General features: G+C 69.5%; 77 protein-coding genes and 1 riboswitch. Of the genes, 35 read left to right on the top strand and 42 right to left on the bottom strand.

All coding sequences use genetic code 11. The features are described from left to right. The 3 genes from gap to ACEZHJ_RS02075 form a co-directional block, all read right to left on the bottom strand. Positions 1–1015, bottom strand: a 1015-nt coding sequence (gene gap / locus ACEZHJ_RS02085; protein WP_375036194.1) for a type I glyceraldehyde-3-phosphate dehydrogenase, incomplete at its 3' end; no start/stop codon positions are given. A 60-nt stretch (positions 1016–1075) separates the two neighbouring features. Further along, a complete protein-coding gene (locus ACEZHJ_RS02080; RefSeq protein WP_163143055.1) occupies positions 1076–2275 on the bottom strand; it encodes a Tm-1-like ATP-binding domain-containing protein in 1200 nt (399 codons plus the stop codon). Between the two features lie 173 nt (positions 2276–2448). Beyond that, positions 2449–3315, bottom strand: a complete 867-nt coding sequence (locus ACEZHJ_RS02075) for an AraC family transcriptional regulator (RefSeq protein ID WP_375036193.1) — start codon at positions 3313–3315, stop codon at positions 2449–2451. 301 nt (positions 3316–3616) lie between these two features. Here ACEZHJ_RS02075 and ACEZHJ_RS02070 point away from each other — a divergent pair, with 301 nt between their 5' ends. The 7 genes from ACEZHJ_RS02070 to ACEZHJ_RS02040 are packed head-to-tail and all read left to right on the top strand — an operon-like array spanning position 3617 to position 9727. Beyond that, the gene (locus tag ACEZHJ_RS02070; RefSeq protein WP_375036192.1) at positions 3617–4855 is read left to right on the top strand and encodes an ABC transporter substrate-binding protein; all 1239 of its coding nucleotides are present in this window, start codon (positions 3617–3619) and stop codon (positions 4853–4855) included. A gap of 30 nt (positions 4856–4885) precedes the next feature. Next, complete coding sequence (locus ACEZHJ_RS02065; protein WP_018719487.1) at positions 4886–5644, top strand: ABC transporter ATP-binding protein; 759 nt, start codon at positions 4886–4888, stop codon at positions 5642–5644. Then, complete coding sequence (locus tag ACEZHJ_RS02060) at positions 5641–6351, top strand: ABC transporter ATP-binding protein (protein ID WP_163141760.1); 711 nt, start codon at positions 5641–5643, stop codon at positions 6349–6351. Before ACEZHJ_RS02065 ends, ACEZHJ_RS02060 begins: the two co-directional genes overlap by 4 nt. Positions 6352–6383: 32 nt before the next feature. Further along, complete coding sequence (locus ACEZHJ_RS02055) at positions 6384–7292, top strand: branched-chain amino acid ABC transporter permease (RefSeq protein ID WP_018719485.1); 909 nt, start codon at positions 6384–6386, stop codon at positions 7290–7292. Positions 7293–7296: 4 nt separating this feature from the next. After that, on the top strand, positions 7297–8388 hold the full coding sequence (locus ACEZHJ_RS02050) for a branched-chain amino acid ABC transporter permease (RefSeq protein ID WP_018719484.1): 1092 nt from the start codon (positions 7297–7299) through the stop codon (positions 8386–8388). Between the two features lie 45 nt (positions 8389–8433). Further along, on the top strand, positions 8434–9261 hold the full coding sequence (locus ACEZHJ_RS02045; RefSeq protein ID WP_018719483.1) for a phosphoenolpyruvate hydrolase family protein: 828 nt from the start codon (positions 8434–8436) through the stop codon (positions 9259–9261). Positions 9262–9292: 31 nt separating this feature from the next. Continuing rightward, entirely contained in the window at positions 9293–9727 is a 435-nt protein-coding gene (locus ACEZHJ_RS02040; protein WP_375036191.1) for an SRPBCC family protein, read from the top strand. A gap of 33 nt (positions 9728–9760) precedes the next feature. Here the strand turns inward: ACEZHJ_RS02040 and ACEZHJ_RS02035 are convergent, their stop codons facing one another. From ACEZHJ_RS02035 to edd, 3 genes are read right to left on the bottom strand one after another with little or no spacing between them, the layout of a single operon-like run. After that, positions 9761–11386, bottom strand: coding sequence for a methylglyoxal synthase (locus tag ACEZHJ_RS02035; RefSeq protein ID WP_163143089.1), 1626 nt, complete (start codon positions 11384–11386; stop codon positions 9761–9763). Further along, positions 11373–12044, bottom strand: coding sequence for a bifunctional 4-hydroxy-2-oxoglutarate aldolase/2-dehydro-3-deoxy-phosphogluconate aldolase (gene eda / locus ACEZHJ_RS02030; protein ID WP_375036190.1), 672 nt, complete (start codon positions 12042–12044; stop codon positions 11373–11375). Before eda ends, ACEZHJ_RS02035 begins: the two co-directional genes overlap by 14 nt. Before the next feature lies 1 nt (position 12045). Continuing rightward, a complete protein-coding gene (gene edd, locus ACEZHJ_RS02025) occupies positions 12046–13893 on the bottom strand; it encodes a phosphogluconate dehydratase (RefSeq protein WP_375036189.1) in 1848 nt (615 codons plus the stop codon). Between the two features lie 194 nt (positions 13894–14087). On the opposite strand from edd, the gene zwf reads away from it, so the two are divergent. From zwf to ACEZHJ_RS02005, 4 genes are read left to right on the top strand one after another with little or no spacing between them, the layout of a single operon-like run. After that, positions 14088–15551 (top strand): glucose-6-phosphate dehydrogenase, encoded by a 1464-nt coding sequence (zwf, locus tag ACEZHJ_RS02020; protein WP_375036188.1) that lies wholly within the window; start codon positions 14088–14090, stop codon positions 15549–15551. 2 nt (positions 15552–15553) lie between these two features. Then, positions 15554–16282: a 6-phosphogluconolactonase gene (pgl, locus tag ACEZHJ_RS02015; RefSeq protein WP_375036187.1), complete on the top strand. Its 729-nt coding sequence runs from the start codon at positions 15554–15556 to the stop codon at positions 16280–16282. After that, positions 16279–17196, top strand: coding sequence for an SIS domain-containing protein (locus ACEZHJ_RS02010; RefSeq protein ID WP_163143124.1), 918 nt, complete (start codon positions 16279–16281; stop codon positions 17194–17196). Before pgl ends, ACEZHJ_RS02010 begins: the two co-directional genes overlap by 4 nt. Positions 17197–17230: 34 nt before the next feature. Beyond that, a complete protein-coding gene (locus tag ACEZHJ_RS02005) occupies positions 17231–17815 on the top strand; it encodes a DJ-1/PfpI family protein (RefSeq protein WP_375036186.1) in 585 nt (194 codons plus the stop codon). A 34-nt stretch (positions 17816–17849) separates the two neighbouring features. Here the strand turns inward: ACEZHJ_RS02005 and ACEZHJ_RS02000 are convergent, their stop codons facing one another. Further along, positions 17850–18842: a LysR family transcriptional regulator gene (locus ACEZHJ_RS02000; RefSeq protein WP_375036185.1), complete on the bottom strand. Its 993-nt coding sequence runs from the start codon at positions 18840–18842 to the stop codon at positions 17850–17852. Between the two features lie 169 nt (positions 18843–19011). On the opposite strand from ACEZHJ_RS02000, the gene ACEZHJ_RS01995 reads away from it, so the two are divergent. From ACEZHJ_RS01995 to ACEZHJ_RS01960, 8 genes are all read left to right on the top strand, one after another. Further along, entirely contained in the window at positions 19012–19887 is an 876-nt protein-coding gene (locus tag ACEZHJ_RS01995; RefSeq protein ID WP_259203560.1) for an ABC transporter permease, read from the top strand. Positions 19888–19897: 10 nt separating this feature from the next. After that, entirely contained in the window at positions 19898–20701 is an 804-nt protein-coding gene (locus ACEZHJ_RS01990; protein ID WP_375036184.1) for an ABC transporter permease, read from the top strand. 49 nt (positions 20702–20750) lie between these two features. Then, positions 20751–21905 carry an extracellular solute-binding protein gene (locus ACEZHJ_RS01985; RefSeq protein WP_163143561.1) on the top strand — a complete coding sequence of 385 codons (1155 nt, stop codon included), beginning with the start codon at positions 20751–20753 and terminating at the stop codon, positions 21903–21905. Between the two features lie 47 nt (positions 21906–21952). Beyond that, positions 21953–23053, top strand: coding sequence for an ABC transporter ATP-binding protein (locus tag ACEZHJ_RS01980; protein ID WP_163142442.1), 1101 nt, complete (start codon positions 21953–21955; stop codon positions 23051–23053). Between the two features lie 32 nt (positions 23054–23085). After that, the gene (locus tag ACEZHJ_RS01975; protein ID WP_163142445.1) at positions 23086–24444 is read left to right on the top strand and encodes an aspartate aminotransferase family protein; all 1359 of its coding nucleotides are present in this window, start codon (positions 23086–23088) and stop codon (positions 24442–24444) included. Between the two features lie 76 nt (positions 24445–24520). Beyond that, complete coding sequence (locus tag ACEZHJ_RS01970) at positions 24521–25450, top strand: 3-keto-5-aminohexanoate cleavage protein (RefSeq protein ID WP_375036183.1); 930 nt, start codon at positions 24521–24523, stop codon at positions 25448–25450. A gap of 77 nt (positions 25451–25527) precedes the next feature. Continuing rightward, positions 25528–26082 carry a TetR/AcrR family transcriptional regulator gene (locus tag ACEZHJ_RS01965; RefSeq protein WP_163142557.1) on the top strand — a complete coding sequence of 185 codons (555 nt, stop codon included), beginning with the start codon at positions 25528–25530 and terminating at the stop codon, positions 26080–26082. After that, positions 26079–27272, top strand: coding sequence for an MFS transporter (locus ACEZHJ_RS01960; protein WP_163142554.1), 1194 nt, complete (start codon positions 26079–26081; stop codon positions 27270–27272). Before ACEZHJ_RS01965 ends, ACEZHJ_RS01960 begins: the two co-directional genes overlap by 4 nt. Positions 27273–27289: 17 nt before the next feature. Here the strand turns inward: ACEZHJ_RS01960 and ACEZHJ_RS01955 are convergent, their stop codons facing one another. Further along, on the bottom strand, positions 27290–27976 hold the full coding sequence (locus tag ACEZHJ_RS01955) for a FadR/GntR family transcriptional regulator (protein WP_018719465.1): 687 nt from the start codon (positions 27974–27976) through the stop codon (positions 27290–27292). Between the two features lie 214 nt (positions 27977–28190). Here ACEZHJ_RS01955 and ACEZHJ_RS01950 point away from each other — a divergent pair, with 214 nt between their 5' ends. The 3 genes from ACEZHJ_RS01950 to ACEZHJ_RS01940 all read left to right on the top strand — a co-directional run bounded on the left by ACEZHJ_RS01950 (position 28191) and on the right by ACEZHJ_RS01940 (position 31347). Beyond that, positions 28191–29081 (top strand): fumarylacetoacetate hydrolase family protein, encoded by an 891-nt coding sequence (locus ACEZHJ_RS01950; RefSeq protein ID WP_375036182.1) that lies wholly within the window; start codon positions 28191–28193, stop codon positions 29079–29081. Positions 29082–29133: 52 nt separating this feature from the next. After that, on the top strand, positions 29134–29913 hold the full coding sequence (locus ACEZHJ_RS01945) for an alpha/beta fold hydrolase (protein WP_018719463.1): 780 nt from the start codon (positions 29134–29136) through the stop codon (positions 29911–29913). Positions 29914–30069: 156 nt separating this feature from the next. Then, positions 30070–31347: an amidohydrolase family protein gene (locus ACEZHJ_RS01940; RefSeq protein ID WP_375036181.1), complete on the top strand. Its 1278-nt coding sequence runs from the start codon at positions 30070–30072 to the stop codon at positions 31345–31347. A gap of 211 nt (positions 31348–31558) precedes the next feature. On the opposite strand, the gene ACEZHJ_RS01935 is transcribed toward ACEZHJ_RS01940, so the two are convergent. Continuing rightward, positions 31559–32620, bottom strand: a complete 1062-nt coding sequence (locus ACEZHJ_RS01935) for a ribonucleotide-diphosphate reductase subunit beta (protein WP_375036180.1) — start codon at positions 32618–32620, stop codon at positions 31559–31561. 52 nt (positions 32621–32672) lie between these two features. Then, on the bottom strand, positions 32673–35477 hold the full coding sequence (locus tag ACEZHJ_RS01930; RefSeq protein ID WP_375036179.1) for a ribonucleoside-diphosphate reductase subunit alpha: 2805 nt from the start codon (positions 35475–35477) through the stop codon (positions 32673–32675). Between the two features lie 143 nt (positions 35478–35620). Then, positions 35621–35759: riboswitch (cobalamin riboswitch) on the bottom strand. 181 nt (positions 35760–35940) lie between these two features. Here ACEZHJ_RS01930 and metE point away from each other — a divergent pair. Continuing rightward, positions 35941–38238 carry a 5-methyltetrahydropteroyltriglutamate--homocysteine S-methyltransferase gene (gene metE / locus ACEZHJ_RS01925; RefSeq protein WP_163140834.1) on the top strand — a complete coding sequence of 766 codons (2298 nt, stop codon included), beginning with the start codon at positions 35941–35943 and terminating at the stop codon, positions 38236–38238. Between the two features lie 19 nt (positions 38239–38257). Here the strand turns inward: metE and ACEZHJ_RS01920 are convergent, their stop codons facing one another. Continuing rightward, complete coding sequence (locus ACEZHJ_RS01920; protein WP_163140832.1) at positions 38258–39163, bottom strand: DMT family transporter; 906 nt, start codon at positions 39161–39163, stop codon at positions 38258–38260. A 116-nt stretch (positions 39164–39279) separates the two neighbouring features. On the opposite strand from ACEZHJ_RS01920, the gene ACEZHJ_RS01915 reads away from it, so the two are divergent. Further along, positions 39280–40167, top strand: coding sequence for a LysR substrate-binding domain-containing protein (locus tag ACEZHJ_RS01915; protein WP_375036178.1), 888 nt, complete (start codon positions 39280–39282; stop codon positions 40165–40167). A 12-nt stretch (positions 40168–40179) separates the two neighbouring features. Here the strand turns inward: ACEZHJ_RS01915 and ACEZHJ_RS01910 are convergent, their stop codons facing one another. From ACEZHJ_RS01910 to ACEZHJ_RS01855, 12 genes are all read right to left on the bottom strand, one after another. After that, a complete protein-coding gene (locus ACEZHJ_RS01910) occupies positions 40180–40845 on the bottom strand; it encodes a glutathione S-transferase family protein (RefSeq protein ID WP_163140829.1) in 666 nt (221 codons plus the stop codon). Next, entirely contained in the window at positions 40842–42197 is a 1356-nt protein-coding gene (locus tag ACEZHJ_RS01905; protein ID WP_375036177.1) for a methyl-accepting chemotaxis protein, read from the bottom strand. Before ACEZHJ_RS01905 ends, ACEZHJ_RS01910 begins: the two co-directional genes overlap by 4 nt. A gap of 29 nt (positions 42198–42226) precedes the next feature. Next, positions 42227–42817: a 2-hydroxychromene-2-carboxylate isomerase gene (locus ACEZHJ_RS01900; RefSeq protein ID WP_163140826.1), complete on the bottom strand. Its 591-nt coding sequence runs from the start codon at positions 42815–42817 to the stop codon at positions 42227–42229. 14 nt (positions 42818–42831) lie between these two features. After that, a complete protein-coding gene (locus ACEZHJ_RS01895; protein WP_256379723.1) occupies positions 42832–43059 on the bottom strand; it encodes a 4-oxalocrotonate tautomerase in 228 nt (75 codons plus the stop codon). Between the two features lie 36 nt (positions 43060–43095). After that, positions 43096–44028 carry a transporter gene (locus tag ACEZHJ_RS01890; RefSeq protein ID WP_163140821.1) on the bottom strand — a complete coding sequence of 311 codons (933 nt, stop codon included), beginning with the start codon at positions 44026–44028 and terminating at the stop codon, positions 43096–43098. 77 nt (positions 44029–44105) lie between these two features. Then, entirely contained in the window at positions 44106–44897 is a 792-nt protein-coding gene (gene dmpH, locus ACEZHJ_RS01885) for a 2-oxo-3-hexenedioate decarboxylase (protein ID WP_018719570.1), read from the bottom strand. Next, complete coding sequence (dmpG, locus tag ACEZHJ_RS01880) at positions 44894–45949, bottom strand: 4-hydroxy-2-oxovalerate aldolase (protein WP_375036176.1); 1056 nt, start codon at positions 45947–45949, stop codon at positions 44894–44896. Before dmpG ends, dmpH begins: the two co-directional genes overlap by 4 nt. Positions 45950–45962: 13 nt before the next feature. Next, on the bottom strand, positions 45963–46922 hold the full coding sequence (locus ACEZHJ_RS01875; protein WP_163142597.1) for an acetaldehyde dehydrogenase (acetylating): 960 nt from the start codon (positions 46920–46922) through the stop codon (positions 45963–45965). Positions 46923–46953: 31 nt separating this feature from the next. Next, a complete protein-coding gene (dmpE, locus tag ACEZHJ_RS01870) occupies positions 46954–47745 on the bottom strand; it encodes a 2-oxopent-4-enoate hydratase (protein WP_375036175.1) in 792 nt (263 codons plus the stop codon). Between the two features lie 12 nt (positions 47746–47757). Continuing rightward, entirely contained in the window at positions 47758–48594 is an 837-nt protein-coding gene (locus tag ACEZHJ_RS01865) for an alpha/beta fold hydrolase (RefSeq protein WP_259199150.1), read from the bottom strand. A 10-nt stretch (positions 48595–48604) separates the two neighbouring features. Then, positions 48605–50065: a 2-hydroxymuconic semialdehyde dehydrogenase gene (locus ACEZHJ_RS01860; RefSeq protein WP_375036174.1), complete on the bottom strand. Its 1461-nt coding sequence runs from the start codon at positions 50063–50065 to the stop codon at positions 48605–48607. Positions 50066–50111: 46 nt separating this feature from the next. Beyond that, entirely contained in the window at positions 50112–50537 is a 426-nt protein-coding gene (locus ACEZHJ_RS01855; RefSeq protein ID WP_018719563.1) for a heme-binding protein, read from the bottom strand. A 125-nt stretch (positions 50538–50662) separates the two neighbouring features. On the opposite strand from ACEZHJ_RS01855, the gene ACEZHJ_RS01850 reads away from it, so the two are divergent. After that, positions 50663–51352, top strand: coding sequence for a GntR family transcriptional regulator (locus tag ACEZHJ_RS01850; protein ID WP_259199158.1), 690 nt, complete (start codon positions 50663–50665; stop codon positions 51350–51352). Positions 51353–51373: 21 nt separating this feature from the next. Here ACEZHJ_RS01850 and ACEZHJ_RS01845 read toward each other — a convergent pair whose 3' ends face one another. The 4 genes from ACEZHJ_RS01845 to ACEZHJ_RS01830 form a co-directional block, all read right to left on the bottom strand. After that, positions 51374–52294: a catechol 2,3-dioxygenase gene (locus tag ACEZHJ_RS01845; protein WP_375036173.1), complete on the bottom strand. Its 921-nt coding sequence runs from the start codon at positions 52292–52294 to the stop codon at positions 51374–51376. Positions 52295–52329: 35 nt separating this feature from the next. Continuing rightward, complete coding sequence (locus ACEZHJ_RS01840; RefSeq protein ID WP_163142960.1) at positions 52330–52665, bottom strand: 2Fe-2S iron-sulfur cluster binding domain-containing protein; 336 nt, start codon at positions 52663–52665, stop codon at positions 52330–52332. 46 nt (positions 52666–52711) lie between these two features. After that, entirely contained in the window at positions 52712–53803 is a 1092-nt protein-coding gene (locus ACEZHJ_RS01835; RefSeq protein WP_163142963.1) for an aromatic ring-hydroxylating dioxygenase subunit alpha, read from the bottom strand. A 64-nt stretch (positions 53804–53867) separates the two neighbouring features. Continuing rightward, on the bottom strand, positions 53868–54851 hold the full coding sequence (locus tag ACEZHJ_RS01830; RefSeq protein WP_375036172.1) for a PDR/VanB family oxidoreductase: 984 nt from the start codon (positions 54849–54851) through the stop codon (positions 53868–53870). Between the two features lie 288 nt (positions 54852–55139). On the opposite strand from ACEZHJ_RS01830, the gene ACEZHJ_RS01825 reads away from it, so the two are divergent. Beyond that, positions 55140–56858: a sigma 54-interacting transcriptional regulator gene (locus ACEZHJ_RS01825; protein WP_375036171.1), complete on the top strand. Its 1719-nt coding sequence runs from the start codon at positions 55140–55142 to the stop codon at positions 56856–56858. A gap of 9 nt (positions 56859–56867) precedes the next feature. Here ACEZHJ_RS01825 and ACEZHJ_RS01820 read toward each other — a convergent pair whose 3' ends face one another. From ACEZHJ_RS01820 to ACEZHJ_RS01780, 9 genes are all read right to left on the bottom strand, one after another. Further along, entirely contained in the window at positions 56868–57440 is a 573-nt protein-coding gene (locus ACEZHJ_RS01820) for an antibiotic biosynthesis monooxygenase (protein ID WP_163142823.1), read from the bottom strand. Between the two features lie 55 nt (positions 57441–57495). After that, positions 57496–58449 carry a catechol 2,3-dioxygenase gene (locus tag ACEZHJ_RS01815; RefSeq protein ID WP_375036170.1) on the bottom strand — a complete coding sequence of 318 codons (954 nt, stop codon included), beginning with the start codon at positions 58447–58449 and terminating at the stop codon, positions 57496–57498. 53 nt (positions 58450–58502) lie between these two features. Beyond that, complete coding sequence (locus tag ACEZHJ_RS01810) at positions 58503–58841, bottom strand: 2Fe-2S iron-sulfur cluster-binding protein (protein ID WP_163141502.1); 339 nt, start codon at positions 58839–58841, stop codon at positions 58503–58505. A gap of 30 nt (positions 58842–58871) precedes the next feature. Beyond that, complete coding sequence (locus ACEZHJ_RS01805) at positions 58872–59933, bottom strand: NADH:ubiquinone reductase (Na(+)-transporting) subunit F (protein WP_018719553.1); 1062 nt, start codon at positions 59931–59933, stop codon at positions 58872–58874. A gap of 25 nt (positions 59934–59958) precedes the next feature. Next, entirely contained in the window at positions 59959–60318 is a 360-nt protein-coding gene (locus ACEZHJ_RS01800; RefSeq protein ID WP_026321252.1) for a phenol hydroxylase subunit P4, read from the bottom strand. Between the two features lie 14 nt (positions 60319–60332). Then, the gene (locus tag ACEZHJ_RS01795) at positions 60333–61874 is read right to left on the bottom strand and encodes an aromatic/alkene/methane monooxygenase hydroxylase/oxygenase subunit alpha (protein WP_018719551.1); all 1542 of its coding nucleotides are present in this window, start codon (positions 61872–61874) and stop codon (positions 60333–60335) included. Positions 61875–61894: 20 nt separating this feature from the next. Next, a complete protein-coding gene (locus ACEZHJ_RS01790) occupies positions 61895–62170 on the bottom strand; it encodes an MmoB/DmpM family protein (protein ID WP_018719550.1) in 276 nt (91 codons plus the stop codon). A 191-nt stretch (positions 62171–62361) separates the two neighbouring features. Further along, entirely contained in the window at positions 62362–63366 is a 1005-nt protein-coding gene (locus ACEZHJ_RS01785) for an aromatic/alkene monooxygenase hydroxylase subunit beta (RefSeq protein ID WP_018719549.1), read from the bottom strand. A gap of 39 nt (positions 63367–63405) precedes the next feature. Next, on the bottom strand, positions 63406–63636 hold the full coding sequence (locus ACEZHJ_RS01780; RefSeq protein WP_018719548.1) for a phenol hydroxylase subunit: 231 nt from the start codon (positions 63634–63636) through the stop codon (positions 63406–63408). 235 nt (positions 63637–63871) lie between these two features. Between ACEZHJ_RS01780 and ACEZHJ_RS01775 the strand changes: the two genes are divergently transcribed. The 8 genes from ACEZHJ_RS01775 to ACEZHJ_RS01740 all read left to right on the top strand — a co-directional run bounded on the left by ACEZHJ_RS01775 (position 63872) and on the right by ACEZHJ_RS01740 (position 74100). Next, positions 63872–65599, top strand: coding sequence for a sigma 54-interacting transcriptional regulator (locus ACEZHJ_RS01775; protein ID WP_375036169.1), 1728 nt, complete (start codon positions 63872–63874; stop codon positions 65597–65599). 320 nt (positions 65600–65919) lie between these two features. Further along, on the top strand, positions 65920–66690 hold the full coding sequence (locus ACEZHJ_RS01770; RefSeq protein WP_375036168.1) for a FadR/GntR family transcriptional regulator: 771 nt from the start codon (positions 65920–65922) through the stop codon (positions 66688–66690). Between the two features lie 132 nt (positions 66691–66822). Continuing rightward, a complete protein-coding gene (locus tag ACEZHJ_RS01765) occupies positions 66823–68487 on the top strand; it encodes an ABC transporter substrate-binding protein (protein WP_375036167.1) in 1665 nt (554 codons plus the stop codon). A gap of 69 nt (positions 68488–68556) precedes the next feature. Continuing rightward, positions 68557–69534 (top strand): ABC transporter permease, encoded by a 978-nt coding sequence (locus ACEZHJ_RS01760; protein WP_205599871.1) that lies wholly within the window; start codon positions 68557–68559, stop codon positions 69532–69534. Then, positions 69534–70376, top strand: a complete 843-nt coding sequence (locus ACEZHJ_RS01755) for an ABC transporter permease (protein ID WP_259199199.1) — start codon at positions 69534–69536, stop codon at positions 70374–70376. The genes ACEZHJ_RS01760 and ACEZHJ_RS01755 overlap by 1 nt, the downstream gene beginning before the upstream one ends. 1 nt (position 70377) lies before the next feature. Further along, the gene (locus ACEZHJ_RS01750; protein WP_375036166.1) at positions 70378–72057 is read left to right on the top strand and encodes an ABC transporter ATP-binding protein; all 1680 of its coding nucleotides are present in this window, start codon (positions 70378–70380) and stop codon (positions 72055–72057) included. Then, positions 72054–73292, top strand: a complete 1239-nt coding sequence (locus tag ACEZHJ_RS01745) for a Zn-dependent hydrolase (protein WP_163141708.1) — start codon at positions 72054–72056, stop codon at positions 73290–73292. Before ACEZHJ_RS01750 ends, ACEZHJ_RS01745 begins: the two co-directional genes overlap by 4 nt. A gap of 358 nt (positions 73293–73650) precedes the next feature. Beyond that, the gene (locus ACEZHJ_RS01740; protein WP_163144355.1) at positions 73651–74100 is read left to right on the top strand and encodes a GNAT family N-acetyltransferase; all 450 of its coding nucleotides are present in this window, start codon (positions 73651–73653) and stop codon (positions 74098–74100) included. A 276-nt stretch (positions 74101–74376) separates the two neighbouring features. On the opposite strand, the gene ACEZHJ_RS01735 is transcribed toward ACEZHJ_RS01740, so the two are convergent. From ACEZHJ_RS01735 to ACEZHJ_RS01710, 6 genes are all read right to left on the bottom strand, one after another. Then, positions 74377–76767, bottom strand: a complete 2391-nt coding sequence (locus ACEZHJ_RS01735) for an MraY family glycosyltransferase (protein WP_163141192.1) — start codon at positions 76765–76767, stop codon at positions 74377–74379. Between the two features lie 9 nt (positions 76768–76776). Then, entirely contained in the window at positions 76777–77280 is a 504-nt protein-coding gene (rfaH, locus tag ACEZHJ_RS01730; RefSeq protein ID WP_163141189.1) for a transcription/translation regulatory transformer protein RfaH, read from the bottom strand. 117 nt (positions 77281–77397) lie between these two features. After that, entirely contained in the window at positions 77398–78450 is a 1053-nt protein-coding gene (locus tag ACEZHJ_RS01725; protein ID WP_163141186.1) for a Wzz/FepE/Etk N-terminal domain-containing protein, read from the bottom strand. A gap of 177 nt (positions 78451–78627) precedes the next feature. Continuing rightward, positions 78628–80016 carry a Wzz/FepE/Etk N-terminal domain-containing protein gene (locus ACEZHJ_RS01720; protein WP_163141184.1) on the bottom strand — a complete coding sequence of 463 codons (1389 nt, stop codon included), beginning with the start codon at positions 80014–80016 and terminating at the stop codon, positions 78628–78630. Positions 80017–80224: 208 nt separating this feature from the next. After that, positions 80225–81451, bottom strand: a complete 1227-nt coding sequence (locus ACEZHJ_RS01715; RefSeq protein ID WP_163141181.1) for a GGDEF domain-containing protein — start codon at positions 81449–81451, stop codon at positions 80225–80227. Positions 81452–82913: 1462 nt separating this feature from the next. Then, the gene (locus ACEZHJ_RS01710) at positions 82914–84500 is read right to left on the bottom strand and encodes an alkaline phosphatase (RefSeq protein WP_375036165.1); all 1587 of its coding nucleotides are present in this window, start codon (positions 84498–84500) and stop codon (positions 82914–82916) included. A 206-nt stretch (positions 84501–84706) separates the two neighbouring features. On the opposite strand from ACEZHJ_RS01710, the gene ACEZHJ_RS01705 reads away from it, so the two are divergent. After that, a complete protein-coding gene (locus tag ACEZHJ_RS01705; protein ID WP_163143165.1) occupies positions 84707–85342 on the top strand; it encodes a glutathione S-transferase family protein in 636 nt (211 codons plus the stop codon). The last annotated feature ends 347 nt before the right edge of the window (positions 85343–85689 follow it).

Here is an 85689-nt window from a genome sequence, read left to right as displayed (position 1 = left end):
ACCGCCCGGCGTTCATGAGCGCGACGGTGGTGTCGAGCATCCGCGAGGAGAAGCCCCACTCGTTGTCGTACCATGCGCACGCCTTCAGCAGCGTCCCGCCCGTGACCTTCGTGAGCGTGGCGTCGAACACCGACGAGCGCGCGTCGTGGTTGAAGTCCACCGAGACCAGCGGCTCTTCGTTATACCCCAGCACCCCCGCGAGCTCGCCCTCGGCCGCCTCGCGCATCAGCGCGTTCACCGCCTCGACACTGCTCTCGCGCGAGAGCACGCAGGTCAGGTCCACCATCGAGACGTTGATCGTCGGCACCCGGATCGCATAGCCGTCCAGCCGCCCCGCCAGCGACGGGATCACCTGCCCGATCATCGCCGCCGCCCCCGTCTTGGTCGGGATCTGCGAGGACGTCGCGCTGCGCGCCCGCCGCGGGTCCTTGTGGTAGACGTCGGTGAGCACCTGGTCGTTGGTGTAGGCGTGCACCGTGGTCATCAGCCCGTGTTCGATGCCGATACGATCGTTCAACACCTTCACCACCGGCGCCAGGCAGTTGGTGGTGCACGAGGCGTTGGAGACAATCGCCTGGTCCTCGCGCAGGTCGCTGTGGTTGACCCCGTAGACCACCGTGGCGTCCACGTCGCTGCCCGCGGGCGCGGAGATCACCACCTTGCGGGCGCCGGCCGCCAGGTGCGCGGACGCCTTCTCGCCGCTCGCGAACAGCCCCGTGCACTCCAGCACCACGTCCACACCGAGCTCGCCCCAGGGCAGTTTCGCCGGGTCGCGCTCGCTGAGCATCTCGATGCGATCGCCGTTCACCTCCAGCGCCCCCTCGCTCACCGCCACCTCGCCGGGGAAGCGGCCGTGCGTGGTGTCGTGGCGCGTGAGATGGGCGTTGGTCTCCACGTCGCCAAGGTCGTTGACCGCCACCACGCGGAGCTCGTCGCTGCGCCCCGTCTCGTAGAGCGCACGCAGCACATTACGGCCGATACGCCCGTAACCATTGATGCCTACCTTGATCGTCATTGCTGCCTCTCGTCGCGATTGCCGTGCTACCCGGACTCCGTTCATCCGTCGGGGCACGCGTCAGCCGCCGTGCATGACCTGCTCGAAACACACAAGCAGCTCCCGCGTGAACTCCGGGTCGTTGACGTTGTACGGCGTCGAGACCAGGCGGCGCTGCGGCGCCGGACGGAAACGTTCCCGGACGGCGTCGAACAGCGCTTGGTCCGCCTCCGGGTCATGGAAGGGCTGGCCCGGGCGGTCGATTGCGCTGACACCACCCTCCGGCAGCACGAAGCGCACGGGCCCCTCCATGGGGTTGAGACGGTCCGCGATCCAGTACCCCATGCGCCGGTTTTCCTCGGCGGTGGTGCGCATGAGCGTGACCTGCGCGTTGTGCTCGTAGAACAGCCGGTCGTGGTAACGCTCCGGGACCGTCTCGCGGGGACCGAAATTCACCATGTCGAGTGCGCCCACGGACCCCACGAAGGGGATGCGCGTGCGGATGGCCGCGCCGAGACGATCCTCGCCCGCAGAGAGCTCACCGCCCATCAGCAGATCGCAGACCTCGGTGAGCGTGACGTCGAGCACCGCGCCAATCGCGCCGGTGTCGACGAGCTTTTCCAGAGACTCGCCACCAACGCCGGTGGCATGAAAGACCAGTGGCTCGTAATCGGCGGAAAGGGCGTCGACCAGCCGCCCGACGCATTCGGTGGTGACGCCGAACATGCTCAGCCCCACCGCCGGGCGCTGATCGCCGGCGGACGGTACGTCCCCCAGGACCGCTCCGGCGAGTGCATTCGCCGCGTTGGCGAGCACGCGCCGGGAGACACTGTTCAGTCCGGCAAGGTCCGTGACGGCGTTCATCATCATGATGTCCGCCGGTCCGACGTAGCGGCGCACGTTCCCGGACGCGACCGTGGAGACAATGATCTTGGGCACGCCGATGGGCAGGGCCCGCATCGCCGGCGCCGCGGCGGACGTACCCCCGGATCCCCCCAGCGCGATCACGCCGGCGACATCCCCCTGCTCCGGCAGGAAGCGCTCCAGCGCCGTGGCCATGGCGGATACCGCCCTGCCCCGGTCGTCCACCAGCACGGCTGCAGCCCCTTCGGGGTGGTACGCGGCCACCTCGGCGGCCGGGACATCCACCCAGCCGGCGTCGCTACGTGTACCGATGTCGACGACCCGTGTATCCATTCCCCAGGCGTGCAGGCATCCGGCGACGTACGACAGCTCTTCAGCCTTCGTATCGCACGTGCCGATCAGATAGGCAGTGGTCATGCTCTCCTCGCTCCCGGACCCCGGCACCGGCGGGCATCCGTGTCGTCGCTGTGCATCTTGTTATCGCGTCGATGCCCTGACGCTGCCGCAAAACGTGGCACCGCCGGAATGGTCCAGAAACGCAACCACCTGTCCGAAACGCACACGGGCGGGTCGGTGCCCGCGCCGCGCGCTCAGTCCCCCGGCGCAGCCGTGACGGCGGTCGAACGGGCGCGGAAATCCGAGGGCGACACCCCGGTCATCCGCTTGAAGGTTTTGGAGAACGCAAATGCACTGTGATAGCCCACCGAACGCGCGATCGCCTCGATGCTGAACTCGGTGGTGGCGAGCTGGTGGGCGGCGTGCTGCATGCGCAGGTGGGCGAGCTGCTGCATCGGACTTCGGCCGAACGCGGCCTGGCATATCCGCCGCAGGTGCTCGGCGCTGACGTGGGCGATCGCCGCCATGGACTCCACGGTCCAGCGCTGCTCAAGCCCGGCCTCGACACGCTCCAGGACCGCCACGATGCGCCGGTCGTTGCGCCACGGATCCGCGAACCGCGAGATGTAACGCTCGATGCTGTCGATCCAGAGCACGCACGCGGCGGGGTCGTGTTCGCCCAGGAACACCTCGCTGTGCAGACCCAGGATCGCGTGCTTGAGCGGCTCGGCCCGGAACGCACCCATGACCGGCGCCATGGTGCCCACCACGGAGCGCGGCGCGGTCGGCAGATAGCGTACCCAGCAGTACTGCCAGCGGCTCCGGGGGACCGCATGAAAGGCGTGCAGGCCATGAGCGGGCGCGAACGACATCATGCCCGGACCCATGCGCCGCCAGCGTCCGTCCAGCAGCATCACCCCCTCACCCCCCAGGCAGGCATGGATATAGGCCCCGCTGAGGCGCAGCCGCACGATCCGGTAGGGCACGGCGGCATCGCCGACACCCACATGGGAGATGTGCCTGCCCGCCAGGGACGGACAGTCCTCGGCACGGACGATCCACTGCTGTGTGTCCTCACCCACGATGTGTGTTTCGGACAGGTCGTCGTGTCTTGCAGCCATGGCCCGCCTTTCTCGCCGCGTACTAGGTTTCAAGCACGGTCACGCGCCACGAATCATAACGCCAGACCCCTGCGAGGGGTGCAAGCGTGCCCGAAACGGGGCTGATCGCGGCGCCGACCGGACTTGCCGCCCCAGGGGCGGAACCGCCGCCCCGCACCGCCGCCGGGGGGATCCGCGACGGCACGGTGCGGCATGTGCTTATCGGTATAAGCGGGGCGCAGCACGGAGGCCCGGGCCAGACGGACCGGCACCGGGCGGACCGACAACCAGAACCGGGCGATACGCCCGACGGAGGAGAGAGATGAGAGTCACGACCAGAGTGACCGCGGCCATCGCCGGCTGCGGCATGGCCCTCGGCATGGTGAGCTCGCCGCTCATGGCACAGGACAAGGAACCCATTCGCATCGGGGTGATGGCGAGCCTCAGCGGGGCATTCGCCCAGATGGGCGCCGACGGCGTCGACGGCGTGAAGCTGGCGGTTGAGGAGTTCGGCGGCGAGATCAACGGCCGGCCGGTGAAGCTGTTCATCGAGGACAGCGCCATGGATCCCAGTGTCGCCGTCGAGAAGACCCGCGCGCTGGTAAACCGCGACGGCGCACAGGTGGTTCTCGGCCCCCTGAGCGGCGCCGCCGGCCTGGCGGTGAAGAAGGGTGCCGGCGAATTCCCGGACGCCACCATCATCGTGGCCGGCTCCGCCGCCGAGGACATCACCATGCGCGGGGTCGCGCCCAACGTGTTCCGCACGTCCTACACCGGCGCACAGCCGACCTTCCCCCTCGGTGATTACGCCTATGACCAGGGCTACCGCAAGGTGGCGATCGTGGCCGAGGACTACGCCTTTCCGTACGCGCAGGTCGGCGGCTTCATGAAGACGTTCTGCGCCCGCGGCGGCAGCGTGCCCAAGAAGATCTGGGTCCCCATCGGCACCAGCGACTACAGCTCCGCCGTCGCACAGATCCCGCCGGATGTCGACGCGCTGTTCGTCGCCCTGGGCGGTACCGACGCGGTGAACTTCATCCGCCAGATGGACGACTTCGGTCTGCTCGACCAGATGGACATCCTGGGCGGCACCGTCACCGTGGACGGCACCCAGCTGGCCTCCATCGGTCCGCTGATGGAGGGCGTGGTATCCGGCTCGATCATGTCCGGTCAGCTCGACAACGACGCCTACAAATCGCTGGACCGCAAGTTCGGCGAGCTGCGCGGGCGTCCGCCGTCCCTGTTCGTGGAGAACTACTACCGCGCCGCCAAGTGGGCGCTGCTTGCGCTGGAGGACGTCGACGGCAATGTCGAGGACCAGGAGGCACTGCGCAAGGAACTGCTGCAGACCAGCTTCCAGGCGCCGGGCTCGTTCGTCTCCTTCGACCGCTATCACAACGTGGTGCCGGACGTGTACCTCAACCGCGTGGAGAAGGTGAACGGCGAGTGGCGCAACGTGCCCATCCGGACCTATTCGCGGGTGAGCCAGTTCTGGACCTTCGATCCGGAGCAGTACCAGGCTGCGCCGGCCTATGACCGCGACACCCCGAGCTGCCCGTAAGGCAGCCGGGGCGCTCGAGGGAGGCGCACGATGGATGCGGCACTGAAGCTGACGGGCGTGAGCCGCCAGTTCGGCGGGATCACCGCAGTCAGCAACGTCCACCTCGACCTCGAGCCCGGGGAGCGCTGCGCGCTCCTCGGGCCCAACGGGGCGGGCAAGACCACACTGTTCAACCTCATCGCCGGGGACATCCCGCCGAGCTCGGGACGCATCGAGCTCTTCGGCGAGGACATCACCCGGCACCCGGTCGCAGCCCGCGTCTGGCGCGGGCTGCGGCGCACTTACCAGAAGTCCGCGCTGTTCGACAACCTGAGCGTCGCAGAGAACCTCTTTCTGGGCGCCCTCGGTCCTGGCGGACGCGGCCACCTCACGGTCGGCCGGTCGCTGCGCTCGGCCCGGGCGCGCTGGGCGCAGGTGGAGCACACCGCGGACATGGTCGGTCTCTCCGGGCATCTCACGACCACCGCGGCGGCGCTGTCCCACGGCGAGCGCCGACAGCTCGAGATCGGCCTGGCACTGGGCGAGGACGCGCGGATGATCCTCCTGGATGAGCCCGCCGCCGGCCTTTCGCCCGAGGAACGCGCGACCCTGACGGGACTGCTCTCCGGGCTCTCCCGGGACTGTTCGCTGGTGATGATCGAGCACGACATGGACATGGCCCTGGCCCTGACCGAGCGCGTGGTGGTGCTCAGCGACGGGGCGCTGGTCGCCGAGGGCACCCCGGAGCAGATCGTGGACGACCCGCTCGTCCGCGAGGTCTATCTCGGCGGGGGAGGCGAAGCGGCATGAGCGCGTTGCTCTCCATCGACGATCTGCACGTCTATTACGCCTCGGCCCACGTCCTCCAGGGCGTGAGCTTCGAGCACGACGGCGGCGTCCTCTGCCTGCTCGGGCGCAACGGCATGGGCAAGACCACCCTGGCCCGCTCGATCATGGGCCTGGTCCCGGTCAGTGACGGCGAGGTCCGGGTACGGGGCGACGCGGTGACCAATCAAGCGCCCCACAGGGTGGCCGCGCGGGGCGTGGGCTACGTCCCCCAGGGCCGGGACATCTACCCCTCGCTCACCGTCGACGAGCACCTGCGCATGCTGGCGGGTCGTACCGAGGGGGAATGGACCATGCGCCGGGTCTACGAGCTCTTTCCCCGCCTGGAGGAACGCCGCACGGTCCATGCCGGCCACCTGTCCGGCGGTGAGCAGCAGATGCTGGCCATCGCACGGGCACTGATGACCAACCCGTCGCTGATGATCATGGACGAGCCCTCCGAGGGGCTGGCCCCGGTGATCGTGGAGCCGCTGATCGAGAAACTGCGCACCCTGGCGGCCTCGGGCATGGCGATCCTGCTGATCGAGCAGAACCTGCGCATGGCGACGGCGGTAGCCGACGAGCTGCTGATCATGGTCTCCGGCCGCCTGGAGGCGCGTATCCCGCCCCGGGAGCTCGAGGCGGACAGCGCGCTCCAGCAGCAGCTGCTCGGCGTCACGATGAACGACTGACCGCCGCCCGTGCGGCAGCGGAGGAAACACCAATGCCAAGCTATTTCCAGTTCGTTCTGACCCTGATGAACGGGCTTACCTACGGCGCGCTGCTGTTCGCCATCGCGAGCGGCTTCACCCTGGTCTTCGGGCTCATGCGCGTCCTCAACCTGAGCCACGGCGCCATCTACCTGCTCGGCGCCTACGTGGGCTACACCGTCTCCCGGACGGTCACGGACTGGGTCACCGCCTGGCTGCCCGCCCTCGGCGGTGTCGGCTGGGTAGCCGGGGTCTGCGGCGCCGGGCTCGCCGGTGCGCTGATCGCCCTGGTGCTCCAGCGCCTGATCCGGGGCGTCGACGGCGAGCTGCCGCAGACCCTGCTCACCCTGGGGCTCGCGATCACCATCGGCGACCTGTGCCTGTGGATCTGGGGCGGCCTGCCCCTGACCCTGGAGCCGCCGGAGGCGGTGAGCCAGGCGGTTCGCATCGCCGGCATCCCCTACCCGGGCTATCGCGTGTTCGTGATCGCGTTTGCGCTGTTCATCGGCGTCGCGCTCTACCTGCTGCTGTTCCGCTCCCAGCTCGGCCGGATCATCCGCGCGGGGGTCGACAACCGCGAGATGGTCGCCGCAACGGGCGTCGACATCGACCGTCTGTTCCTCAAGGTGTTCATGCTCGGCGGCGCGCTCACCGGGGTGAGCGGCGCCATCGGCGGCTCCTACCTCGCGTTTCAGCCCGGCACCGATTTCGAGATCCTCACCATCGCGCTGTTCGTGGTGGTGATCGGCGGCCTCGGCAGCCTCCTCGGCTCCGCGGTGGGTGCGGTGATCGTCGGGCTGATCGACAGCTTCGGGCGCGCCTACTTCAGCGAGCTGTCCATGTTCCTGTTGAGCGGAACGGTGATCCTGGTGCTGGCATTCCGCACCCAGGGCCTGTTCGGGCGCTCCGTCGAGAGGGGATAGGCCCATGCATACCGAGATCCGGACGTCCCTCAATGAGCGGCTGGCGGACACCGCCCGGCGCGGCAACCGCCGCGACGTGACGACCGCGGCCGTGCTGATGGCCCTGGCGGTGCTCTACCCGCTACTCGGGACCACGTTCCAGCTCCAGCTGCTCACCAGCGGGCTGATCACGGGCATGGTCGCGATGAGCTTCAGCCTCCTCGCGGGCTTCGGCGGCATGGTCTCGCTGGCGCAGATGGCCTTCTACGGCATGGCCGCCTACGTGGTCGGCATCGGCGGCCACGACATGGGCCTGCCGGCCCTGCTCACGGTGCCGCTGGCAGTACTCTCCGCCGCGGTGCTGGCCGGCCTGTTCGGGCTGATCGCCGTGCGCTCCTCGGGGATCTACTTCCTGATCATGACCCTGGCGCTGCTGCAGATGTTCTTCGGCGTGGCGATGCAGTGGCAGTCCGTGACCGGCGGCTACAACGGCGTCGCCGGCATACAGGCCCCCGAGGTGGCCGGCTTCTCGCTGGGTGACGCGGCCCCGCTGTACCTGGTGACCGTGATCGTGGCCGCGGCGAGCTACCTGGGCCTGCGCTGGCTGCTGCGCACCCCCTTCGGCCTGACCCTCCAGGGTATACGCGACCGCCCCGAGCGCATGCGGGCCCTCGGCTTCCGCGTCCAGCTGCACCGCTGGCTGCTGATGGTGCTCTCGGGCGTCATCGCCGGCCTCGCCGGGGTGCTGGGCGTCTACTACCACGGTGTGGTGAGCCCGGACGTCGCCGGCCTGACGGCGTCGCTGATCGTGGTCCTGTCCGCGCTCGTCGGCGGGGTATCCAGCCTGGTCGGCGGGCTGATCGGGGGCATCCTCGTCACCGTGCTGATCAGTGTCGTCAGCTACCTCATGCAGCAGTGGTTCGGCACCAGCCATTACTGGACGGTGGTGGGCCTGATCTTCGTCGTCGTCGTCAAGAACTTCCCGAACGGGATCTTCGGCGTCGACGCCCGCACCCGCCGGGTCCTCGAGCGCGTGCTCACGCGCTGGACCGGGGCGGGGTCCGGCGACGGCGCGCGCGCCCCTGCCGGTAACGGAACGTCGCCGCAGACCCGGTAACCCGGGTCCGGCACGGCAATCGACACGCAAGCAAAGGAACCGACAATGGCAAGAGTCGAGCGCAAGGTCCTCGTCGAGCGATTCCAGGAAATGGCGCGACGCGGCCAACCCATCATCGGCGGCGGCGCCGGTACCGGGATCTCCGCCAAGTGCGAAGAGGCCGGGGCCATCGACCTGATCGTCGTCTACAACTCCGGGCGCTACCGCATGGCGGGCCGGGCCTCCTCGGCGGGGCTGCTGGCCTACGGCAACGCCAACGAGATCGTCCAGGACATGGCCGGCGAGATCCTGCCGGTGGTCAAGCACACACCGGTGCTGGCGGGCGTTAACGGCACCGATCCGTTCGTGATCATGCCCAAGCTGCTGCGCGAGCTGAAGGAGCTCGGCTACTCCGGCGTCCAGAATTTCCCGACGGTGGGCATCATCGACGGGACGTTCCGGGTTTCGCTGGAGGAGACCGGCATCAACTTCTCCACGGAAGTGGACATGATCCGCCAGGCCCATGAGCTGGACCTGCTGACCACGCCGTACGTGTTCTCCGCCGACGAGGCGGTCGAGATGGCACGCGCCGGCGCCGACATGATCGTGCCGCACATGGGCGTGACCACCGGCGGCAGCATCGGTGCACAGTCCTCGCGGACGCTCGACGAGTGCGTGGCACTGATCGACGAATGGGCCGAGGCGGCCAAGCGCGTGCGCCCGGACGTGCTCGTTATCTGCCACGGCGGACCGATCGCCAACCCCGACGACGCGAGCTACGTGCTGCGCAACAGCGAGCACTGCCAGGGCTTCTACGGCGCGAGCAGCATGGAGCGCCTGCCCACGGAGATCGCGCTGACCGACCAGATCCGGCGCTTCAAGGACATCGCCTGACCCCGCAGGATCACCGAGGAGGAGAGAGACGATGGCAAGGGTTTACGTAACCATGGTGCTCGACGCGGACATCGAACAGGCCTGGGGCGTGCTCCGGGACTTCAACGGCCTGCCGGACTACCATCCGATGTTCGCGGAAAGCCATATCGAGGACGGCCGCCCCGCGGATCAGGTCGGGTGCGTGCGCAACTTCGTCGACCACGAGGGCGGGCGCATCCGCGAGGAGCTCCTTGCCCTCTCGGACCGGGAATACCTGTGCGCGTACCGGATCCTCGAGGCGGGCATGCCCGTGCGCAACTACGTCTCGCAGATGCGCCTCTGGCCGGTAACGGAATCCGGCCAGACCTTCGGCGAATGGTGGGCCGAGTTCGACGTCGACCCGGCCGATGAGGCAGCGACCGTGGAGCGGGTGACGGAGACCTTCCGCCAGGCCTTCCAGAGCGTCTCGGCGCGGTTCTCCCGCTAGACGTGCGGGCCCCGCGGCGGGCCCGGCACCGCCCTATCCCGGCGTCTGCTCCGTCAGCGCGGCGCGCACGTCCCGCGCCATGGCGATCACCGTGGTAACCCCGCCGCCGTCGACCTGACCGGCGAGCCGCGGGGGCACCCCGGGGGGAACCACGAGCACGTCGTCGCCGGGGGAACGGCGGCGGTCCCCCGCTCCCCCAGTGTCCCCCGACCGCTGCGAGAGCGTCGCGATCCGCACGTCGACGCCGTCCGCCCCGGCCGCCGGCGTCGCCAGCGTCGCCGACAGCGCCGCGGCGAGGTGACCGGCATTGCGCACCGCACCCGCGGCATCGCCCTCCGGCACGACCTCGACGTTGGCCATGCGGCGGTATCCCCGCCGGACCAGCGGCATGGCGAAGTCGCCACGGGCGTCGTCCACGGCCTGAAGCCGCTCGGGGAGCGAGGCGATGACGTCCAGGAGCTCACCGAGCAGCCCGCCGTCGCCCACACCGACACGCAGCCGTGCCGCGCTGGAGGCCATGCCCCGGGCACGCTCGGAGACCAGGGCGCGGATGTACCACGCGGCGGCCTCCAGCTGCGCGGTGCGCGCGTCGCCGCCGTGGTCCGCGGACGCCACCGGCACCAGCTCCACGCCCCAGCGCCGGCGGCAGGCGTCGATCAGCGTCACCCAGCCGTCCCGGCCGGCGGCCTCGCAGCGCTGGTGGCGTGCGGCCCACTCGCGGGCCGTCGCGGGATCGTGGAGGCAGAGCACCTCGTTGCCGGGGATGCGCGTGGCCCGCTCCATGAGCTGGATGTCCGCCTCGTGCTCCCGGGAGACGTGGGGGTCCTCGAAGAACACCACCGCCTGACAGCGGCGCTGGCGCACGAGCTCGGCGATCTGCACGTCGCCACCGCGGGGACCGCTGGCCATGCCCCTGACCCAGTCGCCGCCGGCGGAGAGGTCCCGCAGACGCGCGGTCAGGTCCTCGACCTCCGGCGCCGGCTCTCCGAGGCGCTCCGGGATACGGCCGTTGAGCAGCGCACCGGTGGTCCCCGTGCCGAGCCGCGCGCCGAACCGGGAGAGGAACCCCCGGTGCTCGTCGGCAAAGGCCAGCATCTCCGTCTTGAGGGTGTCGTGGGCGATCAGGGCGACGGCCTCGTCGGCCGGATCGCCGCGCATGCCCAGTGCCTTGGCCGCGGCGTCGTCGATGTGGCCGGCAGCGGCGCTGCGCCCGTCCCGGGCCAGCCAGTCGAGACCGAACCACGCCACCGCCGCGGCCTCGGAGGCGAGGAACGGCGTGCGTGTGACCACGCACTCGCGCTTAAGCGCCAGGCTGTCCGGGAACAGCGAGGTGGCGTCCCGCGGGTCCGAGAAATACACCACGGCATCGAGCCGGCGCCCGTCGGGCAGCCCGGAGACGACCCGGTCGCTCAGCGCCACCAGTCCGCCCTCGCCCCCCGGCGGGACCCGCACCACCGGCTCGTAGTCGTGCAGCAGACCGCACCGCAGCAGCGAGCGGTACGTGCCCTCGAGCAGATGGAGCTCCGGGCGCAGGACCGCGCGGAAGTACGGCTCGAAGCGGCGGATGAAACGCGCCGCCGGACTGTCCGGGCCCAGCCGAAGACTGCGGCTCGCCAACACGGCGATCGCCGGCCGTGCCCCGTCGTTACCGCTGCTCACGCCCGCCCCCCGGCACGCCCGGACCCAGCGTCCCGCCGTCACCGAGGGCCACGGCCGCCCGCGCCCGCTCGGTAATCCCGGCCCAGTCCCCGGCCACCACGCTCGCCGGCGGCGCGAGCCAGCTCCCGCCCACGCAGACGACGTTGTCGAGGGCGAGATAGTCCGGCGCGGAGGCGGGATCGATCCCGCCCGTGGGGCAGAAACGCACGTCGGCGAAGGGGCCCGCGAGTGCGCGCAGCATGGCGATCCCCCCCGCCACCCCGGCGGGGAAGAACTTCAGGTGGGTGAACCCCGCCTCGAGCGCCCCCTGCACCTCCGAGGGCGTGGCGACGCCCGGCATGAACGGCACACCACTGTGGCGCGCGGCCGTCAGCAGCGACGGCGTGGCACCGGGGCTGACGACGAACGCCGCCCCGGCATCGACGGCCCCCTGGAGGTCGGCGGCGTTCAATACGGTCCCCGCCCCGACCACCGCGCCGGGCACGTCCGCCGCCGCCCGGATCGCCGCGGGTGCCGCCGGCGTGCGCAGGGTGATCTCCACCACCGGCAGGCCGCCCGCCACCAGGGCGCGTACCGTCTCCACCGCCGAGTCGGCATCGTCCACGGCGAGCACCGGGATCACGTTCACCCGGGAGACAATCCCGTCCATTCCCGTCATCTCAGCCACCTCCGTGCTGGGCCGCGCCATCGAGATCGAACACCCGCGCGCCGGCCTCCGCCGGCGTGGCGTTGGCGCGGAAGATCTGGAAGAGCTCGCGACCCATGCCGCGGCTGCCGGCATCCGGCGCCGCCGCCGGCGACCGCGCGGCCCACTCGTCGGCATCGACCAGGGCCTCCAGGGTCCCGGCGCCGGCATCGAGGCGGATGCGGTCGCCGTCGCGCACCCGCGCGAGTGCGCCGCCGGCCGTGGACTCCGGCGTGAGGTGGATCGCCGCCGGCACGCGGCCGGAGGCGCCGGACATGCGCCCATCGGTCACCAGTGCCACGCGGTAACCGCGGTCCTGGAGCACGCCGAGCTGCGGCGTGAGCTTGTGCAGCTCGGGCATGCCATTGGCGCCCGGCCCCTGGAAACGCACCACCGCCACCATGTCCTCGTTGAGCTGGTCGCGGGAGAACGCCTCGAGCAGCGCCTCCTGGCTCTCGAACACCCGCGCCGGCGCCTCCACGCACCAGCGCTCCCGCTCCACCGCGGAGACCTTGATCACCGCGCGGCCGAGATTGCCGGTGAGCAGCCGCAGCCCGCCCTCCTCGTCGAACGGCGCGTCGCAGCCGCGCAGCACCGCGGTATCCAGGCTCTCCGCCGCCGGCTCGCGCCAGGCGACCCCGCCCTCGGCGAGGTAGGGCTCCCGGCGGTAATGGCGCAGCCCCTCGGAGCCGGCCACGGTCATGACGTCCGGGAACAGCAGCCCGGCGTCCAGGAGCTGGTCGATCAGGTAGGCCATGCCGCCGGCGGCATGGAAGTGATTCACGTCCGCCTTGCCGCTGGGGTAGATCCGTGCGAGTAGCGGCACCACCCGGGAGAGCTCGGCGAAGTCGTCCCAGGTGAGCTCGATGCCCGCCGCCCGGGCGATGGCCGGCAGGTGGATGGTGTGGTTGGTCGAACCGCCGGTGGCGAGCAGGCCGACCACCGCGTTGACGATGGACTCCTCGCAGACGACCCGGCCGACCGGGGTGTACTCCTCGCCACCGTGGCGCAGCTCGACCGCGCGGCGGGTGGCGGCAACGGTGAGCGCATCGCGCAGCGGCATACCCGGGTTCACGAACGCGGCACCGGGCAGGTGCAGACCCATGACCTCCATGAGCAGCTGGTTGCTGTTCGCCGTGCCGTAGAAGGTGCAGGTGCCCGGGGCGTGGTAGGACTGCGACTCCGCCTCGAGCAGCGCCGCCCGATCCACCCGGCCCTCGGCGTAGAGCTGGCGGATGCGGGACTTCTCGGCATTCGGCAGCCCCGAGGGCATGGGACCGGCGGGGACGAAGACGAACGGCAGGTGACCGAAGTGCAGCGCCCCGATCAGCAGCCCGGGGACGATCTTGTCGCACACGCCCAGGCAGAGCCCTGCATCGAAGGCGTTGTGCGACAGCGCGATCGCCGTGGCCATGGCAATGGTGTCGCGGCTGAACAGCGACAGCTCCATGCCGGGCTGGCCCTGGGTGATGCCGTCGCACATCGCCGGCACGCCGCCGGCGAACTGCGCGGTCGCGCCGGCATCCCGCGCGGCCTGCCGGATCAGCGGCGGGAAATCCCCCAGCGGCTGATGGGCGCTCAGCATGTCGTTGTACGCCGAGACGATGGCGACGTTCGGCCGCTGCAGACCGCGCAGCGACGCCTTGTCGGAATCGCCGGCGGCGGCGAAGGCGTGGGCGAGATTCGTGCAGGACAGGCCCGCGCGAACGGGCCCCTCGTGGCCGGCGGCATCGATGCCGGCCAGGTAGTCGCGGCGGCGCTCACGGCTGCGCTCGCGGATGCGCTCGCACACCTCGGTGAGTACGGGATGGACGTCTGTCATGGACGGGGCTCCGGGGACGGTCACGGTTATGTAATAAAACTACAACAACGGTAGCCCCTCTGGGTTGCGGCGTCAAAAATGCCTACACCCCAGACGAAAAACCGTCTATCGCTTGGATTATCACCCATCAGTGTGTAATTTTACTACATACCGTCACCCCGACGGCGCCAACCATCCCGACGGAGGGGCACACCTTGGCCACTGTCGAGCCATTCGACCTGATCATCTTCGGAGGCACCGGCGATCTCGCCATGCGCAAGCTCGTCCCGGCCCTCTACCAGCGCCACCGCGACGGCGAACTCCCGGACGACGGACGCATCCTCGCGCTCTCCCGCAGCGCCCTCGACCGCGACGGATTCCTCCAGCAGGCCGAGGCCCAGTGCCGCGAGTTCGTGCCCTCGGAGGAGTTCGATGTCCAGCAGTGGCGACGTTTCACCGAGCTGCTCGATTTCCGCCAGGTCGACGCGAGCACGCCGGCGGACTACGGTCGGCTGGCGGAATGGCTCGCCCCGCACCCCGAGCGCACCCGGGTGTTCTACCTGGCGACGAGCCCGGCGCTGTTCGTCGGCATCTGCGACAACCTCGCCGCCAGCGACCTGGTCACGCCGGCATCGCGGGTGGTACTGGAGAAACCCCTCGGCCACGACCTCGCCTCCGCCACGGCGATCTCCGAGCGCATCGGCGCGATCTTCTCCGAATCCCAGATCTACCGCATCGACCACTACCTGGGGAAGGAGACGGTTCAGAACCTGATGGCCCTGCGCTTCGGCAACATGCTCTTCGAGCCGCTGTGGCGGCGGGAGTGGATCAGCGACGTGCAGATCACCGTCGCCGAGGACGGCGGCGTCGCGGGCCGCGGCGCCTTCTACGACCGCACCGGCGCGCTGCGGGACATGGTCCAGAACCACCTGCTGCAGCTGCTGTGCATTGTCGCCATGGAGCCGCCGGTCAGCCTCGAGGCGGACGCCGTGCGCGACGAAAAGCTCAAGGTCCTGCGCGCTCTGGAGCCGTTGCACGGCGCGGACGCCCTGCGCAACACCGTGCGCGGGCAATACCGCGCCGGCGCCGTCGACGGCCGGCCCGTGCCCGGCTACCGCGAGGAGTCCGGCATCCCCGCCACCAGCACCACGGAGACCTTTGTCGCAGTGCGGGCGGGGCTGGCGAGCTGGCGCTGGTCCGGAGTGCCGTTCCACCTGCGCACGGGCAAGCGCCTGCAGCAGCGCCTCGCGGAGATCGTGGTGAACTTCCGCGGCGTACCCCACAACCTGTTCGAGGGCATGGGCGCCGGCCCCCAGCCCAACCGCCTGGTGATCCGGCTCCAGCCCGACGAGGGCGTGCGCCTCTACCTCATGGCCAAGTCCCGGGGCAACCGCATGCGGCTGCGCCCGGTGTACCTGGACCTCGATTTCGCCGAGGCGTTCAAGGCGCGCCAGCCCGACGCCTACGAGCGGCTGCTCATGGACGTCCTGCGCGGCTCGCTGACCCTGTTCATGCGCCGTGACGAGCTCGCCGCCGCCTGGGAATGGGTCGACCCGATCCTGGACGCCTGGCGGGAGACAGAGGACGAGCCCAAACCTTACACCGCCGGCACCTGGGGCCCCGCCGCCTCCAGCGCCCTGCTGGGACGCAACGGCTCGGCCTGGCGGGAGGAGTCGTGAACATGCCCTCCCGCACCGCCCCCACACCCGACGTCCGCGTTGCCGAGCACCCGGACCCCGACGCCCTCGCCGACGCGCTGGCGGAGAGCGTCGCTGCGAGCCTCACCGAGGCCGTGGCCGCCCGCGGCGTCGCCACACTGGTGGTGCCCGGCGGGCGCACGCCGGTCGCCCTGTTCCGGGCGCTGTCCCGCATCGAGCTGCCCTGGTCGTCGGTGATGGTCACGCTCACCGACGAGCGCCGGGTGCCGGCGGACGATCCCCAGAGCAACGCGCACCTGGTGCACACGCACCTGCTCGCCGGCGCGGCCCGGGCGGCGCGTTTCGTGCCCCTGGCGGGCGACCCGGGCGGCGACGCCGCGCAGGCGACACGCTCGTGCTGCAAGCGCCTCGCCGGCCTGCCCCGACCATACGACGTCGTGATCCTGGGCATGGGCGGGGACGGCCATACCGCGTCGCTCTTCCCCGGACGGTTCCCCGGCGGGCCGGACGCCGACTGCGCCGCGGTGACCGCCCCGGTCGCCCCCGAGGGCCGGCTCTCCCAGTCCGCGGCACGGCTCGCCGCCACCCGCCGCCTGATCGTGTACTTCACCGGCCACGACAAGCGCGCGGTCTTCGACCAGGCCCTGGCCGATGCCGGCACCACGAAGCCGCTGCCCATCGCCGCCGTCGCCCGGCAGGCCGACTGCCCAGTGGAGCTCTACTGGGCGGACACGCCGGGAGGACCCGCATGAGCACGCCGCACCCGGACGAGATCGCCACCACCGGGGCCCGTTCCGTGATCGCCGGGATCCGCGCCGCCCTGCCGGGCCTGCGCCGCTCCGAGCGTAAGGTCGCGGAATGCGTGCTCGCCGACCCCGGCGCGGTGCCCGAGGCGCCAATCGCGGCACTCGCGGCCCGGGCCGGCGTGAGCGAGCCCACGGTCGTGCGTTTCTGCCGAGCGCTGGGCCACAGCGGGTTCCAGCAGTTCCGTCTGGCCCTGGCCCGCGACGCCGCCGGCGGCGACGCCTGCATGATCAGCGGTATCGAGCGGGACGACGATATCGCATCCCTGACCGCAAAGGTCATGGACCGCTCCGTGGCGACCCTGCTGCAGGCACGCCGCAGCCTCGACACCGCACGCATCGAGGCCGCCGTGGCCCTGCTCGCCGGCGCGAGCCGCATCGAGCTCTACGGCCAGGGCGCCTCCGGCGTCGTCGCCGCGGACGCGCAGCACAAGCTCTTCCGCCTCGGTATCCCGGTGGTGGCCTATACCGACCCCCACGTCCACGGCATGGCCGCGGCCATCGTCCCGGCGGACGCGGTGGTCGTGGCGATATCGCACACCGGACGCAGTCGTGACATCGTGGAGAGCGTGGCCCGGGCACGGGGCAACGGCGCCGCGGTGATCGGCGTCACCGCCGCGGATTCGCCGCTGGCGGCGCAATGCAGCGTCGTTCTCGGGGCCGAGGCCGACGAGGACACCGATCTCTACACCCCGATGATGTCGCGGCTGGTCCACCTCGCCATCCTCGACGTCCTCGCCGCCGGACTTGCCGTCGCCGGCGGCGACGAGGCGCTGGAACGGCTGCGTCGCACCAAGCGCAGTCTGACGGCGGCACGGGGCGGCAGCGACCGCGACACGGCCGCCGCCGATACCGGACCGTGATCCCATAACCTCTGGCAGCAAGGGAGAGACCGTCATGAGCGGACGCAGGATCCTGATGATCGTCGGCGACTTCGGCGAGGACTACGAGATCATGGTGCCCTTCCAGGCACTCCAGGCCGTGGGACACACGGTCGACGCCGTGTGTCCGGGCAAGCGCGCCGGCGAGAGCGTGCGCACGGCGATCCACGACTTCGAGGGCGACCAGACCTACTCCGAGAAACCCGGCCACAACTTCGCGCTCAACAGCGATTTCGACGCCGTCGACCCGGCGGACTACGACGCCCTGTGCCTGCCCGGCGGTCGGGCGCCGGAGTACCTGCGCCTCGACGAGCGGGTCCTCGCCGCGGTGCGCCACTTCGACGAGACGGGCAAGCCCATCGCCGCGATCTGCCATGCCGCGCAGATCCTGGCGGCGGCCGGTGTCGGCCGCGGCCGGCGGGTCTCCGCCTACCCTGCCTGCGCGCCGGAGGTGCGCCTCGCCGGCGGCGAGTACGCGGAGATCGAGGTCACGGACGCGGTGACCGACGGCCACCTCGTCAGCGCCCCCGCCTGGCCGGCCCACCCGGCCTGGATCGCGCAGTTCCTCACCGTGTTGGGCACCCGCATCAGCCACGGGTGACGGCCCGGCCGCGGCCCCGCCCGGGCCGTGGCCATTACCCCGTCCGGGGCGGCAGCCGGCGGTTGCCCGGCAGCTCCAGCGCCCCCTGCTCGTGCACGCCGGCACGGGCGATCAGCAACTCCAGGAACAGCCGCTCGGCACGGCCGAGGCGTGAGCGCGGGTTGGTGACGACGTAGATGTCCACCGCCGGCGGCTCGTCGTACGGCGGGAGCTGCCAGAGCACACCGTCGCGCACCTCCCGGTCGACAACGTGGATCGGCAGTGGGCCGATGCCGAGCCCCGCGACGATCATCCGCCGCACCTCCTCCAGGTTGGACGACGTCCCCACCGTGGGCCCCTGCACCGGGAGCTGTGCGCGCAGCATCGCCACCGGGCGCAGCGCGTCGGTGAGCTGGTCCGTGCGGAACGACACGAAGGTCTCGCCGCCCAGGTCCTCCAGGTGCAGCCCGCGGCGCTGGAACAGCCGGTGGCGGGGACCGCAGAAGAAACCGAAGTGCTCGCGGTAAAGGAGCTCGTAGTCCAGCCGCGGGTGCTTCTCGTGCACCAGGCAGATCCCCAGGGTCGCCTCCTTGGCGAGCACCGCCTGGGTGACGTTGCTGGACGTGCCGATCTCGATGTCCAGGGTCACGCGGGGGAAGTGGGCGTGAAACGCCGCCAGCGTGTCGTCCAGGGGTGGAAACGCCACGTGGCTTGCCATGTGGATGGTGAGGTGGCCGGTGAGCTCGGCACCGTCGTCGTCCAGGAGCTGGCGCAGCCGCCCGATGGAGCCGCAGATCTCCTGGCACTCCCGGTAGAGCACGCTGCCGTGCTCGGTGAGCTCGAAACGCCCGGGACCACGATCGACCAGACGCTTGCCGAGCTGCTCCTCGAGCCGGCGCAGGGCGTTGCTCACCGTCGGCTGGCGAAAGAGCAGGCGCTCCGCCGCGCGGGTGATTGAGCCCTCCTGGACGATCACCAGGAAAGTGTAGAGCAGATTCCAGTCGAAATTGCGCCGTAGCGGCTGTCTCGGGTCGTCGCTGCCGGTCACGCGGGCTCCTCGGGCGTCTGTCCTCCGTCCCGAACATAGCATATCGCTATGCGCTGCATTCCGATTATCTATTTGCGAAATGCCTAACCCCTTACTTAACTGAAATCAACCACCGCGGGGCGGGCGCAACCCATACACGACAACACCCCGCCCCACAGGAGGACGACCCATGGCGACAACGGCGACGGCGGGCGGGGACCGCCGCCCGTGGGTGCTGCTGACACCCGCGCTGACCGCGGTCACGCTGCTGCTGGCGATCCCGGCCTGCTTCATCGTGGTCTACTCGTTCTGGCTGCGCACCGGCACCGGCGCCGAGCAGGCGGGCTTCTACCTCGACAACTGGCGCGAGGTCCTCACCGACCCGTTCTACCGCGACATCCTCGGCCAGACCCTGCGCATCGCCGGCATCTCCACGCTGGTGTGCGCCCTGCTCGGCTACATCCCGGCCTACTTCATCGCCTACACCCGCTTCCGCCACCGCGCCTACCTCCTGCTGCTGCTGATGCTGCCGTTCTGGATCAGCTACATCATCCGCACGATGTCGTGGATCAGCATCCTCGGCGTCTCCGGCGCAGTGAACGCGCTGCTGCAGTGGCTCGGGATCATCGATGAGCCGCTGCAGATGCTCTACAACGAGCCCAGCGTGATCCTCGGGCTGGTGCACTTCCTGCTGCCGTTCATGATCCTCAACATCTACGTGAGCCTGGACGGGATCGACCGCAGCCTCACCGACGCCGCCAAGTCCCTGGGCTGCACCGGCTGGCAGGCGTTCCGCGAGGTCACCCTGCCGCTGTCGCTGCCCGGACTCGCCGCCGGCTGCCTGCTGTGCTTCGTGCTCGGGGCGGGCACCTACATCACCCCGATGATCCTCGGCGGCCCCACCGACGCGATGTTCGCCAACCTCGTCTACGAGGCGATCGTCACCCAGCTCAACTGGCCGCTGGGCTCGGCGCTGTCGCTGGTGCTGCTCGCCCTGCTCGGCGGGCTGGTAGCCGTCTACACCCGCTATCTGGGCATCGACCAGATCGCGAAGAGCTTCCGGTAGGGGGGACACGATGAAGGAAACGGGCCTCGGCTGGTCGGTGATCCGCCTCTCCACGATCGCGGTGTACCTGTTCATGTTCGCGCCGGTGGCGGCGGTGATGCTCCTGTCGTTCAACTCCAGCCAGTTCGGCAGCTTCCCCATGGAGGGGCTGTCGCTGCGCTGGTTCGTGGAGCTGTGGCACAACGACGCCATCATCCGCGCGTTCCAGACGTCACTGGTACTGGGCGCGCTCACCAGCGTGATCTCCACCACCATCGGCGTGCTCGCCTCGATGGCGATGGTGCGCTACGACTTCCCCGGCAAGCGCCTGGTCTCCACCGCACTGGTGGCACCGATCCTCGTGCCGGAGGTGGTGCTCGCGGTGGCGCTGCTGCTGTTCCTGCAGTTCCTCTCGGTGCCCAAGAGCTTCCCGCTGCTGCTCGCCGGCCACGTAATCTTCACCCTGCCCTTCGTGGTGCTGGTGGTGCAGGCACGGCTGGTGGGCATCCGCCGGGAATACGAGGACGCCGCCCGCAGCCTCGGCGCGAACCCGCTGCAGACGTTCCGCGAGGTCACGCTGCCGCTGATGCTGCCGGCGGTACTCGCCGGGATGCTGTTCAGCTTCACGATCTCCTTCGACGACATCACCGGCACGCTGTTCTGGAAGCCCGGGGGCGTGGAGACCGTGCCGACGCAGATCTTCGCGATGCTGCGCAACTCCATCAGCCCCGAGATCAACGCCCTGGGCACGGTGATGGTGCTGATCACTGTCGCCCTGCCCCTGACCGGCGCCGCACTCGCACGGCGGCTCGCCGCCCGTATGCGCGGGCGTTGAGCGCGCCACGGCAACCACCGCCACGCATCCCACGAGAGGAGACAGCGAGATGGACGAGAGCACACGTTACGAGCGCCTGCTGGCGCGATACCGCGACGGGGACATCGACCGCCGCACCTTCCTGAAGATGCTCGGCCTCGCCGGCATGGCCGCCGGCCTCGCCGGCGGACCGTTCGGCCTGCTCACGCCCCGCGAGGCGAAGGCGGCGGTCGAGCAGGTCCGCTTCGACGGCTGGGGCGGCGTGGTCTCGGAGGCATTCCGCGAGTACGCCTTCAAGCCCTACACCAGGGCCACCGGCATCGAGGTGGTGGACGGCACCTTCGGCGGCGCCGACGAGTACCTCGCACGGGTCCGCGCCAGCCAGCCCGGGGAGTTCAACATTGCCCACCTCTCCGGCGTGTTCGACTACGCCCGCTACGACGGCCTCGGCCTGTCGACCACCCTCGACGAGGACAACATCCCGAACCTGAAGCTGGTCATCGAGACGCTGCAGAAGCCCTTCCGCCGGATCACCGACGGCCGCCTCTCGGCGGTGCCCTACGACTACGGCACCACCGGCATCGCCTACAACCGCAAGTACGTCAGCGACGAGGAAGCCAGGGATAAGGGTGCGAAGCTGCTCATCGACGAGCGCTTCAAGGACAAGATCGGCGGCTGGAGCGAGTGGAAGACGCGGATCTGGTACGCCGCCCTGCAGACCGGCCAGGACCCCAACGACATCGAGGACATGGACGCGGTCTGGGACGCGGTGCGCCGCCACCGCGACCTCGCGCTCAAGTACTGGAGCTCCGGCGCCGAGCTCATGAGCCTGCTCGGCGAGGAGGAGATCTACGTCACCGAGGGCTGGTCCGGGCGCATCCGCGCACTGCAGGACCAGGGCCACGACATCGGCTACCTCGACCCGCCCGGCGGGCTCGCCTGGCAGGAGTGCCTGTTCGTGATCAAGGGCAGCCCCATGGCCGCCTGCGAGGAGCTGCTCAACTTCATGCTCGAGCCCGAGGTCGCCATCGCCGTCGCCGAGGGCCAGAACTACCCGCCGGCACTGAACCCGAAGAAGGTCGACCTCGGCGAGAAGGTGCCGACCCTGCCGGCGTTCGATCCCAGCGGGACGCTGGCGTCGCTGAACTTCTTCGATCCGGCCTACTGGAATGACCACGAGGGCCAGTGGTCGAAGACCTTCGGCCGCGTCCAGCGCGGCTACTGAGCGGTTGGCGGGGGCAGCGCGCCCCCGCCCGACGACGGGAGTAGAGCATGGCGGACAACGGCAATGCCGTGGAGCTGCGCGGCGTGGTCAAGCGCTTCGACGACTTCGTGGCCCTGCGCCGCGCGGACCTGGACGTACCCGAGGGCAGCTTCGTGACCTTCCTCGGGCCCTCGGGCTGCGGCAAGACCACGACACTGCGGATGATCGCGGGCCTGCTGGACCCCAGCGAGGGGGATATCCTGGTCAAGGGCCGGCGCATCAACGACGTGCCCATCCACCGGCGCAACCTCGGACTGGTGTTCCAGAACTACGCGCTGTTCCCCCACAAGTCGATCTTCGACAACGTCGCCTTCGGCCTTAAGTACCGCCGGGTATCGCGCTCGGAGGTCACCCGGCGGGTGCGCGAGGCCCTGGCGCTGGTGCGCCTGCCCGACGTCGAGGAGCGGTTGCCCATCCAGCTTTCCGGCGGCCAGCAACAGCGCATCGCCCTCGCCCGCGCCATCGTCTTCGAGCCGGACGTGCTGCTGCTCGACGAGCCGCTGTCGGCGCTGGACGCGAACCTGCGCGAGGAGATGCGTATCGAGCTCAAGCGCATCCAGCGCGAGCTCGGCATCGCCACGATCTTCGTCACCCACGACCAGTCCGAGGCGCTGGCCATGTCCGACAAGGTCGTGGTCATGAACCACGGTGTGATCGAGCAGGAGGGCACGCCGGAGGCGGTCTACAACGAACCGGCCACCGCCTTCGTCGCCGACTTCCTCGGCCACTCGAACATCCTGCCGGCACGGGTGCGCGGCCGCGAGGGCGACTACTACCGCGTCGCCCTCGAGGACACGGGCATGGAGATCCTCACCGCCGCCGGAAACGCCGGGCCGCTGGAGACCGGCGCACCGGTGCGGCTGGTGCTCCGCGCCGAGCGCCTGCGCCTCGGCGACGGCCACGAGCACCGCGACGGCGACACCCTGCTCGAGGCGCGGGTGGACACCGTCGACTACCAGGGCCAGCTGGCCCGTTACTTCCTCAGCGTCGCCGGGATGCAGCTGCAGGCGATCAACGCCATCGACCGCCGGCCCTTCACCGAGGGCGCGGCGGTGCAGGTCCGCGTGCGCGGCGACGACTGCGTGGTCCTCCACGGCCACGGCGACTGACCACCACCGACAGGCAAGCGAAGGGAACGACCATGAGCGCATCCGCCGGCGACGAACGACCGCCGTCCCACCTGTTCTACCAGTCCCGCCAGCGCCGCCCGCTGATCGACCGGGCCGAGGGCGTGTACCTGTGGGACACCGACGGCCGGCGCTACCTCGACGGCTCTTCCGGGGCGATGGTCAGCAACATCGGCCATTCCAACCCCCGGGTACTGGAGGCCATGCAGGCCCAGATGGCCCGTGCGACCTTCGCCTACCGGCTGCACTTCGAGAACGAGCCCGCCGAACGGCTCGCCGCCCGCACCGCGGCGGCGATGCCGCTGGGCATGGACCGGGTGTTCTTCGTCTCCGGCGGCTCGGAGGCCGTGGAGAGCTGCCTCAAGCTGGCGCGCCAGTACGCCGTGGCCACCGGCCAGGCCAGCCGCTACAAGGTCGTCTCCCGGTTTCCGAGCTACCACGGCGCCACCCTCGGGGCACTGGCGGTCACCGGCTACGCCCCCATGAGCGCGCCGTTCTCGCCGATGATGCACGAGATGCCCAAGATCCCCGCGCCCACCTGCTACCTGGACCGGGACGGGCTCGACATGCACCAGCGCGGGCTGCGCTACGCGGACATGCTGGAGTCGGAGATCCTGCGCCAGGGCCCGGAGACGGTGCTCGCCTTCATCATGGAGCCGGTGGGCGGCGCGGCCACCGGCGCACTGGTCGCCCCGGACAGCTACTACGCGCGTATCCGCGAGATCTGCGAGCGCTACGGCGTGCTGCTCATCCACGATGAGGTGATGTCCGGCGCCGGACGCACCGGGCGCTTCCTCGCCGGCGAGCACTGGGACGTCATCCCCGACCTCATCGCCCTGTCCAAGGGCTTCGCCGCCGGCTACGCGCCCCTCGGCGCGATGGTCGCGCCCGGCTGGATGGTCGAGCCGGTACTCGACACCGGCGGGTTCATTCACGGCTACACCTATGCCGGCAACCCCCTCGCCTGCGCCGCCGGGCTGGCCGTGCTCGACGAGATCGAGTCCCGCGACCTGGTGGGCAATGCCGCGCGCATGGGCGAGCGGCTCCGGGCCCGGCTGGACGGGCTGGCGGAGCGCTTCCCGATGATCGGCGACGTCCGCGGCAAGGGCCTGCTGCAGGCCGTGGAGCTGGTGGCCGACCGCGAGACCATGGCCGTTCTGCCCCCGGAGCGCATGGCCGCGGCACGGCTGGTGGAGCTCGCCTACGAGCGCGGGCTGATCATCTACTGGCGCCGCACCCGCGGCGGCTACAGCGGCGATCACGTGCTGGTCTGCCCGCCACTGATCGTCGACGAGTCCCACATCGAGGAGATCGCCGCGACGCTCGGCGACGCCCTCGCGGCGCTGGAAGCGGAGCTCGCGGCGGCGAGGTAACCCCGCGGGGACGCCGCCACGGCGTCCCCGCGGACCGTCCCGTCCCCCTGGAACCGACAATCAACGGAGGCGCCTCGTGACACGCAAGGTCATCATCACCTGTGCGGTGACCGGCTCGGTGCACACCCCGACCATGAGCGAGTACCTGCCGGTCACCCCGGAGCAGATCGCCGAGCAGGCCATCGGCGCCGCCGAGGCCGGCGCGGCGGTGCTCCATCTCCACGCCCGCAACCCCGAGGACGGACGGCCCACGCCGGACCCCGGGGTGTTCATGCGCTTCCTCCCGCGTATCCGCACGGCCACCGACGCGGTGGTGAACATCTCCACCGGCGGCGGCATGCCCATGACCGTGCACGAGCGCATGCAGGCCGCGCTGCGCGCGCAGCCGGAGATGGCCTCGCTGAACATGGGCACCATGAACTTCGGACTCTACCCGGCGTTGTCGCGCTACGATCACTGGCGCTACGACTGGGAGCCGGCGTTCCTCGACGCCAGCCGCGACTTCGTGTTCAAGAACACCTTCGCCGACATCGAGACCCTGCTCGCCGAGCTCGGCGACGGCTGCGGGACGCGCTTCGAGTTCGAGTGCTACGACGTCGGCCACCTGTTCACCCTCGCCCATTTCCTCGACCGGGGACTGGTGCGGCCGCCGCTGTTCGTGCAGTTCGTGCTCGGCATCCTCGGCGGCATCGGCGCGGACCCGGACCAGCTCGCACACATGAAACGCACCGCCGACCGGCTGTTCGGCGACGACTACCGCTTCTCCGTGCTGGGGGCGGGCCGACACCAGCTCCCGCTGGCGAGCATGGGCGCGGCCATGGGGGGCAACGTGCGCGTGGGCCTGGAGGACAACCTGTTCCTCGACCGTGGCGTGCTCGCGCCCTCCAACGCCGCCCAGGTCGGGCGCATCCGCCAGGTGCTCGACGGGCTCGGCCTGGAGATCGCCACACCGGCGGAGGCCCGGGAGATGCTCGCGCTCAAGGGCGCCGACCGCGTGGCCTTCTGACCCGCCGCCCCCCCTTCAGGCGTCCCCCGACCGATTGTTAGACTGATCGTTCTATACAGTTCGGACGGGGGCGCAGCATGACCGTCAGCAAACGAGACGCCCTGCTCGACACCGCCGAGCGGCTCTTCTACACGGAGGGCTTCCATGCCACCGGGATCGACCGCCTCGTCAACGAGGCCGGCGTGGCCCGCATGACCCTCTATCATCACTTCCCGGCCAAGGAGGAGCTGGTCGCCGCCGTGCTCGCACGGCGCCACCGGCGCTACCTGGCGGTACTGCGCGCGGCACTGGATGAAGGCCCCGGGAACTCGGTCGCCCGGCTCGTCGACGCCCACTGCGCATGGCTCGCCGAGCGCAGCGCCCACGGCTGCATGCTGGTGAAGGCTATGGGGGAATACGAGCACCACGACCCCGCGGTCCACATCAACGCCCTCGCCTGCAAGCGCGAGGTCATCGGGGTCATCCGCGAGGCCGCCGCACGGGATGGCGCCGGCGATCCGGAACGGCTCGCCGGACAGGTCTACCTGATACTGGAAGGGGCGACCCAGGCGCTCCCGGTGACCGGGGCGGAGCGGATCCGGGCCGACGCCCGGGCGCTACTCGGGGCGATGCACGGCCGGGAGGCGCCATGACCCGGCGGGGCGTGACCGGCTTCGCAGCACTCGGCGCCGGGCTGGTCGCCCTGGGCTACGGCCTCGCCCGCTTCGCCTACGGGCTGTTCGTGCCCTTCATCCGGGAGACCCTCGGACTATCGCCGGAGGCGATCGGGTTCATCGGCGCACTGACGTTCGTGAGCTTCGTCGCCACCAGCCTGTTCGCGCCGTTTCTCGCCGAGCGCCTCGGCGCCCGGACCACGGCGGTCCTGGCGTCGGCGGCCGCCCTCGTCGGCCTGGCGGCCATCGCCGGTGCCCGCGGTGCCGGCGTACTGGCACTCGGGGTCGGCGCCTGCGGTGTGTGCACGGGGCTGATCATGCCGACGATGACCGAGGCGGTGCGCGCCTCGGCCCCGTCCGGCCTCCATGGCCGGCTCAACGCCGTCAACAACGCGGGCACCAGCATCGGTGTGGCCGCCGCGGCACCCGCGGTGCTCGCCTGGGCCACCGACTGGCGCAGCGCGTACACGGCCTTCGCCGCCGTGGCGCTCATGGCGGCCGTGCTCGCCTGGCGCCACCTGCCGGGACCGCGTCCCGGGGGGAACGGCGAGGCACCGGGCACGCGCCCTGCACTGGGCCGCGATCAGCGTCACGCGATGGCGACGCTGTCCGTCTTCGCCTTCGTCATGGGCCTGGTGAGCGCGCCGTACTGGGTATTCACCCCGGACCTGGTCACCGCCCTGGCCGGGGCATCGCCACGGCAGACCGCGCTGATCTGGCTCGCGGTAGGTCTCGCCGGGCTCGCCGGCGGCGGCACCGGCGACATCGTCCACCGGCTGGGCGCACCGCTGACCCACGGGGCCGCCCTCGGCCTGCTGGCCCTGGCGCTGGTGCTGATCGCCGCCGCGCCAGGCAACGGCGCGGTGGCCCTGCTCTCGGCCGCGCTGTTCGGCGTCGCCTACATGACCCTGACCGGGCTGCACGTGGTCTGCGGCGTGAGGATCCTGCACGACCGTCCCGCCGCCGGGGCGGTACCGCCGTTCACCGCTATCGCCGTCGGCCAGGTCTGCGGCTCGTCGCTCGCCGGCGTGCTCATCCCCGGGTTCGGTTACGCTGCGGTATTCACTGGCTTCGCGGCGGCGGGTGCGCTGGTCTGCACCGCGTCGGCCCTCGTGCCCGAGCGGGCGGGCGGTACGGCCCCGACCTTCGCCACAGACCATACCGGCTAGCGTCGGCCGGTGGCCGCTCAGTAGCCCAACAGATTCCGGCGCACGTGCAGCAGGTGCTTTTCGGTCAGCTCCCGGGCGAGCTGGCCGTCTCGCTCCTGCAGCGCGCCCACGATCTCCCGGTGCTCGTGCTGGTAGCCGAGCCGCCGCTCCTCCGTGAGGCTCGCCCGCTTGAGCTTGCCCCACTCGGCCTGACTCCGGGCCTCGTCTATCCGCTCGAATATCTCGATGAGGAACTGGTTGCGGGTCGCCCGGACCATGGCCGCATGCAGCGCCGCATCCCATTTCTCGAAGTCCCGCCAGTCCCGGGCCGCCTCGGCACGCTCCAGGCAGGTACGCATGTAGGCGAGATCGGCACCGCTCGCCCGGGTGACCAGTGCCTCCGCCACCGCCGGCTCGAGCATGAGCCGGACCTCCATCACCTCCGCCGGACTCGCATCGGCGCCGGCCGGCACGTCGGGGACACGATCCTTCGGCTGGCGCCCGGTCACGAACGTCCCCCGCCCGATGAAGCGGATGATCTTGCCGCTGGCCTCCAGGTCCCGGAGCACACCCCGGACCGTGTTGCGGGACAGGCCGAACTGCTCCACGAGCGCACGCTCGGTGGGGAGCTTGTCCCCCGGCGCGAGCTCGCCGGACGCGATGCGCTCCTCCAGATAGGCCTGTACAGCCTCCTTGCCGGTCGCGACGCCTGGACTCGTGGACACGCCACCTCCCTCTAATGCCATACCAAACAGGGCGAAATGGTTCACCGGAATTATACATCACTACGCGCGTCCACCGGTGCCATCCGGCTCGAAAAGCACGTGAACCGGCGCTTTCGGCGCCCTCCGCGACGCTTGACACCGATGCGGAACCAAATTAGGGTTTTTCTCAACCAATAAATAATGATTGGTTTAATTGGACCAAAAGGGACCGCCCATGAAACTAGTCACTTACCGCCACGACGGCGCGACACGCCTGGGGATTCTCGACGCGGACCGGGGACGCGTGTTTCCGGCCTCCGCGTGCGTCGCCGGCGCCCCGGAGAGCATGACCCAGTGGATCAACCAATACGGCGTATCGGTCCCCGACGCCTCCTTCGATGATGCCAAGGCCATCGGTCTCGACCAGGTCACGCTCATGGCGCCGATCCCCACCCCCGGGCGCAACCTCATGTGTGTGGGCAAGAACTACCTCGCCCACGCCAACGAGTTCTCACGCAGCGGTTTCGACCGCAGCGACGCCAAACGGTCCGCGGACGCACCGGAGGCGCCGATCGTTTTCACCAAGGCGCCTTCCAGTGTCATCGGTCCGGGAGCACGCGTCATCTATCCCGAAGGGATCAGCGAGAAGCTCGACTACGAGGCCGAGGTGGGCGTGGTCATCGGCCAGGGCGGCCGCGGGATCCGCGCCGCCGACGCGTATCGGCACGTGTTCGGATACGTGGCGGTCAACGACGTCACCGCACGCGATCTGCAGGCGCTTCACCGCCAGTGGTTCATCGGCAAATCACTCGACACCTTCTGCCCGATGGGACCATGGATCGCCACCGCGGACGAAGTGGACCCTGAGAATCTGAACGTCCGCTGCTGGGTGAATGACGAGCTGCGCCAGGAAGCCAACACCCGCGACCTGATTTTCGACATCCCGACACTGATCGAGACCCTGTCGGCGGGCATGACACTGCGGCCCGGCGACATCATCGCGACCGGAACACCGCAGGGCGTCGGGATCGGCTTCGATCCCCCCCGCTTCCTGCAGGTGGGCGATCGCGTCCGTGTCGCCATCGACGGGCTCGGCGAACTGGTCAACGACGTCACCTCCGCGTAAGACACCGGAAAAGCCGGACTAACCGCAAATTCGACGACAGGAGCGCAAACCAATGCACGCGGTCAACGGAAAACAACTCCTCGTGGAAGAGCACGGCGACGGCGAGGCCGTGATCATGGTGCACGGGCTCGGCGGCGACTCGAATGCCTGGGGCCCCCAGGCCAATATGCTGTCGCGCCATTTCCGGGTGATCCGCCCGGATCTCGAGGGCTCGGGCCTGTCACCGTGCACCGGCGAGCTGTCCATCGACGGCTTCGTCGACGACCTGCTCGCCCTGGCGGATTCCCTCGGCGTCGAGCGCGCCCACTGGGTGGGCCACTCGATGGGGACGATCGTGTGTCAGCACATCGCCGCACGGCACCCGGAACGTACGGCGAGCCTGGCACTGATGGGGCCGATCCTCGAACCCCCGGAGGCCGCTCGCAAGGGTATCCGCGACCGCGCCGCCGCAGCCCGGGACAACGGCATGATCCCGATCGCCGACGCCCTGTACCAGGGCAGCCTCGCCGCGGACACCCGCGCGCACCAGCCCGCGGTCGCCGCATTCGTGCGCGAGCTCGTCATGCGCCAGGCCCCGGAAGGCTATGCACGCACCTGCGAGGCGCTGGCCGCCGCACAGGCCGCGGACCTCGGAGCGATTGGCTGCCCGACCCTGCTGGTCACCGGCGACGAGGACGGGGTCGCCCCGCCCACCGCCGCCCGTGACATGGCGAAACGGATCGCCGGGGCCCACCTGGAGATCCTGCACCGCTGTGGCCACTGGACCCCGCTGGAACGCGCCAACGAGGTCAACCACGCGCTACTCAACCTGTATTTCCACAACCACGCCTGATGCCCCGCCGCAACGCGCGGCACCGGTGACTGACGCACAACGACAGAAAGCGGCACCGGGCGGCACGGCCGCCGCCCAAGCCGCACACGGGTACTGGCGAGAATGGCGCGCCGTCCCGGCGCGCCACGCCCGAGAATTGCACTGGAGGAGAGTGTCATGAGCGAGACCCTGTTCACCAACGTCAACGTCCTGGATTCCACCGGCAGCCAACCCTATGCCGGAGAGGTCCTCGTGCGGGACAACCGCATTGCCGAGGTCGCCGCGGGGAGCGGCCAGATCAAGGCCCCGGCGGCGACGGTCGTCAACGGCAGCGGCGCCACGCTGATGTCCGGCCTGTGCGACGCGCACACCCATCTGAGCTGGATCGACCAGGCAGGCCTGGACAAGATCGGCATCATGCCCGTCGAGGAGCACATCCTCGCGGCGGCCGGATCGGCCAAGACCTATCTGGACAGCGGTTACACCATGTGCTGCGGCGCGGCCGCCGCCAAGCCGCGGCTGGACGTGGTCATCCGGGACGCGATCAACAGCGCTCAGATCCCCGGCCCCCGCTATCTCGCGAACGGCCCGGAGATCTCCACCATCGGCGGCCTGGGCGACGTCAATCCCAGTCACATCAACGCCTACAGCTTCGTCGAGATGATCAACGGCCCGGAGGAGATGCGGCGTGCCGTGCGCATGCTGCTCAAGGAGGGGGTGGATCAGATCAAGCTGAATCTCTCCGGGGAGAACATCACGGGCAACGTCATGGCGGAAGAGACCACCATGTCCGACGAGGAAGCGGAGATGGCGGTACGCGAGGCGCGCCGCAAACCGGGGGTGCGCGTGTGCGCCCATGCCCGCAGCAACGAGTCGATCCGGATGTGCCTGCGCCTGGGCGTCGACATCATCTATCACGCGAGCTTCGTCGACGAGGAAACCCTGGACATGCTCGAGGAGGCCCGCGACAGGATATTCGTGGCACCGGGGATCGGATGGCTCGTGCAGACGGCCTACGGCGCCGGCGACTGGGGCCTGACCCCGGAGATCGCCGCGGACCTCGGCTACGTCCGCGAGCTGGAGGCCGCGATCGACTCGATGAAGCGCATGATCGAACGTGGGGTCAAGGTGCTGCCCGGCGGCGACTACGGCTTCGCATGGACGCCCCACGGGACCTACGCCAAGGACCTGGAGTACTTCGTCGACCTGCTCGGGCTCTCGCCGATGGATACGCTCGTCGCGGCGACCCGCCTGGGCGGAGAGATCATGAAACAGCCTGACGAGCTCGGACAGGTTCGCCCCGGCTTCCTTGCCGACCTGATCCTGGTCGACGGCGATCCACTCAAGGACATTCGCATACTTCAGGACCACGACCGTCTGCTCGCGATCATGAAGGACGGGCAGTTCCACAAGGCCCCGTCCGCCCGCATGAGCCATCAGCAGGAGGTGGCGTAAGCGCAATGCGGGAGCGTCCCCGCCGTTGCCCCGGGTATCTCGACTGCTTGAAAGGATCGCGGCCGTGGGGTGCACGCTAATGCTGACTAGCCCGTCTGGGGCGACGAACCGGGGGACGTCCTGACGTACGCCACCACGACCGCGACGTGAGAAGTATACAGGGGATCCCTGTGCATGACAATGATTCTCATTGCCATGCACAGGGATGGGATCACTCCCAGCTCAGGGCCCCGCCCGTCTGGTACTCGGTCACCCGGGTTTCGAAGAAGTTCTTCTCCTTGCGCAGGTTTGCCTGCTCGTCGAGCCATGGCAGGGCGTTGCGCGCGCCGGGGAAGGGTTCATCCAGGCCGACCTTGCGCGCCCGGCGGTTGGCGACGAAGCGGAACTGCTCGTGATGCATGTCCGCGTCGTAGCCGAGGATCGGGTCGCCGAGGAGGTAATCGGCATAGGCCCGCTCGGCCTCGTCCGCCTCCTCCCACATGGCAGTGACCGCGGCCGGGTCCGGGCGCACGCCCTCCTCCTGCATGATCTGGCGCACCACGCGCATGCCGAAGGTGAAGTGCATGACCTCGTCGCGCATGATGTACTGAAGCTGCTCCGCGGTGCCCTTCATCAGCCCCCGGCGCTGCAGCGAGAAGATCGGGCTGAAGCCGTTGTAGAACCAGCTCCCCTCGAATACCGCGGCGAAGAAGAGATAGGACATCAGGAACTCCTGCAGGGCCTCGGGCTCGGTGAGGTCGATGTCCGGGCGCAGCACCGCGTCGAGGCGGCGGTTGGAGAGCGCGATCTTGCGGTGGATGGCCGGCACCACGCGGTAGCGGTTGTAGATCTCGCTCTGCTCCAGGCCGATGGTCTCGATGCAGTGCTGGTAGGCCCAGGTGTGCATGGACTCCTCGTAGACCTGCCGGGCCTGGTAGATCTGCAGCTCCGGGGCCGACATCTTCTCCATCACCGCCAGGCCGATGTTGCGCATCGCCAGGATGTCCGCGGTGGTGAGGTAGGCGAGCACGTTCTCGTAGACGTGGCGCTCGGTGTCCGTGAGCCGGTGGTGGTAATCGTGCACGTCCTGGGACATGTTGATGTCCACCGGCGTCCAGTGGTTCTTGTTGGCCTTGAGGAAGTACTCCCAGGCCCAGGGATAGCGGAACGGGGCCAGCTGATTGATGTCCGCCTGGCCGTTGATCACGCGCTTGTCCTCAACGCGCACGGGCTCGGCGGCATCCGCGGCCCTGGGTTCGCTCCGCGCCGTGTTCTCGTCGTTCCAGCTCAGCATGATGTCACTCCGTCTCCGGTAATCGTCCGCGCCCCGGGGGCGCGGCGCCGTGTTACTGGCAGGCCTCGCACTCGGGGTCGTCGATGGCGCAGACGTCGGCGCCCTCCTCCCCCGCCGCGGAGACCGGTGCGGCCGTGGACTCCACCGCCGTCGCCCCGCGGGAGCGCAGGTAGTAGGTGGTCTTCAGACCGGCGGTCCAGGCATGGCGGTAGAGCGCGTCCAGGCGCGGACCGGAGGGCTCGGCCATGTAGAGGTTCAGCGACTGGGACTGGTCCAGCCACTTCTGCCGCCGGCTGCCGGCGTCCACGAGCCGGTGGGGATCCACCTCGAAGGCGGTGGCATAGAGGCGTTTGAGCTCGTCCGGGACCCGGTCGATGGGGCCGACGGAGCCGTCGAAGTACTTGAGATCGTTGACCATGACCTCGTCCCACAGGCCGTGGGCCTTGAGATCGCACACCAGGTACGGGTTCACCACGGTGAACTCGCCGGAGAGGTTCGACTTCACGTACAGGTTCTGGAAGGTGGGCTCGATGCCCTGGGAGATGCCGGTGATGTTGGCGATGGTCGCCGTGGGCGCAATCGCCAGACAGTTGGAGTTGCGCATGCCCACCTGCTGCACCCGCTCGCGTAGCGCCACCCAGTCCAGGCGCTCGGTGGTGTCGACCTCCAGGTGTCCGTCCCGCGCCTCGGCGAGCAGGCGCTGGGAGTCGATGGGCAGCACGCCGCGGCTCCACAGCGAGCCCTCGAAGCTGGCGTAGCGGCCGCGCTCGGCGGCGAGGTCCGTGGACGCACGGATGGCGTAGTAGCTGATCGCCTCCATGGACTCGTCGGCGAAGGCCACGGCGGCCTCGGAGTCGTAGGGCAGGCGCAGCCGGTAGAGCGCGTCGTGGAAGCCCATGAGCCCGAGCCCCACCGGCCGGTGGCGCAGGTTGGCGCGGCGCGCGGCGGGCACCGAGTAGTAGTTGATGTCGATGACGTTGTCGAGCATGCGCATGGCGGTGGTGACCGTGCGCTGCAGCCGCTCGTGATCCAGGGCACCGTCATCGATGTGGGCGGCGAGGTTCACCGAGCCCAGGTTGCACACGGCGATCTCGTCGTCCGAGGTGTTGAGGGTGATCTCGGTGCAGAGATTGGAGCTGTGCACCACGCCGGTGTGCTGCTGCGGCGAGCGCAGGTTGCACGGATCCTTGAAGGTGATCCACGGGTGGCCGGTCTCGAACAGCATGGTGAGCATGCGCCGCCACAGCTGCACCGCCGATATCCGCCGGGCGGTACGCATCTCCCCGCGCTCCGCCGCGGCCTCGTAGTCGCGGTAGCGTGCCTCGAAGGCCTCGCCGGTGAGGTCGTGCAGGTCAGGGACCTCGTCCGGGGAGAACAGTGTCCACTGCCCCTCCTCGTGGACGCGCTTCATGAACAGGTCCGGCACCCAGCAGGCGGTGTTCATGTCGTGGGTACGGCGACGCTCGTCGCCGGTGTTCTTGCGCAGCTCGAGGAAGTCCTCGATGTCCCGGTGCCAGACCTCCAGGTACGCACACACCGCGCCCTTGCGCTTGCCGCCCTGGTTCACCGCGACGGCGGTGTCGTTGGCGACCTTGAGGAAGGGCACCACGCCCTGGGAGGTGCCGTTGGTGCCACGGATGTGCGCCCCCATCGCCCGCACCCGGGTCCAGTCGTTGCCGAGCCCGCCGGCGAACTTGGATAGCAGGGCGTTGTCGCGGATGCCGGAGTAGATCCGGTCGAGATCGTCGCCGATGGTGGTGAGATAGCAGCTCGAGAGCTGCGGGCGCAGGGTGCCGGCGTTGAACAGCGTCGGCGTCGAGCTCATGAAGTCGAACGAGCTCAGCAGGTCGTAGAACGTCTCCGCCTGCGCCTCGCGGTCGATCTCCTCCAGCGCGAGCCCCATCGCCACGCGCATGAAGAAGGCCTGGGGCAGCTCGAAGCGGGTCTCGCCCACGTGCTGGAGGTAGCGGTCGTAGAGGGTCTGCAGCCCGAGATACCCGAACTGCAGATCCCGCCCCGCCTCCAGCGCGCGGCCGAGCCGCTCCAGGTCGAACTCCAGCAGCCGCGGGTCGAGCAGCTGCTCGTCCACCCCGCGGCGGATGTAGGCGGGGAAGTACTCGGCGTAGCCCGCCGTCATCTCCGCCTGGGTGGCCTCGCGGCGCTCGGCGTGGACGAAACTCAGCGCCTCCCGGCGCAAGGCGTCCAGCAGCAGCCGCGCCGCCACCGCACTGTAGTCCGGCTCGCGCTCGATCAGCATCCGTGCCGCCATCACCAGCGCCTGCTCCAGCTCCGTCTCGGTGACGCCGTCGTAGAGGTTGCGCCGTGCCTCGGTGAGCACGCGCTCCGCGTCCACGTCGTCCAGGCCCTCGCAGGCCTCGCGGACCACGCGCTCCAGGCGCGCCTCGTCGAGGGGATGACGGGTGCCGTCCGCGACGGTGACGTGGAACGTGGCCGGGACCGGCGGCGCCTCCGGAGGCTCGGCGGCCGCCCGCTCCCGGGCACGCTCCTCGCGGTAGAGCACGTAGGCGCGGGCCACCCGGTGCTCGCCAGCGCGCATGAGCACCAGCTCCACCTGGTCCTGGATGTCCTCGATGTGGACGGTGGCCCCCTCCGGCCGGCGGGCCACGGCCGCGACCACCTCGTCGGTAAGCCGGGCGACGGTGTCGTGGATGCGCCGGGAATCCCGGGCGGCCTCGCCCTCGACGGCGAGGAAGGCGCGCGTCATGGCGACGCTGATGCGCTCCGGGTCGAAGTCGGCGACGGTGCCGTTGCGCTTGACCACGTCCAGATCGACGCGCGAGGCGTGCCCGGCGGCGGGATCGCCGGCAACGGCGGCGTTTGCGGAGACGGTTTGCATCGGTGACCTCCAGATCGTGTCGATTCCCGGGAGGCCCCTACGCGGCGAAGGTGTGCAAAGCAGCTGTCCGCCCGCCACCGGCGGCGGGCGCGGGGTGTCGCTCTGCACCGGGTACCTCGGTCGCGAAGGCAGCCAGCGGTGGGGCCGGATGGCCCTGTCCTGGGAGGTGTTCGGGCTTCGCGGAGGACCGCGTTACCGTTGCGCGTCAGCCCCGGATTCTCACCGGTGTTCCCCTCTCGACACCACAACATATGGTGTCTTTTCAGGACTGCCCCTCACGATATAGCCCCTACCGCATTCTTGCAAGCCGGTTGACAACGCGAGCGCGGACCCTCGCGGCGGTCGGCGCCACCTGATTGTATGAAATATATTCACGTTTTTCTTTAATATAATCAGTTTGATTCACCTGCACCCGGCGCGCATGCTCCCCGGACCGATGGACGACGACCACACAGGAGGATCGATGGTCACGACACATACCCTCGGCTTTCCCCGCTTCGGCCTGCACCGCGAGCTCAAGCGTGCGCTGGAGAGCTACTGGCGCGGCGATACCGGCCGGGACGCCCTCGCGGAGACGGGCAGGGAGCTCCGTCACCGCCACTGGCGGCAGCAGGCGGACGCCGGCCTGGACATGGTTCCGGTCGGCGACTTCTCCTGGTACGACGGCATGCTCGACCACTCGCTGATGTTCGGCGTCATCCCCGAGCGATTCCGCACCGGCGACGACGACCGCGACATCGACACCTACTTCCGCATGGCCCGCGGCCGCGCCCCCACCGGCACGGATACCCACGCCTGCGAGATGACCAAGTGGTTCGACACCAACTACCACTACATCGTCCCGGAACTCGCTGCCGGTCAGCGCTTCGAGCTGGACGCGAGCCGGCTGCTTGCGCAGGTCACCGAGGCCCAGACCGCCGGCTACACGCCGAAGCCGGTACTCATCGGCCCCGTCACCTACCTGGCGCTGTCCCGCAACGATGACCCGGAAAACGGCCGGCTGGCGCTGCTGGAGCCGCTGGTAGCGGTCTACCGTGAGCTGCTCTCGCGGCTGGCGGAGGCCGGTGTCGAGTGGGTACAGATCGACGAGCCCGTGCTGGTCACGGATCTCGACGCCGAGTGGCGCGAGGCGCTGAGCCGTGCCCATCGCGGGCTCGCGGACACCGGCGTGCGCCGGCTGGTGACCAGCTACTTCGGCGGCCTCGGGGACAACCTCGACACCGCCGTTGCCCTGTCGAAGGAAGGCCTTCACGTCGATCTGGTGCGCGGCAACGACGATCCGGGCGCGCTCATCGCCGCCCTGCCCGACGACCAGATCCTGTCCCTGGGCGTGATCGACGGGCGCAACGTGTGGCGCACGGACCTCGGCGCCGAGCTCGACGACCTGGAGACCGCCCATCGGCGCCTCGACGAGCGCCTGTGGCTCGCCCCGAGCTGCTCGCTGCTCCACGTGCCGGTGGACGTCACCGCCGAGGAACGGCTCGACGACGAGCTCCGCGGCTGGCTCGCCTTCGCCGTGCAGAAGGTCGAGGAGGTCACCACCCTAGGCGCCGCCCTCAGCCACGGCCGCGAGCACGTGCGCGAGGCCCTGGCGGCCAGCAGACAGGCGCGCGAGGCCCGGGAGCGCTCGACGCGCATCCACCGCAGCGACGTGCGCGAGCGCGCCGCCGGGATCGACGCGGCCATGAGCCGGCGTGCCCACGCCTACACCGAGCGCGCCCCGGCCCAGCACGCCCGCCTGGCACTGCCCCTGCTGCCGACCACGACCATTGGCTCGTTCCCCCAGACCGGGGGCATCCGCAAGGCCCGCCGGGACAACCGCGCCGGCCGGCTGGACGACGCCGCCTACGCCGAGCGCATGCGCGAGGAGATCGCCTACGCCGTGCAGCAGCAGGAGGACGTGGGCCTGGACATGCTCGTCCACGGCGAGGCCGAGCGGAACGACATGGTCGAGTACTTCGGCGAGCTGCTGGAGGGCTTCTGCTTCACCCAGCACGGCTGGGTGCAGAGCTTCGGCTCCCGCGGCGTGAAGCCGCCGGTGATCTTCGGCGACGTCAGCCGCCCCGGCCCCATGACCGTGGAGTGGTCGCGCTACGCCCAGTCGCTCACCGAGCGGCCCATGAAGGGCATGCTCACCGGCCCGGTGACCATCCTGCAGTGGTCGTTCGTGCGCGACGACCAGCCCCGCTCGCGCACCTGCGAGCAGATCGCGCTGGCCCTGCGCGACGAGGTCGTGGACCTGGAGTCCGCCGGTATCGCCGCCATCCAGGTGGACGAGCCCGCCTTCCGCGAGGGCCTGCCGCTGCGCCGCGCCGACTGGGCGGACTACCTGGACTGGGCGACCCGGGCCTTCCGCCTGGCCACCAGCGGGGTGCGTGACGAGACCCAGATCCACACCCACATGTGCTATTCGGAGTTCAACGACATCATCGAGGCCATCGCGGCGCTGGACGCCGACGTCATCACCATCGAGACGTCCCGCTCCGCGATGACGCTGCTCGATGCCTTCGTCTCCTTCGAGTACCCCAACGAGATCGGCCCGGGTGTCTACGACATCCACTCGCCGCGGACGCCGGAGGTGGCGGAGATGAAGCGCCTCCTCCAGCGGGCCGCGGAGCTGATCCCGGTGGCGCGGCTGTGGGTGAACCCGGACTGCGGGCTCAAGACCCGGAGCTGGGAGGAGGTCATCCCCGCCCTGCGCAACATGGTCCACGCAGCCAACGAGCTGCGCGCCGCCTACCCGGACAGCCACACCGGCTGACCGGGATCCGCCCCGGGGCTCACGCGGCCCCGGGGCCGCGGCGCCCGGCGAAAACCGCCATCGCGCACGCGGCGACCACCAGCGCCGTGCCGACAGCCAGGCGCGGCGTGGGCTCCAGCGAGCCCGCCAGCGTCATCACCGCCGCCGCAACCACCGGCACGAGGTACGGCACCATCGACACCAGCCGCGGGCTGCCATGGCGTACCACGTGCCCCCAGCCGACGAACGCCAGGCCATAGGGGCCGATACCCAGCAACGCCCCGGCCAGAAGGGCCTCCGGCGGTAACGGCCAGACCAGCCCGCCGGCGACGGCCTGCAGGGCGAGCGCGACCGCTGCGGCCGCGGCGAAAAAGGCCGGATACGCCGGCGTCACTGGCCGCGAATAGCGTTGCAGGAACAGCGAGTAGCCCACCCAGCACAGCCCGGAGAGCAGCCCCGCGCCGTAGCCGAACCACACGGTATCCCCGCCGCCGCCGGCCCCCTCGCGCAGCACCGCGACCCCGGCCAGGGCGAGACACAGGGCAAGGGCCGTGACCACCGACGGCCGCCGCCCGGCACAGAGCGCCGCGACCACACCGAAGACCAGCGGCCACGTGTAGGTCACCACCACCACCGCGTGGGGCGGCGCATGGGCGAGGGCCACGAAGTAGAAGGCGAGCGCGCCGATGAAACCGCCCACCACGGCGATCCAGGCGTACCACGGGTGCTCACGCGCGGCACCCCGGAACGAGCCGCCGACGCCGGGCAGCACACGGCCCGTGAGCGCCGCGCAGGCCATCGCCATGCCGGTGAGCTGCAGCGCCGGAACGGACGCCGCCATCGCCCGCAGCACCGGCAGCAGGCCCCAGAGCACCACCACCAGGGCGGAGGTGACGATCAGACCATAACGGTTCTCCAGAATGCGATTACCGTTCTGCCCGATCATGGCGTCCCTCCGTTTCCCGGCCTGCACCGTGTACGTCGGCGGGGATTCTCGGGCAGAATCATTCCATCTGACTAACGAATTCTCATTACCTATCCATCAATATCCGTGATGACACGATGAGACAGCGGACCCTGGACCTGCGCGCCCTGCAGACACTCGTCACCGTGGCGGATGCGGGCAGCTTCACCACGGCCGCCCGGCAGCTGAGCTATACCCAGTCGGCGGTGAGCATGCAGCTGCGGCGACTCGAGTCGGAGCTCGGGATCACCCTGCTGCAGCGCGGCCCGCGCACCGTGCAGCCCACCCGCCAGGGCCAGGAGGTGCTCGGCTACGCCCGGGAGATGCTGCGGCTCAACGGCGAGGTCTGGCGGCGGATCGAGGACCGGGAGGTGGCGGGTACCGTGCGCCTGGGCATACCGGCGGATTACGCACTCTACCTGCCGGCCACCCTCGCCTCCTTCGCCGAGCAGTACCCGCGCGTGGAGGTGGAGGTCCGCTCGGAGCTGAGCGAGACGCTGGTCGCCCGGGTACGCGCCGGCGAGATCGACGTGGCCGTGGTCACGCGCCAGCCGCACTCCCCCGGCGGCACCCTGCTGCGGCGGGAGCCGCTGGTCTGGGTGGGTGCCCCGGGCAGCACCGCCCACGCCCAGGACCCGCTGCCGCTGGCGCTCTACCCGGAAGGCACCTGTGAGTTCCGCGCCGCGGCCACCAGCCGCCTGGACGACGCCGGCCGGCCCTGGCGGGCCGCCTACGTGAGCCAGGCGTTCGCGGCGCTGCAGTCGCCGGTCAGCGTGGGCCTCGCCGTGGGCGTGGCCACGCCGAGCATGCTGGGCCCGGGGCTGACCGTGCTGGACCCGGCGGAGACCGGGCTGCCGGCGCTCCCCGGCGTGGAGATCGCCCTGCACCGCAGTACCGGACGGCCCAGCGTGGCGACCCGGCGGCTCACGGAGCTGATCGTCTCGCGCCTGCGCGACGGCAGCCGTGAGCCGGACCCGGTGGCGTAACGGCGGACGGCGTCAGTCGACCGCGACCCGCAGGCGCTCGCGTACCTTCGGCGGCGCCGCGGGGGCGAAGCTCGCCCGCTCCGCCATTCGCGCGAACCACGCCCGCAGGTTCGGGAAGGTGTCCGGAACGTCCATGCCATAGGCCTGCGCCAGGGCGAAACGCGCGGTGAGCGCGGCATCGGCGATGGAGTAGACGCCGGCGAAGAACGCCCGCTCGCCGAGGACCTCGGCGAGATACGGCAGGCACTGCCCGCGCCAGGCGGCGACCCCGGCGTCGATACGCGCCCGGTCCCAGTCCTGCGCCGGCCGGTCGCGCTTCTCGAAGATGACCTCGCGCACCGCCCGGCCGACACGGTTGTCCGAGAAATGGGCGATGCTGCGGGCCCGGGCGCGCTCCCAGGCGTCGTCCGGCATCAGCCCGGGGCCGGTCTCGGCGAGGTATTCCATGATGACGGCGGACTCGGTGAGCACCCGGTCGCCGTCCTCCACCAGGATCGGCACGGTACCGGTGGGCGAGAGCCGTTCGCGCTCCGCCTTCACCGCCGGGTCGTCATGGGGCCGGTGGCGGTAGGGCCGGTCCTGCTCCGCGAGCGCGATACGCACCTTGAAGCAGAACGGGCACTCGGGCTTGTCGAACAGCTCGACCCCGGGGCGGCCCTCGCCGGTCTGTCGACTCATAGCGCCCCCATCACGGTCTTGAGGTTGCCGTAGGCCGGGCGGACCCGTTCGGCCAGCACTGCCCGGACCGTGTCGAAATCCCCGTCCCGCGCCGGCGCAAGCATGGCGTCACGAGCGGCGCGGTAGGCGCTCAGGGCGTCGCTGAAGCGTTCCACGGGTGCGTCCGGGACGCGCTCCAGGTACCGGTGCCAGTTCCGGTCGATACGCCGGTCCACGTCGGCGACCCGGCCGATGGGCGCCTCGGCCTCGGCCACCGAGCGCGAGTTCATGATCAGGATGTTGCAGACCCGCATCTCCTCCACCGCCTCCAGCAGGGCCGTCCGGGGGTCCTTGTCCGGGTTCATGGACGCCGTGACCTCCTTTGCAGTCGCCACCTTCTCCACGACCGTGCGCAGCTGCTCGTTGCAGCGCAGTGCCGCGTCGTCGGCGGACTGTACCGCCGAATCCAGGGATTCCAGCTCGTCGGCCATGCGCGAGAACGTGCCCAGCTGGGTACGGCATTCCGCCTGCAGGGTCTCCGTCATGGCGTTGGCTTCGCGGGCGTGGCGCGTGATCTCCTCCAGCGACGCCGCCGCCCGGGTGGCGAGATCGACGCTCTCGCGCACCTGTGCCCCCGCACCGGCCAGTGCGCCGGCCACGGACTCGGTGCTGCCGGTGATCCGCTCGAGAATGGTCTCGATGTCCGCGGTGGCGAGGCGGGTACGCTCGGAGAGCTCGCGGACCGACTCCGCGACCACGGCGAAACCGCGCCCCTGCTCCCCGGCGCGGGCGGCCTCGATGGCGGCGTTGAGCGCCAGCAGGCTGGTCTGCTTGGCGATGCCCTGGATCGTGCGGGCGATACCGCCGATCTCCTCCGAGGAGCCCACCACGCCCTGGAACTCCTCGACCACGCCGTCCACTGTCCGGGCCACGCCCTCGATCGCGCCGGAGGCGTCATGCACATAGCGGTGTCCGGCCTCGGCGTTGGCATGGGTCTCGCCCACGCTGGCCGCCGACTGACCGGCCGCGGCCGCGGTACTCTCGGAGCTGCGGCCCAGCTCCTCCTTCAGCGCCACGATACGGCGGGCCGTCTCCACCTGCCGGTCGGCGCTGGTGATCACGCCCGTGAACTGGGAGACCAGGGTCGCGCTGGTCACGGTCAGGTCCAGTCCGGCAGCGTCCAGCTCATCGAGCCGGGCGTCCGGCCCCTCACCCTGATCGCGGACACCCGGGGACACCGGGACCGGCTGTCTGCGCACCAGCACCAGCGCCGCACCGACCAGCGCCACAACGAAGGCCGGGTAGGTCGCCGCCCCGCCGTAAACCGCCAGGCCCACCGCCGCCAGCATGGTGAGGGCCCCTGCCATGGGCATCGGTCGCAGCTCCAGGGACCGGCGGGCATTCATAACCGTGCCAGCCTGAGTTCCCGGAGGTGCTCCACGACGAAGTCGATGCGGTCCTGCCCCCAGAAGATCTCGTCGCCCACGGCGAAGGTCGGCACGCCGAAGGCACCCCGCTCGTCCGCCACGGCCCAGTTGGCGTCCAGGTGTTCCCGGCGGGCCGGGTCGTCCGCCGCCGCGATCAGCGCCTCCGGGTCGAGGCCGATCCGGTCCGCCACCGCCCGCAACACCGCCGGTTCGCCGATGTCCCGCCCCTCGGCCCACTCCGCGCGCATCGTCTCCACCGTGTAGGCGCGCAGCAGCCCCCGCTCCTCGGCGAGCAGGGAGCCCGCGGCGGCACGGGTGGGATCGGTGGACGTGGGCGGCGGATTCACGGGGATCCCCATCCGCCGGGCGAAGCGCCGGACGTCCTGACGGGCGATGGGCATCTTCCGCTTCGCCCGCTCCGGCGGCGAGCGGCCGTGCCATCCGCCCAGGGGCCGCCAGACGAGGCGGACGTGGAAGTCGTCGAGCAGATGGAACATCCGCTTGGAGGCGAGGTAGCAGTACGGGCTGCGGAAGTTGAAGAAGATCTCCAGGTCCACGGACTCCATCGCCGGCCTCCCGCTCAGCCGCCGCCGTCGCGGCGGCGTTCCTCGGCGGTCTCGCCGCCGATGCCCCAGTGATCCAGGGGCACCTCCTGGACCACCACCCGTACGCGCTCGGCGGGCACGTCGAGGCTCTCGGCGATGGCGTGGGTGACATTGCGGATCAGCGCCACGCGCTTCTCCTTCGGTCGGCCTTCGAGGATATGCAGGTGCGCAATCGGCATGTCGGCGGTCTCCCTTGCGTGCACGGCGCGGGCCGTCGCCGTGACGGCCCGCGCCCGGTCTCAGAACGGAATGGTGACGATCACCCGGGCGGTGGTGCCCTCGGGGCGGTGCTCGCTGTGGTACTCGTCGTAGAGCGCGGCATCGAAGCTCATGCCCAGCGAGCGCGAGCGGTAGGTCACCTGACCGCCGACGGCGTGGACCTCGTCCTTGGGCGTGGGTACGCCCGCCGGGGCGTCGTCCTCGGTGAGCTGCCAGCTGTCGTAGCCCACCAGCCCCACGGTCAGCGCCGGGCTGAAGCTGTGGCTGATGCCCCACTCGGCTACCCAGTTGTCGCCCGGCTCGATGTCGGTGCCCTCGATGTCCGAGGCCATGGTTTCGTAGCGGTTGAGCAGCGAGACCGCCCAGGTGCGGTCCGCGGTGAGGTACCAGGTGCCGCCCAGGGTGAACATCACGTTGGAGTAGCCCTGGCCCACGGAGGCCGCCGCGGCCACGGGGTTGTCGTCGTCGTAGTCGCTGAACGCGTCGGTCCAGTAGCCGGCGGTGAGGACCGTGTCGTAGCGCTCGCCGTGCCAGGCGAGGACCAGCGGGCTGAAGAAGACGTCGCCGAGGCCGCTGTCGCTTTCGCTGAGCCCCATGGCGTCGACGTCCTTGTCCAGGATCGGGGCGATGGCCTCCATGCCGTAGTCCGCGCCGAGGAATTTCTTGTCGGTGATCCAGATCGCGCGGGGCACCACCGCCCGGACGGTGGCGCTGTCGTCACCGCCGGGGACCTCGCCGTCGTTGTCGCTGACGGCGTCGACCTTGACGTTGTCGGAGTCGTAGTAGACCCCGTAGGTGCGCAGGTAGAAGCCCGGTGGGGGGACCGTGGCCGCGAGACTGCCCTCCACGCCGGGGACGTAGTGCTGGGTGGCGTCGGCCGCGGCCGTCAGCGGCAGCAGGCCGGCCAGCCCCACCACCGCCCCGCCCGCGAGGTATCGTGTTGCTCGATGCATCTCTCTCCTCCTCGTCATTCTCTCGTTTCTCTCGCTGGTATCTGCGGTGTGCCGGGCGGCCCGGCACACCGCGGGAATCACTCGAAACGCAGGCTCACGCTGCCGAGCCCCTGGGCCCGGAGCGTGACGCTGTCGCCGGCCTCCACGGCCACCGCCGCGGTGATGCCCCCGGAGAGGATCAGGCTGCCCGCGGGGATGACCTCGTTGCGGCTGGCGAGCATGTTCGCGAGCAGCGCGATGCTCGCGGCCGGGTGGTTGACCACCGCCGCACCGGCGCCGACGCCCACGACCTCGCCGTTCTTCTCCAGCACCACGCCCAGGGTGCGCAGGTCCAGTGCCTCCGCCGGGGCCGCCGCCGAGCCGGTGACGAACCGGGACGACGAGGCGTTGTCCGCGATGACGCTGGGCAGGTCGAAGCGGAAGTTCTCGTAGCGGCTGTCGATGATCTCCACCGCCGGCACCACGAAGTCGGTGGCGGCGAGGACCTGGCCGACGTGGCAGCCGGGCCCGCCCAGCGCCTCGCGGGTGACGAAGGCGATCTCCGCCTCCACCCGCGGGTGGATGAGCGAGCCGGTGTCGATGGCCGCACCCTCGGGCTGCTGGAAGTAGTCCGCGAGGAAGCCGTAGATCGGCTCCTCCACGCCCATCTGGCGCATCTTGGCGTGGGAGGTGAGGCCCATCTTCATGCCCACCATCCGGTCGCCGCGGGCGGCCTTGCGCCGCCGGGTCGCCCACTGCACGGCGTAGGCGTCCTCGAAATCCATGTCCGGGTAGTCGTCGGTGATCTTGGGCACCGCGCGGGCCTGGACCTCGGCGGCGTCCAGGTGCTCGGAGAGCGCCTCGATCTGCTCGCTGCTCAGCGTGCTCATGCCTCGCCCTCCATCACGGCGGTGCCGGCCCCGGCGGACTGCTCGCGGGCACGGGCCATGTCCAGGGCGACGTCGACGATCATGTCCTCCTGGCCGCCAACCATCCGCCGCCGGCCGAGCTCCACGAGGATATCCGCGGTCTTCAGCCCATAGCGCTCCGCGGCCGACTCGGCGTGGCGCAGGAAGCTCGAGTACACGCCCGCGTAGCCAAGCGCCAGGGTCTCGCGGTCGACGCGCACCGGGCGGTCCTGCAGCGGCCGGACGATGTCGTCGGCGGCATCCATGAGCGTGTAGAGATCGCACCCGTGCGCCCAGCCCATGCGGTCGGCGGCGGCGATGAAGACCTCCAGCGGCGCGTTGCCCGCGCCGGCGCCCATGCCGGTGAGGCTGGCGTCCACGCGGTTGACCCCCTCCTCCACCGCGGCGATGGAGTTGGCCACCCCCAGCGAGAGGTTGTGGTGGGCGTGGATGCCGAGCTCCGTGGCCGGATCGAGGACGTCACGCAGGGCACGGACCCGGGCGCGGATGTCGTCCATGGTCATCGCACCGGCGGAGTCGACGACGTAGACGCACGTCGCCCCGTAGCCCTCCATGAGCTTCGCCTGCTCGGCGAGCCGCGCCGGCTCGTTCATGTGGCTCATCATCAGGAAACCCACGGTGTCCATGCCGAGCTCGCGGGCGGACTCGATGTGCTGGCGCGAGACGTCCGCCTCGGTGCAGTGAGTGGCCACGCGCACGATCCGGGCGCCGGCATCGTAGGCGGCCCGCAGGTCGTGGACGGTGCCGATACCGGGCAGCAGCAGCGTCGCCACCCGGGCGTGATTCACCGTCTCGGCCACCGCCTCGATCCACTCCAGGTCAGTGTGGGCGCCGAAGCCGTAGTTGAACGACGAGCCCTGCAGGCCATCGCCGTGGGCGACCTCGATGGAGTCGACCTTCGCCCGGTCCAGCGCCGCAGCGATGCGCCGCGCGTTGTCCACGCTGTACTGGTGGCGGATCGCGTGGGAGCCGTCACGCAGGGTGACGTCGGAGATATAGAGTTTGTTGGCCATTGTCCTTCCTCCCTCAGGCGGTGGCGCCGGCGCGCTCGCCGGCGTGCGCGGCGAAGCGCTCGGCGGTGGCCAGCGCCGCGGACGTCATGATGTCGAGGTTGCCGGCGTAGGCGGGCAGGTAGTGCGCCGCCCCCTCCACCTCCAGGAACACGGCGGTCTTCAGGCCCGTCACCCGGCCGATACCGGGGACGTTGAGCGGGCGGCTCTCATCGAAGCGCTCGAACTGCACCGACTGCTTGAGCCGGTAGCCGGGCACATAGCTCGACACCCGCTCGGCCATGGCCTCGATGGCGGCCTCGATCGCCGCCTCGTCGGCGTCCAGCGGCGAGAGGGTGTAGACGGTGTCACGCATGAGCAGTGGCGGCTCAGCCGGGTTGAGGATGATGATGGCCTTGCCGCGCCGCGCACCGCCCACCGCCTCCAGCCCCTGGCTGGTGGTCTCGGTGAACTCATCGATGTTCGCGCGCGTGCCCGGGCCCGCCGAACGGCTGGAGATCGAGGCGACGATCTCCGCGTAGCTCACCTCGGCGACGCTCGCCACCGCCGCCACCATGGGGATGGTGGCCTGGCCGCCACAGGTGACCATGTTGACGTTGTGCACCGACGGGTCCGCCAGGGTCTCCTCCAGGTTCACCACCGGCACGCAGTAGGGGCCGATGGCCGCCGGGGTGAGGTCGATGACCTGGATCTCTGGCCTGGACTGGCGCAGGACCGCGTCGTTGTGCACGTGCGCCTTCGCCGAGGTCGCGTCGAAGACCACCTCGATGTCCTCGAACTCGGGCATCGCCACCAGGCCCTCGACGCCGGTGTCGCAGGTCGCCACGCCCAGGCGCCGGGCCCGGGCCAGCCCGTCCGAGTCCGGGTCGATGCCCACCAGCACCCCCATCTCCAGGTGCTCGGCGTTGCGCAGGATCTTGATCATCAGGTCCGTGCCGATGTTGCCCGAGCCGATTACGGCCGCTTTCATGCTCATGGTCCGTTCCTCCGTCAGGATTCAGGGCGGCTCAGACGAACCGGCAGCCGGCCGTGCCGATGCCGCCGATGCTGAGGTGCATGGACTCGCCGGGCGCGATGGGGATCAGCGGCACCAGCGAGCCGGAGAGGATGACCTCGCCGGCCTTCAGCGGGATGCCGAAGGCACCGAGGGTGTTCGCCAGCCAGGCCACGCAGTTCACCGGCGAGCCCAGGGCCGCGGCGCCGGCGCCGGTGCTGACCACCTCGCCGTTCTTCTCCACGACCATGCCGGCGGTCACCAGGTCGACGTCCCGCGGGTCGACGATGCTGTCGCCGAGCACGAACAGCCCGCAGGAGGCGTTGTCGGCGACGGTGTCCTGGATGCGGATACGCCAGTCGCGGATGCGCGAGTCGACGATCTCGAAGCACGGCATGACGTAGTCCGTGGCCCGCAGCACCTCGGCGTTGCTCACGCCCGGGCCAGTGAGGTCGTGCTTGAGCACGAAGGCGATCTCGCCCTCGGCCCGGGGCGCGACGAGCTGCTCGCTGATGGGCAGCGCCTCGCCGTTGCCGTAGAGCATACGGTCCGTGAGGTAGCCGAAGTCCGGCTGGCGGACGTCGAGCATGTCCTGCACCGCCTTGCTGGTGACCCCGATCTTCTTGCCGATCACCCGCTCGCCGTCGGCCTCGCGGCGCTCGAGCAGCCGCATGGAGACGTAATAGGCGTCCTCGATGGTGATCTCCGGGTCGCGGTCGGTCAGCGGCTCGACGGCCTCGCGCCCGCGCAGCGCGGCGTAGAGCTCGTCGCCGTAGGCCCGGATCCGGTCGGTGTTCAACGACATGGGTTTCGCTCCCTACAGGCTGTCCCCGGCCTCGGCGAGAAAGTCCGAGACCAGGCGGTTGAAACGGTGGGCGTGCTCGATCTGGGTCCAGTGCCCGCAGCGGCCGAAGACGTGCAGCTGCGAGGGGCCGATGAGTTCATGCAACCGGTACGCGTTCTCCGGCGGGATGACCCGGTCGTCGCGGCCGTGGACGATGAGCGTCTCGGCATCGAGGGTGCGGATCTCGTCCTCGGGGCTCGCCATGGCGTCCACCCAGCGCTGGCGCGGTGCCGGGAACATCGCGGCGTAGGCCTCCTGCACCCCCGGCCGGACACTCGCCTGGTAACGCATCTCGGCGAGCTCGTCGCTCACCAGCTCGCGGCTGTAGGCGAAGATGTCCAGGAGCCCGCGCATGTTCTCCACCGAGGGGGTATAGCCCCACACGGCGTCGAGCCCGGGCGTGAGCTCGAAGGACACGCCGACGCTGCCCATGAGCACCAGCCGCCCCACCCGCTCGGGGTGACGGAGGGCCAGGGCCAGGGCGAGCCCGCCACCGAAGGAGTTGCCCACGATGTGGGCCCGGCCGATGTCCAGGGCGTCCAGGACGTCGAGGGCGTGACGGCACCAGGTGTCGAGGTCGTAGGTGATGCCCTCGGGGCGCTCGGTGTAGCCGAAGCCGACCATGTCGGGGGCGATCGCCCGATAGCGCCCGGCCAGCGCCGGGAGCGTGAGCCGCCAGTTGGCCCAGGCGCTCACCCCCGGCCCGGAGCCGTGGATGAGCAGCACCGGCGGGCCCTCACCCCGGTCGTGGTAGTTGGTCTCGAAGCCGCCGGTGCGGATGCGCCGGCCGATTTCCGGGTTGTCCGTCATCGCCGTGGCCTCACAGCTTGATGCATACATTGGAGAGCTCGGAGTAGAACTCCAGCCCGTGGACGCCGCCCTCGCGGCCGATGCCGGAGCTCTTCATGCCGCCGAAGGGCGTGCGCAGATCGCGCAGGAACCAGCTGTTCACCCACAGCAGGCCCGCCTCGAGGCGGCGGACCACGCGGTTGGCGCGGGCGAGGTCCCGGGTCCAGACCGTGGCTGCGAGGCCGTAGTCGGTGTCGTTGGCGAGCCCGACCACCTCGTCCTCGCTGTCGAAGGGACGGATGTGGCAGCAGGGGCCGAAGATCTCCTCGCGCACCACCCGGGCGTCATCGCCGAGGCCGGTCCAGATCGTCGGCTGGATCCAGGCACCGCCACCGAACGCCTCGGGCATCTCCGGGACCCCGCCTCCGGTGACCACGGTCGCGCCCTCCTCCTCGGCCAGGCGGTAGTAACCCAGGACCTTGTCCCGGTGCTCCTGGCTGATGAGGGGGCCAAAATTGACGTCCGGGTCCTGGCTCGGGCCCATCTTCAGCGCCTCGGCACCCGCCTTGAGGCGGCTGACGAACTCGTCGAACACGGGGCGCTCGACGTAGACGCGCTCGGTGCCGAAGCAGACCTGGCCGCAGTTGGCGAAGGCCGAGCGCATGGTCCCCTCGATGGCCTGGTCCAGGTCCGCGTCGGCGAACACGATCGCCGGGTTCTTGCCGCCGAGCTCGAAGGAGACGTCGCGGATGCCCTCCGCGGCGGCCTTCATGATCGCCGTGCCGGTGCGCGTCTCGCCGGTGAAGGTGACCGCGTCCACGCCCTTGTGCTGGGTGAGGTACTCCCCGGCGGACCCCGGCCCGAAGCCGTGGACGACGTTGTACACCCCCGCCGGTATGCCCGCCTCGTTCATCACCTCGCCGAGCAGCGCGGTGGTCTGGGGGGTCTCCTCCGAGGGCTTGACCACCACCGCGTTGCCGCAGGCGAGCGCCGGACCGACCTTCCAGGTCATCAGCAGCAGCGGCAGGTTCCACGGCGAGATCACGCCGATCACGCCCTTGGGCCGGCGGATGGCGTAGTTGAGCGCACCGGTGCCGTCCGGCGTGTCCATGTGGAAGCTCTCGGTGGGCACGTTCTTCACCAGGTCGGCAAAGATCTTGAAGTTGGCCGCGCCGCGCGGGATGTCGATGTGGCTGGCCATGGAGCGCGGCTTGCCGGTGTCGGCACACTCGGCGGCCAGGAACTCCTCGAAGCGCTCGTTGATGCGGTCCGCCACCCGGTGCAGGCGCGCCATGCGCTCGGCGATGGGCAGGTGGCCCCACTCGCCGTCGAGCGCCGCGCGAGCCGCGGCCACCGCACGATCGATCTCCGCCTTACCGCCCTCGTGGACCCGGGCGATGTTCTCGCCGGTGGCGGGGTCGATGTCGTCGAACAGCCGTCCGCTCTCGGAGGCGACGTACTCGCCGTTGATGAAGTGGCGTATCTCTTTCATCCCGTTCACCCAAGCCGTGGTGTGTCCTGTTCTCCCGCCCGGGGGATCAGCCTTCGCCGATGGCGGCGAGCCCCGCCCGGGCACAGATCCCGTCCTCTTCCTCACTGCCGCCGGAGACCCCGATGCCACCGACGCATTCACCGTCGACACGCACCGGCAGGCCACCGCCGAACATCACCAGCCGGTCGCGCTGGGCGAGACCGGCGCGGAGCTCGGCGTTGTCGCCCACGACGGCATCCCAGCCGGCGGTGTCCAGACCGAAGCTGGCCGCGGTGTAGGCCTTGTCCTCGGCGATACCGATGCTGTGCAGCGGTGCGCCGCCCATGCGCAGAAACGCCACCGGCGTGCCCGCGGCGTCGCAGACGGCGACGTTGATACGGATACCCAGCGCCCCGGCACGCTCGACCGCGGCGCGGGCCGCGAGCTGGGCCGCCTCCCAGTGGATATGCCGTGCCGGCTCCGTTGTGCGCATGGGGCCTCCTTCATATCGAGTAAACTACTAAATATCGATATTTTTAGAGAGAATGTATAATACATGGCCGAGTGTCAAGCCCGCTGATATAATTTCGCCATACCCACCAAACGAACGGCCGGACCATGCCGCAACAGGACGCCACCACCACCCTCTCGGACCGCGCCTACGACTGGCTCAAGCGCGACATCATCCGCGGCGTGTGGCAGCCCGGCAGCCGACTGGCCGTCAAGCAGCTCTCCGATCACTACGGCATCGGCGCAAGCCCGATCCGCGAAGCTCTGGCGCGGCTGGTCGGCGAGGGCCTGGTGCTGGTGTTCGGCCAGCGCGGATTCCGCGTGCCGCCCATCGACCTGGACGACCTCTGGGATGTCACCAACACCCGGGTGCTGATCGAGAACGAGGCCCTGCGCCAGAGCATCGAGCACGGTGACGATGCCTGGGAGTCGGAGGTCGTGGCCGCCTATCATCAGCTCGAGAAGCTCGAGCACGACCCGGCCACGGACTTCGCCGAGTGGGAGCGGCGCAACCAGCGCTTCCACGAGGCACTGGTGGCCGCGTGTCCCTCGCGCTGGCTCCAGCGCATGCGCGAGATCCTCCACGACCAGCACCGCCGCTACCGCTTCCTGAGCAGTCAGTACGCGCCCGGCCGGGACATCCCTGCCGAGCACCGCGCCCTGCGCGACGCCGCGCTGGCCGGCGACACCGGCACTGCCATGAGCGTGCTGCGCGTGCACATCGAGCGCACCGCGCACACCGTCGAGCGCATGCTCGCCGCCGGCGAGGCCGCCCTCGAGGAGGCGGCCTCGTCCTGACCCGCGGCCCATCCCGCCGCCTCAGGTCACCACGGCCAGGAAGTTCTCGTTGAGAACCCGGTCGTGGTAGAAGATCGCCTTGCCGAGGCTGTCCGCCGTCCAGGTGATGGTCGGGTGATCCGGGTACCACGTGCTGCCGCCGGCGAAGACCTCGTTGCGGTTGCCCGAGGGGTCGAAGAAGTAGATCGTCTTGCCCCGGGTGATGCCGTGACGGGTCGGTCCGATGTCGATGGAGATGCCGTACTTGGACATGATGTCGGCGGCCCGCAGCACCTCCTCCCAGCTGTCCAGCAGGAACGAGACGTGATGTAGCCGGCCGGGCTCGTCGTGGCGGATGAAGGCGATGTCGTGGGCCTTGTTGGAGCACGACAGGAACGCGCCGACCAGGGTCTCGCCGTCCAGGACCTGCTCGGCCAGGTCGAAGCCCAGGACCTCGCGGAACAGACGCAGGCTGCCGTCGAGGTCCGTGCCGTAAAGCAGACAGTGGTCGAAGCGGTTGGCCGCCATGCCGCCCACCGTGTCCACGAAGGCCTCCGGGTTGGTGGTCCCCACCTCGTTGCCGTAGAAGTCCTTCTCGGCATAGAGCTCGAAGTGATGGCCGGTGGGCGAATCGAAGCGCACGCGCTCGCCGCAGTGCGCGAGCTCGCCGGCAGGGATGCGCTCGACGCGGCAGCCGAACTCAGCCAGGGCCTGTTCCAGGCGGGCCAGGGCCTCGGCGTCGCGGACCTTGAAGGCCATGAAATCCATGCCCGACTCGTCCGCCTCGCGCAGCACCAGCGAGAACCAGTCGTACTCGTCCCATGCCTTGAGATAGACCCGTCCCTCGCGGTCGCGGGCGGTCTCGATGAGGCCCACGTGATCGGTGTAGTGGCGGACGGCCTCGTCCAGGTCCATGACCCGGATGCCGACGTGTCCGGGCCGCAGTACGTCCTTCTGGGACATGATGTTCTCCTCCTCGATGGAATGGTCGATCGGCCTCAGCCCGGCGCGTTGCGGGTGAAGCCCTTGCGCATCGCGCCGACGACGCGCAGCAAGACGTCGCTGCGCGGGTGGCTCCGGCAGGCCAGGACACGCCCGGCGGCACGCTCCGCGTCGTCCACATGGGCGCGGCTCATGCGGGCCGAGACCACCTCGCCGGCAAGGATCTCGACCTTGCACACCCCGCAGCCGCCGCCGCGGCAGCCCACGGGGATGCCGCGGCGGCCCAGCCGCTCCATGGCGCGGAGCAGGCTCTCCTCCGCCGGGCAGCGGTAGCGCTCCCCGGTGTCGGCGATCTCGATATCGAATGCCGGAATCCGGTCGTGCCGGGACATGCCCTCTCCTCCCTGCCGCCGCCCCGCACGGGGCGGCGGACCGTGCTCACGCCACGCGGCCGGCCTGGCCGCCGCCTTCGTCCTTGCGGTCGCGCTCGCGGCGGATGAGGGACTCCAGGCGCTTGCGCACCTTCACCGGGGCGACGTCGTTGCTCATGAGCACCGGGTTGAGTTCGAAGAAATCCGCGGTGCCCATGCGCTGGTGAACGGCCTCGATGATCGGCACGTCCTCGTCCTCGAAGGCGCCGTGCATCGCCCGGATCTTCTGGGCGTTGTACTCGCCGTCCTCTTCCCGGTGATTGCGCCGGGTGGCGAAGAAGTAGTGGGTGCTGTCCACGGTCTCCGGCGTGGTGGTGTGGAGGTCGTACTGCCCGGTACAGCCGTCGAGGTCGAGCGCGGCATTCTCGTCCTGGGTCGCCCCGAGGGAGAGCTGGATGTTCGCCGGCGGCGTCCAGGTGATGTGGAAGAAGTGCCGCGCCTCGCCGTCGGGCTCGGGCAGGAACTGGTTGAAGATCAGCATCGCCGGCGTCTGGCGCCACTCCCAGCGCGCGGAGACGTACGCGTCCGTGTCCTCGACCTTCGGGATCAGCGGGGTAAGCTGGCCCCGCGTCGTGATGATCTCGCCGTGGACGTGATCGATGTGGCTGAGGTCCATCACGTTGTCCATGATGAGCTCGTAATTCCCCTGCACCGGCATGTAGGTGTAGCCGACGCTGTTGGGATGGCCGCTGACCAGCTCGCCGTGATCGGGCACGGCGTCGTAGTCGGCGGGCTCGTCGCCCATCCAGATCCACAGGAAGCCGTCGCGCTCGACCAGCGGATAGCTCGCCACCTGCGCCGCCTTCGGGATGTGCTGGTTGCCGTGGGGGTTGTGGGTGCACTGTCCGGCGCAGTCGAAGCGCAGGGCGTGGTAGAGGCAGACCACCTCGTCACCCTCCCGCCAGCCCATGTGCAGCGGCGCGAACCGGTGCGGACAGCGGTCGTGCAGGGCCACGGGGGTACCGTCCTGGCGCCGGTAGATGAGCACCGGGGTATCGAGCAGGGTGCGGTGGAAGAACGCCTCCTCCCCCACCTCCGTGGCCAGGGCGGCGACGTACCAGGTGTTCATCAGATACGGACGCTCGGTGTGTGCGTGCATCGCTCTCTCTCCTCTCTTCTCGGCTTTGGTTGACGCTTGCGGGCGCCGGCACGGCGGTGCCGGCTCAGAAGTCCAGGACCAGGCGCGGCGAGTGCGCCCGCGAGCAGCAGGGCGTGAACCAGCCCCCGCTCGCGTGCTCCTCGTCGCTGAAATGCATGTCGCGGTGATCCGGCTCGCCGTCGAGCACCCGCATCGCGCAGGTCCCGCAGATGCCCTGCTCGCAGGACACCGGCACCTCGACGCCGCCGGCGGCGAGCGCCTCGACGACGGTCTCCTCCGGACCCACGTGGATCACGCGGCCGCTGCGGGCGAGCGCCACGTCGAAGCCGCCGTCCTCGGCGGCGGGGGCGGCGGCGCCGGCGAAGTGCTCCAGGTGGACGCGCGCCTCCGGCCAGCCCGCTTCGGCCGCCGCACCGGTAACGAAGCCCATGAAGCCCGCGGGGCCGCAGACGTACAGACGGGCCCCGTCGCCCACCCCCGCGAACAGCCGCGCCGGATCGAAGCGCTGGGCGGGGAGGCCGTCGTCGAAGTGGCTGTGCACGCGTGCGCCGAACGGGGCGCAGCGCAGGCGCTCGAGGAACGCCGCTCGAGCCGGCGTGCGTGCGCAGTAATGCAGCTCGAAGGAGGCACCACGCGCGTGGAGCTCGGCGGCCATACTCATCAGCGGCGTTACCCCGATGCCGCCGGCGACCAGCACCGTATGGGGCGCCTCCGCCAGCGGGAACTGATTGCGCGGACCACCGAGGCGGAGGCGCGCCCCCACCGTCAGGTGCTCGTGGGCGCACCGGGAGCCGCCGCGCCCGTCCGGCTCGAGCAGGATGCCGAGCTCGTACCGGGTACGCTCGTGAGGCGGATTGCAGAGGGAATACTGGCGTACGGTGCCGTTCGGCAGATGGACATCGACGTGCGCGCCGGCGGTGAACAGGGGCAGTTCGCCGCCGTCCGGTGCCTGCAGCTCCAGGTTGATAACGCCCTCGGCCGCCGCCTCACGGCGGGTCACCACCACGTCGAAGCCGTCTCCGCCGGCCGTTGCGTGCTCGTCGCTCATGGCTGACTCTCTCTCCTGTCCCCGCTGGTGCGGTGCCGATACCCGCGGTGCTCCAGGCACCCGCGTGGACGGCGTCCGCGTCGTTTGCCGCCCTTCATTGCAAGGGCCGGGCCAGGACGAGCTTTTTATCGATAACGTCCTCGTTACACGATTTTTTGGTAACTCATCGACATTAATATTGACGCGGCGGGCCGCCGCTGTTCAGTATTTGCGGAAAATCAAACGCCCGGGTTTCCGGATATCCCGCAACCCGGCAGGCGCGCATGGAGGCGCTGCAGGAGGAGTCCCATGACCGCCAGTCCGGATACCGGCGCCGCCGCCAGCGCCGGCGTGCTTGCCGAGCACCTTCACTTCTCCCCGGACGCGGGGCACATCCAGCTCTTCGACCAGCGCATGCTGCTCATGCACGCCACCTCGCTGGCCGAGCTGCGCCGCGAGCTGATCGCGGAGCTGGGCACCGCCCGGGCCCGCGATATCCTTACGCGCCTGGGCTACCAGCAGGGCTTCGAGGACGGTCAGCGCATCCGCCGGATCGCCACCGCCGATCCCGCACAGGCCCTGCCCCTGGGGCCACGCCTGCGGGAGATGGAGGGCTTCGTGCGCAACCAGCCCATCGAGGCGATGCAGGTGGACCTGGAGCGCGGCGAGTTCCGGGGGGATTACGTCTGGGGCGCGTCCTGGGAAACCCAGGCACACCTGCAGCATTTCGGGGTCACCGGCGAGCCGGCGTGCTGGGTGATGGTGGGGTACGCGGACGGCTACTGCACGGCGGTCACCGGCATGCCCATCCACTGGCGCGAAAGCGAGTGCGTGGCCATGGGCCACACGCGCTGCCGGGTGATCGGCCGGCCACTGTCGGAGTGGGAGCACCTGGACCGGCAGGACGCGGGATTCCTGCGCATCGACAGCTTCGTGGGCGCGCGGGACCTCGGCTACGGCGACGACATCGGCGGCCCGGCGGGCAACGTCCAGCACTTCGAGGGCTTCGTGGGCGCCTCCGCGGGCTTCAACAGCGTCGCCCATCTCGTACGCCGCGTCGCGCCCACGGACTCGACGGTGCTCTTCCGCGGGGAAAGCGGGGTGGGCAAGGAATGTTTCACCCGCGCGCTGCACTCGATCAGTCCGCGCTCACAGGGGCCGCTGCTGTCGGTCAACTGCGCGGCGATCCCGCCGGACCTGGTGGAGGCGGAGCTGTTCGGCGTCGAGCGCGGTGCCTACACCGGGGCCGACCGCTCCCGGGCCGGGCGTTTCGAGCGCGCCCACGGGGGCACGCTGTTCCTCGACGAGATCACCAGCCTGCCCCTGCCGGCCCAGGGCAAGCTGCTACGCGCGCTCCAGGAGCGCGAGATCGAGCGCGTCGGCGGCACCGAGGTCCGCCGGGTGGACGTGCGTGTGGTGGCCGCCGCCAACCTCGACCTGCGCGAGGAGGTAAAGGCCGGGCGCTTCCGCACCGACCTGTTCTACCGGCTGAACGTCTTCCCCATCGAGATACCGCCGCTGCGCGAGCGCCGCGAGGACATCCCGCTGCTCACCGCGCTGTTCCTCACAAAGAGCGTCAAGCGCTGCGACAAGACCGTCCACGGGCTCACCCCGCGGGCCTACGCCGCCCTCAACGACTACGACTGGCCGGGCAACGTGCGCGAGCTCGAGAACATGATCGAGCGCGGCGTCATCCTCGCCGACCCGGAGGGCAGCGTCGACGTCCAGCACCTGTTCGCCGGCGGCGAGCAGCTCACGAGCACCGCCTTCGACCTCGCCCCCGGCGGCTCGCTGGTGCCCAGCCACGATCCGGAGCGGGCGGACGTCACCGAGCGCGAGCAGCGCCTCGCCGACGAGCTCATCGAGCGCCTGCCGTCCTTCGAGCGTCTGGAGCGGCTGATGATCGAGCGTGCCCTCGAGCGCACCGGCGGCAACGTCTCCGCGGCCGCCCGGCTGCTCGGTCTGCGTCGGGGCCAGGTGGAGTACCGGCTGAAAAAGGGCGACGCCCCGGGCGGCGGTCGGGCATGAACGCACGGTTCAGCCGTACAGCCAGCCCTTCAGCAGCCGGGTGACCCGCGGCATCACCACATAGGTGAGCAGCACCACCTGCACGGCCACCACGATGAACAGCGCCACCGGCCCCGGCAGGCCCGCCGTCACCGGCGAGAGCGCCCACTTGACCAGGCTGAGCATCAGGTAGACCACGACGGTGAGCGTCAGCGCCATCTTGTGGGGCGAGGGCTTCGCCGCCGCCGGCACCTCCGGCAGGTCGAACCAGAACTCCAGGCCCGTGACGCGCTTGATCGCCGCCTCGCCCTCGACGATGTCGTCGAGGGCATCTACCCACTGGCGCCGCTCCGTGGACTGCTCCCAGGCCCGGCAGTGGGCGTAGGTATCGAAACGGTAAATGAGCACGTACTCGTTGTCCGTCTGCGCCGAGGGACGCAGGACATACGCCCCCAGGTGCCCGGGGAACGCCTCGGCGGCGTGGACGATACCGCTCACCCAGCGCTCGTACTCCGCCTCGCACCCCGGGCGCACCCGGCGGGCGACGCTGACCGTCACGGGCCCCTCGCTGCCCGGGGTGGTCTCGGTCACGGCTGCGGCCATGGGACTCCTCCGTGTCCGCGGCGCCCCGCCGCGGGGGCGCCGTGCGGGGATGGGCTCACGCGCCCTCGGTGTACACCGTGGTGAAGGCCTCGTTGAGCTCGCCGGTGTGGTAGAAGATGCCACGCCCGAGCTCATCCTCGGTCCAGGTGATCACCGGCATGTCCGGCTGGGCGAGGTAGCCGAGGCCGGCGAAGGTCTCGTTGCGGTTGCCGGAGGGGTCGAAGAAGTAGATCGTCGCCCCGCGGGTGATGCCGTGGCGCTGGGGCGTGACGTCGATCTTGACCTTGTTCTTGGCCATGACGTCCGCGGCCTTGAGCACGTCCGACCACTCGTCGAGGAAGAAGGCGCAGTGATGCAGGCCCTTCACCGGCCCGCCGACGAAGGCGATGTCGTGCGGGGTGCTGGTGCGGGCGAGCCAGGTCGCGGCCTTGATGTCGCCGTCGGGGCCGACCAGCACCTGCTCGGTGAGCTTGAAATCCAGCACGTCCTGCATGAAGGCGGTGGACTCCTCGACCTTGTTCACGCCGCTCTCCGGGTCGAGCTCGCACATCAGCAGGGCGTGATCGAGCCAGTGCACGCCGGCGCCCTTGAGTCCGTCCGGCCACGGCTCCGGGTTGGTGGTGCTCACCGCCTTGCCGACGTAGGTCTTCTGCGCATAGAGATACATGAGGTGACCGCTCGGCAGGTGGAAACGCAGGCTGCGGCCGCAGTCCGGCAGCCTGCCGGCGGGGCACTCCTCGACCTCGACGCCGTAGGCCTCGATGCGCCGGCGGAACACGTCGAGGTCGTCGTCCGACTCCACCTTGTAGGCGATGTGGTTCATGCCCGCCCGGTCCGAGGGGCTGAGGATGACGGAGTACTTGTCCCACTCGTCCCAGCCGCGCAGGTAGACGTTGCCGTCGCCGTCCCGGTCGGCGCGCAGCAGGCCGAGGACGTTCTCGTAGTGGTGCAGGGCCGCGTCCATGTCCAGCACGCGGATGTTGATGTGGCCGATACGCATGACACCCATGGTGTGCTCCTCCTGGTGATTGCGATGGGCGCGCGGTGCGCGCCGATTCCCGTTCAGACGAACCCGTAGCGCGGCCGTGTCACGGCCTTGTGCAGTTTTCCGACCACCTCCACCGAGAGGTGGCCGCGGGGGTAGCAGCGGCAGGCCAGGACGTAGCCCTGACGCTCCTCCGCCTCGGAGACATGGCTGCGGCTCATGGCCATCGTGGTCACTTCGCCGGTGACCCGGACCTTGCAGACCCCGCAGCCACCGCCGTGGCAGCCCGAGGGGATGCCCTTGCGGCCGAGGCGTGCCATGGCCTTGAGCAGCGTCTCCCGGGCCGGGCACTGGTAGACCTCACCGGTATCGGCGATGCGCACGTCGAACACCGGGCACGGCGCTTCGTCGCTCATGGCCTCTCCTCCTCCCTGTCGGCCGCCGTCTCAGATGGACTTGAACAGCGGGCTCTTTCTCTGCTGCTGGGCGGCGTCCGCCGCGGTGATGAACTTCTCCATGAAGATGTCGCGCTCGAACAGACGCCCGCGCATGAGGGTGGTGAGGCAGGCGTCGATCATCGGCGGCGGCCCGCACAGGTAGGCCTTGTGGTCGCTGAACCGGCCGCCGAAGTGCTCGTTGGCGACGTCGGTGACGAACCCGGTGGCCCCGTCCCAGTCGTCCTCCGCGTTCGGCTCGGAGAGCGCGGGCACGTAGGTGAAGTTCGCGTGCTCGGCGGCCAGCGCCTCGAAGAAGTCGTGGTAGTAGAGTTCGGCGCGATGGCGCTGGCCGTAGAACAGCGTGATCTCGCGTTCGTCGCCGGACTCCAGCAGGTCCAGGATCATGGACTTGGGGCTGGAGAGCCCAGTCCCGCCGGCGAAGAAGATCACCCCGCCGGGCGCCGACCTGCGCACGAAGAAGCGCCCGTAAGGCCCCGAGACGTGGAGCCGGTCGCCCACCTGCAGCCGCTCGTGGATGTAGGTGGTCGCCTCGCCGCCGGGAACGAGGCGGACATTGAGCTCGATCACGCGCCGCTCGGAGGGCGCGTTGGCCAGCGAGAACGCCCGCGGCATCTCGACGTCCGGCAGGTGGAGATTGACGTACTTGCCGGCCTGGAAGTCCATGTCCCGGTCGAGCTCGATGAACACGCCCTTCGCCGTGGGCGAGAGGTCGACGATGTCCACCACCGTGCCCTCGTAGTCCTCCACCGGCTGGACGACCGCGTCCGGGTCCTCCTCGATGTCGGCCTCGATGGTCACGTCCGACAGCGCATGGGCCACGCACGCGAGGGTGTAGCCCTCCTCGCGCTCGAACTCCATGAGCGCGAAGGGCGAGGCGTCGTCGTCCTCGACCTCGCCCTCGAGCACCTGCACCTTGCAGGTGCCGCACAGGCCGTGGCAGCAGGCGTGGGGCAGGTACAGCCCCTGCCGCAGGGCGGCGTCGAGCAGGCTCTGCTCGTCCTCCACCTCGATGGCCTCGCCCACCGGTTCGATGCTCAGCTCGTGCGACATTGGCTCCTCCTCCCGATGGGGTCTCTCAGGTGGCCACGCCGCCGATGCCGTTGAGGCCCGGCGTACGGAAGCGGATCACCGACTTGTGGCCGATGCCCTGGTCGGCGAGCCCCGCGTCCATGTCCGGGACGAAGGGCTCGCCGTCGACGTTCCACTCGACGGCATCCCAGTCGATGTGCGCCCAGTCCGGATGGGTCGCATACGCCCCCGGGAGGACGTCGCGGACCAGATCCCGAAAGGGCATGTCCGGCGGCAGCGGCAGGCACACCGGCGAGCAGAACATCAGGTGCTGGTCCCAGCCGATATACACGAGCTGGTTCCCGTGGAAATTCTCCTGCCGGTCCGCCGGCGTGGCGCGGTAGTCGTACATCGCTTGCACGGGCATTGCTCTCCCCTCCCCTACTCGTTGACCACGGCCTGGACCTCGCGGTCCGCCTCGGTGTCGGCCATGCCCTTCCAGCGCAGCCAGTTGGCGCGGTCGTTGGACTCCAGGTATTCCTTGTTGTCCTGGCCGTCGACCAGGTGGTAGTACTCCAGGACCTCGGGGATGGACGCGCCGCCGCAGTTGCCCTGGTAGATCTGGTGCACCGGCAGCCAGGCCTGCACGTACTTCTCCGGCTCGTCGTCGAAGATGTCCTTACAGCCATCCGAGCAGAAGTGGTACTGCTCGCCGTTGTACTGGGAGCTGCGGTAGCAGATCTGGGTGGGGTCGTCCGGCTCCGTGAAGAGCATTGGGACCTGGCAGGTCTGGCAGAGCATGGGCAGCGTGGGGTTGTACCAGCGCCCCTTCTCCTTCGTGTGTTGCCGCCAAAACTCGAAGCGCGGCCGGTAGTACTTGTCGAAGGTGTCCGGGTACTTCTCCGAGAGCCACTGCATCTCGGACTCTTCCGGGATCCAGGTATGGAACGCGGCCGCATGGCCAAAATTGTGGAATGTCGCCCACAACTGATGGGAAAGGTGCTCCTTCTCCTTGACCGAGACCTCCCAGTACTTGGGCATGCGGATGCCGTAGCGGGAGAGGTCCTCGAACAGCGCACCGCCGTTCTCCTCGAAGTACATCTCCCAGGCCTCCTTCCAGGACATGACCCGCTTGGGCAGCATGTAGTCCATCATCATGGAAACCAACGAGAGCAGGCGGTAGCCGCGCCAGAACCACTTGTCGATCCACTTCTGGACGATGGGCACGTTGCGCTCGTCCTGCTCGAGCATGAACTTGATCACCTCGAGCCCCAGGGTCATGTGCCGGGATTCGTCCGACTGGGCGGAGAAGCCGAAGGTGACCGTGGCCATGTCACCGTTGTAGGCCGCACCGGACATGAACGGCATGAACAGCAGGTTGGTCAGCACGTACTCGAAGGAGAACGAGATCGCGGTGACGAACTCGAACGGCCCCGCCGACATGGCGTCATCGAAGAACGACTTGGGCACGGACAGGTACCACACCCGCTGGTGCATGTGGTTCCAGTCGTGGAAGCCGTTGAAGTACTTGTTGTACTGGCTGATGGTGTGGATCTGGGTCTGGCAGTGGCGCAGCTCGTCGATGGACTGCATCTGGCAGGCCACCTGCGGGCCGACACCGCCGAACTGCCGGCCGGCCATGGCGAAGCCGCGGTGGGCGGCGTACTCCAGCGGCGAGATCCCGGTGAGGAAGAGCTTCAGGGCGTTGACGTAGCGTGCGTCGGTGACGTTGAGCTGGCCGTTGTTCTGCGAGAACGCATCGATGATGGAGTAGAGCTTGCGCTCCTTCTCCGCCTGGTACTTCCAGTAGGCGTCCACGGTCAGGCGGAAGGGGTCCTCCCACTTGTCCCAGTCGTGGATGTGAATACCCTCGAACTCGGTCTGCGGGAAGATGTCCGACTTCTTCTGGTAGGTCGGCTCCCACGCGAGATCCCGGGTGAATTTCTGGTACTTCTCTCGCAGGTTCAGTCGCTTGGCTGCCATTACTCGACTCCTCCTCGTGTTCAGTCGCCGCGATGGAGGACGAACGCGTCGTCGTCCTCATCGATGTTGCCGGACAGCGAAATAAGGTTGATGTGCAGCTCCTGGGGGTCCCAGTCGCGCCCGATCAGGTCCTCGACGGTTTCGCGGCGGACCACGATCCGCCCGGGCGCGTCGATCTTGACCATGGCCGGGGCGTACTCGACCCGGGCCTCGGCGTTGTCCTGCTCGATGGCCTCGATGATGGGTCGCGCCTCCTCGTTGTTCTGAAGCGCGATGAAGACGTTGTTGTTCGCCATTGCTCCTCCTGTTTTTCGGTTGCCCGCCGACGGTGCTTGTCGTGTCGGGCTTGGGGCCCGGGGACAGCGACTTCCGGGACACGCCACAAGTACCTCCCTGTAGGCTCGACTGCGGCCGTCCCTGGCCGCAGACGGTCCCGGAACCCGCTGTCCCCGGACCTATCCACCGTCCTACCGGCGGTGGGTACGTCTCACTCGATATCCAGACCTGCCTTCTTCTTCGCCCGGGTGGCGAGCTCCTCGCGCAGCCCGGCCATGACCTCGTCGGCCCGTTCGCCGAAGACCTCGGTGGCCACCGGCTGCAGGGCCTCCCCGGCGCGGTCGCACCAGTGCCGGGCCCACTGCTCGATCTGCGCCTTGTTGGCATCGGACTCGGCGGCGGCGGTCTTGAGCACCGAGTCCACCCAGCGGCTGGTCTCGCCGTACCACTCGTTCATGAACTCGTTGAGCATGGAGATCGTCGAGCCGGCGTCCTTCTGCAGCTCGCCGTCGATGCGCTCGTAGACCAGCGGGAACGAGAGCCCGTCCAGGGCGAAGTTCTGCGCCACGAACAGCTCGAACCAGTCCCGGGTGACCATCAGGTCCTCGGTGAGCCGGCGCAGCGGCTGCCAGGTCTCCGCCTCGAGCCAGGCCTGTTTGCCCCGGTCCAGGGACTCGCAGGTGTTGCCGTCGAGCATCAGCCCGATGCGGGAGAGGTACTGGGCGATGCCGAGGCGGTCCACGGCATTGAAGCTCGCCGCCTGGGTGATGGCGGTGCCGTAGCCGTAGGCGCAGATGTACATGTTGTTGAGGTTCGCCGCGTACTCCGCGTGACGCAGGGGCACGAACACCGCCTCCGCGCGCTCCCGGGTTCCGGCACCGACCAGATCGAGGAGATTGCGCTTGTCCACGAAGGCGTAGTTGCGCTCGGCGACGTCCTGCTGCTTGGAGCGGGTGATCGTCCAGGTGCCGTAGTAGAACTGCCGCGGATCGCGGAAGGCGTACCAGTCCGCCATGTCGATGGCGGTACGGCCCGTGTCGTAGAGCTCGTGGTCCGGGTCCCAGAGGGGCCGGTAGTGGAAGTTCACCGTGGGCTGGAGGTCGTACATCGCCTCCAGGTAGCGCGAGGCCGGCTTATCCGCGCCCTGGCGCCGGGCCACGTTGGAAAACGTGTGCCGGATGGGTTCGATGGATGCCGTCTTGATCTCGATCGCCATGCTCTCCTCCTGATTCGTTAACCGTTTCGGCTGGCAGCGCTAGAGTCCGCCCTCGCGCCACTTCTGCCGCTCCGCCTCCCAGCGGGCGGCCTGCTCCGGGGAAATCCGCGCCGCATCGTTATGGGTACAGAACTCCTCGAACGCCGCCTCCGGCAGGATCATCTCGATGTAGAGATCCGCGTCGCCGAAGGAGAAGTCGAACTCTACGAACCCGTCGGCGCGCCGGTTGGTTACATGCACGTAGCAGTCGTGGGTCTGCCTCTGTCCCATTGCCTTGTCCGCGTTCGCCGCTGATGATGGGTTCACTCGTGGCAGCAGGCCGGCGGCCCGCTTCCGCCCATCAATAATGCAGGAGCCGTGCCAACTTTTTATGTCATTGATATGCCGCAAATTGCTGCGGGTGCAACACAAAATCTCGATAAAACGAAAAATAACGATATAATGAACCCGCGCCGCGGTGCTTGATGATTTGCTCAACCGCGGCCGACGGCACGGAGGAGAGGCCATGACATCGGGGATCACCTTCGACCGGCTGCCGGAGCTCGCGGCCCAGTTCCATCTGTGCTTCCGCTCCGGGCACATCTACCTGGAGGGCCAGCGCATGGTGCTGCTGCACACCGGCGCGCTGGGGGCCCTGCGCCGGGAGCTGGTGGATACCCTCGGCCTGGACCGCACCCGCGGGGTGCTCACCCGCATGGGCTACGCCTCCGGCAAGCGCGACGCCGAGATGGCCCGGGAGCTCCTCCCCCGGGCCAGCGACGAGGACCTCATGAACCTCGGCCCGCAGCTGCATTCCCTGGAGGGCATCGCCCACGTCACCCCGATCCGTTTCGACATCGACGTCGCCGGCGGGCGCTATTCCGGCGAGTTCCTCTGGGAGGACTCCTTCGAGGCCGCGGTCCACCTAGAGGCCTTCGGCCCCTACCATGACGCGGTCTGCTGGATGCAGCTCGGCTACGCCACCGGCTATACCACGGCGATCATGGGGAAATCGGTGATCTTCCGGGAGGTGGACTGCCGCGGGAAGGGCGACACCAACTGCCGCATCGTCGGCAAACCGGTGGAGGACCGGGGCGAGGAGATCACCGAGGAGCTGCAGTACTTCGAGCCGGAGAACGTCGCCGAGCAGCTGGTCGCCCTGCAGGATCAGGTGGAGCACCTGCGCTACTCCATCGACGAGCAGACCAACCTCGGCGATATGGTGGGGGTATCGCCGGCGTTCCGCGAGACCGGCGAGATCATCCGCAAGGCCGCCGAGAGCGCCGTGACCGTGCTGCTGCTCGGCGAGACCGGTGTAGGCAAGGAGATGTTCGCCCGGGGCCTGCACCAGCTCAGTCGCCGGGCGGCCAACGCCTTCGTCGCGGTCAACTGTGCGGCGATGCCCGAGGAGCTCATCGAGTCGGAGCTCTTCGGCGTGGAGAAGGGGGCGTTCACCGGCGCCCAGCAGTCCCGTCCCGGGCGCTTCGAGCGCGCCGACGGCGGGACGCTGTTCCTCGACGAGGTCGGCGAGCTCTCTCAGGGCGCCCAGGCCAAGCTCCTGCGCGTGCTCCAGGAGGGCGAGTTCGAACGTGTCGGCGACACCCGCACCCGCCACGTGGACGTGCGCCTGGTCGCCGCCACCAACATGGACATGGAGCAGGCCGTGCGCGAGGGGCGCTTCCGCGCCGACCTCTACTACCGGCTCAACATCTACCCCGTGATCATCCCGCCGCTGCGCGAGCGCCGCGAGGACATCCCGCTGCTGGTCGAGCGCTTCCTCGCCAAGTACAACGCCCGCCACGGCAAGCGCATCCAGGGCGTGAGCGAACGGGCCGTCGAGGCGCTGCAGGCCTATGACTGGCCGGGCAACATCCGCGAGCTGGAGAACATGATCGAGCGCGGCGTGATCATCGCCGACAACCAGCGCCGGATCGAGGTCAAGGACCTGTTTCCGCGCATGAACCTCTCCGGCGGCTGCGCCGAGGACGCCCGCACGGCGTCCGCCCCCGCCACCGAACCGTCCGCCGACGGGCCGGCCGCGCCGGAAACGGCGCGGCCCCCGGCGAGCCTCGACGAACTCGCCGATCTCGTGCTCGACCGCCAGGCCTCACTGGACGAGCTCGAGCCCCGGCTCATCCGGCATGCCGTCCGCCGCGCCGGCGGGAATCTCAGCCAGGCGGCGCGGTCGCTGGGCATGACCCGCCCACAGCTCGCCTACCGGATGAAGAAACACGACATACCCGGCGACACCTGATCACCGCCACGCGGCACCGGACGGACGGAACCGTGCGCCGTCCGCCGCCGTGGCCACCGCATCCACCCCGTCGTCGGACAACCCCTGTCGATGCATTGCGCTCTGCCGGAGCCGGTCTATCCTGCACCGAACGGCACCCGCCTTTGTCACCCGGCACGCCCGAACGGTCCGAAACCCCCGCCACCAGCGGGCTGGGCACCAGGAGGTCCCCCGGCAACGGCCGGCGGGCTGTAGACAAACCCCGAATCTATGCTATTTATCCTTATAAATAGGTAAATCGTGCCCGCACGGCCGGGCAGGTGGGAGTTGTCAGGCAAGTCATGCAGGATCCCGGGCGCAAACCGACCCGACGCAAGCTCTCCGACCTGATCGTCGAGGACGTCAAGCGCTGGATCGTGGTCGAGGGCCTGCAGCCGGGGGATCGCCTGCCGAAGGAACGGGAGTTCATCGACCTCTACGGCTGTGCCAAGGGCACGGTGCGCGAGGCGCTCAAGGCGCTGGAGGTCGAGGGACTGGTAGTGATGCGCACCGGCCCGACCGGCGGCGCCTATGTCGCCGAGCCCGGCGTCGAGCAGGCCACCCGGGCGCTGCGCAACTACCTGCACTTCCAGAAGCTCGACGGCCGGCAGATCTACCAGCTGCGCAAGGGCGTCGAGGTCGAGGCCGCCGCGGCCGCCGTGGGGCGGCTCACGGATGCGGATTTCCGGGCGCTCGAGGAGAACATCGCGCTGTGCGAGGGCCTCGGCTTCGAACGCGACGGCCAGCGCGAGCTGCGCCTCGCCGAGCTCAGTTTCCACAACCGCATCGCCGATGCCTGCGGCAACCCGCTGCTGCGCTTCATGGTGTACTTCATCAGCGACCTGCTCTCCGATCTCGTCGACCTCAAGCGCACCTACCGCCCCCGGCGCGTGCAGTTCGGCGAGGACAACCGTCACTACCACCGCGAGCTGCTCGACGCCTTCCGCAGGGAGGACGTCGAGGCGGTCCGCAGGATCATGTACGAGCACATGTGCAGCTCCGAGCACCACACCGTGGCGCTGGAGGCACAGGTATCCAACAGCTTTCTGCTGGAGTCCGGCGAGCATGACTGAGCCGTACCCCGGCAGCGCGCCCCAGGCGCATCCCCAGAACGTCCCGGACCCCCGTGGACTCGTGCCACGACAACAACTAACGGGACCCCATCGGCACCGCCGATTCCATCGACGCTCAGGAGGTGACTGATCATGCGATCCACTGGCAACAACAACGCCCGCCGGGCGTGGTATCGACGCCCTCAGCGGGGGCTGATGGCGGCCGCCGCGGCGGCGCTCCTCGCCCTGCCCGTCGCCGGTACGCTGCTACCCGCGACGAGCGCCCAGGCGGCGGACGACACCCAGGCCGTCCAGAAGGGCGGCACCCTCGACATCATCCTCAACCCCGAACCCCCGATCCTGATCCTGGGGCTCAACCAGCAGGCACCGACGCAGCTGGTCGGCGGCAAGATCTACGAGGGCCTGCTGCGCTACGACCACGACCTCAACCCCCTGCCCGGCCTGGCCAAGGGCTGGGAGATCTCCGAGGACGGGCTGACCTACACCTTCCACCTGCGCGAGAACGCCACCTGGCACGACGGCGAGCCCTTTACCGCAGATGATGTGGTATTCACGGCCAAGACCTTCACGCCGGAGACGAACCCGCGCTGGCGGCTGATCTTCTCCCACGTGGACACGGTTGAGGCGCCGGACGACCACACCGTCGTGTTCAACCTCAAGGAGCCCTTCCCGGCGTTCATCATCGGTCTCGGCGTGACCAACATGCCGATCATGCCGGCCCACATCTACGAGGGCACGGACTACAACGACAACGAGATGAACGACACGCCCATCGGCACCGGCCCGTTCAAGTTCGTGAAGTGGGAGAAGGGCAGCTACGTCCACCTCACTGCCTACGACGACTACTGGCAGGACGGTCGCCCGTACCTGGACGACATCTACTTCCGCATCATCCCGGACGCCGCCTCGCGGGCGCTGGCGATGGAGACCGGTGACGCCGACATCAGCCAGTTCGGCAACATCGAGCCCTTCGACGTGCCGCGGCTCTCCAAGCTGCCGAACCTCGAGCTGACCACCAAGGGCTACGAGATGTTCGCGCCCATGGCGTGGATCGAGATGAACACCCGCAAGCCGCCGCTCAACGACCGGCGCTTCCGGCAGGCGATCATGTACGCCCTCGACCGCGAGTTCATCCGCGACAACATCTTCTTCGGCCTCGGCCGTGTCGCCACCGGCCCGATCAACTCGGTGACCACCCAGTACACGCCGGACGTCCAGAAGTACCCCCACGACCCGGAGAAGGCCAAGGCGCTGCTCGACGACATGGGCCTCGAGCCCGGCTCGGACGGCGTGCGTGCCAACGTGGAGTTCCTGGTCATGCCCTACGGCGAGGTCTGGACGCGACTGGCCGAGTACATCAAGCAGGCCATGGGCAAGGTGGGCGTGCAGGTCACGCTGCGTAGCACCGACAGCGCGGGCTGGGCACAGCAGCTCTCGAACTGGGACTACCAGATGACCAACGACTACGTCTATCAGTACGGCCACCCGGCCCTGGGCGTCGCCCGTACCTACATCTCGGACAACATCCGCAAGGGCGTGCTGTTCTCCAACACCATGGGCTACTCCAACGAGAAGGTGGACGAGCTCTTCGCCAAGGCGGCGGTGGAGAACGACGACGCCAAGCGCGAGCAGATGTACGCCGAGGTGCAGAAGATCCTGGCGAAGGACGTCCCGGTGGCCTGGCTGCTGGAGATGGAGTTCCCGACCCTGCTCAACAAGCGCGTCCACAACGCCGTGACCACCGCGATCGGCACGTCGGACAACTTTGCTGACGTCTGGGTGGAGCCGAAGCAGTAGCCATCCGGCAATCCCGGTCCGGGCCCGGGGCAGCCGCCCCGGCCCGGACCCCGAACGGGACCTTAGCGAATGGGCAAGATCGTATCCTTCCTCGGGCGACGGTTGGTGAAGAGCCTTTTCATCCTCCTCGCCATCGTGCTGATCAACTTCTCGCTGATCCGCGCCGCCCCCGGGGACCCGGCACTCGTGATCGCCGGCCAGAGCGGCGCATCCGATCCGCAATACATCGAGCAGCTGCGTGAGAAGTTCCATCTCGACGAGCCGCTGCCGCAGCAGCTGTGGACCTACGTCACCGACGTGGCCACCGGCGACCTGGGCTACTCCTACCGCCAGCAGCGCCCTGTCTGGGACCTCATCGCCGAGCGCCTGCCGGCCACCCTGCTGCTCACGGGCATCGCCTACGTCTTCTCCCTCGGGATGGGGCTGTTGCTCGGCACCCTGGCCGCCGTCAAGGTCGGCCGATGGTCTGACACGGCCATAACCACCATCGCCCTGCTCGCCTACGCCACGCCGCTGTACTGGATAGGACTGATGATGATCCTGCTGTTCAGCGTCCAGCTCGGGTGGCTGCCGGCCTTCGGCTACCAGTCGGTGGGCGCGGGGCTGACGGGCTTCGACCACTTCCTCGACGTGGTCGCGCACCTGGTGATGCCGGTGCTCACCCTGGGGCTGTTCTACATGGCGGTCTACGCCCGGCTGACGCGCTCATCGATCCTCGAGGTCCGCGATATGGACTTCGTGAAGACCGCGCGCGCCAAGGGCCTGCAGGAGCGCCGCGTGGTGGTGCGCCACGTCCTGCGCAACGCCGTGCTCCCGGTGATCACCTTCGCCGGCATCCAGGCGGGCTATCTCATCGGCGGCTCCATCCTCGTGGAGACCGTGTTCGCCTGGCCCGGCGTCGGCCGGCTCGCCTTCGACGCGCTGCTGCAGCGCGACTACCAGGTGCTGCTCGGCATCTTCGTGATCACGTCGATCATGGTGCTGGTGTTCAACATCATCACCGACCTCGTCTACACACTCATCGACCCGCGCATCGAGGTGAGCTGATGAGCCGAGAATTCTGGAAGGCCTTCGCGCGCAACCGCGGCGCGATCATCGGCCTGATCATCCTGGCCGGCGTGGTGTTCCTCGCACTGTTCGCCGACCTCCTCTACCCCACCAGCCCGTGGGACATGGTCACCCGGCCGTTCGCGCCGCCGCTGACCTCCGGCACGCTCATGGGCTCGGACACCCTCGGCCGGGACATCGCCTCCGGCGTCGCCCACGGAGCCCGGGTGTCACTGCTCATCGGCCTGATCTCCACCGCCGCGGCGCTGTTCATCGGGGTGACGCTGGGCGCGCTCGCCGGCTTCTACGGTGGCCGCGTGGACGACGCGATCATGCGCTTCACGGAGCTGTTCCAGACCATCCCGAACTTCGTGCTCGCGGTGATGCTGGTCGCCATCTTCACGCCGTCGATCACCAGCGTGACCGCCTCGATCGCCATCGTGAGCTGGCCACCACTGGCCCGCCTCGCCCGCGGCGAGTTCCTGAGCCTGCGCTCGCGGGAGTTCGTCCAGGCGGCGATCACCACCGGGCAGTCCACGCCCTCCATCATCCTGCGCGAGATCCTGCCCAACAGCATGTCGCCCATCATCGTGGCGGCGTCGCTGACGGTGGCCACAGCCATTCTGCTCGAGAGCGCGCTGAGCTTCCTCGGGCTGGGCGACCCCAACATGATGAGCTGGGGCTACATGATCGGCGCCTCGCGCACGGTCATGCGCCAGGCCTGGTGGATGAGCTTCTTCCCCGGCGTGGCGATCCTGATCACGGTGCTCGCCATCAACCTGGTGGGCGAGGGTCTCAACGACGCCCTCAACCCGAAACTCGCACGCAAGGGGAAAGGCTGACATGAGCGAGACCGACAACGTCGTCCTGGACGTGCGGGGGCTGACCATCAGCCTCCCCGAGGGCGCCGAGCGCGCCCATGCGGTGGAGGACGTCAACTTCACCATCGCCGAGAACGAGCTGCTGTGCATCGTCGGCGAGTCCGGCTCGGGCAAGTCCATGACCGCCCACGCCATCATGGGCCTGCTCCCCGCGCCCCACGTGAAGGTCGCCGACGGCGAGGCCATCCTCAACGGCCGGGACGTGTTCACCCGCAGCGAGGCGGAGCAGCGCGCGATGCGCGGCAGCGACGTGGGCATGATCTTCCAGGAGCCCATGACCGCCCTCAACCCGCTGATGCGGGTGGGCGAGCAGATCGACGAGGCGCTGCGCGCCCACGCGGAAATGGACGCCGCCCGCCGCCGCGAGCGCGTGGTCGAGCTGCTCACCGCCGTCGGCCTGCCGGAGCCGGAGTCGCTGCGCCGCAGCTATCCCTTCCGGCTCTCCGGCGGCCAGCGCCAGCGCGTGATGATCGCCATGGCCCTGGCCCTGGAGCCGCGGCTGCTGATCGCCGACGAGCCCACCACCGCGCTCGACGTGACCACCCAGAAGCAGATCCTGGAGCTCATCCAGCGGATGCAGCGCGAGCTCGGCATGGCGGTGATGTTCATCACCCATGACTTCGGCGTGGTCGCCGAGATCGCCGACCGGGTGGCCGTCATGCAGGAGGGCCGGTGCGTGGAGATCGGCACCGCCGACGAGGTCCTCAACCGCCCGCAACACCCCTACACCCGCGAGCTGATCGCCGCCGTGCCCCACTACATCGAGCACCGCGACGCCTTCAACCGCGAGGGCGATCCCCTGCTCGACGCGCAGAACGTGCGCAAGGTGTTCTCGCTCGGCAGCGGCTTCCTGCGCCGGGGCCGCGAGCTGGTGGCGGCGGACGACGTCTCGCTGACCATCCACCCGGGCGAGACCGTGGGTATCGTGGGCGAATCCGGCTCGGGCAAGTCCACCCTGGGGCGCTGCCTGCTCGGCCTGCACCGGGCGGACGGCGGCCAGATCGTGTTCGACGGCACGGACCTCAACCGCCTCGGCCGCCGCGCCTTCCATCCCTTCCGCCAGCGCATCCAGATGGTTTTCCAGGACCCGTACGCCTCGCTCAACCCGCGCTACAAGGTCGGGCGCATCGTCGCCCAGGGGCCGCTCGCCTTCGGCACGCCCCGCAGCGAGGCCTACGCCCGGGCACGGGAGCTGCTGGAGCTCGTGGGCCTGGACGCCTCCGCGGCGGAGCGCTTCCCCCACGAATTCTCCGGCGGGCAGCGCCAGCGCATCTCCATCGCCCGTGCCCTGGCGCTGGACCCCGAGCTGCTGGTAGCCGACGAGCCGGTCTCCGCGCTGGACGTCTCCGTGCAGACCCAGGTGCTCGACCTGCTCGACGACATCCGCCACCGACTGGGGCTCGCGATGATGTTCATCACCCATGACCTGCGCGTCGCCGCCCAGGTGAGCGACACCATCGCGGTCATGCAGACCGGGCGGATCGTGGAGGTGGGCACGTCCAAGGAGGTGTTCTCCAACCCGCAGCACCCCTACACCCAGGAGCTGCTCGCCGCGATCCCGGGCCAGAACTGGGAGATCCCGGAGGACCTCCGCCACCTGCGCGCGCAGCGGGCCCGGACCCCGCGGGGGGCCGACGCATGAGTACCGCCTACCCCACCGACGGCGAGCGCCTGTGGGACATGCTGATGGCGATGGCGCGTATCGGTGCCACCGCCAACGGCGGCAGCTGCCGGCTCGCCCTCACCGACCTGGACCGGGACGGCCGGAACCTGCTCGCCGGGTGGGCCGGGGACGCCGGCTGCACCATGACCACGGACGCCATCGGCAACCTGTGGATCCGCCGGCCGGGTAGCGACGACACGCTGCCCCCGGTGGTCATGGGCAGCCACCTGGACACCCAGCCCAACGGCGGGCGTTTCGACGGCGTGCTCGGCGTGCTCGCGGGCATGGAGGTCCTCCGCGCGCTCGACGACCACGGCATCACCACCCGCCACCCGCTGGAGCTGGTCGTGTGGATGAACGAGGAGGGCGCGCGCTTCTCCCCGCCGATGATGGGCTCCGGCGTGTGGTCCGGCGCGTTCGACGCGGCGGCCGTGCGCGCCACCGTCGGCCAGGACGGCGCCCGCCTCGGCGACGAGCTGGACCGGCTGGGCTGGAACGGCGACACCCCGGCGGACCACGCGCAGACGCCCAAGGCGGCCTACTTCGAGCTCCACATCGAGCAAGGCCCCGTGCTGGAGGACACCCGGTGCCCCCTCGGCGTCGTCACCGGCGCCCAGGGCCAGCGCTGGTACGAGCTCACCCTCACCGGCCAGTCCGCCCATGCCGGCCCCACGCCCATGCGCCTGCGCCGTGACGCGCTCGTAGGGGCCGCACGCATCGTCGAGCTCGTCCACCGCATCGGCCTGGAGGGCGGCGAGGACGCCTGCTCCACCGTGGGCATCCTCGACGTCAGCCCCCATTCGCGCAACGTCATCCCCGGCGAGGTGTTCCTCACCGCGGACCTGCGCCACCCGGACGACGCCACCCTGGACACCCTGGACCGACGCCTGCGCGACGAGGCCGCGACCATCGCACGGGACGCGGGCCTGGCGCTCGATCTCAGGGAGTTCTGGCACTTCCCCGCCACGCCCTTCGACCCGGCGCTCGTGGACCGCGTCCGTGACAGCGCGAAGGCGCTGGGCATCCCGGCCATGGACATCGTCTCCGGCGCCGGCCATGACGCCGTCTACGTCGCGAAGGTCTGCCCCACGGCCATGATCTTCGTGCCCTGCGAGGGCGGCATCAGCCACAACGAGGCCGAGAACATCACCCCGGACGATGCCGCCCGGGGCGCCGCCGTCCTCTACGAGGCGGTCCGTGAGACCGCGACGTAGGTCCACCGGGCCGGTTGCGGGACGTCGCACACGGCTTCCAGCCGTGCACGACCTACCCTCCGGGCCCCTCTCCCTTCACGGGAGAGGAGTTCGGGAGCGGGTGCGCCCGCCGACCCACTGCCGCTGGAAATCACACACGGCCCACGGCCATGCACGCCCCGCCCTCCGGGCCCCTCTCCCTTCACGGGAGAGGAGTTGGGGAGCGGGTGCGCCCGCCGACCCACTGCCGCTGGAAGTCGCACCTGGCCCACGGCCATGCACGCCCCGCCCTCCGGGCCCCTCTCCCTTCACGGGAGAGGGGTTGGGGAGAGGGTGCGCCCCACGGCCACCGACACCATACCCGCAGGAGGAATCCCGAATGACCGAACCCACCATCCGCGACGCCACCATCGACGACCTCGATGCAGTGGCCGCCCTGTTCGACGACTACCGCGTGTTCTACCGCCGCGAGAGTGATCCGGAAGGCGCGCGGACCTACATGAAGGAGCGCCTGAGCAACGGCGACTCACGGGTATTCGTCGCCGACGACAACGGCACCCTCCTCGCCTTCGCCCAGCTCTACCCCACCTTCTCCTCGGTGGACCTGGGCACCATGTGGCTGTTCAACGACCTCTACGTCGACCCGGCCGCCCGCCGCCGCGGCGTCGCCCGCGCGATGATGCAGCGCGTCGAGCGCCTCGGCCGCGAGACCGGCGCCGCCAAGCTCTTCCTGCGCACGGAGCGCATCAACACCGCCGGCCAGGCCTGCTACGAAGACGCCGGCTGGACCCTGGACGAACGCTTCCTGACCTACCAGAAGTACCTGTAGGCGGGGCGCACCGGCAACCCAGGCGGGATGTTGGCTGCCAGGAGCAGCCAACCTACAACACTGGTCTCCTTCACGGGCATCCCGTAAAGGGTTCCCACCGGCAAAACCGGCAACCCCACAACTCCCGTAGGTCGGCTGCTCCGGGCAGCCGACATTCCCGGTGCTACCAGGCGGGATGTTGGTCGCCGGGAGCAACCAACCTGCAACACCGCGGGCCCCTCTCCCTTCACGGGAGAGGGGCTGGGGAGAGGGTGCGCCGCCGGTCGCCCGGCGGCGTCACCCCCGATGGATCCACTGCCGCTGAAAGGCTGCCGCCGCGCCCGCGGCCATGAGCAGGACGATGACGGTGCGGCTCGATGTATCGTCGATCTGTATCGCCAGCCCCAGCATCACCAGCACCGCCGCATTGGCCCCGAGCATGGCCAGGACCCACGACGTCGGCCATATCCGGTCCCGCGCCAGTGCAACAAACTGATAGAGCACGCCGACGACCACGGCCGCGAACAACGCCATTCCGACGAGGCCGAAGCCGACCGCCACCGCGCCGTATAGCGTGTTGTATTCCCGGAACGCCGACAGCGGTCCGTCGAACTGGCGCGGCGACATACGCGACCAGCCGAACACCGGGCGCTCGGCGATACGCTCCACCGCGCCCTGCCACAACTGCAGCCGCCGACCCGTGGAGGGATCCAGTGCCCGCGCCTGCTCCACTTCGCCGCCGAGATACAGCGCCGCGGCCTGAATCGGCTCGGCCAGATCGTCCCGCCACGGGCCGCTGCCGGTGATCACCACCTCCCAGGCCCCCAGTCCGACCACCAGGAACATGAAGGCCCCGCCGGCCAGCCCCAGCCACTGACGGCGATCCACGCCGTAGGCGATGGCGCCGGCGCCGATCACCAGCGCCCCCGCCATGGCCCCCACCCAGCCCGTGGTGTAGCGCGAGCCCACGAGCACGATGATCACCGGCACGCTGAGCGCCACGCATACGGCGAGGGTGAATACCGGTCGCCAGCCACGGCCCAGCCGGTGGACGGCGGCGATCATCCCGCCGAGGAGCAGCATCAGTATCACCGCCCCCAGGAAGCCGGAAGTCGACGCCGACCCCCAGGCTGCCGGATCGCTGAGCACGCCGGCATTGAGCTTGCCCCAGTTCGCCTGGGCGACGAACGCCACCCCGCCGCCGGCCACGAGCGACATGAGCATCCACACCCACTGCGTGCGCGCCCCGGCCAGCCACCAGCCCACCGGCAGACTGACCAGCCCGGTCACCCGGATGAGGTGGTCCCACGACGGCGTACCATCCGCAGGCGCATCGCCGATGACGGCGCGCGCGACGATATAACCGGTGAGCGCGAACACCAGCCACGTGAGCACCAGCCGGCGGGCATCCCGCCAGAAGGCCGGCAGCGCCATGGCCGTGGCAACCAGCACGAGCCCGATACCCAGGTTCATCCCGGCGGTGGAGAACGGGAGGCAGAAGATCGCGAGATAGATACCGAATAGCGCAATGGAGCGACGCCAGCCGTTCACCGGCGGCTGCATGATCACCCGCGCGGCCCCGACGCTGCCGAAGGGACCATGCCCCCCTTCCCAGCCCGCGTGGAGCCGGCGTAGCGCCCGCATCGTGTACCACGCATGGCGGATGAAGACGTAATGAAGCACGACCACCGCCATAAGACCGACAAGCAGCAGCCAGTCCGGCATCCCCGCCAGTCCGCCGAGGACGCCGACGGCCCCGAGCACCACGGCGATCAGGATCAGGCACAGACTCGTCTGCCCGGGGGTGTAGCCGGCGCGCAGAAAGATATGGTGCAGGTGTTCCCGGTCGGCGGCGAAGGGGCTCTGCCCCTTGCACAACCGCCGGATCATCAGGCTGACCGTGTCCACCACCGGCAGGGCCAGGACCCAGCCGTAGGCCACGGGCGGGAGCACGGGTTCCCGCGCCTGGGAGAGCTCGATGACGATCCACCCCACCGCGAGGCCAAGGCTCATGCTGCCGGCATCCCCGAGGAACACACTGGCGCGCCCGCGCCACGGGAAACGCATATTGAACGCGAGGAAGCCGGCCACACCGCCCATGAGCGCCGCGATCACCAGTGACAGCGCGCCGTCATTCTGAAGACCGGCCACGAACAGCAGCCAGCCGAGCATCACGAACACCACCCCGCCCACGAGCCCGTCCAGCCCGTCCAGCATGTTGGTGGCGTTGACCAGTCCGACGAGGGCGAAAATGGTCACCGGCGCCGCCCAGGCCTCCAGTCCGAATTCACCGGCCAGGGGAAACCCGCCGAGATGACGCACGACCTTGTCACCGGAGGCCACCACTACCGCAGCGGCGACCGCCTGGAGGAAGAGCTTGCTCGTACTCCGCATGTCCCGGATGTCGTCGAGCACCCCGCCGAGCAGCAGCAACGCCATAGCCGCGAACAACGCGCTCCTTGGTGCCAGCGGCACGGGGGCCGCCGCCGAGGCGAGCAGGAACCCGCCGAACACGCCGATACCGCCAATCAGCGGCACCGCGGCGGCGTGCCGCTTGCGCCCGCCCGGACGATCGATCAGGCCAACGCGTTCGGCGTACGGTCGAAGCAGGGCAATCACCCCGCTCGCCCCGGCAAGGGCGAGAAGGGCGACAGTCAGGTACTGAAGGGTGGACGGTTCCAGGCTCATGTGACGCGATCAGAACCGGCTGACGGCCTGCTCCGGCACCGTGACACGCCGGACACGGCGCATGAACTCGAGGAGCACGATCACCCGCTCCTCACCGCTGCGGGCCTGGAACACCGCCTCGAAACCGGCAAAGGGCCCGGACTCCACGCGCACACGCTCGTCCGGCCGGAAATCCCCGCCCGCGGCGGCGGGATCGATGGCACCGTGCTCGTCGCAACGCGCCCGCAGCCCGTCGATGACCGGATCGGGCACGGGCGGGACGTGATCACCCCAGCGAACAAGCCCGGCAACGCCCCGGGTCGAGCGGATCGGCGCCCAGCACTCGTCGACATCGTCCAGGCGGACGAACAGGTAGCGCGGAAACAGCGATTCCGTGCACCAGGTCATCCCGCCCGCACGGCGGCGCCTGATCCGCGTGACCGGGCGGAATACCTCGAAGTCCTGATTGCGCAGATGCGCCTGCGCGCGCGCATCCTCTCGGGGCTTGCAGTGAACGACATACCAGCGCTTCATGTCGGTTCCGCCTCATGCGTAACACACGTCATGCCGCGTCACACCTCATATCGCATTCTCCCTCATTCAAGGGGGATATGCGCCCTTCCGGCGCCGGACGGCCGCCGCACACCGACATCAGGTCTCCCGCATATGGGCATTCGCCCGGCTGACGAACTCGGCCCCAAAGGCCGCGAAAACGCCGAGCATCAGCCCCAGCACGGCCCCCAGTGCGACGATCACCGCGGACGACGGCCCCTGAGGACGGTCGGAACGGCGCGGTGCCGCCGCCAGCCGGGTACCCGTAATGGCCGCAAGCCGGTCGGCCAGCAGCGCGACCTCCTCCTCCCGGGACTCGACCTCGTTGCGGGCCGTATCGAGCCGGTCGTTCAGCTCGTCACGGCGCCGGGGCAGGTCCGTATTCAGCTCCGTGCGCAGGTCATCGAGGCGCTGACGTTTGAAGGCGACCTCGTTGTCCAGCAGCCGCCGCACCGCACTCACGGCATCGGGGGAGTCGGCAATCCCGTCCGGACGCACTGCTTCCAGCTCTCCCAGGGCCTGCTGCAGGGTATCGATCTCCTGGGTGAGACGGGCCGTGCGCCCGTCCAGCATCTTTCGACGCTCGACGATCTCTGTCACCGAATCACGCGCCGTGGCCAGCCGCCGCTCGGCACGCGACTGCTGCTGGCGCAGCCGGTTGCGCAGCCGTTCCGTGATCGGCGCGTGGTCCTCCGTCAACCGCCCCACCGCGTCCTTCATGACACTCGCATAGGCATCGCTGAGGACCTGCGCCCCCTTACCGCTGAGGCGTACGAGGTCCGCATCGCCGGCCACGCCCGCCTCCACCCCCGGCTCGGGGCTGTCCGGGTGCGCCTCGCTCCAGGCGGACGTCGCCTGGGGGATATAGATATCGTTGAACCGGGCGGCGACGGCCGACGGCTTCTCGACAGGCGTGGTGCCATCGTCCTGGGAGGCGATCTCGACCAGGGCGCGATACTCGAATACCGGCGTGCGCAGCAGCGCATACGCCACAGTCACGAGCACCACCAGGGCTGCGATGCCGAATAGCCAGAGCCGGCGGCGCACCAGTACGGCCCACAGGTCCAGTAGACTGATCTCATCGTCCGGGTAGGCAGGCCAGCTCGTTCCATCGGAACCTGGGGCGACGGTGCGGGGTGGGTGGTCGCTCATGGGTATCGCGGCTTCCGGGTGATGTTGCGGGCAGAGGTCCAGCGGAGCGGGACGATACCACAGGCCGTGGAACGCCCCGGCTCAGGATGCGCAATTTAACATCACAGCGTGATCGAACTCACACTCTATAGCACGAGAACGACACACGCCGGCGGCGCACACCCGGATTATCGACCATCAGCGAAGGAGGTGTCGGGCCCGCCCGACAAACTCCGCAAGAAAGGCGCCGAACAGGGCCATCATGGTCCCAAGGGCACCGCCCAGTGCCAGTATGGTGACCGCACCGGGGCCGATCGGGGAGGCACTGCGCTGGGCCACGAAGGCGGCATCCGTCGGCACGATCGTATCCGCCTCGTTCTCCGCGGCACGCACGGCACGAGACGCGTCCGCCACCGCCTCGCGGTGGGCCTCGCGCTCGCTCATCAGCGCCGTGCGGGCGCGGTCCAGCGCTGCACGCAGTCCGGCGAGTTCCCGTTGATAGTCCGTCGCGGCCTGCTCGTGTTCACGCTCCAGCTTTGCGAGATCCCCGGCGGCCCGTTTCCGGGCCCGGGCATTATTCTCCAACGCATTGGCGAGCTCGTCGCGACGATCCGGCAGGGTCACTCGCAGCCGTTCGGACAGGGTGTCCACGCGCTTGCGCATTCCGGCGATACGACTGTCGATGGTCAGCAGCGCCATGGCATCGGCCGGCGAACCGGAGCGATCAACGACACGCGCCCGGCTCTGCGCAAGCCGATCGAGAATCCGGCGTGCACCGTCGAGCTGCTCGTCCGCCAGCGCCTCGCGGTCTTCGAGCCGGGCCTGACGTGCCTGCAGCAGTCGACGCTCGTCGCCCAGGCCGTCGATCTTCAGCCGCGCCTGCTCGAGGGCCTTTGCGCGCCTGACCCGCTCGGTGTGGAAGACGCGCACCCGATGGACCACCGCACGCGCCGCCGAGGCCACGGCCTCCACCTTCGGCTGGGTCCGCGCACGCCGCGTGGCGTCTGCCTGCAGGTGCGCGAGGCGCGCCCGCGCCCGGTCCACGGCGAGGGATCTGTCCGTGCGGACCGTACCGAGACGCTTGCGATGATCGGCGATCAGTCGGTCCACGACGCCCTGATGCAGTGCCTGAATCCGCCTGGCATCGGCCTCTGCGGCCTCGCTTCGGAGCACGAACACCGGCGCGGCATCGGAGGCGGCCACCCTGCCCGAAACCGCGACCTTCGGGGCACCCCGCTCCGCCCCGGACTGCCGGCCCCGCACCACCGGCACGATGGCCTGCTGAAGACGCTCCCTCACCGTGGGTGAAGCCGCTACCGGCACGCGGTTCCGTTCCCCGGCCGGCCCCCTCAGGTAACTGCCGACCTCCAGCACGGTGGTGTAGGTATAGGCCGGCGTGCGCAGGGCGGCATAGAGGGCAGTCAACGCCACGATGGTGGCGAGAATGGCGGCCATCAGCCAGCGGCGCCGGTAAAGCACCAGTGCAAGATCGAGGAGGCTTATCTCGTCATCACCGGGCTGCAGGGCGGAAGCGACGGGATAGTGGTCCTCGCGGGCGAGCGCAGCATTCTGGCGATAACGGCTCATCGGGAAGTCGAGTCCTTTCGATAGGTAAGACGGGCACCGCCGGCGCCACCAGCGCCCGGACGGATAGCTTTCTACCGATACAGATTACCACACGCGCGCGCGAGGCCGCTCCCGGGACAGGCGGCCTCGGCGACGTGCAGACCCCCGTATTCAGAACGACACGGTTCCCCGCAGAGAGCGGCGCATCGCGGGACTCCGGCAGCGGGATTCAGCGGTCGGCGTAGAACGGCGTGCCCGGCTTCCCGGCAGCGTCCGAGAACACCACCCGGTCACGCCCCGCCGCCTTGCCTTCGTAGAGGGCCGCGTCCGCGCGGTTGAGGGCAGGCTCGATGTCGCTCTCACCGGGATGCACGAGGGAGACGCCGAGAGTGGCAGTAAGCGGGAGCGGCCCGGCGGGGCTGGCCACCGGTTCGCCCGCGATCGCCTCGCGGAGCCGCTCCGCCACGTCCCGGGCGCCGTCCAGGTCCGTCTGCGGCAGCAGCACCACGAACTCCTCGCCACCGAGACGGGCGATGATATCCGGCTCGCGGAGCACGTTGGCACACCGGCTCCCGAAAGCCACGAGTGCGGCGTCCCCCGCCGCATGGCCGTAGCGGTCGTTGATCGCCTTGAAGTGGTCGACATCGATCATGCACACCGCCGTGTCGCCGTCACCACGCCGGCGATCGCGCAGCACTTCGGCGGCCAGCTCGAAGAAACGCCGGCGCGAGCACAGGCCGGTCAGCTCGTCTTCCCGCGCAAGTCGCTCGAAGCGCTCCTGCAGCCGCTGACGCTCGGCGACCTCGCGTTGCAGTCGCAGATTCGTGAGACGTTCGTCCCGCAGCAGCGCGAACTGCTCCCGGCGCAGCCGGCCCAGCCGCAGAGCGGTGAACAGACCCACCGTGTTCACGAAAACCAGCAGCAGCGTCATCGTCGCCAGCAGCCGCTCTTGGTGCGGCGCCCAGATCATGACGGCGAGGAGGAACCCCACCCCGAGGTAGACGCTCTGAGCAATCATGAACGGGATACGATTGGGGATGAACAGATAGATCGTGATCACCACGACCATTACCGCCGGGATCTGCGTGTTGAGCGTTTCCGGGCGCAACGGCACGATCAGGATCACCACCGTCAGCGCCACAACCCACACGGCGTTGACGGGGAGTGCGTTATCAACCCGCGCCGGCCGTCGACTCACCGCCCAGGCCAGCGCCAGAGCGGAAACCACAACGATGACCCGCAGGGACACCAGGATGTAGAAGGCGGGACCGATGCCGATGAGGGCATAATCCGACAGGCCGAAGGAGAGAAACAGCGCCGCCGCCACGAGCAACGCGGCACGAAGCTGCCGCGCCGCCGAGTCACGAACGTAGCGCCGATACCGCCACTCCTGGCGACGGTTGACGAACTCGCCCGTCCACCGGGAAATACCGTGCCGCGATGATAACCCCGTCATGATTTCGGACTTCTACCGTGTCGCACACATCGGTGCAACAACGGGATCAACCGCCTCGCTCTCCACGAGGACTGCTTGTCGGCTGCCTCCGAGCAACCGACCTGCGGCTGACATCCCGGAGGTGGATGTGTGTACCGGCCCACCCAATGCTCCGGCGGACACGTCGCACGCCTTCGGCGCACGACCTACCATTGCTGCCGAAGGCAACCGACCGACCGGAAACGGCGCGCCGGTACACCGCCGGCGATCTCGGGTAGGTCGTGCACGGCCGAAGGCCGTGTGCGACAGCCCCGGCACGACCGCTCGAGACCTCGCAGACCGGCGGCGCACGACCTACCTTCTGCGTCACCGTGGTATCACGGACATAACGCCGATACCGCCACTCCTGGTGACGATTGACGAACTCGCCCGTCCAGCGGGAGATACCGTGCCCTGATGATAGCGCCGTCATGACCCCGGACTCCTACCGCCTCGCACGCCTCGGTGCAACAACGGGATCAACCGCCTCCCTCTCCACGAGGACTGCTTGTCGGTTGCCTCCGGGCAACCGACCTGCGACTGACATCCCGGAGGTGGATGTGTGTACCGGCCCACCCAATGCTCCGGCGGACACGTCGCACGCCTTCGGCGCACGACCTACCACTGCTGCCGAAGGCAACCGACCGACCGGAAACGGCGCGCCGGTACACCGCCGGGGATCTCGGGTAGGTCGTGCACGGCCGAAGGCCGTGTGCGACAGCCCCGGCACCACCGCTCGAGACCTCGCAGACCGGCGGCGCACGACCTACCTTCTGCGTCGCCGTGGTATCACGGACATAACGCCGATACCGCCACTCCTGGCGACGATTGACGAACTCGCCCGTCCAGCGGGAGATACCGTGCCCTGATGATAGCGCCGTCATGACCCCGGACTCCTACCGCCTCGCACGCCTCGGTGCAACAACGGGATCGATCGTTGCTGCAAACCGGCGCCACGCATCGACCGCCTGCGGTGCCCGATTACACGAACGGCCGATATGGCAGTAATGTTGGCTGCCAGGAGCAGCCAACCTACAAGCGCCCCCGCGCGACCAGCGCCGCGCTCTCCACGGGGGTGTCCCGCGGGTTGCCTGCAAACGACCGGTCCACGGCCTATATGGAACGGATGTCGGCTGCCAGGAGCAGCCGACCTTCGGGAGCTGCGGGGTTACCGGGTTTGCCGACAGTCCCCCTTACGGCACGCCGGTGAAGGGAACCGGTGTTGTAGGTTGGCTGCTCCTGGCAGCCAACATCCCGTCCTGCAGTGCCGGCAACGCCCACTGCCTTGCGCGACCGACCTCGCAACCCCGATGTGCGCGTTCTGCCAGCGCCACACAGGCACGGCAAAGCCAGGATGGCCGCCCTGGGGCGACCATGCGCAGACACGTCCACATCGGCTTCGGCGCCATCGCCGTGCCGCACCCGGCTCGCGTCCCCGCTGCCGTTACGCCGGCTCCAGCGTCACCGTGTGGAGCGTATCCCCGGCGACGTCCTTGAGCCGCACGCTCATCACGCCCGTGTCCCCGGCGATATGCACCTCGCCGAAGAACTGCATACCGGCGCTCGGCGGCAGGTTGGACTTCCCCTCCGGCGGGGCCTTCACGAAGGTCACCTCCGGGCCGAACGTGTCGTCGAGCTCGTTGGGCCCGTACGTGCCGGCGTTCAGGGGCCCGGAAACGAACTCCCAGAACGGGGCGAAGTCCTTGAAGCGCGCGCGATCGGGGTGATAGTGGTGCGCGGCCGTGTAGTGCACGTCCGCCGTCAGCCACACGACGTTGCGGATGTCGTTGTGCTTGATGAAGCGCAGCAGCTCCGCGATCTCCAGCTCCCGCCCCCGCGCGGGGCCGTCATCACCGTTGGCCACGGCTTCGTAAACGTCCTCGCCGGCCCGCACCACCAGGCCCAGCGGCATATCGGCGCCGATCACCTTCCAGGTGGCCCGGGAGGCGAGCAGCGAGCGTTTGATCCAGGCGAGCTGGGCGTCGCCGAGAAAGGCCGTCTCCGCCCCTTCGCTGGCCTGATCGTTGGCGCCGTTGGGCCCGCGATAGCTGCGCATGTCCAGCATGAACACGTCCAGGGTCGGGCCGTAGGGGATGTGCCGGTAGATGCGCTCCGGATCGCCGGCGGGCATGCGGATGGGGTGATACTCCAGGAACGCACGCCGGGCCCGGGCCGACAGCAGCGCGGCGCTGCGCTCGGTGTAGCGCTCGTCACCGAGGCGCTGCTGGGGGTACCAGTTGTTGTGGGTCTCGTGGTCGTCCCACTGCACGAGCATCGGCACCTCCGCCCCGAAGGCGCGGACATTGTGGTCGAGGCGGTTGTAGGCGTGGGCACCGCGGAAGTCCGCCAGCGTCTCGGCGACGTGGGACTTCGCCTCCGTGGTGACGTTCTTCCAGATGCTGCCGTCGGCGAGACGGACCTCCGGCTTGATGGGCCCGTCCGCGTAGATGCTGTCGCCGCTGTGGATGAAGAAATCGGGACTGGACCGGCGCATGGTCTCGAAGATCCGCATGCCGCCCCACTCCTCGTTGATGCCCCAGCCCTGGCCGGCACAGTCGCCGGACCACACGAACGTCACGTCCCGGGGCACCTGCGAGGCCGTGCGGAAATGCCCGATCACCGGCTCGCTCAGGGTCCGCTCATCGGCGAGGTCCTGGAACCGTACGCGATAGAAGACGTCCTCCCCCGCCGGCAGCCCGGAGAGATCGACCCGCGCGGTGAAGTCCGTATCCGCCAGCGCCGCCGGGCCGACCACGCGGCGCGCATCCCGGAAACTCTTCGTCGTGGCGTACTCGACCATCATCCGTGCCGGGCGGTCGCTACGGCTCCAGATCATGGCGCGATCCCCCACCACGTCACCGCTGCCCACACCGTAGGGCAGCATCGGGCGCGATGCCTTGACCACGGCAGGCGCACGCCGCGGCATCAACATACCGGGCAGCGCCACGCTCCCGGCCACGGCACCCCCAGTGCTCAGGGCCCGGCGGATGAAGTCACGACGGCTGATACGCTGATCGTTGAAACTCGACATTCCTGTGCTCCCGTGCTGTCCAGGAGCGAATCAGCGTAGGCAAGGCAGGTGACAGCGCCTTTAAGGCGAGATTGCCGTACGCCATGGCAACGCCGGCAGCCGGATCGGGGCAAGGATACGAAGAGAGGCGGGTGGGGAGGGTATTGCACTCGACAGTGACCGGACTATCGTAGCGCAGAGGACAGCGATTCGAGGAGAGATCGGCAATGACGACGCTGCACACCTTCCACGGTGCCCCGAGCCCGCGCCGCGTACACGTCTACCTAGCGGAAAAGGGGCTGGACGTCGAGATGCACGAGGTGGACCTGCGCGCCGGCGAGCAGCTCGGCGACGACTTCCTGCGCCTCAATCCGCAGGGCACGGTCCCCGTGCTGGAACTCGACGACGGCACGTGCATCGGTGACAGCAACGCCATCTGCGCCTACTTCGAGACACTTTACCCGGAACCGTCGCTGACCGGCACGGACGCCCGCTCCCGCGGCATTATCCGGGCGTGGGACCGGTGGGTGGAGTTCGAGGGCTACCTCGCCGTGATGGAGGCCTTCCGAAACCGCCTGCCGGGCTTTCGCGACCGCGCCCTGCCCGGCCCGCATCCCGTACCGCAGATCGAGGCACTGGTGGAGCGCGGCACGCAGCGGTACCGCCACTTCCTCGCCGATATGGATGCCCGCCTCGCCGAGCAGCCGTTCGTCGCCGGGGACACGTTCTCCATCGCGGACATCACCGCGCTGGTGACGGTGGACTTCGCTGCCGGCACCCTGGAGGTCCAGCCGGACGATGCACTCCCGCACGTACGCCAGTGGCACGAGCGCGTCAGCGCACGACCCAGCGCATCCGCGTGAGCGCACCCCATCCTCACCAACCACCACCCCAAGTAGGTCGGCTGCTCCAGGCAGCCGACATCACGGGCGCCGCGACAAGGGACGTTTGGGGGCGGGGGCCGCCCACCAAACCCACCCCCCCCGAAACACGCCCAACGCCCGAGTCCCGGCCCCCCCCCCCCACAGTTCCCTGGTCGCGGCGCCGGTGTTGTGGGTTGCCTGGAGCAGCCGCCCTACTTGGGGTGGTGGTTGGTGAGGATGGGGTGCGCTCACGCGGATGCGCTGGGTCGTGCGCTGACGCGCTCGTGCCACTGGCGTACGTGCGGGAGTGCATCGTCCGGCTGGACCTCCAGGGTGCCGGCAGCGAA

Origin of the sequence: Arhodomonas sp. KWT2, from assembly GCF_041949875.1 — a bacterium.
GTDB lineage: Bacteria > Pseudomonadota > Gammaproteobacteria > Nitrococcales > Nitrococcaceae > Arhodomonas > Arhodomonas aquaeolei.
The sequence above is the reverse complement of the archived record's forward strand: the minus strand, read 5'-3'. Positions and strand labels throughout refer to the sequence as shown.

Bases quoted from the DNA above. Each gene is read 5' to 3' on its own strand.
- ACEZHJ_RS01830 (WP_375036172.1), bottom strand. From the start codon at position 54,851: ATGAGCGACGAGCACGCAACGGCCGGCGGAGACGGCTTCGACGTGGTG.
- ACEZHJ_RS02010 (WP_163143124.1), top strand. From the start codon at position 16,279: ATGAGCACGCCGCACCCGGACGAGATCGCCACCACCGGGGCCCGTTCC.
- ACEZHJ_RS01980 (WP_163142442.1), top strand. From the start codon at position 21,953: ATGGCGGACAACGGCAATGCCGTGGAGCTGCGCGGCGTGGTCAAGCGC.
- ACEZHJ_RS01775 (WP_375036169.1), top strand. From the start codon at position 63,872: ATGACATCGGGGATCACCTTCGACCGGCTGCCGGAGCTCGCGGCCCAG.
- ACEZHJ_RS01820 (WP_163142823.1), bottom strand. From the start codon at position 57,440: ATGGCCGCAGCCGTGACCGAGACCACCCCGGGCAGCGAGGGGCCCGTG.
- ACEZHJ_RS01705 (WP_163143165.1), top strand. From the start codon at position 84,707: ATGACGACGCTGCACACCTTCCACGGTGCCCCGAGCCCGCGCCGCGTA.
- ACEZHJ_RS02075 (WP_375036193.1), bottom strand. From the start codon at position 3,315: ATGGCTGCAAGACACGACGACCTGTCCGAAACACACATCGTGGGTGAG.
- eda (WP_375036190.1), bottom strand. From the start codon at position 12,044: ATGACGGGAATGGACGGGATTGTCTCCCGGGTGAACGTGATCCCGGTG.
- ACEZHJ_RS01810 (WP_163141502.1), bottom strand. From the start codon at position 58,841: ATGAGCGACGAAGCGCCGTGCCCGGTGTTCGACGTGCGCATCGCCGAT.
- ACEZHJ_RS01720 (WP_163141184.1), bottom strand. From the start codon at position 80,016: ATGAGCCGTTATCGCCAGAATGCTGCGCTCGCCCGCGAGGACCACTAT.
- ACEZHJ_RS02060 (WP_163141760.1), top strand. From the start codon at position 5,641: ATGAGCGCGTTGCTCTCCATCGACGATCTGCACGTCTATTACGCCTCG.
- ACEZHJ_RS01935 (WP_375036180.1), bottom strand. From the start codon at position 32,620: ATGCTGAGCTGGAACGACGAGAACACGGCGCGGAGCGAACCCAGGGCC.
- edd (WP_375036189.1), bottom strand. From the start codon at position 13,893: ATGACAGACGTCCATCCCGTACTCACCGAGGTGTGCGAGCGCATCCGC.
- ACEZHJ_RS01965 (WP_163142557.1), top strand. From the start codon at position 25,528: ATGACCGTCAGCAAACGAGACGCCCTGCTCGACACCGCCGAGCGGCTC.
- ACEZHJ_RS02005 (WP_375036186.1), top strand. From the start codon at position 17,231: ATGAGCGGACGCAGGATCCTGATGATCGTCGGCGACTTCGGCGAGGAC.
- ACEZHJ_RS01755 (WP_259199199.1), top strand. From the start codon at position 69,534: ATGAGCCGAGAATTCTGGAAGGCCTTCGCGCGCAACCGCGGCGCGATC.
- ACEZHJ_RS01920 (WP_163140832.1), bottom strand. From the start codon at position 39,163: ATGATCGGGCAGAACGGTAATCGCATTCTGGAGAACCGTTATGGTCTG.
- ACEZHJ_RS01840 (WP_163142960.1), bottom strand. From the start codon at position 52,665: ATGTCCCGGCACGACCGGATTCCGGCATTCGATATCGAGATCGCCGAC.
- ACEZHJ_RS01995 (WP_259203560.1), top strand. From the start codon at position 19,012: ATGGCGACAACGGCGACGGCGGGCGGGGACCGCCGCCCGTGGGTGCTG.
- ACEZHJ_RS01765 (WP_375036167.1), top strand. From the start codon at position 66,823: ATGCGATCCACTGGCAACAACAACGCCCGCCGGGCGTGGTATCGACGC.
- ACEZHJ_RS02045 (WP_018719483.1), top strand. From the start codon at position 8,434: ATGGCAAGAGTCGAGCGCAAGGTCCTCGTCGAGCGATTCCAGGAAATG.
- dmpE (WP_375036175.1), bottom strand. From the start codon at position 47,745: ATGTCGTTGAACACCGACCGGATCCGGGCCTACGGCGACGAGCTCTAC.
- ACEZHJ_RS01815 (WP_375036170.1), bottom strand. From the start codon at position 58,449: ATGGGTGTCATGCGTATCGGCCACATCAACATCCGCGTGCTGGACATG.
- ACEZHJ_RS01740 (WP_163144355.1), top strand. From the start codon at position 73,651: ATGACCGAACCCACCATCCGCGACGCCACCATCGACGACCTCGATGCA.
- ACEZHJ_RS01990 (WP_375036184.1), top strand. From the start codon at position 19,898: ATGAAGGAAACGGGCCTCGGCTGGTCGGTGATCCGCCTCTCCACGATC.
- ACEZHJ_RS01960 (WP_163142554.1), top strand. From the start codon at position 26,079: ATGACCCGGCGGGGCGTGACCGGCTTCGCAGCACTCGGCGCCGGGCTG.
- ACEZHJ_RS01900 (WP_163140826.1), bottom strand. From the start codon at position 42,817: ATGGAGTCCGTGGACCTGGAGATCTTCTTCAACTTCCGCAGCCCGTAC.
- ACEZHJ_RS01760 (WP_205599871.1), top strand. From the start codon at position 68,557: ATGGGCAAGATCGTATCCTTCCTCGGGCGACGGTTGGTGAAGAGCCTT.
- ACEZHJ_RS01750 (WP_375036166.1), top strand. From the start codon at position 70,378: ATGAGCGAGACCGACAACGTCGTCCTGGACGTGCGGGGGCTGACCATC.
- metE (WP_163140834.1), top strand. From the start codon at position 35,941: ATGGTCACGACACATACCCTCGGCTTTCCCCGCTTCGGCCTGCACCGC.
- ACEZHJ_RS02065 (WP_018719487.1), top strand. From the start codon at position 4,886: ATGGATGCGGCACTGAAGCTGACGGGCGTGAGCCGCCAGTTCGGCGGG.
- ACEZHJ_RS01780 (WP_018719548.1), bottom strand. From the start codon at position 63,636: ATGGGACAGAGGCAGACCCACGACTGCTACGTGCATGTAACCAACCGG.
- ACEZHJ_RS01950 (WP_375036182.1), top strand. From the start codon at position 28,191: ATGAAACTAGTCACTTACCGCCACGACGGCGCGACACGCCTGGGGATT.
- ACEZHJ_RS01905 (WP_375036177.1), bottom strand. From the start codon at position 42,197: ATGCCCATGGCAGGGGCCCTCACCATGCTGGCGGCGGTGGGCCTGGCG.
- ACEZHJ_RS02080 (WP_163143055.1), bottom strand. From the start codon at position 2,275: ATGACCACTGCCTATCTGATCGGCACGTGCGATACGAAGGCTGAAGAG.
- ACEZHJ_RS02050 (WP_018719484.1), top strand. From the start codon at position 7,297: ATGCATACCGAGATCCGGACGTCCCTCAATGAGCGGCTGGCGGACACC.
- ACEZHJ_RS01915 (WP_375036178.1), top strand. From the start codon at position 39,280: ATGAGACAGCGGACCCTGGACCTGCGCGCCCTGCAGACACTCGTCACC.
- dmpG (WP_375036176.1), bottom strand. From the start codon at position 45,949: ATGGCCAACAAACTCTATATCTCCGACGTCACCCTGCGTGACGGCTCC.
- ACEZHJ_RS01735 (WP_163141192.1), bottom strand. From the start codon at position 76,767: ATGAGCCTGGAACCGTCCACCCTTCAGTACCTGACTGTCGCCCTTCTC.
- ACEZHJ_RS01875 (WP_163142597.1), bottom strand. From the start codon at position 46,922: ATGAGCATGAAAGCGGCCGTAATCGGCTCGGGCAACATCGGCACGGAC.
- ACEZHJ_RS01845 (WP_375036173.1), bottom strand. From the start codon at position 52,294: ATGTCCCAGAAGGACGTACTGCGGCCCGGACACGTCGGCATCCGGGTC.
- ACEZHJ_RS01790 (WP_018719550.1), bottom strand. From the start codon at position 62,170: ATGGCGAACAACAACGTCTTCATCGCGCTTCAGAACAACGAGGAGGCG.
- ACEZHJ_RS01835 (WP_163142963.1), bottom strand. From the start codon at position 53,803: ATGCACGCACACACCGAGCGTCCGTATCTGATGAACACCTGGTACGTC.
- ACEZHJ_RS02040 (WP_375036191.1), top strand. From the start codon at position 9,293: ATGGCAAGGGTTTACGTAACCATGGTGCTCGACGCGGACATCGAACAG.
- ACEZHJ_RS01785 (WP_018719549.1), bottom strand. From the start codon at position 63,366: ATGGCGATCGAGATCAAGACGGCATCCATCGAACCCATCCGGCACACG.
- ACEZHJ_RS02055 (WP_018719485.1), top strand. From the start codon at position 6,384: ATGCCAAGCTATTTCCAGTTCGTTCTGACCCTGATGAACGGGCTTACC.
- ACEZHJ_RS01770 (WP_375036168.1), top strand. From the start codon at position 65,920: ATGCAGGATCCCGGGCGCAAACCGACCCGACGCAAGCTCTCCGACCTG.
- dmpH (WP_018719570.1), bottom strand. From the start codon at position 44,897: ATGAGCACGCTGAGCAGCGAGCAGATCGAGGCGCTCTCCGAGCACCTG.
- pgl (WP_375036187.1), top strand. From the start codon at position 15,554: ATGCCCTCCCGCACCGCCCCCACACCCGACGTCCGCGTTGCCGAGCAC.
- ACEZHJ_RS01850 (WP_259199158.1), top strand. From the start codon at position 50,663: ATGCCGCAACAGGACGCCACCACCACCCTCTCGGACCGCGCCTACGAC.
- ACEZHJ_RS01910 (WP_163140829.1), bottom strand. From the start codon at position 40,845: ATGAGTCGACAGACCGGCGAGGGCCGCCCCGGGGTCGAGCTGTTCGAC.
- ACEZHJ_RS01715 (WP_163141181.1), bottom strand. From the start codon at position 81,451: ATGACGGGGTTATCATCGCGGCACGGTATTTCCCGGTGGACGGGCGAG.
- ACEZHJ_RS01940 (WP_375036181.1), top strand. From the start codon at position 30,070: ATGAGCGAGACCCTGTTCACCAACGTCAACGTCCTGGATTCCACCGGC.
- ACEZHJ_RS01725 (WP_163141186.1), bottom strand. From the start codon at position 78,450: ATGAGCGACCACCCACCCCGCACCGTCGCCCCAGGTTCCGATGGAACG.
- ACEZHJ_RS01865 (WP_259199150.1), bottom strand. From the start codon at position 48,594: ATGACGGACAACCCGGAAATCGGCCGGCGCATCCGCACCGGCGGCTTC.
- ACEZHJ_RS02070 (WP_375036192.1), top strand. From the start codon at position 3,617: ATGAGAGTCACGACCAGAGTGACCGCGGCCATCGCCGGCTGCGGCATG.
- ACEZHJ_RS01710 (WP_375036165.1), bottom strand. From the start codon at position 84,500: ATGTCGAGTTTCAACGATCAGCGTATCAGCCGTCGTGACTTCATCCGC.
- ACEZHJ_RS01945 (WP_018719463.1), top strand. From the start codon at position 29,134: ATGCACGCGGTCAACGGAAAACAACTCCTCGTGGAAGAGCACGGCGAC.
- ACEZHJ_RS01825 (WP_375036171.1), top strand. From the start codon at position 55,140: ATGACCGCCAGTCCGGATACCGGCGCCGCCGCCAGCGCCGGCGTGCTT.
- ACEZHJ_RS01795 (WP_018719551.1), bottom strand. From the start codon at position 61,874: ATGGCAGCCAAGCGACTGAACCTGCGAGAGAAGTACCAGAAATTCACC.
- ACEZHJ_RS01890 (WP_163140821.1), bottom strand. From the start codon at position 44,028: ATGCATCGAGCAACACGATACCTCGCGGGCGGGGCGGTGGTGGGGCTG.
- ACEZHJ_RS01855 (WP_018719563.1), bottom strand. From the start codon at position 50,537: ATGCGCACAACGGAGCCGGCACGGCATATCCACTGGGAGGCGGCCCAG.
- ACEZHJ_RS01745 (WP_163141708.1), top strand. From the start codon at position 72,054: ATGAGTACCGCCTACCCCACCGACGGCGAGCGCCTGTGGGACATGCTG.
- ACEZHJ_RS01985 (WP_163143561.1), top strand. From the start codon at position 20,751: ATGGACGAGAGCACACGTTACGAGCGCCTGCTGGCGCGATACCGCGAC.
- ACEZHJ_RS01800 (WP_026321252.1), bottom strand. From the start codon at position 60,318: ATGCCCGTGCAAGCGATGTACGACTACCGCGCCACGCCGGCGGACCGG.
- ACEZHJ_RS01860 (WP_375036174.1), bottom strand. From the start codon at position 50,065: ATGAAAGAGATACGCCACTTCATCAACGGCGAGTACGTCGCCTCCGAG.
- ACEZHJ_RS01930 (WP_375036179.1), bottom strand. From the start codon at position 35,477: ATGCAAACCGTCTCCGCAAACGCCGCCGTTGCCGGCGATCCCGCCGCC.
- rfaH (WP_163141189.1), bottom strand. From the start codon at position 77,280: ATGAAGCGCTGGTATGTCGTTCACTGCAAGCCCCGAGAGGATGCGCGC.
- ACEZHJ_RS01975 (WP_163142445.1), top strand. From the start codon at position 23,086: ATGAGCGCATCCGCCGGCGACGAACGACCGCCGTCCCACCTGTTCTAC.
- ACEZHJ_RS01805 (WP_018719553.1), bottom strand. From the start codon at position 59,933: ATGTCGCACGAGCTGAGCATCGAACCGGTGGGCGAGGCCATCGAGGTG.